The sequence below is a fragment of the Paenibacillus vortex V453 genome (assembly GCF_000193415.1).
GTDB lineage: Bacteria > Bacillota > Bacilli > Paenibacillales > Paenibacillaceae > Paenibacillus_AQ > Paenibacillus_AQ glucanolyticus.
Map to the genome: position 1 here is coordinate 230,687 of NZ_ADHJ01000017.1, position 100,911 is coordinate 331,597.

Genomic DNA, 100,911 nt, shown 5'->3' on the forward strand with positions numbered 1-100,911 from the left:
CGGACCAACTGCTTGATCTATACAAGGGCGAGATCACGACAACTTTCAAGGGTAAGCCTATTCGAGTAAAAACCATCGGTCAGAAGCACTATGTGACCACGATTAAGAAACGGGATGTCGTATTTGGCATCGGCCCTGCAGGAACCGGGAAAACCTATCTGGCGGTCGTGCTGGCCGTTGCAGCGATTAAGGAAGGCTCCGTGAAACGGATTATTCTGACAAGGCCTGCAGTCGAGGCAGGAGAGAGCCTGGGCTTTCTGCCAGGAGATCTGCAGGAGAAGGTGGATCCTTATCTCAGACCCCTGTACGATGCGTTATATGATGTGATGGGTCCGGATCAAACCGCCAAGGCACTTGAGCGGGGATTGATTGAAATTGCGCCGCTTGCCTACATGCGCGGACGGACGCTGGACGATTCATTTATTATTTTGGATGAAGCGCAGAACACAACGCCGGAGCAGATGAAGATGTTTCTGACACGGCTCGGATTTGGCTCGAAGATGGTCATTACGGGGGACGTGACCCAGATTGACCTGCCGCGTGGCAAGAAATCAGGACTTATCGAAGCTAAAAGGATTTTGAGCGATATTGAGGAAGTCGGATTTGTTTACTTTGCTGAACAGGATGTTGTACGGCACTCTTTAGTTCAAAAAATCATCGTCGCTTATGATAAAGCAGCAGAAAACCAAGATTAAAGGGGATTGTCGCAATGGCCTCCAAAGAACCATCGACAGACAAGTCCATATGGGGTAAAAACAGCGGATGGAAATATAGCGTGGCAACACGCTATATTCTGTTTTTGCTGCTTGCGTTGCTCTTTTATATCAGTCTAGCATCGAAGCTTTTGCCGGAGCGGTATGACATTCAGGTCAATACGAAGAGTGAGAAGAACATCGTGTCGCCTGTACAAATAGAGGACAGCAAGGCTACATTGAAGGCACAAGAGGCTGCCGCAGAGAGCGTCCAGCCCATATACCCTCTTGTTCCTTTGCGAAATGACGTGCTGGTTACCCAAATTCTTGATCGCATTGAGCGCCTGAATCAAGATGTGGATATCAGCTCATCAGAAAAAGTCGGGATTTATCGCAATGAAATTCCGAGAATGGCAAAAGAGTTCGTGCAAAATTTTGTTTCGGCCAACAGCACAAATGAAGCTTATTCCAAAGAGCTGCTCGACGAGATGCAGCGTGTGATCGAGGAACAAACCTACCGCATCCCTGAGGAGACTTTTATTAAGCTGCCAAGGTTGAATTCTGAAGACATTATCGAGATGAAATCCGTTGCCCGGGAAATCGTATCCCGGCTGATGCTGAACGAAATCTTTGATGCGCAGACAGCACGCGCAAGGGTTGCGGAGATGGTAAGCACAAGTCGGTTGGATGACCGGACTTCAAGAGAAGTTGTTCAGGAGCTGTCGCGTCTTGCGATCACGCCTAACAAATTTCTTGACGAGGTAGCAACGAAGGAAGCAAGGGTTGAGAAACGCGAGAATACCCCGCCTGTATTCATTAAACAAGGGGATATCCTCGTGGCCAAGGGTCAGCTCATCACACCGGAACTTTATGAGCTGCTTGGCAAGAATGGATTGCTTAAGGATGAAGTGAATTACTGGCCGGAGCTGGGTGTTTTGCTGCTGTCCGCTCTGCTATCGCTTGGCATACTGATGTTCATCCGACAATCGGATCCCGGCAAATTCAAATACAACAATTCGCAGCTGTTAATGCTGCTTCTCGTGTACGTGATCACCTTGATCACCATGCATTTGACCGCTTTCCTGCAAAGTGATTCCCAAATCTATGTAGGATATCTTGCGCCCGTTGCGATCGGCGCGATTCTGGTAACCTTGCTGCTGGAAACCTCGCTTGCCTATTTCAGTGTCATTATCTTCAGTATTATGGCAAGTGTGATATTGAATGTGCGAGGGGAACTGTTTGACTTCCAATTCGGTTTATTTGCAGCCGTAACTTCATGTGTAGCGATCTTCTCTATCCATCGTGCGAGCCAGCGGTCAACGATGCTGAAGGGCGGTATTATGGCTTCTCTCTTCGGAGCGCTGATCGTGTTTATCATGTTGTTAATCAATAACGATACCTGGACCACGACAGAAACGCTGTATTCAATAGGCTTTGCTATTGCGGGCGGGCTGTTGACAGCAATTCTCGTCATCGGGCTTATGCCGTTCTTCGAAGTCACCTTCGGCATCCTGTCGGCATTAAAGCTCGTAGAATTGTCGAATCCGAATCATCCGCTGCTGCGCAAATTGCTGACAGAGACACCAGGCACTTACCATCACAGCGTAATGGTCGGCAATTTGTCGGAAGCTGCAGCGGAAGCGATTGGCGCCAATGGTCTCCTCTGCCGCGTCGGTTCCTACTATCATGATATCGGGAAGACCAAGCGGCCGATCTATTTTATCGAGAACCAGAACAATATGGAGAACCCGCATGATTCCATTGAACCGAAGCTGAGCAAATCCATTATCGTTGCTCATGCAAGGGATGGCGTGGAAATGTTGAAGGAGTACAAGCTGCCTAAGCCGATACGAGATATCGCAGAGCAGCATCATGGCACGACATTTTTACATTATTTTTATCATAAAGCGGTTCGTCAGGCTGAAGAGCAGGGCATTGAACCCGATTTCACGGAAGATGATTTCAGGTATCATGGGCCGAAGGCTCAGTCCAAGGAGTCTGCCATCGTCGGTATTGCCGACAGCGTGGAGGCAGCCGTTCGCTCGCTGCGCAAACCGACGGTGGAGCAGGTTGAATCGATGATCGAGAAGATCATCAAGGGCCGCTTGGACGACCATCAGTTTAATGATTGTGATTTAACGATGAAGGAACTGGATATTATCGCCAAGACATTGAAGGAAACGGTGATGGGAATTTTCCATTCCCGGATCGAATATCCGGAAGATGTGAAGCGGCCTAAACCGCCGGCACTATCAACGGATGAAACCTCAACTGCTTCAGAGACAACGGCAACCAGTTAGGAACAAGAGAAGGAGCGTTTAAGAATGAGCCTGCAGCTGGCATGGAATAATGAACAAGAGGAATTTCACATTGGCGAGGAGTTTATCGCTGTGCTTGAAGCGATCCTTCAGAAGGCAGGAGAGGCCGAGGGAGTAACGGATGGAGAGGTGGATCTGACCTTTGTTGATGATGGACAGATTCATGAATTGAACCGGGAATATCGGGGAATTGACCGCCCAACCGATGTGCTGTCCTTTGCCATGAATGAGATTACAAACGACGAGCTCGAAATCATTTATGAGCTTGACGAAGGTGAGGAACTGGAGAGTGTCCCGGATGTTCTGGGTGACATTATCATCTCGGTCCAGCGTGCAAAGCTGCAAAGCGAAGAATACGGTCACTCTCTTGAACGGGAGCTGGGTTTTCTGTTCGTTCACGGATTTCTGCATTTGCTCGGGTATGATCATCAGGATGAAGCGAGCGAAGCCGCAATGATGGGCAAACAGGAGGCTGTGCTTGCCGAAGTAGGATTGACAAGATAGTGAAACCGCACAGACAATCGTTATATAAGGCATTTGGTTGTGCCTTACGGGGCATCGTCACGGCTGTGAAAACGGAACGCAATATGAAAATACACATGGCTGCTGCCTTGATCGTACTCATCGCAGCAGCTTTGCTGCACTTGGACCGGATGAGCTGGTTATTTCTGATATTGGCCATCGCCATTGTGTTCATTGCAGAACTAATGAATACCGCAATCGAGGCCGTAGTCGATTTAATTTCGCCACAAAAACATGTTTTAGCCCGATTGGCTAAGGATACCGCAGCCGGTGCAGCGTTAGTTGCAGCGGCGTTTGCCGTCATGGTCGGTTTACTGGTGTTCTATCAACCGGTTTGGGAATGGATACAATCAATGACAAATTGATATCAACAAGTTGATCTATAGGAGGAACTATACATGGATGCAGGATTATTAATGCAGGAAGCAATCAAGGCACGCACGCGGGCTTACATACCCTACTCGAAGTTTGGTGTGGGCGCAGCTCTTCTGGATGCGCATGGAGAGGTACACCATGGCTGCAACGTGGAGAACGCTGCCTATGGTCCCACCAATTGTGCAGAGCGTACGGCATTATTCCGGGCGATTGCGGATGGTCATGAAGCAGGGAGCTTCCAGGCGATTGCCATTGTTGCTGATACAGAAGGCCCCTGCTCACCTTGCGGTGTATGCCGCCAAGTATTGGTGGAGCTGTGCAAGCCGGATATGAAAGTGATTATGGGGAATCTGAAAGGCGATATACAGGAGACCACCGTCAGTGAGCTGCTGCCGGGAGCATTTGGCCCCTGGGATCTGAACAAAGAGCAAGCTTGAGTGAATTAGTGGAATTAATTAAAAAGAATACAACAAGTTGATACAGGAACAGTAGCGGAGGAATGTTATGCAGAAAAAACAATTTAAATCCGGATTCGTGGCTATTATCGGAAGACCGAACGTAGGCAAATCGACCCTGATGAATCAAGTGATTGGTCAGAAGATTGCGATTATGTCGGACAAGCCGCAAACCACGAGAAACAAAATTCATGGAGTGTACACAACCAATGATTCACAGGTAGTCTTTCTGGATACGCCGGGTATTCACAAGCGCCAATCCAAGCTTGGGGATTATATGAATCAGACTGCATTGGGCACATTAGGCGAGGTTGAAGCAGCTCTGTTTCTTGTTGATGCTTCTGAAGGAATCGGCGGAGGGGATCGTTACATTGCGGAGCAGCTGCAAAAGCTCAAGACTCCGATTATCCTGGTGATGAACAAAATCGATAAAATCGAGCCGACTGCCCTGCTGCCCCTTATTGAGCAGTATCGCAAGCTCCATGATTTTGCCGAGATCGTTCCGATTTCTGTCGAAACTCGGCAGCAATGTGAATACGCTGCTTGATCAGATTCAGAAATACCTGCCGCCAGGCCCGCAGTATTATCCGGAGGATCAGGTAACGGACCATCCGGAGCAGTTTGTGTGCGCAGAGCTGATCCGCGAAAAGATTTTGCATATGACCCGGGAAGAGGTGCCCCACTCCATCGCTGTTACCATTGAAGATATGCGGGTGGAGGAGAACGGAACTGTGTACATTTCAGCCGTTATTTTTGTGGAGCGTGATTCGCAGAAGGGCATTATCATCGGAAAGCAGGGCGCTTTGCTCAAGGAAGTAGGCAGACAAGCCCGTCAGGATATTCAAAGACTGCTCGGATCCAAGATTTTCTTGGAACTCTGGGTTAAAGTTAAAAAAGATTGGCGTAATCAAGATCGTGTCCTTCGTGATCTCGGATTTCACCGTGGGGAGTAATCCATCCGGTGTCCAAATCTAACGGGAAATCATACGCAGTGCCGCCTGCCAACAATTGCATTTCATAAAACGGCTCCAGACGCACATCCTAATTTCCGTAGATGCGAAACGTCATTTCCGAAGAGAGGATGAATACGAATGCGAGATTTTTCGTGGAAGTATTTTGCGATGACAGGAGATGTCGATGCATATTTGCTGTATAAGGAAGCCGAAAGTGAATCGGTTCTTGCAGCAGCATCCGTTGAAGAAGAGGCGGCCCCGCATGAAGAAGACGAGTAATCATTGGTTGCTCCAGGAATGGTTGGGGGAAAACGCATGCTATATCGGGCGGAAGGGATTGTCATCCGCAGCATGGACTACGGCGAAGGGAACAAAATCATTACACTTTGCACCAAAGAATCGGGCAAGGTAGGTGTGCTGGTCAGAGGAGCAAAAAAGGTGAAAAGCCGGCATGCTGCTCTGACACAGTTGTTTACCTATGGAGAGTATGTTTTCTTCCGTAATGGTACAGGGCTCGGCAATTTGAATGCTGGTGAAATTATGGAGTCTCATCATAGGCTCCGCGAAGATCTTGTCAAAGCTGCCTATGCTTCTTATGCCTGCGAGCTCTTGGATCGGGTGCTGCAGGATGAGGAGACAGGCGCTTTTTGGTTTCATCAGCTGAAGGCTTGTATGGAAGCTCTTCAAGAGGATAAGGATCCCCAAATTATCATAAATCTCTATGAGATGAAAATCCTTCAGGCCGCAGGCTATGGGCCGGAGCTGGATGTGTGCATATCATGCAATCAGACTAGAAAAGATGAAGATATGCTGGTGAGCCCTCGCCTTGGCGGAGTGCTGTGCCGATACTGCAAGCATTTGGATCCGCCGGCGATGTCCGTTACACCGAGAACCCTGAAGCTGCTGCGTCTGTTCGGAAGGTTGGACCTGCGACGGCTTGGCAATGTGGATGTCAAGGATGAGACCAAGACCGAGCTCAAAACGGTCATGCGAGCCTTAATGGATATGCAGCTCGGACTGCGTCTGAAATCGCAAAACTTTTTGGACCAGATGGACAAGTACAACATTTGACGTAAGGTATAGAATGAGGTATGATATTTATCAGTTTATTAGTTTTTTGAATACTGACATGCATTGAACGGGAAAGTAGTGAATTATCGATCCGTTGTATTTAGCGAGCCGGGGATGGTGAGAGCCTGGTGGGAGAGATTCATGAAGAGGCACCCGGGAGCATGATGAACCGATAAAGTGGGTTTTGCTTATTGGCTGGTTTGAAGCATGACAGCGAATGAGCAGTGCCAAGTAGGGTGGAACCGCGGGAAGCTACAGCTCTCGTCCCTATGTCTGTACAACAGGCGTAGGGCGAGAGCTTTTTGTTGTACAGAGAATTGTTATCGTAATGGAATGTATTTGAAAAAGAAAGCAAAGGAGCTAAAAATCATGAATTTCCAGCAGATGATTTTGACGCTGCAGCAGTTTTGGGCAGAGCAGAATTGTATCATCGTGCAGCCGTACGACACGGAGAAAGGTGCCGGTACGATGAACCCGATGACCTATTTGCGTTCGATCGGACCCGAGCCGTGGAATGTGGCGTATGTAGAGCCTTCCCGCCGCCCTGCTGACGGCCGCTACGGAGAGAACCCGAACCGTCTATACCAGCATCACCAATTTCAGGTCATTCTCAAACCTTCGCCGGATAATATCCAGGAGCTGTATCTGGAGAGTTTGAAGCGTCTTGGAATCAATCCCCTTGATCACGACATCCGTTTTGTTGAAGATAACTGGGAAGCACCAACTCTGGGCGCATGGGGTCTTGGCTGGGAAGTATGGCTTGATGGTATGGAAATTACCCAGTTTACGTACTTTCAGCAGGTTGGCGGCATTGACGCAAATCCGGTAGCTGTTGAGATTACTTACGGTATGGAGCGCCTTGCATCCTACATCCAGGACAAAGAGAACGTGTTCGATCTGGAATGGGTAAACGGCATCACATACGGGGACGTATTCCATCAACCGGAGTTTGAGCATTCGAAATACACGTTCGAAGTATCGGATGTCAAAATGCTGTTCACGTTGTTTAACATGTATGAAGAAGAAGCCAACAAAGCCATGAATCAGAATCTGGTGTTCCCGGCTTACGACTATGTACTCAAGTGCTCCCATACCTTTAACCTGCTCGATGCCAGAGGCGCGATCAGTGTAACGGAGAGAACGGGATATATCATGCGCGTGCGCAACCTGGCTCGTCAGGTGGCAGCTACGTATTTGGAGGAGCGCGAGAAGCTGGGCTTCCCGCTGATTAAGAAAGGGGGCGCAGACCATGTCTAAGGATTTATTGTTTGAAATCGGACTGGAAGAAGTCCCGGCACGATTTCTGCGCGCTGCGATGGAACAGCTTCAGGACAGAATGGTCAAATGGCTGGATGCTTCCAGGATCGGGCATGGAGATGTAACGGCGTATGCTACACCGCGTCGCTTGGCGGTATGGGTACAGGATGTTGCAGATAAGCAGGAGGACGTTAGCGAGGAAGTCAAAGGGCCTTCCCGCAAAATCGCGCTGGATGAGAGCGGTCAATGGAGTAAGGCGGCTCTCGGTTTTGCAAGAAGCCAGGGCGTTGCCCCCGAGAGCTTCACCTTTAAGGAGCTTGGCGGAGTGGAGTATATCTACGTTACGAAGAATAGTGTCGGCGTTGATACGAAGTCTATTTTGTCCGAAGGTCTTCATGGCATTTTGACCTCGATGACGTTCCCGAAGAATATGCGCTGGGGATTGCACGAATTTAAATTTGTCCGTCCGATTAAGTGGATGGTGGCTATGCTGGGCAGCGAAACGGTTGATCTGGAAATAACGGGCGTGAAATCTGGCAATGTGACTCGCGGACATCGTTTCCTTGGCAGCGAAGCAGTTATTCCGGAAGCGTCCGCTTACCGCGAAGTGCTCCGCGAGCAGCATGTCATTGTTGACGTGAATGAACGCCAGGGAATGATTGTGTCGCAAATTCAGGCGCTGGCCCAGGAAAAAGACTGGAATATCGCCATTAAGGACGATACTGCTGGAAGAGGTGTTGTTCCTGGTTGAAACCCCGACCGTGCTGTATGGAACTTTCGACTCCTCGTTCCTGCATATTCCGCAGGACGTGTTAATTACTTCAATGCGTGAGCACCAGCGTTATTTCCCGGTTCTGGATAAGCAGGGACAATTGCTGCCATTCTTCGTAACCGTACGCAGCGGAGACAGCCGTTCGCTGGATGTCATTGCAAGAGGTAACGAGAAGGTACTGCGTGCCCGTCTGTCAGATGCGAAATTCTTCTATGAGGAAGATCAGAAACTTCAGATCAAAGACGCCTTATCAAAGCTTGAAAGCATTGTATTCCATGAAGAGCTGGGCACCATTGGCGATAAAGTTCGCAGAATCCGCCGAATTTCCGATCAACTGTCAACGAAACTCAGCATTTCCGCGGATGCAGCCGATTCCGTGAGTCGTGCAGCCGATATTTGTAAATTCGACCTGGTCACCCAGATGGTGTATGAGTTCCCTGAGCTGCAGGGCGTGATGGGTGAAGATTACGCGCGAAAAGCCGGTGAGAAAGAAGAGGTGGCAAAAGCGGTATTTGAGCATTACCAGCCTCGTTTTGCCGGCGATTCGGTACCATCTACTCAGGTAGGGTCCATCGTCAGTATCGCTGACAAAATCGATACGATTGTGGGCTGCTTCTCCATCGGCATTATTCCGACGGGCTCCCAGGATCCATACGCGCTGCGCCGTCAGGCAGCAGGAATTGTACAGATCATTCTGGAGCACAAACTTCCGATTACGTTATCGGATGTGTTCGGCATTGCGCTGGAGATTCATGAGAATATTCGTGCACTGAAGCGTTCGACAGACGAAATTGCCAAGGACCTTCAGGAGTTCTTCGGGCTTCGCGTGAAGAAACTTCTGTCCGAGGATCAGCGTTACGATGTGGTGGATGCAGTCATTACAGCCGGATTTGATCATGTGGTATCCGTTGTTTCAAGAGGCCATGCGCTGATGAATGCAGTGGAGGGCGTGCAGGATTTCAAAACAACGGTAGAATCCTTCAACCGGGTCAGCAATTTGGCTGCCAAGGCCGGCAAGGCTGCAGTCAATCCGGAACTGTTCACCGAAACGGAAGAAGCTACCCTGTATGAAGCCTGGAACGCTGTCCGCGAAGATTACAAAGCAGCGCTCGAAGCTGCCGACGGGGAACGTTCATTGTCCTTGCTGAGTGGACTAAAAGAACCGATTACCGGATTCTTTGATTCCGTTATGGTTATGGCTGAGGACGAAGCTGTACGTGCCAATCGTCTTGCGCTTCTGTCCGGAATTGATGGCGATTTGAAGCAGTATGCTGATTTCACAAAATTGGTGTGGTAGATAGTGACAGTATGATTTTGCAAATGGTATAATGTATTGTTCAGTGAAAGCGACAGCCCGTGGTTAATGCGGGATGCCGCTTTCGCTGTGCATAAGAGTCCATCGGCAGGGATCAAGCAAGTAGGGGTCATTGTTTATTATCAGAAGCAGGATTTTAATCTGCCAAAGACGTATATAATAATATACAGCATAAGGATTATTCCAAGATTAAAGATAGAGCCGGTGAATGTGAATGAACGATAGCATCTGCATTACGATCGTGGTTGACGGTGATGCGTGTCCAGTCAAGAAGGAAATCGCAGAGACTGCTCGTACGTTCCATGTGCCTGTACTGCTTGTTTCTTCCTACGATCATCTGTTACAAGCTGAAGAGGGTGTTACGACGATCCAGGTGGATCGGAGCGATCAAAGTGCCGACCTCTACATTGCCAACCACATATCCAGGGGGGATATCGTGGTGACCCAGGATTATGGACTGGCTGCACTGGCGCTTGCCAAATCATGCCATGTGATTTCCTTTCGCGGGCGTATTTTCGATAATACGGATATCGATTTCATGCTGGATACCCGTCATCATCAGGCTAAGGCAAGAAAGCAAGGCAGGTATGGCAAAGGCCCCAAGAAGCTGCTTGAGGAAGACCGGAGGTTTTTTCAACATAAACTGACAAAACTTTTGCATGAATTGCAGGAGAATGTCCACCCGTAGCGAATACTATTTACGTGCCAAAAGAGATGAAGGTGGTTTGGATGAGTACCGGACAAGGCAATATTCCGGATGATGTCATTGAGGAAGTTCTGGCCAAGAGCGATATCGTGGACACGGTCAGCAAATACGTGCATCTTACCAAACAGGGGAAATACCTGAAGGGCTTGTGCCCTTTTCATTCAGAGAAGACTCCTTCCTTTACGGTTACACCGGAACGCCAAATCTTTTACTGCTATGGCTGCGGTAAGGGCGGAAACGCCATTAAATTCAGAATGGAAATCGAAGGATTTTCTTTTCCCGAAGCCGTCAAGACAATGGCAGAAGAGAATGATATCTCGTTACCGGAAGGTCAAGGGGTTCCCGTAATTCCTCGTAATCCGGAAAAAGAACGTTTGATTGAAGCTAATGAGCTCAGTGCCAAGCTGTACCATTTCCTGTTAAAAAATACGGAGCACGGTACAGAAGCCATGAAGTATTTACGTTCCCGTGGAATGAACGACAAAGTGATTGACCAGTTTCAGATCGGTTATGCTCCAGATCGTTGGGACACACTGGTCCAGTTCCTAAGCAAGCGATCCTTTGACTTGAAAGAGATGGAGAAGGGCGGGTTATTATCCGCAAGACATGAACAAGAGGGCTATCTCGACCGTTTTCGCGGACGAATCATGTTTCCGATACATGACCGCAACGGCAAAGTGATTGCATTCGCTGGCAGAATACTGGGGGACGGTCAACCGAAGTATCTAAATTCCCCGGAGACACTTCTATTTAATAAGAGCCGCATATTGTACAACCTGCACCAGGCGAAAACATCCATACGCAAATCGCGTCAAATTCTGTTATTCGAAGGTTACGGTGATGTAATATCGTCATGGGAAGCAGGACTGCAGAGCGGCGTGGCAACGATGGGGACCTCTCTAACGGAAAACCAAGTAGCTATCATGAAATCGATGGCTGATGAAGTTGTTGTTATCTACGATGGCGACAAGGCTGGTATGGCCGCTGCGTTGAAAGTCATTCCAATGCTGGAAGGCGTTGGTCTCAGAGTGCGAATCGCATTGGTCAACGAAGGAATGGACCCGGATGATTATATCCGGAAGTTCGGAGCCGAGCGTTTCAGGCATGTGGTAGAAACGGCAGTTTCAACAACAAAATTTAAACTTATATATCTGAAGAAAAACCATATACTGCTAGAAGAAGATGGTAAGATTGCGTATGCCAAAGAAGCATTGCCGATTATCGCAGTACTGAATTCCTCAACCGAACGGGAAGTTTACTTGAGGGAATTGTCCTCTGAGCTGCATCTTTCCTACGAGAGTCTGAAGCAGGATTGCAATCTGCTTCGGCAGTCTATGCAAAAAAAGATGGAGAATGGGGATAATAAGGAAAAAAGGTGGAATAATGGTAGGCATAAAAAAGGGCGCCAGTCCGCCCCGACACTTCTGCCTGCTTACCATGCTGCAGAGCGGCGGCTGCTGTCGCTGATGCTGCAGGATGCAGAGGCAGCGCGATACGTAGGCGATCGCCTGGGAGAAGCGTTTAATATCGAAGATCATGCGGCAATCGCTGCTTATCTATATGCTTTTTACGCACAAGGCAAATCTCCGGATATCAGCCGTTTCATGTCATCGCTCCAGGATGACCGTTTGGAAATGACCGTCAGCTCCATCATGATGATGGAAGCACCAGCCGAGTGGAATGTCCAAGTGCTGGATGATTGCATACGCGAGGTACTGAAATTCCCGCAGCAGAGAGAGATCGACCAGAAAAAAGAAGAAATGATAAAAGCGGAGCGCTCAGGTGATTTTATGAGAGCCGCACAAATTGCAAGTGAGATTATCGCCCTAGAAAGACAATGAAGACCGCACATTGCTGTTTCTAGGGAGGAGGGAGTCGAAAGATGGCGAATGATCAGCATACTGAACTAGAAACGGAATTTACGCTGGATCAAGTCAAGGATCAGTTGATTGAACAGGGTAAAAAGAGATCCGTATTGAGCTATAAAGATATTATGGAGAAATTATCGCCTTTCGACCAGGACACGGAGCAAATGGAAGAGTTTTATGAACAGCTTGCCGACCTTGGAATCGATGTGGTAAATGAGAATGACGATGAGGGAACTCATCGGCAATCGGAAGACTCCGAATCCCGCGAGAATGAGGATTTTGGGTTTGACGATGATCTCTCATTGCCACCGGGGATCAAGATTAACGATCCTGTTCGTATGTACCTTAAGGAGATTGGTCGGGTTCCGCTGTTGTCTGCTGATGATGAGATTGAACTTGCGAACCGGATTGAGCAAGGGGACGAGGAAGCGAAGCGCCGTCTTGCCGAGGCCAACCTTCGTCTCGTTGTAAGTATCGCCAAGCGTTACGTCGGGCGTGGCATGCTGTTCCTGGATTTGATCCAGGAGGGCAACATGGGCTTGATTAAAGCCGTGGAGAAGTTCGACTATAAAAAAGGGTTTAAATTCAGTACGTATGCCACCTGGTGGATTCGTCAAGCCATTACGCGTGCGATTGCAGACCAGGCTCGTACCATTCGCATTCCTGTTCATATGGTGGAAACCATCAACAAACTGATTCGTGTATCCAGACAACTTCTGCAAGAGCTTGGACGTGAGCCTTCGCCGGAGGAAATTGCTGCAGAGATGGAACTCAGTGTTGAGAAAGTCCGGGAAATCATGAAGATTGCCCAGGAGCCGGTTTCGCTTGAGACGCCAATCGGGGAAGAGGATGATTCCCATCTGGGCGATTTCATCGAGGACCAGGAAGCACTTGCGCCTGCCGACGCAGCGGCATATGAGCTGCTTAAGGAACAACTCGAGGATGTGCTTGATACACTGACCGAGCGCGAGGAGAATGTACTCCGTCTTCGCTTTGGTCTTGATGACGGCCGCACCAGAACGCTTGAAGAGGTTGGTAAAGTGTTCGGTGTTACACGCGAGCGAATCCGGCAGATCGAGGCCAAGGCGCTTCGTAAACTTCGTCACCCAAGCCGCAGCAAGCGCTTAAAGGATTTTCTCGAATAGCTTAATCCACGGACCTTCTGCAGTAACAGCAGCAGGTCCTTTTTTTCGAAGTTCAGCAGCGCGGCGCAACGATTTCTTGGTTTTGGTATTTATTCCTGTATTTGTTTTATTGGTCTTTATTTTAGCTCTTTTCCAAACCCATTGCAAATGACACGGCACCGAATTATTTCGCTCTTTTTGCCGGTTTGCAGTTTGGCATCGTGTCTGTTAGGGTAATGAATAGATTGTGATTCGGATGAAAATATGGAATGGTAAGGTGTGTCATTGTGAAATTATCAAAGAGATTATCGCAAATTTTGGAGCAGATCCCACGCGGCAGCAGGCTTGCAGATATCGGTTCCGATCATGCATTGCTTCCTGTGGCTGCTGTGGAAAGCGGAGCCGCGATCAAAGCGATCGCGGGTGAAGTGAATCCGGGACCTTACGACGCTGCCGTAAAGCAGGTTATGGAATCAGGAATGACCGAGGTGATCAGTGTACGGAGAGGAGACGGCTTGGATGTACTCTCAGCAGGTGAGGCTGATGTCATTACAATCGCGGGCATGGGCGGCAGCTTGATTGCCGCTATTTTGGACCGCGGCGAGGACAAGCTGGCCGGCGTGAACAGGCTGATCCTGCAGCCGAATGTCGGAGAGGACATTTTGCGTAAATGGCTGTACTCCCACGGTTGGGTGCTGATTGAGGAGTTCATTCTGGAGGAAGACGGCAAAATCTATGAGGTACTGGTTGCGGAGCCTGCAGAATTGACGAATCTGACGAATGAGCAGGTGTATTCGGAAAGAACGATCGCTATGGGCGTTGAGTTGAATTTGGACTGGCTGCTGCGTATGGGACCTTGGCTGACAAAGACTCCGAATCCCGTATTTCACGATAAGTGGAAAGCCGAGATAGAGAAGATGAACTACATACTTCAATCGCTTTCGCGTTCGGATCAGGACTCGGCAGTCGGCAAGGCTAACGAGATTCGATCGGATATTGAATTTATTCAGGAGGTGCTGGCATGCTTGCCAAAGGACAAACGGTAATTCAATACATGGAGCAATTAGCCCCGAAGCATGTAGCCGAACCCGATGATCGGATCGGGCTGCAGCTCGGAACATTGCAGAAGGATATTCGGACGGTGCTCGTAGCACTGGATGTCAATGATGAAGTCGTGGATGAGGCTATCGAACTTGGTGCCGATCTCATTATCGCGCACCATGCTATAATATATCGTCCATTGAAACAGCTGCAGACGGACACGCCGATGGGCAAAGTATACGAAAAGCTGATTAAGCATGATATTGCCGTGTATGTGAGTCATACAAATCTCGACGTGACCGAAGGCGGCATGAATGATTGGATGGCTGAAGCATTGGGCATAGAGAACACGTCACCCATCCATGACATGCATAACGAGCAGTTGTCGAAGCTGGTGGTATTTGTACCTAAGAGCCATCATCAGGAGGTATTGGATGCCGTTCTGGGTGCAGGTGCAGGCTGGATCGGAAATTACAGCCACTGCAGCTTCAATATCGAGGGTTTTGGTACTTATGTGCCAAGAGAAGGCAGCAGTCCGTTTCAGGGCAAGGAAGGTCAAATGGAGCGGGCTAACGAGGTTCGAATTGAGACGATTGTTCCTCATACGATCCGGAACAAGGTCGTTGCGGCGATGCTTAAAGCGCATCCTTACGAAGAGGTGGCCTATGACTTGTATTCCATGGATCTGAAGGGAAGATCCCTCGGCCTTGGCCGGGTTGGCAAGCTGAAGGAGCCCCAGACGCTGGCTGAACTGGTGGAAGTAGTGAAGGAGAAGCTGGATGTCCCTCACGTTCGTGTCGTAGGGGAACTCGACCGCACCATACGGAAGGCGGCGGTCATCGGAGGTTCCGGAGGGCGCTATATGATGAAAGCTCTGTTCCGCGGCGCGGATGTGCTGGTTACAGGCGATGTGGATTATCATACGGCGCAGGATGCACTGGCTGCGGGACTAACCATTATTGATCCTGGACATAATGCCGAGAAAATAATGAAGGTTAAGGTTGCCGAATGGATGGAGCAGAAGCTGCAGGAGCATAAGTATGACACTCGGGTTGTGGCTTCCCGTATTAATACGGAGCCGTTTCGGTTTATGTAGGTAAATGTTGTTATGTACAGGTTAGTGCTTGGAAGTTAATACTCGCTTGCGAAGCTGCTGTAAAAGTTTGCAGGGTTGTGTATGGCTGCAAATCAAGATATAATATATAATGTTGTCCGGAAAGTTTGACAGACAATCGCTGGCGGTGCAAGCCGCGAGAGGAAAGTCCGGGCTCCATAGGGCAGGGTGCTGGATAACGTCCAGTCAGCGCGAGTTGAAGGATAGTGCCACAGAAATGGACCGCCGATGACCGCTTCATTGCGGCACAGGCAAGGATGGAACCGAGGTGTAAGAGACCCCGAGGAACGCTGGTGACTTCGTTCCTGGTAAACCCCACCTGGAGCAAGACCTAATGGGACGCAGTTTCCTTCGAGGAGACAGCCTTAGCCCGAGGCGCGTCCGGGTTGGTCGCTTGAGTCGATTAGTAATGATCGGCCTAGATAGATGATTGTCGCTTATGGTGGCAGGGTAGTTCCCGCTATGACCACGAAGAGCACAGAACCCGGCTTACGGAAAACTTTCCCAACTGAACAACGGTTTATTTATATCTAATCCGTAAAGGTGCAAACGCGTATTTTCTTACCGCTCCGTATTGAGGAGTGTAAAGAGAATGCGCGTTTTTTCTTGATTCCGCGAAAACTAAAGGGGATGAATGCCTCTCAAGGACAATCGTCCATACCAAATAGCCCCTTGGATAATATGCTATAAGCATCAACGGAAAGGAGTTGCAAAAATATGTCTTGTTATAACGAAAATCCTACGTGTCCTCCTGTGTCGCCGATTGTGTGCGAACCGATTGTAGTTGTTAGAGACCACTTTATACCGCAAATCGTACCTGTTATTCATCCGATTAAAGTGGTGGATAAAGTACACTGTGTGCCGGTGGAGAAACATGTATACACGTACAGCGAGGAAGAGGTAGTAACAGGCCCTGGAGGCTACGGCGGCGTTACCGTATCCAGCAAGCGGTCGAAGAAAGCGGCTGTACGCACTAGCCGTTCCCGCCGCAAGAATTAATATCGGAAGCTACTGTTGAACGGATAGAGAAATAAAGCAGCCAACGCTTGATGGGCGTAAGCTGCTTTATTCTTTATATTTATTATCGGTTAGACCCGTTTAGTTTGCGCAGCTCGTGTTCCAGATTGCGTAACGCATGGCCTGGCCATAACTGCAGAGGAACTTCCGAGGCGCCAACGGCCTTCAGAGATTGGAAAATATCGATCTGACCATGACCGTAATACTTATCCTTTCCCTTATCGCCAAGATCTACGGCTTGTTTGATCATAGCATCCATAACTTCTTGATTTGTCAGGTCCGGGTTAAGAGAACGGATGAGCCCTGCCATGGCAGCTGCATGAGGACTGGCCATTGAGGTTCCGGAAAGAGCGGCGTACTGATTGCCTGGAAACGTACTGGCGATATTGGTTCCGGGGGCCGATACATCAATGTAGTCGCCGTAGTTGGAGTATTCCGCCCTCTTTTGATTCGAGTCTGTCGCTGCGACAGCAAGCACCTCAGGATAGGCAGCAGGATAACCAGGGCGCTCTGTGTTGTCATTGCCCGAGGCGGCAACCAGGACAACATCACGGTCATAGGCGTATTTTACAGCATCGTGTAAGAATTGAGAGTCTGCGTAGTTGCCAAGGCTCATATTTATGACTTTCGCTCCGTGATCTGTCGCCCAGATAATGCCCTCTGCCACAGCATAGGTTGTCCCGGAACCCGAGCTGTCAAGCGCTTTAACCGGCATGATTTTATTGTACCAGCTAACCCCGGCGACCCCTTCACCGTTGTTCACCAGAGCACCGATAATGCCTGCCACATGCGTTCCGTGTCCGACATCGTCCAGCGGCTGCTGGTCATTGTCCACAATGTTGTAGCCTTCCACCAGCTGTCCATTCAAATCGGTATGCGTAAGATCGACTCCTGTGTCTATCACGGCGATGACAACATCCTCACTCCCTTTGGATAAATCCCAGCCGCGATTTGTCTCAATGACAGGCAAATTCCACTGATATTGGGAGAACAGCAGATCATTCGGAATATTGACCTGCGCATTTGCGCCATCCGGCAAGGCATCGGAGGACATCCGCGATTGAGGCAGACGGTCATTGGTTAAGTAAATATAGTGTGGCTCGGTATATTTGGTGTCCCAGTTCTTCTGGAAGTAGGCACGAAGATGTTGGTAGTCCATATTCTTGGACCGAAAAATATAAGCATAGCCAAGTTTCCTAGGGGTATCGCACGAAATCTCATTCCCGATGTGCTGAAGCTGCTGCTTTGTCGGTTCAGCCTGAAAAGACACAACGATTTCATTTTCGTAAAAATGGCTGGCCTTCTCATTATCATGACCGGTCTTGACGGTAATGTCAGAGAGTGTATCGGCATGAATGGATTCCACCCGGAATTTTCCTTCCTTCGGGTACGGGATCAAGCGCAGATTGCGCTTCTGGTGATTGCTGACCTCTTGAAGCACAGCCTGGTTAACCAAAGCGGCTGCACCATATTTTCCATCCTGGGATGGCTCCGCTACAACAAAATAAGGCTGCCCAGCAGCAGTGAATTTTGGTGAATCATACGCTTCGCCATGTTTGATCTTCTGCTGTGCCATCTGAAAATGGTGGGCAATCAGATCCTTATCCTTTTTACTCATCTTGGGAAGCTGACCTTGTATATCGGTCATTTTATTCTGCTTCAGGTTGTACCACCGAATTTGCTGAAAATGCTTGTGTGTTTTTTGCTCTTTCAGCGTATAGGCTTTAATCTGTCCGGCATTTCGTAAAGACTCGTTCTTCAGCATCTTGCTTAAGTGACCCCTTGCATCGAGCCGGTTTAATTTATCCGTAGCCTTGATGTCGCTTAACATGGTAAAGTTCTTGGCTTTATTCTCCTGCTGAGGCTGCAAAGGCTGTGATGGTTCGGCAGTTGGAGCCGGCTGCTTCGAACCCGGGGTGAACAGGGAGATCAGGAGCACGCCAAGAATAGACGCGGCACCGATGATGCTCCACATGGTACGTGACTTCACAAATTTTCCTCCTCACCGCATTACGTATTTTAATTAGTCTTAGCGTGGGGAGTGAGAATCTATTTTATGCGTTCTCGAGGCATTGTGAAATTTAGGGTTGAATGGGAAAAATGATTTGTACTAAAAATAACCTTGTAAGTGTATTCATGATAGGGATTTCGTTATCCCAAAATTTGTGTTAGGATAGTACATATTAAAACGACCGTCAGGCAAAATGACCTGTATGGTCACGACCATTTAAGGGGGATCTATCGTAATGCCAGCAGACAATCTTCAGAAATTGTGCTCCGAATCCAGAGAAAAGTTGAAATCTGCTATTTCGATTATGGAAACATTTTTGAATGAACATGCTTTATCTCAATTGGTAACAGAACAGGATGAGGAAACCGTTCATTTTTACAAAGGATTTCTGTCAGATGTTCGCCATTTGCTTGTGTTTTCAGAAGTTTCCTATGAGAAGCTTGGTGTTGTACAGCGTCGCCCTAATTTTGATATCGATTTTGCCGAGAAGGCTTTGTATAACTTGTATCACCGCTGCGTGAATAGTTTTTTCTATCCGAAAAACGAAAGTTATTCGGAAGATGGCCGGTATGCTTACACCGGACAGGATGCCATCCGTTTTCGGAAGAAGCCGGTTCGACCAGCACGTGACGTCATTATGAATATTACCAAAATTTATGAAGAGCTTCGCGATGATCTTGCCTACTACGAAAGTGATTATTTAACGGAGCGCCGTATGCAATCCGAGAAAAGTCACGCTTAATACAAACAAGGAAAGAACAAGAGGTGCCATACATTGGCATCTCTTTTTTGCGTGGTGACTCCTTAACACCAACTGACAATCATTCTTGTGCATACCAGCAGTTAACTCAGGAAAAAATGTTGACGAGGTGATGCTAAAATGGCCAACGAAGCCAAACCATTAGTTAAGTGCAGTGTAAGCAATTGCCATTACTGGGGAGAACAAAATTTATGTCACGCCGAGATGATTATGATCGAAATCGACCGTCATGCAAACGTAAAACTCAATGAGGAGTATGGAGCAGAGCCTTATGTGGACGATCATCAGGATGTTGCCGACAAGTCCTCAGAGACCTGCTGCCTTACCTTTAAGCCAAAGGGTTAAACGGAATGCCCGGAGTGCCGGATATTCTCCGGAAGCCGCTTATTAGAGATTGAAGGAAATGGAGGAGTTAGCAATGGATGATAAACACCGCGACAACAAGATAAAGATTGTGGATAGCAATCGGAACAGAGTGGACTTCCCTCGTAAAGATCACCGTGAGGAATACGCCGCTGAGGTTGCCCCGCCAATGGAAACGTCTGTGCGCAGCGTGGACGAGGATGATGCAACAGGCTTGTCTGCAGGCCGCACGGCAGGATATGTCGGCTTGGTAATGGGTATTGCCTCCCTGTTTATGTGGTCGGTGATTCTGGGCCCCATCGCAACGGTTGTTGGTTATTATGCTTATAGTAAAGGCAGCAAAACAACGGGGGCATGGTCAATGGGTCTTGGCATATTGGCAACGCTCAGTTATTTTATCCTGATTCCTTTCAGCAGATAGATCATTTTATATGGGCGGGTCATCCATCAAAAAGGGTGATCCGCAATTTTTTTGTCGAAGGGGTATAGCAGATTGTTCCAATTCCATGGTAAAATGAAAGGACAAGTTTGAAATTTTTGCGGGAGAAAGTGAGCCATATGATGCAGATCGATTCGATATCATGGAAGCAAATGACGGATGTACCACAGGTAAATACGAATTCCACCGGATCGGCAGCCGGTTTTGTGGATGTATTAAGCAGCCTGATTCAAGAAGAAGCCTCGTCCCAGCTGGTAGAGCGCTCCATTACGCAGCTTGCCCCTGGTGTTACCTTTAAGGATGGACTGCTGTGGCAGCAGCTTGGTGCCGTCCAGGAATCCAATTCGTATTATCCGGTAGAGGGAGCGCTGAATGACACGGGAGCGACCAAGCCCACGACATTTGAAGAATTAATTACATCAGCGGGGGAACGATATGGTGTGCCCGTATCACTGATCAAGGCGGTTATAGACGCGGAATCTTCTTTTGACCCCAATGCAGTATCGTCTGCAGGAGCAAAGGGATTGATGCAGCTCATGGATGGGACGGCAAGGGGACTTGGTGTCAGCAACCCATTTGATCCGGCTCAGAATATTGAAGGTGGCACCAAATATTTATCCAGTCTGATTCAACGGTTCGGCGGAGAATTGGCGATGGTGCTTGCAGCCTACAATGCAGGTCCGACACGAGTTGCAGGTTTGGGCGCGTCCAGTGATGAGGAGCTTATGTCGATGGTACATATGTTACCTGAGGAAACCCAGGCTTATATTGGCAAAGTAATGAATGCACAGTCGAAATACAGTTTATAACCCCGCTTCGGGATGAATAGTAAACCTGATAGAGGATCAAACGATAAGCATGACTTTGTCCGATTGAGATGGAGTGCGGCTTTACCGTTTGGTCTTTTTGTGTAAATATAAAGGTCTGGAATGATATGATTAACAACATGCGATGGCGTAAGAATGGAAAGGGGAAATAACCTTGATATATTGGGATCACGCTGCAACGACCCCTCCTTTTGATGAAGTGGTGGATACGATGTCCGAAGTGATGAAGAAACATTACGCGAACCCGTCTGCTCTTCACCGCTCAGGGGAGGCAGCCGCTAAACTTCTGAGAAGGGCAAGGGAGGTCTGCGCAGCATCACTTGATGTTCTGCCATCAGAGCTCGTATTTACGTCTGGTGCAACGGAAGGTAATAACATGGCTATTAAAGGGTCCGCGATGCAGTACAGCAGCCGGGGGCGCCATATCATCACAACGGGAACAGAGCATCCTTCGGTTTATGAATGCTGCAAACAGCTGGAATCGCTTGGCTGGGAAGTAACCTATCTTCCAGTCGATGCTGCTGGTGTGGTTGATCTTGATGTCTTGAAGGAAGCTGTTCGTAAAGATACCGTACTTGTCAGCATCATGCATGTGAATAATGAGTCTGGCGCCATCCAGCCACTGGCTGATATTGGCCGGATCGTGAAGGAAGTGAATTCGCGCACACTCTTTCATGTCGATGGCGTGCAGGGATTTGGCAAGCTGCCCGTAGGCATCTCCGAGTGGCAAGCGGATTTGTACAGCTTGTCCGCCCACAAATTCAACGGTCCAAGAGGGATGGGTGTCCTGTACGTTAAGCAAGGGGTTCAGCTCTTTCCGTTGATATCTGGTGGATCGCAGGAAAATGGACTGCGGGCAGGAACGGAGAATGTCGCAGGTGCGGTTGCCATGTCGAAGGCCATGCGGCTATCCCAAGAGAGACAACCTGAGCTCTACGCCCGGATGATGGAACTGAGGGAGCTTCTGTTCCAGGGTATACGCAAAATACCCGGTTTGGTGTTAAACAGCAATGAGTTGGATGCGCCGCATATTATTCATTTTTCCTATCCGGGTCTAAGACCGGAGGTGATGGTTCATGCCCTGGAAGAGATGGGAATGCTTATATCAACCAAATCCGCCTGTTCTTCCAAATTAAGCGAGCCCAGTCGGGTCTTGCTTGCTATGGGTAAAAGCATGGAGGTAGCTTCTTCCGGAATCCGCATCAGTCTCGGTAAAGAGCATCAGCTCGGCGATGCGGCTCGATTCGTGGAGGTTTTGGCTAATGCGTGCAGTAAACTGCGTCCCATTATAGAAAGAGAGGGTAACCGAAGATGACTTATGATATGCTGCTGCTTCGCTTTGGCGAATTTACCCTAAAAGGCAAAAACCGCAACCGATTCGAGAAATCGGTGTTAAATCATATTCGAAACGTGCTTAAACCGTATCCAGGAGCCAAAATTATGAAGGAATACGGTCGTTTGTATATTGAGCTGAACGGAGAACCTCCCGAGATTCTGATCCATGCCCTCAAGAAGGTGTTTGGGCTTGTTTCGATCAGCCCTGTTCGTGTATGTCCATCCGAGCTTGACCCCATTATTGCTACAGCAGTTGAGTTTGTGGGACAGAAGGAATTAACCGATACGACAACCTTCAAGGTCAATGCCAGAAGAGTATGGAAGCAGTTCCCCCATTCCTCACAAGAGATGAATCATCTGGTCGGTTCCCCTCTGCTGCGCACCTATCCTCAGCTTAAAGTAAAGGTGAAGAAGCCGGATATTGAGCTGCGCGTGGAAATTCGTGAGAATGAGACGTACCTCTATTATGAAGTCATTCCAGGGGCAGGCGGGTATCCGCTCGGCACAAACGGCAAGGCCATGCTGCTCCTCTCTGGTGGGATTGACAGTCCTGTAGCCGGTTGGTCGGCCATGCGCAGGGGCCTTGAAATTGAATGCGTTCATTTCTACAGCTTCCCTTACACGAGCCAGCTGGCCAAGGAAAAAGTAATGGAATTGACAAGACTGTTATCCGGTTATACCGGCAAAATCAAGCTACATCTCGTACCATTCACCGATGTGCAAACTTCTTTTGTCGGCATTGGGCAGGATAATCTGATTATTACCTTCATGCGCAGGGCGATGCTTCGTATTGCTTCCTCGCTCGCTGAGCGTGAAGGGGCCTTGGCCATAGTAACCGGGGACAGTCTCGGACAAGTAGCCAGTCAGACACTGCCCAGCATGAATGTCATTGGCAGAGCAACCGAATTGCCTCTGCTTCGGCCGCTTGTCATGATGGATAAGAATGATATCATTAATATCGCAATGGACATCGGTACGTTTGAGACGTCGATTTTACCGTATGAGGACTGCTGCACGTTATTTGTGCCTAAATCTCCAACTACGAATCCGAACCTGAACATTATCGAGAAAGTGGAGGCCTCGTTAACTCGGCTCCCTGCTCTGCTTCAGGCTGCGGTTGAAGGCACGGAGACTGTCATCATTACGCCTGACAGCAAGATCGGTACGATGGCTGAGAAGAATGAAGAGTTCACAGTAAACGAAGACTGGTTCTAGATTTTATCCAGGATCAGGTTATAATTCGTATATAAACGCAGATGAAACTGAAAAACACCCCAAGGCTGATCCCCCTGGGGTGTTTTTGTTCGTACAGTAGAGTATTCGATTAGGAGAGGGTGGAGGACTGACGCCGCTGCACAGATCGTTTCTTCAGATGCCCTGCCGTCAGTACGCCCACGATTATGGCCGCAATGAACAGGTATTTAATGATCAGATGTCCTTCAAAGTAGCTGAGGAAATGCTTCTCATCGGTAATCATGGAGGATGCCGTGAATGCAAGTACAGCAGAGCCTACATAAATGATCCAAGGGAACCGGTTGATCAATTTAGATAAACAAGGTACTGCCCCACACCACGATGGGAACGCTGATGAGAAGACCCACGGTAACAAGAATCATATTGTGCTTGGCCGCTCCTGCAACAGCAATTACGTTGTCCAGCCCCATGGCGGCATCGGCAACAATAATGGTGCGAATCGCAGCTCCAAGGCTTTTGCCTGCTTTTATATTGTCGTGATCATTGTTGTCGTCCGTCATCAGTTTGTAGGCAATCCCGATCAGGAGTACGCCTCCAACGAGCAGAAGCCAAGGGATATTGAGCAGCCATACAACAAGAATGGTGGCTATGATACGAAGAATAACCGCTCCGGCCGTACCGTAGATGATTGCTTTTTTTCTGGGTTTCCTTCGGGAGGTTGCGTGCCGCAAGGCCGATCACAATGGCATTGTCTCCGGCTAAGATCAAATCCAGAAACACAATGTTGATTAGTGCGAGAAAAAATTCAGCGGTTGTGGTTTCCATGAATGTCACTCCTCTTAAAATACGGTTCCACAATAAACAAAGTGGATTTATTATAGGCCTATTTTTCCCGATGTGCAAGCATAGCTTGGACAATTACCACATATGTGTAGAGTGGGGGTGTTGTTCTTGTGGAGACGATTGTTTTGTTGGGACAGATATTGCTGATTAACCTTGTACTCAGTGGTGATAACGCCCTGGTCATAGCGATGGCCAGCAGGGACCTTCCTGAATTGCACCGCAAACGGGCGGTCTGGATCGGAACGGGCGCAGCGGTTCTTCTGAGGTGCATTCTGACTTTTGCTGCGGTTCTGCTGCTCAAAATCCCGTTTTTGCAAGCTGGCGGTGCACTGCTCCTGATCTGGATCGCCATAAAACTAATGACACAAAAAGAGCATGAGGATGTTGCCATGTCCCGTTCCTTGACGATATGGGCAGCGGTCAATACCATTCTGGTTGCTGATTTTGTGATGAGCCTGGACAATGTGCTGGCTATTGCGGGCCTGGCAAATGGTGACCTTGCCCTGATTGTCATCGGCATCCTGTTAAGCATTCCCATTGTTGTATGGGGAAGCGGGCTGATCTCTAAGCTGCTTCATCATTTCCCCGTGCTGCTCTACATAGGAGCCGGTATTCTAGCATTTACGGCAGGCGAAATGCTCATACAGGACTCGCGCGTCGGTCTGCTTCTGGCTTCCTGGATGCCGTATGCCCATAACGCGCTGCCAATCGTCATTGCAGGGGTTGTCGTTCTGATTGGAGGACTGCAGACGATAAGGCGGCCGGGGACATAATCCGGTTCATAACATATGGAACGGGTGAGACTCCGGTAATAAAATAGGAAGCTGGAAACAAAAGGATGGACTGCATCGGCAGCCATCTTTTTTTGTTTGCTTAAGGCATATGCTGCAGGGCGATGCTATTTTTGAGTGGAACAAACTCAAGATATGGTTTTTTTTGTCGGTTTGGGCTAAAATTAACGTAACCACTTATTTTATAAACCGCTATTTTGGGTGATACATATAATGAGGAGAGGGTGATCAAATGTCCTCCAGAAAAGATTTGGCGCTGGGTATATTCATCGTTGTCGCTGGAGTCGTTATTTTGCTCGGCAAGCTGGGTGTGTTTGGATTTTTAGGCAGAACATTATGGCCGCTGGTTCTGCTGCTGCCGGGTATTTTTCTGCATATCATGTTTTTTGGTCGCCGTGCCTCTGCCGCCATCCTCATACCGGGTGGTATTCTAACGGTTTACGGGATGCTGTTCTTCATATGCAATATTGGAGGATGGGGACTGATGGCTTCATTATGGCCTGTGTTGATTCTTGGCGTTGCCGTTGGCCTGTATGAGTATTATCTGTATGAGACTCCGCGTCCCGGTGCTGCACTGCCTGTTGCGCTTGGACTTACGCTGCTCTCCATTCTGATTTTTATATTCACCTGGCTAGAGACCGGGGGATTCTATCTTATTGCCCTGATCTTAATTGCTGCAGGCATTTGGATGATCCTCGGCCGTAATCGCTCTAGACGGAATAATAAATGGAGCAGAGGTTGGTAATTGGTAAGAGATAAATGTTACTGGAAGTTTTCTGAAAAGACTTGATTTTCCCGCTCGTTTACCTATATTATAGGAAGTATGTTGAAGCGTCGGCATGTCGTCCGGCGCTTTCTTTGTGGCTCATTCGAATAGAAGGGATTTGAGATGTATTTATGCAATCAAGAGATCAGATTCGCAACATTGCCATTATTGCTCACGTTGACCATGGCAAAACAACACTTGTAGACCAACTGCTGCAGCAGTCCGGTATTTTTCGGGAGCATGAGACGCTGCAGGAGCGCGCGATGGACTCCAATGATTTGGAGCGCGAACGCGGAATTACCATTCTAGCCAAAAATACGGCTATTACGTATAAAGATTTCTTGATTAACATTGTGGATACACCTGGACACGCCGATTTCGGCGGTGAAGTAGAGCGTATTATGAAAATGGTCGACGGCGTTCTGCTCGTGGTTGACGCTTATGAGGGCTGTATGCCTCAGACCAAGTTTGTATTAGGCAAAGCGCTTGCACATAACTTGACGCCAATCGTTGTAGTTAACAAAATCGACCGCCCAGCAGCTCGCCCGGCTGAAGTTATTGATGAAGTCCTGGACCTGTTCATCGAGCTTGGAGCGAACGACGACCAATTGGACTTCCCTGTTGTATATGCATCAGCCTTGAACGGTACTTCAAGTTTGGATGCCGATAAGCAGGATGATAACATGCTTGCTCTTTACGAAACCATTATTGACCATATTCCTTCCCCTACCGAAAAAGTGGACGAGCCTCTTCAGTTCCTCGTAACCTTGATGGATTACAATGAATATCTTGGCCGTATCGCCGTTGGTCGTGTGAACCGCGGGATTATTAAGCAAGGTCAGCCGGTAACCGTTATGCTTCGTGACGGTTCCACCAAGAATGCCCGTATTGAGAAACTGTTCGGTTTCCAAGGACTGAAGCGGATTGAAGTTGCTGAAGCAGGAGCAGGAGACATTGTGGCGATCGCGGGAATTAAAGATATTAATATCGGAGAAACCATTGCCGATCCCCAACATCCCGAGGCACTTCCAGTTCTTAAAATTGACGAACCTACTCTGCAAATGACGTTCCTTGTAAACAACAGTCCTTTTGCCGGACGCGAGGGTAAATGGGTAACATCCCGTAAACTGCGTGACCGTCTCTTCAAAGAGCTGGAAACAGACGTAAGTTTGAGAGTGGATGAAACCGACAGCCCGGATGCGTACATCGTTTCAGGTCGCGGTGAGCTTCACCTCGGTATTCTGATTGAGAATATGCGTCGCGAAGGTTACGAGCTTCAAGTATCCAAGCCTGAGGTTATCGTCAGAGAAATCGACGGTGCCAAAATGGAGCCGATCGAACGTCTGATGATCGACGTGCCTGAAGAAAGCACAGGCGCTGTAATGGAGAGCCTCGGTGCTCGCAAGGCTGAGATGGTGAACATGGTGAACAACGGCAACGGACAAGTGCGTCTGGAGTTCCTGATTCCGGCCCGCGGCCTTATCGGTTACCGTACACACTTCTTGACGCTGACTCGCGGTTACGGCATCATGAACCACGCATTCGACAGCTATGGACCGCTTATCGGCGGCCAAGTCGGCGGACGTCACCAAGGCGTTCTGGTTTCTACGGAGAACGGCTCTACAACGTTCTACGGGATGATGTCGGTTGAGGATCGCGGAACCCTGTTCTTGGAGCCGGGTACTGAAATTTATGAGGGCATGATCGTCGGGGAACATACCCGCGATAACGATATCGTTGTAAACATCTGTAAAGAGAAGCAATTGACCAACGTTCGTTCGGCAACTAAGGATGATACGGTTAAATTGAAAACACCGGTCATCTTCTCATTGGAACAGGCTCTGGAGTACTTGAATGATGACGAGTATTGCGAGATTACACCGAAGTCCGTTCGTCTTCGCAAGAAGATCCTGAACAAGAGTGAGCGCGAGCGTGCAGAAAAACATCGTAAAATGGCGCAAGCAAATCTATAATAGATAGAGATCTACTTGTCCATAAAGGAGTGAACCTATCATGCAAGAATGGTTTGCCTCGCACCCGCTCATCTCCTATATTGTCATTTTTGTGCTGATCACCTACGTTTACAACAAGGTATTCCGTGTAAAGCAGAAGCTTCCTTTATTAAAGGAAATTCTGCTGTATATCTTGATGGCCTTGGGTTCGGCGATACTGCTTGTGTTTCAGATCGACAAGCTGCCGATTATCCAATGTTTGTTAGTAGCTGTGGCATTGATGCTGATGGTGCGTATTCGTTACTTTGTTGAAGATCGTCAGAAGAAAAAGTCCCAGGCTGAGCCTAAGTCTTAGGCCTTGTAGAAATTTAGCAGCTATGGCAACAAGTATACGGCAACTTTTTGTCAGTCCCCATCGTTTATAAGAGAGAGAAGTCAACAACCATGGTCCGGTAAATGCTTCGATATTTGAAGCGTTTATCGGACATTCATCTAATTTGAATGAAATCAGGTGTTATGATATGAATTCTAATCATACCAATCTCCCTCCGAGAGCCAAAAGTGGGGGGAAGGGCAAGAAACAGCCAGTGCCAAAAAAGAAAAAAAGTCCATGGAAATCATTTTTTAAATTTGTTCTTATCGTACTGTTAATCGCAGTCTTGGCAGCAGCAGGTTATGCCGGATACCTGTTCGTCAAGGGGAATCAGGTTATTGAAAAAAGCGGGATCGACAAGCCTGTAGCACCTGGACAATCCGCAAAAGAAAAGCCACTCACCGTGCTTCTCTTGGGTACGGATCATCGGCCGGAGACCGGAACTTATTTGACGGATGTGGTAATGGTGGCCACCATGCATCCGGAAACCAATTCGTCAACGCTGGTATCACTCCCTCGGGATACGCTGATTGAACTTGAAGGATATAAGTCATCCAAACTCAACGCTTATTATCCAAGGTTTAAAGCGGCATACAATGCAGCTGAGAAGAAGGAGCCGGGCAGCGGTATTCCGGCTGAAGAAGAAATGAAAGTGATGATGAGTAAATATCTTGGCGTTAATATCGACTATGTGACAGTTATCGATTTTCAGGGCTTCCGTGATGTTGTGGATACGTTCGGCGGTGTAGACGTTAACGTCCAATACAATATGTGCCATCGGGATTCGGTGGATGGAACTGATATTAACCTGACGGTGGGTCCGCAGAAGCTTGATGGCAAGAAGGCGCTAGATTATGTACGTTACCGCAAATCTATGAACTGTAGTCCGAAGACCAAGGAATCCAACGACTTTGATCGCAACGCTCGTCAAAGCGAGGTGCTGCATTCCCTGCTCGACAGGATGAAATCGTTCGGTGGCGTTACGAAGGTTGGCAATGCGCTAGATGCGGTTAGTGACAATATGACCACCGATTTCGAGCAGCAGCAGATCCGAGATTTGCTTATGACTTATTATGATATTGGAAAAGAAGAAGTTAAATTTATGCCAATAACCGGTGAGTGGAGAAGTCCTAACGTCTACATTAATAACGATGAACTGGACGCAGCAAGACAAGCACTGCAAGACGAACTTGCTGGCAAACACAATGCACAGGGGACAGAAGCGGATTCTAAAGCAACTCCGTGACAATTGAAGGCAAGTTTTATCGTATGGTATAATACAATGTATCAGATGGAGATCATTGTACAGGAGGCCGAAGGAATGCCCTACCTCATGATGCATACGACACACCCATTCATCCACCAGAATCGGCAGACTGATGAGGATGCCCATGCGTTTGTGCGGGCAGAATCCATCCGCAGATGGGAAGCATGCAGATGCCATCCTTCTGATTCCATGTCCCAGATGACAGGTTCATTCGGCATGGATGTCAAATTTATACCAAATTCGGCACAGCACTCCGAATACGATACGGGTCATGTCTCCGATGCAGCAGCATTGCTGGTTCGAGGCGTTGTTATGACCATAGAAAAAAGCCCAGTGAGCATTCACGTGGGCTTTTTTGTATGAAATTTGGAGACGCTTGACGGACAAACTCGGCTTATGACGGATGAACCACCAATCCAAAGACGATTCATCGTCAGACACTGCTATTTCTTGTGCTGATGTTTGGCTGGCGCATGGTGGTTATTCGGTTTTACCGTCTGAGCTCCGACATCCTCGGCACTACCGTCTCTTGGCGTTACATCTTTAGGCAGCTGAGGGATGATGCGGCCTACGATGTCTGCAAGCTCGCTAGCAACGCCTGAGACTGGATGACCTTGCTGGATATGGCGGCCAAGTTCAGCTATGCGATTCGAAACGTCCAGATCAGCGGTAACAAGTGCGTTGGCACCTGCTGGATCCTTTTGAAGGGCTTCAGCGACTGTGTATTTGATGCTTCCGACTTCTGCACGATCTAAATCTCCATCTACATTAAGACCAACAACAGCGGTTTTACCCATGACTACACAGTTTGCGTTTTTCACGCCGGGCACACTTTCAGCAAGTGATTTCAGGTGATTTGCGGTAGTGGTATCAACTTTCCCGTTGTTGTCATTCACGTTGCCGACTCGCCCAGAATTGGTGTTATCCGGAGTTGTACCGTCTACATTGTTAGTGGTATAACCTCTGTTCCCATTCATGTTGTTAACATTGTTCACTGTGGTTCCATTGGTTTTATTACGAGGAGAGGGTGATGCATTGTGATTTGGTGTCCCGCAGCCTGCGAGCAAAAACACCGTTAGCATGATGGATAGAGCAGCTCTCATGGATTGATCTGTCCTTTCGTAGTAGAGTTCACTAAATTACTCCAGTCGCTAAGCTTATTATGTCCGGGACGGAAAGGTTTATGTGTGTACCTGATGAAGAAGCAGTGGAGGGATAAGATGAAAAAAATATTTGTGCTGGATACGAACGTACTGCTGCATGATCCTCAATCGATCTATGCATTCGAGGAGCATGAAGTCATCATTCCTGCGGTGGTTCTTGAAGAGATTGACTCCAAAAAGCGAAATGCCGATGAGATTGGCCGTAATGCCAGAACAGTCTCCCGTTTGCTTGACGGGTTAAGAGAACAGGGGCACCTGCATGATGGGGTTCACCTGGAGAATGGCGGGACATTGAAGGTTGAGCTGAATCATCGGAGCTTTGTCAAGGTACAGGAGTTATTTAGCGAGGCATCCAACGACAACCGCATTCTGGCTGTCGCGTTGAATTATAAATTGGAGGAGGATCCAAAGGACACTGGAAGACCTGTCGTGCTGGTCAGTAAGGATGTGCTCGTTCGAATCAAGGCGGATGTGCTCGGATTAACGACACAGGATTATTTATCAGACCGGACGGCGGATCCAAGTGAATTGTATTCCGGATTCTCCACATTAAAGGTGCATCCTTCGGTCATCGATGAATTTTACAGCTACCGTTATCTGCCTATTAAACCTCTTCAATTGTCCTACCCGCTGTACCCGCATGAATTTGTTATCCTGAAGGACGAGATGGGTTCAGGGAAGTCTGCGCTGCTTCATGTAAATGAAGACGCAACAAGATTGGAGCCCCTTCATCTAAGCAACGAACCTGTATGGGGCATCAGCGCACGAAATGCCCAGCAGCGCATGGCGATTGAATTGCTTCTGAATGACGACATTCCACTTGTCACCATAACGGGGAAAGCCGGAACGGGCAAAACGCTGTTGGCATTGGCAGCGGGTCTGTCCAAGGTCGAGGATGAACATAAATACAAGAAACTTCTGATCGCACGCCCGGTCGTCCCAATGGGAAAGGATATCGGTTATTTGCCTGGTGAGAAGGACGAGAAATTAAGACCTTGGATGCAGCCGATATATGACAATCTCGAGTACCTGTTCGATACAAAAAAATCGGGAGATATCGACAAAATACTGATGGGGCTGGGCAGCATCCAGGTGGAGGCATTAACTTATATCAGGGGCCGCTCGATTCCGGGTCAATTCATCATTGTGGATGAGGCCCAGAACTTGTCCCGCCATGAGGTCAAAACGATTGTCTCCCGTGCTGGAGAAGGGAGCAAGGTCATCCTGATGGGGGATCCGGAACAGATTGATCACCCATATCTGGATGCCGTGAGCAATGGCCTGACTTATGTGGTAGAACGTTTCAAACAAGAGAGTTTAAGCGGTCATATTACGCTGACAAAAGGGGAACGTTCCAAGCTGGCGCAGCTGGCAGCGGATCTGTTGTAATCCTTATATTTCCCGAGAAATGATGATGAAGAATAATCATAATGATATGGGCTGCCTATGATTAGCGGGCAGTCCTATTTGTCTTCGGTTTTTAACAAAATATGGACTAGATAAATATTAAAAAAGATAGGACAAGAGCACTAGAAGTTTGGTAAAATAAGGGCATGTGCCTGCAGAAGGAGTGAAGATGGGATATGAAGCGGAAAAAATATTGGTTCCTGTTCGCCATTTTACTGTTGTCCTTATCCAGTTTATCTCCCAGTTTTGACTTCACTCACAATACAAGAAGAGAACCGCCGGGGGATGAGCCGATCCCTCCACAGCAAAGGCCGGATATTCCGGATCGTGATCTGGGTCCTGTTAAAGTCGGAGTTCAGTTGAACGGTGATGAGATGCGGCAGCTTAAAGCGATCAATGAGCGGTTTAAGGAGGAGACGGGGGCGGAGATTGAAATCGTTCCTCTGGAAACCAATGAAGAGCAGCTAGAGTCTTTTTTGCTTCAGATGACCCTTGGAGAAGGGCCCGACGTTTTATTGATGGATACACACTATATTAAAGCGCTTGCAATGAACGGCTATTTATTGCCGGTTGATGCATCGCAAGCGGTCATGCCTGGCGGCGATACCTTGAGCGGTCTTCTGCCGCCGCTGCAGTGGAACGGATATCAATGGGGGATGCCATTTGATATAGATCCCTATGTGATGACCTGGCAGGCCAAAGAGAAGGACGGTACTGTATTCAAAATGCCGGAGAGCCGTAAGGCGTGGCAGGAATTTTTTGAGCTACATATAGAAACCCCTGTGATCTCATTTGATCCGAATGATCCATATGCGTTCGGTGCAGCAGTCCACTTGTTGGAAGGTGATCCTTCCAAGCCGGAGCAAGAGGTGCTGGATATGCTGATTCACAACAGGAAGCAAATGATGGAAACGAACCAAGTCGAGGAGGATACTCCGAGGAACACTGAGGAACCGTCTTCTCCATCCTCTGGGAAGGGGGAGGCACCGGTGGTCATAGAACCCTATTCTAGCTTTTCAGACAAGGATACCGAAGGTTTATCTCTTGCCCTTGCGATGGGAAAGACCCATTTGAACACACCTGTCGTCCGGACGAGAAGTTTTGCGGTAGCCGCGCACACGGAATCCCCCGCCTTAGCGATGAAATGGATTACCTATATGACAGATAAAGATATTCAGCATGAATGGAGTAAAGACGTCGGAACTTTGCCGGTTGTTTCGGAGCTGTATGTTACGGGTGCAGCCTTAAGAGATCGGGGCATCTGGCAAAAAGTGGCCGTGCCGGCTCAAGTGCTGCTCTCCCGGAATGAAGCGGCTGCTCTGGAATTCGGGGATGCGGAAGGTTTTCTTACCTATTCCGAGTCGGCACGCCGATTGCTGCTTGGGGAAATGACGAGGGAAGAATATATGAGGTTGTACAGGTCTGATCAACACGAATAATTAAACGAACAAGCTGCCTATCCAGGGCAGCTTGTTCGTTTTGTCAGGACTACGGCACCAGAGAGAGGGGGCCCGCTATAAGTCCAGTTCCATTTTCACCACGAGTCTTTGGTCCTCGCTCGATACTTCGATTGCCTTCAAGAAGGACACCAGCTGTTTCGGATAAAAGTTCATGTCGAATTCTTCCTGCAAAGCTTTGCGGGTTGTATCCGGGAGTTCCAGCCGATTAAACACAAGTTTATCGACTTGAAACATGATGGCGTTCTCCGGTTCATTGATTACGGTGTATTTTCCTTCAATCAGCAGGGATAGATTGCCGCTTTCACCGGTAGCTGTCACCTTCCCGTCGTCAAAATGAAACGAAAAGGCATTAAAAATTTCATCCTGGGACCTCAAAAATGCGTTGAGATCATCCTCATGGATATCAATGGTGTACACCTTCCCGTTGGTTTTCAACATATTTTTGCTACCTTGGACAAATTGCGGCAGATTCTCCATGGCACTGGCCAGGGCCTGAAAGTGACGTTTCACCTCATACAGTCCTACATTCTCCCAATACCGTGTGAATTCTTCAATCAGCTTTTTCATCGCATCCGGGTTGCCGCTGGCTGTCAGAGCCCCGTCAACCTGCTTCTCAAGCGCAAGTACCCGCTCGCGCTGCTTGACAAGGCTGTCCTTTACATCCGCGAGCTGAGCGGCGTTTCGCGCTGCTTCAGCCTGGGCTGATGCGAGGGAGCGGTATTGATTGTTGTAAACCGTAAGCGTATCCCGGTCGTTCTGAATGATAATATCGTAGAAGTCCATGATTCGAAAAAAACCGGCTAAATCCTTGGCGGAAAACAGCATCAAGAATAAGTGATCCCGTTCTCCCATGTAATAAGACCGAAGAACAGCTCCTGCCCGATCCCGCCGGTCTTCAATGCGTGTGCCCATATCCTGAATCTTGATTTGCAGCTCATTCTGAAGCACCTGCAATTCATCCAGACGTTTGGTTATCCGTTCAATTTCATGATCAATCTCCACGATGGATAGGCTGTCCTCCAGAAGTTGGCGCGCCTCTTCCGAATCAGGCATAGCAGGACTTGTTTCCTGCTGCGAATATACCGCGACAGGAGCTGCAATGAAGCAGAACAACAGGGCGATGAACAGCAAGAACGGGAGGATCGGATATTTTACTCGAACATTCAAACGGGAGTCCTCCTTGAATGGTTGTTAGTCGAAAGGAATCCATCCGTTGTCCCTTCATGTTTAACCAATATATGACGTGTACGACTCAATTATCAATCCTTAGGAACTAAAAAAGCGATCCGGCAGCTAAAGCACCTGATCGCTTTTTTAAGTACTTGTTCTCTAAGCGCAAGGAAAACCCACCAGCGCAGCCTCAGGTTGTCCAGGTTGACCGCCGGCAGATCGATAAATCGCTTGCATGGTTATGCTTGTTAGAGTGGTTTGCCCATAATGAAGACCGTCCAATAGCTAAAGCCCGTGAAGGTCACGATCATATAAGCCCAGAAGAGAAGAATATAGGTTCTCTCCGTGAATTTCAAATATCCCAGGATCACGAAAAATGCAGTCTGCAGGAAGAAGAGCAGAGCCATTTCAATATGATCACCGGCAAAGGCCATTAACCCGATAGTCAGGGTGAAAAAGCCAAGGACTCGAAACATCCGTGCCACGATTATATCCTCCTCTCGTATGTACGCACATAATGCTGCTATGAACATTATAGCGTTATGGGAAAAACGTGTAAACGCCTAACTCAAGAAAACCCTTCATTTTTTATTATTATCCAGAAGCAGGGCATTGAATTCGTTAACAAATTCAGCTAATCGGTGGTTTTCCCTCCTGTAAGAGTATGATCTGTATCCAAAATGGAAATACATTTTAGTATCAAATAGATTCTATGAACTCTATGAGAGGCATAGAAATGAATTAAGCAGTTTTTATACCCTATTCAGCAGCCGGATTTACGGTATTGAAGACGGTTATTTTAGGATGTCGTTAGGAGGGTTTTATGGTATGTCAGCAGTGAGACAGGATGCATGGAGTGCAGAGGACGACCTGATATTGGCGGAGGTGACCCTGCGTCATATTCGTGAGGGCAGCACCCAATTGGCTGCCTTTGAGGAAGTGGGAGAAAGAATAGGCCGGACATCGGCAGCATGCGGATTTCGTTGGAACAGTTGTGTTCGCAAGAAATATGAGGATGCTATCAGTTTGGCGAAATCTCAGCGTCAGAAGAGAAGTTATTATAAGAAGCAGCCTTCCTTAAGCGGACCGCAGGTTGCTGGCTTGGCTGCTCCGGAACTGGAACAGGATGTATACAAGAATGAAGGTGCAAGTGAAGAAACGCTTTCTATTGATGCCGTCATCCGTTTCCTTCGTCAATGGAAGGGTGGGCTTCAGGAAAGTTCGCGTCAGTATAAATCGCTTGAGAAGAGTTTGCGTGAGAAAGAGGATGAGCTCGACAAGGCTTCGCAGTGAGAATCAACGTTTGCTAAAGGAAGTAAGCGAAGTGAAAACTGACTATCATGTTGTCAATGATGATTATAAGGCATTGATTCAGATTATGGATCGGGCACGAAGATTGGCTTTCTTAAACGAAGAGGATGAGGAACTTAAAACTCGCTTCAAAATGGATGCAAACGGTAATCTCGAACGAATCGAATAGGAAAAAAGGTTGTTTTGCTATTCACCGTAACCCGCATTAGTGCATTTCATGCGCTTTGGCGGGTTATTTGTGCGTATAGGAGATTATTCTGATATATACTAGGGCTAGTACGTAACGTTTGATTACATTTGGAGGATTCACATGAACATGAATATACATATCATCGGTGCAGGCTCATTGGGCCTGTTATATGCAGGCAAACTTGCGAGCTCCGGCTGCCGTGTCACGTTATGGTGTCGCAGTGAAGAGCAAGCGGACATGCTGAAGGCTTCAGGCATCACCATCGAGGAAGGTACAAGCCGGCACAAGCGGATGGATTCCAGCTCGCTCACGGTCTGCACACTGTCTTCCTTTGCCGAGCGAGGGGCTGCAGCCGATGCGGACTATCTGTTTCTGATGTTGAAGCAGCAAGGGATCGAAGATCTGGCAGCCCGGGTGCTGGCTCCATATGGTCAAGACCATCGCAGGCTGATCTGCTATCAGAACGGGACGGGGCATCTGGAGCGGCTTCAAGAACTGCTGCCTGCATGGACACTGTATGCGGCCATTACAACAGAGGGAGCCAAACGCACAAGTCTCGTATCTGTATTGCATGCTGGCCGCGGAACGACGACAATCGGCAAATTCATGCCCGAACAGGACTCTGCAAGCCCAGTTTCAGAGGGAAATGATGAAAATGAGCTCGTTAAACAGCTGAATAGAGCAGGATTTGAAGCTTTTTTGTCGAATGAAATGGATGTGATGATCTATCGTAAACTGCTGATGAATGCGGTGATTAACCCTTTGACTGCATTGTGGCGGATTCCTAATGGAGAGCTGTTATCATCGCCCGAACGCGTCAGGCTGATGCAGCAGCTTTATGATGAAGGGATCGCCGTATATAAAGCGGGCGGCATTCCTTATGGGAGCAGGCTCTGGGAATGGATTGTAGCTGTCTGTCAATCGACTTCGGGTAACACGTCTTCCATGCTAAAGGATGTTATGGACAGCAGAACGACCGAAGTGGCCTGGATTAACGGAAGCATTGTAGGCCTGGGGCGTAAATATGGCATTGCGGTGCCAACACACGAGCTCATTGTGCAGCTCATTGAGGGGATGAATACATAGGGGGGTTTAAGCATGGGGTTCTTGCAGGGTGTGTTTAACACATTAAGTCTATTACCGTTCATTCCATTTATCCTTGTTTATATGATCGTCTTGCAAAGAAACAAAAATCGAAAACAAGCGTTTGGGCTGGCTATGGATGTCACCACTTTTTTCCTGCTGTTTTCGGTATCCGCCTTGTTTAATAATACGTTCCAGTCCAAATCCGGGTTCTATCTTATTCTCCTCATGCTGCTTATTGCAACTGGGCTAATCGGAAGTGCGCAGAACCGCTGGAAGGGCAAGGTTAACGGCAAAAGACTGGCGAGAGCCGTCTGGCGGCTTGGCTTCGTTGCTATGAGTTTCGGTTACGTAGTTTTCACATTTTTTGGTATCCTTTCATACATAATTAAAGTTACGTAAGAACAATCTAATAACTAGAATTCAATGATAAATCTGTTTGATCCTTGGGTCAGGCAGATTTTTCAATTTATTGATTTCTGGATTTTTTTGACCACTGGTTGTATAATCGATAAGCATATACCTAAAATCTATGAGGGGGATACCGCAAGATGAAGAAACACAAAAAATTACTGCTTCTTATGACGCTTATTCTTGCTTTCAGCTCCGTGTTGGCAGCATGTGGAGCTGACAAGAACGAAGGCGCCGATAATGGCGGAACGGACAAGCCTAAAGAGCAGGTCTTCCGCATGAACCTTGCTTCCGACCCTCCTACATTGGATCCGGGCTTGGCTCAGGATAACACATCGAATACGGTAATCAGTTCTGTATTTGAAGGTTTGGTTCGTAAAGGTGCGGACGGCACCGAAGAGCAAGGCGTAGCCGAAAAATGGGATATTTCTGAAGATGGACTGAAATATGTCTTCACCCTTCGCCAAGATGCCAAATGGAGCAACGGCGATCCAGTAACAGCAAAAGATTTTGAGTATGCTTGGAAACGTGTACTTGATCCAAACTTTACACCTGCATCACCATACGCTTATCAGCTGTATTACATCAAAAATGCTGAAGCTTACAATCTTGGAGACATTAAAGACGCTAATGAGGTTGGCGTAAAGGCAACTGACGATTATACATTGGAAGTTACACTCGAAAACCCTACACCTTACTTCCTCAGCTTGATGTCATTCCAAACGTACTTCCCGGTTCACAGCTCCGTTGAAGGAAATGCTTCTTGGGCAACCAAGCCGGATACGTTGATCGGTAACGGTCCGTTCAAGGTTTCACAAATGACTAAAGGTCAAAAGATCGAGCTTGTGAAGAACGACCAGTACTGGGACAAGGATTCCATCAAACTTGAAAAAGTTCAAATGAGTATCGTAAACAGCTCTGCTACTGAACTTTCAAGCTATCGTAACGATGAGCTGGATTATGCAGGACATCCAACAGGCAACATCCCGACGGATCAGCTGAGTGCGATCAAGAAGGAACTTGGCGATGAGCTGATGATCAAAGGTATTTCATCGACGTATTTCTATATTTTTAACACTACCGAAGAACCATTCGACAATGTAAACATTCGTAAAGCATTCTCGATGGCGATTGACCGTAAGGCAATTGTAGAAAAAATTACGCAAGGTGGACAAATCCCTGCATTTGGTTTTGTTCCTCCGGGTATCAAGGGTGAGTCCGACGAGTACCGCACAGAGGTACCGGATACTTACTTCCAAGAAAATCTTGAAGAGGCTAAGAAACTGCTCGAGCAAGGTATGAAGGAAAAAGGCTATACCACATTGCCTGAAGTTACTCTGATCCACAACTCCGATGACAACCACAAGAAAATTGCACTTGCGATTTCCGATATGTGGAAGAACAATCTCGGGGTTAATGTGAAAGTTCAAAACCAAGAGTGGGGCGTATTCCTGAAAAACCGTACGGATCTGAACTATCAAATTGCACGTTCCGGTTGGGGAGCAGACTATAACGACCCGATGACTTATATCGATATGTGGACATCCAATGGTGGTAACAACGACACCGGCTTCAAGAACGAAGAATATGACAAACTTGTGAAAGATGCTTATGCTACTAGCGATAATGCTAAGCGCATGGAGCTGATGTCCAAAGCCGAGAAAATTCTTGTTCAAGACAACCAGGTTGTAATGCCAATTTACTACTACTCCAGTGTGTCCCTGGTTAAACCATGGGTGAAAAACCTCCATCTGGATTATAAAGGTGATATCGATTTCACACGTGCATATATCGAGTAGTCTTTTGTAAACCAATTATAAAAGGTTACGGTTCGGGATATATATGTGGGGCATTCAAACCTCATATATATCCCGATTTTTTTGTATGAGCGCAAGGTTTCCAAATCTTGTGTCCGTTGGGGAAAGTTAAGGGATGCTCAATCCGTTCTGGAATTATACAATTGTATAGACGGCTTGGTTTAGAACAACTGATCAGGAGGCTAGCGAAATGCTGAGGTATGTGGCGAGTAAGTTTTTTTATATGCTTGTATCGTTGTTCATACTGATCTCAGCCACTTTTTTTCTTATGAAAGCCATACCGGGCGATCCGTTTATGGGAGAGAAAAAGCCATCGCCTGAAATTTTGGCGAGGTTGATGGAACAGTATGATTTAGATAAACCGTTGTTTCAGCAGTATACGAAATACTTGGGAAACATCGTCCAGGGTGATTTTGGTTTGTCCATGAAGAAACAGGGACAATCCGTTACTGATATTATTGTCGACACGTTCGGGCCTTCACTGCGACTGGGTCTCATCGCGATTGTCGTATCCGTTATCGTGGGTGTCCTGCTGGGGATGCTTGCAGCACTGTATCACCGCAAGCTGATTGACAACATCGCTATGATTGTCTCGGTGTTGGGAATCGCGGTGCCGAGTTTTGTACTCGCATCCTTGCTGCAGTACCTATTGGCGGAGAAGGCAGGCATTTTCAATGTCATGGGCTTTGAAGGACCGCTTGATTACGTGCTTCCAGTTATGGCGTTATCTGCTCAACCGATTGCATTTATTGCCCGTTTGACACGATCCAGCATGCTGGAAGTGCTGCACTCGGATTATATCAAGACGGCGAAGGCGAAAGGACTTAATTGGTTTGCCATTATGTTCCGTCATGTTATCCGAAATGGTATTTTGCCGGTCGTAACCTACGTCGGCCCGATGACAGCAAATATTATCACGGGTTCGGTCGTTATTGAACAGATCTTTGGTATTGGCGGCATCGGTAAGCAGTTTGTTGAAAGTATTACAAACCGTGATTATACAGTGATTATGGGTATCACCATTTTCTACGGCATCTTGTTGATGCTGGCGCGTTTCATTACGGATATCGTGTATATATTCGTTGATCCACGTATTAAATTGACCGGCGGGAAGGAGAGGTAGACATGGAGAAAGAACAAAGTATGCCTCATCCTGCGGCACTAAACCTGAAGCCTGAAGATTTTCAGAAGATTGGTCCTGATGAGAAACAATCTGAAGTAATACAGCGTGAAAGTTTATCCTCGTGGAGAGATTCCTGGGAGAGATTGCGTAAGAACAAGCTAGCGATGGCCGGTTTGATTATTATGATCCTGATTGTCGTCATGGCGATTATTGGCCCGATGATCTCTAATTATGACTATGAAACGAATGATTTGATGAATACGAACATGCCGCCTTCATCAGAACATTGGTTTGGAACCGACGACCTGGGACGCGATGTTTTTGTACGTACCTGGATGGGCGCTCGGATTTCATTGACCGTTGGTCTTGCAGCAGCTGCGATTGACTTGATGATTGGTGTTATATATGGCGGCATCATGGGATACTTCGGTGGCCGTGTAGATGAGTTTATGAATAAGTTTGCAGAAATTCTGTATTCCATTCCATATCTGCTTGTTACGATTTTGCTGCTCGTTGTATTCGAACCAAGTTTAGGGACGATCATACTCGCCTTAACCATCACGGGATGGATCAATATGTCCTGGATTGTAAGGGGCGAGATCATGCAGCTCAAGAGCAGAGAATATGTACTTGCTTCTCGCTCCATGGGTGCGGGGACTTCCCGCCTGTTGTTCCGGCATCTGATACCCAATGCGATGGGACCGATCATCGTTACGTTGACCTTGTCGGTGCCTAGTGCAATCTTCGCCGAAGCCTTCCTGAGTTTCCTTGGTCTTGGCGTTCAAGCTCCGGTCGCTTCTTGGGGCTCCATGATTAATGATGCGCTGTCCGGATGGATGTACTATCCATGGCGGATGTTGTTCCCTGCTCTATTTATCAGCTTGACGATGTTAGCATTCAACATTTTCGGTGATGGACTGCGTGATGCTCTTGATCCGAAATTGAAAAAATAGGAGGTGGGAAGGTATGGAACCGATCTTGCAGGTGAAGGACCTCAACGTATCGTTTCGTGTTCGCGGCGGTGAAGTAAAGGCTGTGCGCGGCATGAATTTTGAAGTCGGCAAGGGGGAGACGGTTGCCATCGTCGGTGAGTCCGGAAGCGGTAAAAGTGTTACTGCCCAGACCATTATGCGATTGATTCCGTCCCCGCCCTCAGAAATTAAAAAAGGAGAGGTCATTTTCCAAGGACAAGACCTTCTCAAAAAAACCAATAAACAGATGGAAGCGATTCGCGGCAAGGATATCGGAATGATTTTCCAGGATCCGATGACCTCGCTCAATCCGACCATTAGAATAGGGAAGCAGATCACGGAGGTGCTGGTTAAGCACCAAGGGATGTCCTTCTCGGAAGCAAAAAAACATGCGATTGAAATGCTGAAGCTGGTTGGCATCAAAAATGCCGAGGAACGCTTCAATCAGTATCCGCATGAGTTCTCCGGCGGTATGCGCCAGCGTGCGATGATAGCCATCGCGCTTGCATGCAAGCCGACCCTGCTGATCGCCGATGAGCCGACAACGGCACTCGACGTTACCATTCAGGCACAGATTATGGATGTTATGAAGGAAATGCAGGAGCGCCTCGGAACATCGATCATTCTGATCACGCATGACCTTGGTGTGGTTGCCGGAATGTGTGACCGTGTTATCGTTATGTATGCAGGTGAAGTCGTGGAAACCGGAACGAAATGGGAGATATTCAAAAATCCCCAGCATCCTTACACCAAAGGCCTGCTTCGTTCGATGCCGCGTCTGGATCAGAAAAAAGACGAGCCGCTTATTCCGATTATCGGAACACCGCCGGATCTCATTAAACCTCCGGTAGGCTGTCCGTTCGCTGCGCGCTGTGATGAAGTCTATGAGAATTTGTGAACGGGTAGATCCGGGACGCAACGGAATTCAGTGACACGCATATGGCGCGCTGCTGGAATCTGCATCCGATGGCGAAGGAGGCGCAAGGTTCATGAAGGATAACCACTTGATCGAGGTAAAGGGCCTTAAGAAGTATTTCAATGTCGGTAAGGGCAACATCCTTAAAGCGGTCGACGACTTGAATTTTTATATTCGCGAAGGCGAGACGCTTGGTATGGTGGGAGAGTCCGGTTGCGGCAAGTCAACAGCAGGACGGACGATTCTGAGGCTCTACGAACCAACTGCCGGCAGCGTTAACTTTAACGGAACCGACATTTACAAGCTGTCTCCGGGCAAAATGAAGGCGATGCGCCGTGACATGCAGATGATTTTCCAGGATCCGTATGCCTCGCTGAATCCAAGATTTACGGTTTCGGATATCATCGGAGAAGCACTGGATATTCACGGAATGGCAGGCAGCCGCGCCGAGCGCAAGAAGCGGATCGAGGAGCTGCTGGATATGGTTGGCTTGAATAGTGACCATTCGACGCGTTACCCTCATGAATTTTCTGGCGGTCAGCGTCAACGGATCGGGATAGCCCGTGCACTTGCGGTTAACCCTAAATTCATCATTTGTGATGAACCGATCTCAGCGCTTGACGTTTCCATCCAGGCGCAGGTTGTTAACTTGCTGAAGGACTTGCAGGATCGTCTTGGCCTGACTTATCTCTTCATTGCGCATGACTTGTCCATGGTTAAGCATATCAGTGACCGGGTAGTGGTAATGTACTTGGGTAAAATGGTGGAGCTGGCAGATAGTGAAGAACTGTATGCGAATCCGATCCATCCGTACACCAAAACATTGCTGTCCGCGATTCCGATTCCGGATCCGGAAATCGAGGCAAACAAAAAACGTCTCAAGCTCGAGAATGATATGCAGGGACCGATTTCAGCAGCCAAAGGCGAGGACGGAACCGTCCAGCTGGACGTGAAGGATTCGGAGCTGGTAGAGGTATCTAAAGGACACTGGGTTGCTAAAGCCTACGCTTAAAGCGCGCTTGTCCTAAATCCAGAAATGCTGATCTCTAGAATAGCCGCCGGCTTGTATGCCGGCGGCTATTCTTTTCCTTTGACGCAGAATGCCAACATTCGGTACAATCAAGAAAGGCTAATCATATATAAGAAATTCGAGTGCTTAACAATCTAGATTTGGTTGCGACGCAGAATAGGAGGCAGACCTCATGAATATCGTTCCGGAACCATTGTCCCTCGCTTCGCGTCTCGCTCAGGATTATATTCACCACTTCGAACGGGTAAGCGGGTTCTATGGTGAAGATCATCGCAGCGAGCACGGCTATGCCGAGCGGGTAAAATGGCTGGATCTTTCCGAAGATAAGCGAGTTCAGCGTAAAGTGCTGGTAGACTGTCTTCGTACGTATAATCAGCTACACAATGATCATCCCGCCGTACATACATCACTCCAGCTTCTGGAGCAGCCGGGAACGGTAACCATGGTTGGCGGACAGCAAAGCGGGCTGTTCACTGGACCCCTGCTAGTTATATATAAAGCGATTACCGTCATTCAAGCCGCCCGTGAAGCGGAGGAACGCTTGAATCGTCCCGTTGTGCCTGTGTTCTGGATTGCTGGGGAGGATCATGACTGGGATGAAGTGAATCATACCTTTTTCCTACGTCAGGACCAGCAGATTTCCAAAATCAAGCTCGACGCAAAGGATGGGCTTAGAACGTCTGTCAGTTACACTGGCGTTGCCGAAGAGGATTGGAATTTGATGCTGTCAGAGCTTCAAACGAAGCTGTCAGACAGCGAGTACAAGGCAGATATATTGAAGCTGGCACGTGATGCGTGTAACGGCTCGAGGGGGCTCAGCGAGGTCTTCGCTAAACTGATCAACCGTTTGTTTGGCAAATATGGCCTCATACTGCTGGATTCGGCGGACCCCGGACTTCGGGCGCTGGAAGTACCTGTATTCGAATCGCTGATCACTCACAATGAAACCTTAGGACTTTCGTATCAGCAGGCTGCAAGGGATATCAAGGGACTTGGTTATGATGTTCAGGCCGATGTTTCCGAGAATGGGGCTAACTTGTTCTACCTGCATGAAGGCAGGCGCTTGCTGCTGTACCGGGAGGGGAATGTATTCTCAGACCGTAAAGGCATGGTTACGCTCACAGAGCAGGAACTTCTTCGAGATTTGCATGCGCATCCCGAGCGTTTCAGCAACAATGTGCTGACTCGCCCAATTATGCAGGATTGTCTGCTGCCTGTGCTGGGAACGATACTCGGTCCGGGGGAAATTTCTTATTGGGCGATTACGCGTTATGCCTTTGCTGATTTAGGTCTGCAGATGCCGCTGATCATACCGAGAATGTCGTTCTCCATCGTAGACGGAACCGTCCATAAACTCATGGAGAAATATGAAATATCCTTCGAAGATGTTCATAACCGCCTCGACAAGAAGCGCGAGACATGGCTTGCGAGCAAGGACGAACTGAATCTGGAGGATCGATTCAGCAAGACCCGTGAACAATTTGAAGCTGTATATCAACCCTTAATAGAAGATCTTGGCAGAATGCAGTCAGGACTGTTAAAATTAGGATTAACCAATAAAGATAAGATATTGGAGCAGATGGATTACCTGTTGAGTAAATCCCGGAATGCATTGGAACAGCAGCATGAGGCCGCCTTGGCACAGTGGAAGCGGATCGAGCAAACGCTGTTACCGGAAGGCAAGCCTCAGGAGAGGGTGTACAACATCCTTGAATACATGAATCGTTATGGATTGAATCTGGTGGATAGCCTGATGGAAATCCCATACGAAAGTTCGGGCATTCACCGGGTTGTTTACGTATAATGAGCAGGAATTCAATCAGATCACGGGAGGCTGTTAATATGAGCTCATCATCAATACAAACCAGCAATATTACCGACTTGAAACTGGCACCGGAAGGCCATCTGAAAATTGATTGGGTGCAGGCGCATATGCCGGTACTGAACCGGGTGCGCGAGCAGTTCGAACAAGAACAGCCATTCAAAGGCTTGAAAGTGGCCATTTCCTTGCATCTGGAAGCGAAGACAGCTTACCTGGCAAAGGTCATTCAGGCTGGCGGAGCTGAAGTGACCATTACCGGCAGTAATCCGTTGTCTACGCAAGACGATGTATGCGCTGCGCTGGTAGAAGACGGAATCACGGTGTTTGCCAAGTATAATCCGGATCCGGCAGAGTATAAGCAGCATCTCATTTCAACTCTGGAGACAAGACCGGATTTGATCATTGATGATGGCGGGGATCTCGTAACAATACTCCACTCGGAGCGCACGGATCTGCTTGAAGGAATCCGGGGTGGTGCCGAAGAGACTACAACAGGAATCCTGCGTCTGAAGTCGCTTGAGAAAGAAGGCTCTCTGAAATTCCCGATGGTCGCTGTAAATGATGCGTATTGCAAATACTTATTTGATAACCGGTACGGAACCGGGCAATCGGTTTGGGACGGAATCAACCGGACAACAAATCTGGTTGTTGCAGGCAAAACCGTCGTCGTTGTAGGGTATGGCTGGTGCGGCAAAGGCGTGGCTATGCGCGCTAAAGGTCTTGGCGCCAACGTCATTGTGACCGAGATTGATCCTATTAAGGCGGTTGAGGCTTACATGGATGGCTTCCACGTTATGCCGATGCGTGAAGCAGCGAAGCTGGGAGATTTCTTCGTCACGGTGACAGGCAACCGGGATGTAATCAGCGGGGAAGATTTCGATGTCATGAAAGACGGAGCGATCCTGTCGAATGCCGGTCATTTTGATGTAGAAGTCAATAAGCTGGACCTCACGGAACGTTCCAAGTCGGTTCGTACGGTTCGACGCAATATCGAGGAATATCATCTGAACGATGGCCGCAAGATTTATCTGCTTGCAGAAGGCCGCCTTGTGAATCTTGCGGCAGGAGATGGGCATCCCGCAGAAATCATGGATATGACGTTTGCGCTTCAGGCGTTGTCGCTTAAACATGTGAATGATCAATACCAGCGTATCGGTAACCGTGTCGTTAATGTTCCATACGAATTGGATCAACAGGTTGCATTATATAAACTGGAAAGTCTAGGTATCCAAATTGACAGCCTGAGCGATGAGCAGAAATCCTACTTGGACAGCTGGGCTCAGCACTAATACCGCAGCAGCTTTAGATCATTTGCAAACCTCCTTTTATTCCCAATGAGGAATGAAAGGAGGTTTTTTGTGCGGTGGTTCTGAGAGAAAGTTCCAAAAAAACAAATGCATCTTTGAAGGAATTTGATTCTTGACGCCGAATCTATTATCCTAAAGTGGTGGAAAGTGGTGCAAAGTGGGGAATCGGGGTTAAGGAGTGGAATGCCTGATGTTCATGGGGGAGTTTCAGCATAGCATCGACGATAAGGGGAGAATCATTATCCCTGCTAAATTTCGTGACCTCCTGGGCAATTCATTTATCGTAACCCGCGGTTTGGATAACTGCCTCTTTGTATACCCCCGAGATGAATGGGCCATCATGGAGCAGAAGCTTAAGTCCCTGCCGCTCATGAAGTCGGATGCACGCGCATTTACCCGGTTTTTTTTCTCCGGGGCGACGGAATGTGAATGGGATAAACAGGGAAGGGTAAATTTGCCGGGCAATTTGCGCGAGTTCGCCAAGCTCGAGAAAGAGTGCGTCGTCATCGGCGTATCGAGCCGAGTGGAGATCTGGAGCAAGGAGCAGTGGCAAAATTACTATCAGCAGTCGGAGGAAACATTTAACGACATTGCTGAGAAGCTGGTAGACTTTGATTTTGATCTATGACCAGCATGTGAAACTTTGTAAATGGACAAGTATTACTTAAAAATCATGAATGAGAAACAATGGAGGGCTGCAGCTTTGTTCCATCACATCACAGTGCTTAAGCAAGAAGCGACAGAAGGGCTGCGCATCAAACCAGACGGTATATATGTTGACTGTACGCTCGGGGGAGCAGGGCACAGCTCGCTCATTGCTTCCCAACTAAGTTCGAATGGCCGGTTAATCGCACTGGATCAGGACGACTGGGCATTGAACAATGCCAGGGAAGTCATGAAGCCTTACGTGGACCGGATTACCCTTGTCAAAACTAACTTTCGCGATCTGGAGGAGGTGCTCCGAATCGAAGTGGGAGTTGACGAGAACGGGCAGCCACAAGTTGACGGTATACTGTTCGATTTGGGCGTATCTTCTCCGCAATTCGATGAGGGGGAGAGAGGGTTTAGTTATAATCATGACGCCCCGCTGGACATGCGGATGGATCAATCCGCTGAGCTTACGGCAGCCAAGATTGTAAACGAATGGCCGGAACAGGAAATCGCACGAATATTGTACGAATACGGCGAAGAAAAATTTTCAAGGCGAATTGCGAAGGTTATTGTGGAAAGAAGGGTACAGGGTCCTATTCACACAACCGGAGAGCTTGTCGAAATGATAAAGGAAGGGATTCCAGCCGCAGCTCGGAGAACGGGCGGCCACCCAGCTAAACGCAGCTTTCAAGCGTTTCGCATTGCGGTAAATGATGAGCTCGGTGCATTCAAAGACGCGCTTCACCAAGCCGTGAGATGTCTTGCACCAGGTGGTAGAGTCTCCGTCATCACTTTCCACTCGCTCGAAGATCGGATATGCAAACAGATATTCAACAGTTACATTCCCAAGTGCACGTGCCCTCCTGATTTTCCGATGTGTGTATGCGGAGGCGGCCAAGGTGACCTGAAGCTGGTTAACCGTAAACCGCTCATCCCCTCAGTGGAAGAGATTGAGAGTAATCCAAGAGCACGATCGGCGAAGCTGCGGATTGCGGAGAAACTGTAGAACGTAAAATCCCTGAAGAAGGAGAATCAGCCATGGCTTACACGCGCGGCAATTTAGCCGTACAGGAGAGACAGAAGGAAACGCAGCAGCAGTCCGCTTATCTCGAGAAGACGAAAGTCATTAAACGTCGTTCCCAGCTTCCCCAAAAAGAAAAGCTGCTGTATTTGTTGTCCGTGGTGTTCGTGGTTGTTGTCATGGGCGTCATCGGCATGAGCCATGTTCATTCTTATGATTTGAACCGGCAGATTCATGATACGGACAATAAGATAGTAGAAGCGAAACGGAATATCAATCAGCTTCAGGTTGAGAAGCAGACACTGGAGACGCAAGTATTGGAGAAGGCCAAAGAGCTTGGTTATGTGCCTATTGAGGATGACAACACGATCCATCTATCACCCGTCTCGGGATCAACCGGGACACAGGATTCAGACTCGGGACAAAATGATTGAAGTGTGAGGTTTTGACCGATGATAAAAAAAATTAAACTGCGTACCGTGCTAATAGGGGGATGTATAACCCTCTTTTTTGCTTTATTGATTGGTCGGGTGTTTTGGCTGCAGGTCATTGACAACGATTTTTGGAAGGAACAAGCCGTGTCGAAATGGTCGCGCAAACAGGATCTTCCCGCAACGCGCGGGACGATTATGGATCGGGACGGCGATATCATGGCCATGGATGCCCCTGCGTTTACGGTTGTTCTGAACCCGGCCGTCATTCAAGCTAACGGCTTGGAGAACGAGGTGGTAAAGGGGCTGCATGAAATTCTCGGCAAGGATGAGGATGAGCTCCGTAAACTGGTCAAGGCCAAAAATGAAAAAGGTGAGTACCTCCAGGGCCGGGAAGTCCGCAATGAAGGATGGAAAATCGACCAGGAGAAGATGGAAGAGGTTAAAGAATTTAGTGATGGCTTGAACCAAAAATTAAAGGCTGCCGGTAAAGTGGCGGATTCGGGCATCGGCTTTCAAAGAGAGTCAAAACGCTATTATCCCCAGAAGACATTGGCTGCGCATATCCTGGGATATACCGAGCGTCAGGGTAAGGCTGTCGGGGGTATTGAGCAATACTATGATGAGGATCTGAAGGGAACCGACGGATTCGCTGCGTACAAGAGCGACAAGAAAGGGATCAAGCTCCCGAGCGAGGATGAGTTATACCAGCCTGCGATAAATGGGAAAAATTTAGTACTGACGATGGACGATACAATCCAGTATTATATCGAGGAAGCGATGCGCGAGACGTATAACCAGTATAAACCAATCAGTATGACGGTGATCGCGGCGGATCCGAACACGATGGAAATACTGGGAATGGCCAATATGCCAACTTTTGATCCCAATACATATTCGGAATGGAATCAAAAGAATTTTAATAATCATGCTGTGCGGTCCATATATGAGCCGGGATCGACCTTCAAGATTGTAACGCTGGCCAGTGCCGTGCAGGAGAAGCTGTTTAACCCGAATGCTGCCTACCAGTCCGGATCCATCCGGGCAGGGGGAAGAACCCACTGGGATCTCAATCGATCCGGTTGGGGGACGATCTCTTATACTTGAAGGTGTCAAGAGGTCTAGTAACGTTGCCTTTGTTAAGCTGGGATTCGAAATGCTTGGGAAGGAACGCTTTACGAATTATATTAGAGATTTTGGGTTTACTCAGAAGACGGACATTGATCTTCCGGGTGAGATTCTGGGTAGCCTTAATATGACTTACGATTCCGATATTTCGACGATGACTTATGGCTATGCCGTATCCGTAACGCCTATTCAACAGATTGCGGCTATTTCAGCAGTTGCCAATGGTGGTAAGCTCATGAAACCTCTTATGGTAAAACAGATCGAAGATCCTAATACAGGCGAAGTTCAGAAAATCGAGCCGGAAGTGATCCGTCAGGTCATTTCTCCTGAAGCGGCCAAAGAGACAGGAATATATCTTGAACAAGTTGTAGCTGACCAGGTAGATGGTACAGGAAGATATGCTTATATCGATGGCTACAGAGTTGCTGGAAAAACAGGCACTGCTATTAAATCTAACGGTGGATATGCTGACCGCTCCAAGCAAATTGTTTCATTTATCGGCTATGCACCAGTAAATGATCCGAAAATCGCGGTACTGGTTATCATTGACGAGCCGAATGAGGAGATCGGCGGCGGTAAGTTGGCTGCGCCGATATTTAAAGAGATTGTATCCAAGACATTAAATTATTGGGGAGTCCCGAAATCGAATGTGACACAGCAATCAAGCAAGTCAAATAAGGCAGCAATTTCTGAAAATGCTCGTATCTCTCCTGACTTGTCAGGCATGAAGGTCAGTGAAGTGAAGACCAAGCTGCTTGATGAGGGCGCGACATTCGAAACGTTGGGCAGTGGGAGCACGGTAAAGCAGCAATACCCACCAGCCGGAGCAGCGATGAGTGCCGGCCAGCGTATCTATCTGCTTACCGAGGACAATGCGTCCATGCAGATTCCGCATTTACAGGGTGAATCCCTCAGGGATGCCATGGAAGTGCTCACCTTGATGAAGGTGAAAGTGAATGTCCAAGGTGAAGGCTACGTTGCTGAACAATTGGAAACGACTGAGAATGGTCAGCGAACCGTACATTTAACACTTAAATCCGCGGAGGAATTGTTAACAGGAAGCGATACCCCGGAGGATGAAGCTGAGCCTCCTGCGGATAACGAAGCCGGAGCAACCGGCGAAGGTGAAACTGAAGGCAAGGCAGATGGGGAATAGCTTGTTCTAACCCGAGGTTGTCCCGAATACTCATGTGAAGAACGCATTTCATGAGCTTTCGGGTTCAAACGGGGAGGGAAGCTTAGGTGAAAGTATCCAAGGTATCTCAGCGGAGACGGCTGCTCTGGAGCCTGCTGCTGCTGCTCCTGCTATTCTCTGCACTGATCATCAGACTAGCCTATGTGCAGATCGGGAAAGGTGCGGAGCTGTCGGCGAAGGCGGAGGATCTGTGGCGCCGTGATATTCCGTTTGCGGCACAGCGTGGCGAAATACTGGACCGTAATGGGACCGCACTGGTTACGAATATAACAACACCGACCATTTGGGCGATTCCTGTACAAGTCAAGGATCCGGACCATACAGCCAAAACATTGGCAGGGCTTATTGGCATGAATGAAGCCGATATCAAGAAGATTATTACCAAACGTTCGAGGTTGGAACGGATAAATCCCGGTGGACGAAAAATTACGATGGAGCTGGCTCAGGAAATTCGTGATTTGAAGCTGCCGGGTATCGTTGTTGCTGAGGATAACAAGCGCTATTACCCCTATGGCGATCTGGCCGCCCATATATTAGGATTTACGGGGGCCTACAGCCAGGGACTTACCGGCCTTGAGGCCAAACATGAAGACAAGCTGAAAGGGTTCGATGGCGGAATATCCTATCTGTCCGATGCAGGCGGCAGAATCATGCCCGGCTCTTCGGAAAAATACGTGGAGCCCCGTGACGGTCTGAATTTAGAGTTAACGATTGATAAATCGATTCAGTCCATTATGGAGCGGGAGCTGGATCAGGCCATGGTGAAGTATCAGGCCAATGGAGCCTGGTCAATTGCCATGAATCCCAAGACAGGAGAGATATTGGCGATGGCCAGCAGGCCGGGATACTCACCTGCCAGCTACCAGGATTTCTCGGCCGAGACTTATAATCGCAACTTACCGATCTGGATGACCTATGAGCCGGGCTCGACGTTCAAGATTATTACACTTGCCGCTGCCCTCGAAGAGGACAAGGTGGATCTGAAGAACGATCACTTTTTCGATGGTGGTGCCGTGGAGGTTGGAGGAGCGAGACTGCGCTGCTGGAAAAAAGGCGGTCATGGCAGCCAAACCTTCATGGAGGTTGTGCAGAACTCCTGTAACCCGGGCTTTGTGGCATTGGGCCAGAAACTGGGTAAGGAAAGTCTGTTCCAGTATATCCGCGATTTTGGCTTTGGAGCGAAGACGGGCATTGATTTGAACGGAGAAGAGAACGGAATCCTGTTCAAGCTTGATAAAGTCGGGCCTGTTGAGCTGGCCACAACGGCGTTTGGCCAAGGGGTATCGGTTACACCGATTCAACAGGTCGCGGCAGTATCTGCTGCCATTAACGGAGGTAAATTGTTCAAGCCGCACGTAGCCAAGGCGTGGATCAATCCGGAGACGGGGGAGACGGTTGAGGAAATCGAGCCGGAGCTCGTCAGACAAGTAATCTCGGAAGAAACATCCAAGCAGGTGCGCGAGGCGCTGGAAAGCGTCGTAGCCAAGGGAACCGGTCGCCCGGCTTTCATCGACGGCTATCGAGTCGGCGGGAAGACAGGAACCGCCCAGAAGGTCATTAATGGACGCTACTCGTCAACGGAGCATATCGTATCCTTTATCGGGTTTGCACCTGCGGACGACCCTGAGATCGTGGTCTACACAGCCGTTGACAACCCGAAGGGCATTCAGTTCGGTGGCGTCGTGGCTGCTCCCATCGTGCAGAACATTCTGGAGGATGCACTGCACTACATGAATGTTCCGCCGCGTAAAGATCAGCTTGCCCGCGAGTACAAATACGGCGAGACACCAACGGTGACCGTGCCGAACCTGGTCGGGGCGACGGTTCAGGATTTGTATGAGGATCTGAATATGAATTTCATGCTGGCTAGGTCCGGGACCGGCAATACGGTCATTTCCCAGGCGCCAAAGCCGGGAAGCCGGGTGGAGCGAGGCTCTACTATTCGGATTTATATGGGTGAAGACCCCGAGGAATCGAAACACGAACATTAATGGCATCATCCAGCCGGCAAGCGGGTCGGATGATGCAGATATATAGAGAGAGGGATAACAATGAAATTGAAGCAATTATCATCCGTGTTGGCTGCTGCTGTGATCGATGGATCCGGAGATGTTGAAATTACGGGGATTGAAACGGACTCCAGACAAGTGAAACCGGGGGATTTGTTCATTTGCTTGCCGGGTCATACGGTAGATGGACATCTGTTTGCTGCCCAGGCCGCGGAGAAAGGCGCAGCCGCACTCGTCGTTGAGCGTAAGCTCGAGGTTGATCTTCCGCAGGTTATCGTAAAAGACAGCCGTTTTGCGATGGCAGGCTTGGCTAACACCTTTTTCGATCAGCCGAGCGCCCGCATGAAGATGATCGGTGTAACCGGAACGAACGGCAAGACCACTACAACGTATTTGATTGAGACGATCATGAACGACCACGGCCTGAAGACCGGATTGATCGGAACGATTCAGATGAAATACGGCAATCAGTCTTTCCCGATGCCGAGAACGACACCGGAGGCACTGGAGCTTCAGCGTTACTTGAACGACATGGCTAACGCAGGCACCGAGTGCTGTGTGATGGAGGTATCCTCGCATGCACTTGAGCAGGGCCGGGTGAAGGGGACGGATTTCCGGACCGCCATATTCACGAATCTGACGCAGGATCATCTGGACTATCACCACACCATGGAAGAGTACCGCGGAGCGAAAGGGTTATTTTTCTCCCGGCTGGGCAACGCTTTTGCCAAGGATGAAAAATCGCGCAAATATGCAGTATTGAATGCGGATGATGATGCTTCCGCTTATTTTGCGAAGATTACCGCTGCCGAAGTAATTACTTACGGTTTGGGAGAAGATGCGGATGTGCGGGCCAGCAACATATCGATCACTGCTCAAGGCACCTCGTTCCATGTGGACACATTCCGTGGCAGCGCAGATATTTCGATTCGCATGGTAGGGAAGTTCAATGTATATAACGCGATGGCAGCCATCGCTGCAGCGCTTCTCGAGGGCGTGCCGCTTGAGGACATCAAGAGCAGCCTGGAGTCCGTTCCCGGAGTGGATGGACGCGTGGAGGTTGTGGATGAGGGCCAGCCGTACGCTGTAATCGTGGATTATGCGCATACGCCGGACGGTCTCGAAAACGTGCTTCGTACCGTTAATGAATTCGCGGAAGGCCGTGTGCTCACGGTATTCGGCTGCGGTGGTGACCGGGATCGGACCAAGCGGCCGATCATGGGCAAAATTGCCGCGAAATATAGCGATGTTGTATTGGTGACTTCCGATAACCCGCGTACCGAGGACCCGGATTTGATTCTGAAGGATATCGAAGCCGGCTTGATTGAGGACGGAGTGGCAGCAGAAAGCTACAATCTCATTGTTGATCGCAGGAAGGCGATTGAAAAGGCTATTGAAATGGCAAGCCCGGGCGATGTAGTATTGATTGCGGGGAAAGGTCATGAGACCTACCAGCTGATTGCGGGCGAAGTGCTTGATTTTGACGACCGCATCGTAGCCAAAGACGCGATAAGGGGCAGACAAAAGTGATCCATAAATCATTAAAGAGCATCGCCGACCTGTGCGGCGGCACGCTCTCACGTAACCAAGATGCCAACATCATCATTCAAGGAGTCGGTACTGACTCCCGAACCATACAGCCCGGCAATCTGTTTGTTCCGATTGTGGGCGAGAAGTTTGACGGACACGAGTTCGCCGAAAGCGTGCTTGCAAGCGGAGCGGGCGCGGCGTTCTGGCAGCGGGATCATCAGCCTGTTCCCGATCTGCCGCTCATTCTCGTTGAGGATACATTGACGGCGCTTCAATCGCTGGCTGCGGCGTATTTATCGGAGACCAGTGCGAAGGTAGTCGGAATTACCGGCAGCAATGGTAAAACCACGGTTAAGGACATGGTGTCTGCGCTGCTAGAGACCACGTATAAAGTGCACAAGACACAAGGCAATTACAACAACCATATCGGACTTCCGCTGACCGTACTGGCCATGAAAGAAGATACCGACATCATCGTGCTTGAGATGGGTATGAGTGGACGGCATGAGATCGAACTGCTCTCGACCATAGCACGCCCGGATATGACCGTGATTACCAATATTGGCGAAGCCCATATGCTGCAGCTCGGTTCCCGGGAGGAAATCGCTCGCGCCAAGCTGGAGATCATCAGCGGCATGAAGCCAGGCGGATTGCTGATCTACCATGGAGACGAACCGTTGATCGATCAGGTGCTTGCGGAAGAGTCTACGGTGAAGCCGGAGGGGTTGAACACCTTTACGTTTGGGAATCAGGAGACTAACGACGATTACCCAACTGGATTGATGTTTCATGCCAGAGGCATCATCTTCACGTCGAACCGACATGCAGGAGAAGGCTTCAGCCTGCCGCTTCTCGGGCGTCACAACGTGGTTAACGCACTCGCGGCGATGGCGGTTGCCGCTCATTTGGGCATCGGCGATGAAGCCATTCGCAGCGGGTTTGCCAATTTGAAGCTGTCCAGCATGCGAATTGAAGCGGTGGAGACCCCGTTTGGGGTTACTGTGCTGAACGATGCCTATAATTCAAGTCCGACGGCGGTCAAGGCGGCTGTGGATGTGCTGGGCGATATGAAAGGCTATCGCAAACGGATCGCCGTTCTCGGGGACATGCTGGAACTTGGTCAGCGGGAAGGGGAGTTCCACGCGGAGATAGGAGACTATTTATCTCCGGACAATGCGGATCTTGTGTTTACCTACGGGCCGCTGTCGGTTCATACGGCGGAGAGAGCAAAGCTGCGCTTCCCTGATGGGGCCGTGCTTTCCTTCACCGATAAAGAGAAGCTGATTGCATCTGTGCTTGAGCACGTATCCGAGAAGGATATCGTATTAGTGAAAGCCTCGCGCGGTATGAGGCTGGAGCACGTGGTCGATGCTTTGAAGGCCCTGCCTGGCGGCAACAACGGAGTGAGGGGGTGAGCTGATGGACTTTCAACTGCTGTTACTGACGATCGGTGTAGCGTTTATACTTGCGGTAATTTCGGCTCCGCTTCTCATTCCGCTGCTGCGGCGGATGAAGTTCGGCCAGCAGGTCCGGGACGACGGACCACAGAGCCACTTGAAAAAAGCGGGGACGCCAACGATGGGCGGCGTAGTCATCCTGCTTGCTTTTACGCTGACTTATATTAAATTCTCGCCTGTCGATACGGATTTCTACGTGCTGATCGTAGCGACACTTGGCTTCGGGCTGATTGGATTTCTTGACGATTATATTAAGATCGTATTTCGCAGGTCATTAGGACTCACGGCCCGGCAGAAGCTGTTTGGACAGCTTCTGTTTTCCGGTATTATGTGCTGGCTGCTAATCTCCAATGGACATAGCACTGCTATCAGTGTGCCGGGCATCGACTGGTCCTTTGACTGGGGACCTTGGTTCTACTATCCGTTTATCGTCATCATGATGCTTGCCATCAGCAATGCCGTCAACTTCACGGACGGATTGGACGGTCTGCTGTCCGGTGTCAGTGCGATTGCTTTTGGAGCCTATGCGATTGTAGCCATCCAGTCGACCTCGTTTGCAGCGGCATTCTGCGCGGCGGCGATGATCGGTGCGGTGCTGGGCTTCCTCGTATTTAACGCACACCCCGCAAAGGTGTTTATGGGAGATACGGGATCTCTGGGAATCGGAGGGGCTATTGGTGCGATTGCCATCGTAACCAAGAGCGAGCTGCTATTCCTGATTGTCGGCGGGGTATTCGTCATAGAGATGCTGTCGGTCGTGCTTCAGGTAGCCTCATTCAAAACCAGAGGCAAGCGTATATTCAAAATGAGCCCGATCCATCACCATTACGAATTGTCCGGATGGTCGGAGTGGCGCGTAGTCATTACATTTTGGGCCGTGGGACTGATACTTGCGGGACTTGGACTTTATATCAACAAGGGGTTGTAACATATGAAGCAGCTAGATGATTATCGGGATAAAAAAGTCGTTGTGCTGGGTTTGGCCAAAAGCGGAGTGCAGGTAGCTAAGGTACTGCATCAGGCCGGAGCCTCGGTCATCGTTAACGATAGAAAGGAAAGAGAACAGTGTCCTGAAGCTTCGGAGCTCGAGGCTTTGGGTATTTCTGTTATTTGTGGTGGACATCCCGATGACCTGATTGATCCCGGTGTGGCGCTTCTTGTCAAAAATCCCGGGATTCCGTATTCCGTCCCTCCTGTCCGGAAGGCGCTTGAGCTGGAGATACCGATTGTGACAGAAGTCGAGGTGGCCTATCACCTGTGTGAAGCGCCGATCATAGGGATCACGGGCTCCAATGGCAAGACAACGACAACAACTTGGGTGGGCAAGCTGCTGGAGAGCGCAGGACTGTCACCGATTGTAGCCGGAAATATCGGCACGCCTCTGTCCGAGGCAGCTGCGGAAGCAACTCCGGACAACTGGATGGTTGTAGAGCTGAGCAGTTTTCAATTAAAAGGAACAGAGGAGTTCCGGCCGCGCATTGCTTGTCTTCTCAACATTGCGGAGACACATCTGGATTACCATGGCGGAATGGACGATTATATCTCCTCCAAGGCCAGGCTGTTTGTCAATCAGACTGCGGATGATACCGCTGTGCTCAATTGGGATGATCCCGTGTGCAGAAATCTTGTCCCGTATATCAAGGCGCGCATTATTCCTTTCTCGATGACTGAGAGCCTTCGCGAAGGGGTTTACCTTTCGACGCCGTATGCTCCGGGTTCGCAGGATTCGGATGAAGATGAGGGTGATGTAGGGCGCACCATTATTTATACAGACGGTGAAGGTTTTACGCATGAGATCATCCGTGTGGAGAACATCGGACTGCCTGGGAGATTCAATGTGGATAATGCCTTAGCTGCTTGTGCGATCGCCATTGCAGCCGGAGTTGCGCCTGATCAGTTGGAAGGTGCTTTGTCCAGCTTCCGCAGTGTCGAGCACCGTCTTGAATTTGTTGCCGAGCTTCAGGGGATTTCCTATTACAACAACTCCAAGGCAACCAACTCCAAAGCAACGAATATGGCTCTGACTTCTTTCAAAGAACCTATCATATTGATTGCAGGTGGGCTTGATCGGGGTTCGGATTACGAGGATTTGATTCCTTCCATGCAAGGAAGGGTGAAAGCTGTCGTACTGATTGGCGAAACGAAGGAGAAAATCGCGAATGCTGCAGCCAAAGCGGGATTAAAGGACATCATACTCGTCGATAATGGGAAGGACGCCGCCGCAACCTTGACCTCGGCTGTCCGGAAAGCTTCTGAACTTGCGGAGAGCGGAGACATTGTTCTTCTATCTCCCGCATGTGCGAGCTGGGACATGTTTCCTTCCTTTGAGGTACGAGGAAGCATTTTTAAAGAGGCGGTGCATAACCTTTAAGTAGGGGGGTGGATAAGCCCCTACTAAGGATGTACGAGGTGGCCTTTCCATGAACAAGAACCGCCAGGCGCCCGATCTGTGGCTGCTTATCTGTATTTTGGCCCTGCTGGCCATCGGAATCGTCATGGTATACAGCGCGGGCTCCGTGCTCGCTTTTCATGACTATGGCGATAAATTTTATTTTGTGAAGCGTCAGCTGTTTTTTGCCTGTCTGGGCCTTGCTGCGATGTATTTCACATCCAAGATTGACTTCCGGGTATGGAAGAAGTATAGCAAGCTTGCGCTTCTGGCCTGCTTTTTCCTCCTTGTTATCGTTCTTATTCCGGGTGTCGGCGTTGTGCGCGGCGGGGCCAGAAGCTGGCTTGGCATCAGCTCATTTGGCATTCAGCCCTCTGAATTTATGAAACTCGGTATGATTCTGTTTCTATCGCGCTGGCTCAGTAAACAGGACTACGATATTACGTCGTTTACGAAGGGACTTCTGCCGCCTCTTGGTTTGATTGGACTGGCATTTGGACTGATTATGCTGCAGCCGGATCTGGGGACAGGAGCCGTCATGCTGGGAGCTGCGATGATGATCGTATTCACCGCAGGGGCACGGATGAAGCATCTGGGCTTCCTTGCTTTAGGCGGAATAGCAGGCTTCATAGGCTTGATTCTGGCAGCTCCGTACCGGCTGAAGCGGATTACCGGGTTTCTGGATCCTTGGTCTGACCCGCTGGGCGCAGGCTATCAGATTATTCAATCCCTTTATGCGATTGGGCCGGGCGGTCTTGGTGGACTCGGTCTTGGCATGAGTCGTCAGAAGTACGCTTATGTGCCTGAGCCGCAGACTGACTTTATATTCTCGATCCTGGCTGAAGAACTCGGGTTTATTGGCGGTCTCATCGTACTGCTCTTGTTTGCTGCCTTGGTGTGGCGGGGCATGAGAGTGGCCATGACCGTACCGGATAGCTTTGGCAGCCTGCTGGCTGTAGGAATCGTAGGCATGGTCGCCATCCAGGTCGTGATCAATATCGGTGTGGTTATCGGCTTGATGCCGGTGACAGGAATTACGCTGCCGCTCATCAGTTACGGGGGCAGTTCACTGACACTGATGCTGACGGCCCTTGGCATTCTATTAAATATTTCCCGTTATGCGAGGTGAAGGGTATGCGTGTCGTATTGACCGGCGGCGGAACGGGGGGACATATTTACCCCGCCGTTGCCATAGCAAGACAATGTGAGAAGGAAGATCCGAAGACGGAGTTTTTATATATTGGAGGCCAGCGCGGCCTCGAAAGCAAACTGGTGCCCCAAGAGAAGCTGCCATTTGAGAGCATTGACATCACCGGGTTCCGGCGCAAGCTGTCGTTTGATAACGTCAAAACGATTATGCGTTTCTTCAAAGGCGTGAAGCGATCCAAGGCATTGCTGAGGGAGTTCAAGCCCGATGTCGTGATCGGTACAGGCGGATATGTGTGCGGTCCGGTCGTTTATGCAGCCGCCAAGCTCGGCATACCGACCATGATTCATGAGCAGAATGCGATACCGGGGCTAACCAACCAGTTCCTCAGCCGTTATGCGGACACGGTCGCGGTCAGCTTTGAAGGTTCGGAATCCTCTTTTCCGAAAGCCAAAAGAACGGTTTATACAGGAAATCCACGCGCGACAACGGTATTAACCGCCAATCGTGAACGTGGATTTGCTACGCTTGGCATCCCGATGGAAGCCCAAGTCGTTCTTATCGTTGGAGGAAGCCGTGGGGCCAAGGCGATCAATAACGCCATGATGGGCATGGCGCCGTTTCTTCATAAGCTGCCTGGCGTGCACTTTGTGTTCGTAACAGGCGATACGTATTTCGAGAATACGCGTGAATCCATTTTAGCGCAGCTCGGCACGATGCCTTAATCATCTTCATATCATGCCATACATTCATAATATGCCGGAGGTGCTTGCGGCCACTTCGCTGATCGTGAATCGTGCCGGGGCATCGTTCCTGGCTGAGATCACGTCGCTTGGTATTCCATCTGTACTTATACCTTCTCCTAACGTTACCAACAACCATCAGGAGGCGAATGCAAGGCAGTTGGAAGAAGCGGGCGCATCCAGCATGATACTTGAAAAGGATTTGACGGCAGAAACGCTGTTTGGAAAGCTTGAGGAGATTATGACCAGTCGCTCGACCAGAGAGACGATGTCAGCCGCTTCGAAAAAGCTTGGCAAACCGGATTCGGCTGCCGTTATGGTCGAAGAAATCCGCCGGTTAACCGGCAAACGCTAAAACGGCTGGGCGATTGTCACACACCTATGGAGCCTGACATAAGATACTCTATAATCGTGACACACCCATGAGGCCGGCATTACTGACAGCGGCCATCTCCTTCGTTAAGCAGAAGGAATGGCCTTTTGGTTTTGAAAGTCAAGGGAGGTTTATTTAAAATGCAGCAGTGGAAATCGCTACTATCTGAAGCCAATGTCGGAGCCGTGTTATGGAATGAACCGCTGGCAAAATATACGACGTGGAAAATAGGCGGACCAGCCGATTGCCTGATTATTCCTGAGAACAAGGAACAGCTCAAGGAACTGGTCACTCTTCTCCATGCCCATCGTATTCATTGGACGCAACTCGGGCGCGGTTCAAACATGTTAGTTGCCGATAAGGGCATTAGGGGAGCGGTCATCAAGCTGGGCCAGGGATTTGAGGAGCTTCATTTTGACGGAGAGACAGTAACTGCAGGCGGTAGTCTGTCTTTTGTCAAACTCAGTGTTCTGGCCGGAAAACAAGGATTAGCCGGTCTTGAGTTTGCCGGAGGTATTCCTGGGTCAGTTGGAGGTGCCGTTTACATGAATGCAGGCGCCCATGGGTCTGATGTGTCACGCATATTCAAGTCCGCTGACATTGTACTGGAAACAGGGGAATTGGTTACGTATGCTGCGAAAGATATGGCGTTTGATTACCGACACTCCATTCTGCATGAACGAAAAGGGATTGTGACTGAAGCGGTATTTGGGCTCCGTCAAGGAGACCGCAAAGAAATTTCAGCTGTTATGGCCTCTTACAAGGACCGTCGCCGGCGTACACAGCCGCTCCAATCCGCAACCGCAGGCAGTGTATTCCGCAACCCGCCTGGCGACCATGCCGCAAGGTTGATTGAGGCTGCTGGCCTCAAGGGCCTACGGATCGGGGGCGCAGAAGTTTCTTTACAGCATGCCAATTTCATTGAGAACACCGGTCAAGCGACAGCAGAGGACGTGCTCGCTTTGATGGAACGCATCAAGGAAACCATCTCAGAGAAGAACGGAATTCATATGGTGCCTGAGGTGTACGTTCTGGGCGAGCGGTAAACTCGGAGGTGATACATTGGACAAATTGGTGATTGAGGGTGGAAGGCCCCTATCAGGAACCATACGTATCCATGGAGCAAAAAATGCAGCTTTACCTATTCTAGCAGCAAGTCTTCTTGCAGAAGGGACTGTAAGATTAAGCAATGTCCCGCATCTGCTGGATATTGAAGTGATGCTAAGCATTCTTGGCCGTCTTGGCTCCAAATGCAAGCATGAGCTGGAGACGGTTACCGTGGATACCTCGTCTGCCAATTCGTTTCATGTCCCGGAAGATTTAATGAAGCAGATGCGATCCTCCATCTTTTTGATGGGACCTCTGCTGGCCCGTTTTGGTGAAGTGACGATCTATCAGCCCGGGGGCTGTGCGATCGGGGAACGCAAGATCGACCTCCACCTTCAGGGATTGCAGGCACTGGGTGCGGAAATCGAGGAGAGCAACGATAAAATCCATTGCAGAGCAAGCCGATTGATCGGAACGGATATTCATCTCGATTTTGCCAGCGTAGGGGCAACGGAGAATATCATGATGGCAGCAGCAACGGCACTTGGCACAACGGTGCTCACCAATGCAGCCAGAGAGCCTGAAATTCAAGACCTTCAGCATTTCCTGAACAAGATGGGAGCCAACATTATCGGTGCCGGAACGGATACGATTACGATCCACGGCGTGGAGCGTCTTACGCCTTGCGAGTATGAGATCATACCGGATCGGATCGTAGCGGGAACCGTCATGATTGCAGCCGCCGTCACCCGGGGAAGTGTTACGCTTACAAAGACCAATCCCTCTCATTTAACTTCTCTTATACATGTGCTGAAGCGCGCCGGTGTTCAAACCAGTGTATGCAATGATATAATAAACATAAGCTGTATGAGCCGTCCCAAAGCTGTTGAACGAATTGTGACTTCGCCTTATCCTTCTTTCCCGACCGATTTGCAGTCCCAGGTCATGGTCTTGTTGTCCTTGGCCGATGGATTTAGTGTTATGAAAGAAACGGTATTTGAGGGACGGTTCAAACATGTGGAGGAACTCTCCCGCATGGGAGCAGACATTTCCACGGATCTGAACTATGCGTTTATACGCGGTGTTCAGAGAATTTACGGAGCCACTGTGGAGGCAACCGATCTTCGGGCTGGAGCGGCGCTCGTCATTGCCGGTTTGGCCGCGCAGGGAACGACCGTGGTGGAGCAAGTTCACCATATTGATCGCGGTTATGATCGTATTGAAAACATGTTCCAAGGTTTAGGTGCACGGATCTATCGTCAGTCTCCTGTGCCCAAACCGCTTGATTTAGCCAATTGAGGTCCTGAGCATCCCCTCCAGAGGAGGGGATAACAGGTCTTTATGGAGAGAGTGGATATGTCCAAGACACATATGCCTGTCCTTAAGCAGGACAAGCCCAAACCGAAAACAGCCAGGAAAATTATATGGATTCTTTTGCTGCTGTTTGCAGCGCTGCTGACGATTCTCTTTTTCCGATCGCCGGTCAGCCAAGTTACCGAGATTCATTTTACAGGCAATACGTTTAATACCAATGAGCAGCTTACTAAGCAAAGCGGACTTCGCATAGGAGACCAATATTTCAGCGTAGAGCCTAAAGATGTGCAGGAACGCCTCGTGGGTCTGGGAACTATCAAGTCGGCTGAAGTGGTCAAGAGCTTTCCGGGTGAGGTGCGAATCGCGGTTACGGAGCATCCTACGGTCGCCTATGAGCTGTCGGAGAACGGAGAACTTCAAGCGATTCTGGCAAGCGGTACTTCCGTTCCTGTTACAGCGAGCGGTATCGCCGTGGAGAAGCCGATCCTGACCAAGTGGGATCCATCGGACCCGAACAAGGCTATGTTAAGTGAAGTGCTTGCGGAGATTCCCAATAGTTTGACCTCGGACATCTCGGAAATCATGCCTTCACCGACGGTCTCTTTCCCGGACCGGATCAAGTTGTACACACGTTCCAAATTCGAAGTCATCACTACGGTTTCCCTGCTTCGGGATAAAGTAGAGTACCTGAGTCAGGTTACCGAAATGGAGCGGCCGGGTGTGATTACGATGCTGGAAGCAGACGCTTATGTACCGTTTGAACAAGAAGTTACAGAAGAGTCAGAGGAAGGGCAATAACCCCCTACTCAGGAATAGGAATAAATGGTACAATTGAAAGTATTGACAACTTGTTTCGGTTCTTCTTTTTTGAATGACTTTTACGGCCTGTTATAGCAAATGTTGGCAGTAAAAAAAATGTTGAAAAAAGAGGGAAAGACCTGCGAGTGTGGAATAAGTAGAAATGTATTCTTTATTATCAAATTAATTTGCTAAAAACAGGAGGTGCCAGGGCTTGAGCAACAATGACATCATTGTTAGTTTGGACATCGGTACATCCAAAGTTCGTGCTATTATTGGGGAAGTTAATAATGGAACCTTTAATATTATTGGAGTTGGATCTGCCGACTCGGAGGGAATTCGCAAGGGTGCAATTGTAGATATCGACCAGACCGTACAATCCATTCGCAGCGCTGTAGATCATGCGGAGCGTATGGTCGGTATTCAAATATCCGAAGTATATGTCGGCATTTCCGGAAATCATATCGGACTTCAATCCAGCCATGGAGTTGTGGCAGTATCGAACGAGGATCGAGAAATTGGCGAAGAGGACATCGACCGCGTGCTGAAGGCAGCGGAGGTCGTGGCGCTTCCACCTGATCGTGAAATTATCGATGTGGTTGCTAAACAGTTTGTAGTTGACGGTTTGGAAGGAATCTCAGATCCGCGAGGAATGATCGGCGTGAGGCTTGAGGTAGAAGCGACGATTATTACTGGCGCCAAAACGGCAATACATAATCTGTTACGATGCGTGGAGAAATCAGGCCTGAAAGTGAAGGATCTGGTGTTGATTCCGCTTGGTGCCGGACAACTCGCCTTGTCGAAGGATGAGAAAACGATGGGTTCGGTACTGGTGGACGTCGGAGCAGGCTCAACCACGCTGGCTGTGTTTGAGGGAGGCAGCATTGCCGCAACCTCGACGCTTCCGGTTGGTGGCGATTTTGTTACGAATGATGTTGCATATGGACTGCGAACTCTGACGGATCAAGCAGAGAAGGTGAAATTGAAGTATGGATGCGCACTGATTGAGAGTGCCGCGCCCGAAGTAACTTTTAAAGTGACGAGAATTGGAAGCAATGTGGACAAGGAGTTCACTCAAGAAGATCTGGCAGCTATCATAGAACCTCGTATTCAGGAAATCTTCCAATTGGTAAGCCAAGAAATTAAACGCTTGGGTTACAGTGAGCTTCCTGGTGGTTATATACTTACTGGGGGCACTATGTCCATGCCTGGTGTGCTGCAGGTGGCACAAAATGAGCTGGCGACTTCCGTACGGATTGCTGTTCCGGATTTTATCGGTGTTCGTGATCCGGGATACTGCAGCGGAGTCGGCATCCTCCATAATGCAATCCGGAATGTACGTGTACGCAATACAGGAGGAAGCAACAACAGCAGCGGAAACAGCAAGAAACCGGTGAACCGCGCGAAGCAGCAAAATCCTGTCGCAGCAACTCAGGAGACCAGCCAGAAGCCGGGATTTATTGAACGCCTGAAAAAGATGTTCAGCGAGTTTATATAGCGGATTCATTCGACAGTGGACGTGCCATCCACGCACATTGAGGGGGAGATGGATTAGATGTTGGAATTCGATTTTGAAATGGATAGCTTGGCTCAAATAAAAGTAATCGGAGTAGGTGGCGGCGGAAGCAACGCTGTTAACCGAATGATTGAGAATGGTGTGCAGGGTGTTGAATTTATAACGGTAAATACGGATGCTCAGGCACTTCATCTTGCTAAATCCGAACACAAATTGCAAATCGGGGATAAGTTGACTCGCGGCCTTGGTGCTGGTGCCAATCCTGATGTCGGCAAGAAGGCCGCCGAAGAATCCCGTGATTTGATTATGAACACCCTGAAGGGTGCGGATATGGTATTCGTTACAGCTGGTATGGGCGGCGGAACCGGAACAGGCGCAGCTCCTGTCATAGCTGAAATTGCTAAGGAGTGCGGGGCATTAACGGTTGGGGTTGTCACTCGTCCGTTTACGTTCGAAGGACGCAAGCGTGCTTCCCAAGCGGAGCTTGGCATTGAAGCATTGAAAGAGAAAGTGGACACACTCATCGTCATTCCGAATGATCGCTTGCTGGAGATCGTGGATAAGAAGACACCGATGCTGGAAGCGTTCCGAGAAGCTGATAACGTATTGCGTCAGGCCGTTCAGGGCATTTCTGATCTGATCCAAGTACCGGGTCTGATCAACCTTGACTTCGCCGACGTGAAGACCATCATGACAGAACGCGGATCCGCGCTGATGGGTATTGGACTGGCTACCGGTGAGAACCGTGCCTCTGAAGCTGCCCGCAAGGCAATTATGAGCCCGCTGCTTGAGACCTCTATTGAGGGAGCACGTGGTGTTATCATGAATATTACAGGAGGAGCCAATCTCTCCTTGTATGAAGTAAATGAAGCGGCCGAGATCGTAACCTCAGCTTCCGATCCGGAAGTGAACATGATCTTTGGTGCGATTATCGAGGAAAGCATGAAGGAAGAAATCAAGGTAACGGTGATCGCTACCGGCTTTGAGAGCAAACCTTCACCGATCCCTCCTGGACGTCGCCCTGCTATGCCTCAAGGGGAACAACAGCAGCAGCAGCAGGCAACGGACAAGAGCAATGTGAATCTGAAGCCGTTTGGCAATCAGAACGGCAATGATCAGCTCGATATTCCTACATTCCTTCGCAATCGTTCCCGTAATAATGATTAATTCGAATAAGCCTGTGCTTCGTCATCCTGATGAAGACAGGTTTATTTTTTTTATCTTTCTCCACAGCCTTGCCATACCACATCCCATCCCATCCATAAGAGAGTAAGAAGTAAATAGTGCTGATGCTGTCACACTTTCACGAATAAAGGTTCAGGTGCTCAAACGCTGCGTAACATATGGATATTCCCCTGGTTTTTTCCCAAGATCAAGATGGTTGACTGACGAGCGGAGAGTCCTCTTGGCTCCGGTTTCTAAAAACTGCCCTTCATCGACAAAAAAAGTCTGTAATCGGCCCACAGGTTTAGACAGACTTTGAATTCTATTCTTTTTATACTAGTAACATCTCCCATTGCCCAGAAAACAACAGAAGCATAACGGAAGTGGATTTTTCGACTAGGCAGGTGAACAACCTGGTTGTTTATATTGATCTCATATTTTTGGCAAACCTCGTCATTGACGGCATATTGCTGGCGTTAACCGCCTGGATGCGCAGGGTCAAACCAAGATGGTGGAGGCTAGTGTTATCTTCCGTGGTAGGCGCACTGTATGTTGTCATGATGTTTGTCCCGCAATTGTCGTTTTTGTACACCTTTCTCATTAAGTTTGGACTTTCATTGATTATGCTCTGGATTGCTTTTGGATTTGCAAGCTTGCAGAGTTACCTTCGTCATTTGGGAGCTTTTTATATGGTGAATTTTGCCGCAGCCGGAGGTATTATCGGATTTCATTATCTGGTGCAAAATTCGGGAGAATTGTTCAGTGGGATATGGTATACGACATCGGGAGGGCTATCCTTTGAATTGAAGGTGGGATTCTGGTTTGCATGCATTACCTTTTTTGTAGTTGTATTCGCATTTAAGGCGGTTCAGACCACGAAACGTAAAACCGAGAACCGTGAAACCCTGTTAGGTGATGTCTCCGTATGGATTGGCAGCACCAAAATTTCCTGTGTGGGTTTGCTCGATACAGGAAACCAATTAAGCGATCCCTTGACGCGCACGCCCGTTATGGTGATGGAAGCAGCGCTATGGGAAGCTTATCTGCCCCAGGGCTGGAGCAAACAGCTGATGGAGGGGGAACCGGACAAATTAATTATGGGGCTGGGGGCAGAGGAATTTGACTGGCAGGACCGTCTGCGGTTAGTTCCGTACCGAGGTGTCAACCGGGGGGCCGCATTCATGCTTGCCCTAAAGCCCGACATGGTACGGATTGAACTGGGAGGACTGGAATACGTATCATCCAAAGTGTTGATTGGTCTTGATGGCGGAACGCTGTCCGGCGACAGGGCATACCGGGCCATTATCCATCCGGCTTTGACGGAGGGAGAGGGCACGCCCAAGGTTCATGCAGGTATTGCTCAGGAGGAAGCTTTACAACAGAATACCGAATCTAGCCTTGTTGAATCTGGTGAGGCGAAGACTGCGGGATAACGATGATAAAGCTATTTTCATAGTCTTCGAATCGTGTAATCTATATGGAATGCTGATGTAATCTTTGAAACTCTTATGGAAAGTTATCATGCCAAGCGAGGAAAACCGTGACTACACTTACGAAGTTATGTTGTCCCTTCGGGAAAACGTTTAGGAGGATACGAGATGCCCGTTAAATGGAGATTAGCATTGCAGCTGCAGTATTACCGCGTACTTTTTTTACTAGGCCTGAAGAGTCAGGAAATCTACTACATCGGAGGAAGTGAGGCGCTTCCGCCTCCGCTTACGAAAGAAGAAGAGGAGTTCTTGCTCAAGAAGCTGCCTTCCGGCGATGCAGCCACCCGCGCTATGCTGATCGAACGTAACCTGCGTCTGGTTGTGTACATTGCCCGCAAATTCGAGAACACCGGCATTAACATCGAGGATTTGGTATCGATTGGTGCGATCGGACTGATTAAAGCGGTGAATACTTTTGACCCGGAGAAAAAAATCAAGCTGGCTACATATGCCTCGCGCTGTATTGAAAATGAAATACTGATGTACCTGCGGCGGAATAACAAAACGCGAAGCGAGGTTTCTTTTGATGAACCGCTGAACATCGATTGGGATGGCAACGAATTGCTCTTGTCCGATGTGCTGGGCACCGAGAATGACACCATCTACCGTAACATCGAAGAACAGGTGGACCGGAAACTCCTGCAAAAAGCGCTTGATAAATTAAGCGACAGGGAACGCATGATTATGGAGCTTCGTTTCGGGCTTCAGGACGGGGAAGAAAAGACGCAAAAAGACGTGGCAGACCTGCTTGGAATCTCACAATCCTACATTTCCCGATTGGAGAAGAGAATTATTAAACGACTCCGCAAAGAATTCAACAAGATGGTGTAACTGGAAAACCCAAGGAATAAAATAACCCCCCTCGGAGATAATGTACAGTAATGTTTCTCCTTGGGAGGTTAGTCATCATGACGCGAAACAAAGTTGAAATTTGTGGTGTGGATACGTCAAAACTGCCGGTTCTGACGAATGTGGAAATGAGGGAGCTGTTCCATAATCTGCAGCAGAACAATGAACGATCAGCTCGAGAAAAACTGGTGAATGGCAACCTGAGACTGGTCCTCAGCGTCATCCAGAGGTTTAATAATCGGGGGGAGTTTGTTGATGATCTGTTTCAGGTAGGGTGCATTGGATTGATGAAAGCCATCGACAATTTTGATTTGTCGCAAAATGTTAAATTTTCCACTTATGCCGTACCGATGATTATCGGAGAAATACGTCGTTACTTAAGGGACAATAACCCGATTCGCGTCTCGCGATCCCTGCGTGATATTGCTTACAAGGCACTTCAGGTCCGGGATCAGCTGACAAATGCGAACTCGCGCGAACCGACGATTTTTGAAATTTCCGAAGCGCTGAATGTGCCCAAGGAAGATGTTGTTTTTGCACTCGATGCTATTCAAGATCCCGTGTCCTTGTTTGAGCCGATTTATCATGATGGCGGAGATCCGATTTATGTGATGGATCAAATCAGTGATGATAAGAACAAAGATGTATCCTGGATTGAAGAAATCGCACTCCGGGAAGCGATGCACAAGCTCGGACAACGTGAAAAAATGATTTTATCCATGCGGTTTTATGAAGGCAAGACCCAGATGGAAGTTGCTGATGAAATCGGCATCTCCCAAGCTCAGGTGTCCCGTCTGGAGAAGTCAGCGATCAAGCAAATGCAGAAGCATGTCAAAACTTAGGAAGACCAGCCATCAAACGAAAAGACAACGATCCCATTCAAGGGGTCGTTTTTTTAATTTAAGTAAGTTATTTTACTCATGCGGCTCATATACTGAACAGAGGGTATTTATGTAAACGGCATGCCCGATCCTCAAATACATCTAAGGTGTGAATGCTCATGATACCTGAAAATCAAATGGTGGGGAAAAAGATGAAAATTTCCGATTTTCAAACGAAGGATGTTATTAATATCATTGATGGCAAACGGCTGGGACAGATCAGTGATCTGGAACTCGACTTGCGGCAGGGCCGAATTGAAGCGATTGTTGTGCCGAGTTACGGAAAGTTTATGGGGCTGTTTGGCGGCGGGAGTGATCTGATCATCCCCTGGCGGAATATCGTGAAGATTGGTTCGGATGTAGTGCTTGTCAAGATGGAGGAGCTGCGAAGAATGCCGGAAGATCAGGAGCCGGTGGAATATCTGGATCGCCCGGATCGCCATGATCGGCGCAGCTTCTGACAAGCCGCCAATCGGTTGATGTGTCTCCAGCGTATGTTTTCTGTTACACTGGGATAGAGGTGAAATGTTCATGGAACCGTTTGTGAGTCAGGAGAAGCAGACACCGAGTCTGTTCGTGCTGGAAAAATGGGGAAGGGAAACGGAGGCTGCTGCGATTTCAGCCGGTTTCACAGGCCGGCAAGGAGGCGTTAGCCGGGTACCATATGACAGTCTGAACTTGGCCTTTCATGTCGGAGATGAACCGGGTGACATTGTAGAGAACCGGAAATTAACCGCTGCATCCCTTGGGTTTTCACTGGAGGACTGGACCTGTGGTGAACAGGTGCATGGCGTTCAGATTGGTGTCGTTCATGAAGAGGACAGAGGCAGAGGAAGCTTGGATCGGACCTCGGCCTTTCAAAATACAGACGGACTTGTGACCCATGTCCCCGGCGTGCTGCTGACTTCCTTCTACGCGGATTGCGTGCCATTGTATTTTTGGGACCCCGTTTCGGGTGCTGTCGGTTTGGCCCATGCCGGCTGGAAGGGAACGGTAGGCCGTATTGCTGAAGAAATGGTCGCCAAGATGGCCCTGGAGTATGGCGGCATGCCGCAGAATATTCGTACAGCCATCGGTCCGTCGATAGGCGAGTGCTGCTATGAGGTGGATGATCGGGTCATGGATCGTGTCCGTGATATTGGATTCGGGGGGCTTACGCCAGAGGAAGCTGCAAAATCAGCCCTGTATATCGACAAGGGACGCGGAAAATACATGCTGAACTTGAAAGAAATAAACAGACACATTATGATTAAAGCAGGAATATTGGCGGAACATATCGAATGTACTTCATGGTGTACAAGCTGCAATCACGATCTGTTCTTCTCCTACCGCAAGGATGGAGGGACAACGGGTCGTATGGCAAGTTGGATCGGGATGAGAAAGAGGTGAGTCGTCCCTTGAGTTTGATGGAACGTATCGATCAGGTGGAACAGCGAATAACGGAGGCTTGCGCAAGAAGCGGCAGGGACCGGAATGAAGTGAATATGATTGCGGTCACTAAATATGTCTCCTTGGATAAAACAGCTTCGGTACTGGATCAGGGACTTCAGCATATCGGCGAGAACCGCTGGCAGGACGCCCAGGAGAAGTGGAACGCCCTTGGAGACCGGGGAACGTGGCATTTCATCGGGCACCTGCAGACCAACAAGGTCAGGGATGTCATTGATAAATTTCAATATATTCATTCACTTGACCGCTTGTCCTTAGCCCATGAGCTGGAGAAGAGGGCTGCAGCGCTGAACCTTCAGGTATCCGCCTTTATGCAAGTTAATATCTCGGGCGAGGAATCCAAGTACGGATTGGCTCCTGAGAAAGCAGCCGAGTTCTTGAAGGAAATCAACAGTCTTTCACACGTAAAGGTAACCGGACTCATGACCATGGCTCCATATGAGTCGTCAGCGGAGCAGACGCGTCCTGTATTTCGTGGTTTAAGACAACTAAGAGATGAGCTGAATGAGCAGGCGCTGACATTGGAGCCGTTGACTGAATTGTCCATGGGTATGTCCAATGACTTTGAAGTTGCCATAGAAGAAGGGGCGACCTGGGTGCGTCTCGGCTCAATTTTAGTAGGTAAAGAGGAGGATTGACGATGGGCGTGATGAACCGGTTTATGAATTTCTTGGGACTGCAAGAGGAAGAAGAAGTTGTGGAACGCGAGGTTCTTGCCTCGCAGGACGAGCCGGTGGAGGCAACCCCGTTTGATCATCGGAAAAATCAAAAAAAATGCAAATATCGTCAGCATTCATTCACAGAAGAACGTTAAGGTTGTATTAGTGGAGCCGCGTTCATATGATGAAGCACAGGAGATTGCAGATCATCTGCGCTCATTCCGAACGGTTGTCGTTAATCTGCAGCGCGTACGCAATGATCAGGCGCTGCGCATTATCGATTTTCTCAGCGGAACGGTATATGCGCTTAGTGGCGGAATCTCCAAGGTAGGCGGGAATATCTTCCTATGCACACCGGATACCGTCGAAATTCAAGGTTCCATCTCCGAGATTTTAGCAGACGAGCATGAATATAACAGAATGAGGTGATCTAGGCTTTGAGCAGCGAAATTTATAGCATTGTTGGAACCCTGTTCCAAATTTATTTTTACATGATCCTGGTCTACGTTTTAATGTCTTGGCTCCCGAATGTGAGAGAAAGCTTTGTCGGGGAGCTGCTTGGCAAGTTAGTTGAGCCGTATTTGGCTCCATTCCGCCGGTTTATCCCGCCGATTATGGGCATGATCGATATTTCTCCGATTGTCGCGTTGTTCGTGCTGCAGCTGGCACAACGGGGCGTGTATGCTATCCTCGGATATCTACTGTAGCAGGTGAATAAGCATGAAACTGGACATCTATGATCATTTTCACAGGGACGAACGTGAATTTGTGGACCGGGCTTGGGAATGGGTTGTCAATGCCGGACAGTATCATGAAGCGAAGCTGACGGATTTCCTGGACCCTCGTCAGAGATTCATTCTGGAGTCGCTCGTGAATCGTCACCCCGATGTGCATGCCCTGTTTCAGGGTGGACATGCTGACGCAGAGCGCGTTCGGGCATTGATTGCACCGGATTATCGGGATCTTGAGGGCGAGGATTTGAAGATGAAAGTGCTCAGCATATCTTCCGGGGATCAGAAGTTTCTGGAGCTCGACCATGGCGACTACATGGGTTCGATTCTGGGTCTTGGCATCAAGAGATCCAAGATCGGTGATATTCATGTGCTTGAGGACGGCTGCCATACGGTGGTTGCCGAGGACATCAGTTCGTTCCTGCATCTGAATCTCAGTCAAGTTCACAGGGTGCACGTGATGACGGAACTGCTGCCGCTGGACAAGCTTCAGGTCACGCATACGAATTTCGATACGATGGATATTACCGCATCTTCCATGAGACTCGACGGGATCGCCAGTGACGCATACAGGATCAGCCGGACGAAAATCGTGGTACCGATCAAGGCGGGCCGATGCCGTGTGAACTGGAAAGTGGAAGAGGATCCTTCAACGAATTTAAAAGAAGGCGATGTTGTCTCCATCCAAGGCTTTGGAAGGTTTAAAGTACTGGAGACAGGCGGCCTGACGAAAAAAGGGCGGTACCGTATCAAGGTTGGGAAATATGCCTGACCTTTGAAGGAATTGCCGTTTTTTTGTCGAAACAATACAAGGTACATTAATAATTACAATGGATTTGCCGATAAATCAGAATGACCGCTATTGTCTTCATGGACGGGTGGTTTGGCTACTACAGCGGATGAACCGTCTTGTAAGGCCCATATATTTAGGAGGTGCACACCATGCCATTGACACCGCTTGATATACATAACAAGGAATTTGCCCGTCGAATTCGGGGTTATGATGAGGACGAGGTCAACGTAGTTTTTGGACCAGATTATTAAAGATTACGAAAGTGTGATCCGGGAAAATAAGGAACTGGGAAACCAGCTGTTGACGATGCAGGAAAGATTGGATCATTTTTCAAATATTGAGGAAACCTTATCCAAGACGATCATTGTCGCTCAAGAAGCAGCGGACGAGCTGAAACACAACGCGAAGAAGGAAGCTCAGCTGATCGTGAAGGAATCCGAGAAGAATGCAGACCGTATTATCAATGATGCGCTGAGCAAATCCCGCAAAATTGCGCTTGAGGTTGAAGAGTTGAAGAAGCAGGCATCCATCTACCGTACCCGTTTCCGCTCCTTGGTTGAGGCGCAATTGGAGCTCTTGAAGCAAGAAGGCTGGGAGACGCTGGAGAGCCGTGAAGCAAGTCTTGAGCCTAAAGAGGTATACTAGGCGGGTATCCGGTTGACTTTTTCCCGGAAAGAGTCTATAACTAATAACATATTGTTGATTCATATTCGAATTCGTTGATGGGAATAGTACGCGAAGGATCTGTCCCTCAGAGAGCCGGCGGTTGCTGAAAGTCCGGCGTTCAGACCAAGCAGAAGATCATCCCGGAGAAGTGAAGCTGAAGCGTTTAACCGCGTGTGTAAGCTAAACCGTCTGCCGAACGTTACATCGGACCTTGTCTTGTAGTGAAGACATGGACTTAAGGTGTCGTTATGGATAGTCTTCTAGCGGAAGTCTGTTCAGCGAAATTAGGGTGGTAACGCGAGAACAGGTTCTCGTCCCTTTGGGGATGAGGCCTTTTTTTTATTTTCACAGAACATTACGAATCAGGGCGAAAGGACGATTGGCATGAACAGAGTAGACGTCAAAGAGAAGGCGCGGGCAAGAGAGCTGCGCATCTTGAACAAATGGAACGAGGAGAACACGTTCAAGAAATCGATCGAAAGCCGGGCCGGCAAGCCGAATTATGTATTCTATGAAGGGCCTCCAACCGCGAACGGTGCGCCGCATATCGGTCACGTGCTTGGCCGGGTCATTAAAGATTTTGTTGGCCGTTATCAGACGATGAAAGGTTACCATGTCGTTCGGAAAGCGGGCTGGGATACGCACGGACTGCCGGTTGAGCTTGGCGTGGAGAAGCAGCTTGGCATCTCCGGCAAGCAGGAAATCGAGAATTACGGCGTGGAAGCCTTTATCAAGAAATGTAAATCAAGTGTGTTTGAATACGAGCATAAATGGCGTGAGCTGACCGAAGCGATTGCTTATTGGACCGATCTGGATCATCCCTACATCACGCTGGAGAATGATTATATTGAGAGTGTATGGAACATCTTGGCGACAATCCATGACAAAGGTCTCCTGTACCGCGGTCATCGTGTAAGCCCGTATTGCCCGTGCTGTCAGACGACACTCAGTTCTCATGAAGTAGCCCAGGGCTACGAGGATGTTAAAGACCTGAGTGCAACTGCCAAATTCAAGCTGCACGATAGCGGAGAATACGTACTGGCATGGACGACCACGCCTTGGACACTTCCATCCCACGTGGCGTTAGCTGTAAATCCGGATATGGATTATGCGCGCGTAGAGCAGGAGGACGGCATCTACATCGTCGACTAAAAATCTGGTAGAGGATGTCATGAAGGGCGAGTTTACCGTTCTATCTACGTTGAAAGGTTCTGAGCTGGTTGGTAAAACCTATGATTCTCCATTTACCTTCGTACAAGCGGAGAAAAAAAATATAGTCGTTGGCGCCTCCTTTGTTACGGATGCAAGCGGTACGGGCATTGTGCATATGGCTCCTGCTCACGGTGAGGATGACTACCGGGTATGCCGCGAGAATGGCATCAGCTTTGTAAGTGTGGTCAATGGCCAAGGCCGATACACCGATGAAGTGACAGACTTTGCCGGACGTTTCGTCAAAGATTGCGATCTGGATATCGTGAAGTCGTTGTCTGAAAAAGGTCTTCTGTACAGCAAAGAGAAATATGAGCACAGCTACCCGTTCTGCTGGCGCTGTAAATCCCCGCTGCTCTATTATGCAATGGAGAGCTGGTTCATCGAGACGACAGCCGTTAAGGATCAATTGATTGCGAACAACAATGAGGTAACCTGGTATCCGGGCCACGTGCGTGATGGCCGCTTCGGCAAGTTCCTGGAAGATTTGGTTGATTGGAATATCAGCCGGAACCGCTATTGGGGAACGCCGCTGAACGTATGGGTCTGCGACACGTGCGAAGGACAATATGCCCCGCACAGCATTGCTGATCTTCGTGCCAACGCGGTTGGCGAGATTGCGGAGGATCTGGAACTTCACAAGCCTTACGTGGATGAAGTGAAAGTGAAATGCCCGCATTGCGAAGGTGGCGTGATGGAACGCACCTCTGAGGTGATCGACGTATGGTTTGACAGTGGATCGATGCCTTTTGCACAATATCATTATCCGTTCGAGGACAAGGAGAAATTCGAACAGCAGTATCCTGCCGATATGATCTGCGAAGGAATTGACCAGACACGTGGATGGTTCTACAGCCTGCTGGCCGTATCCACCTTGTTCACGGGTAAAGCTCCTTACAAAGCGGTCATGGCCACAGGTCATATCCTGGATGAGAATGGACAGAAGATGTCCAAATCCAAAGGGAATGTCATTGATCCTTGGGATATCATCGAAGAGTACGGTACGGATGCCTTCCGCTGGGCGCTGCTGGCTGACAGTGCGCCATGGAACAGCAAGCGGTTCTCCAAAGGGATCGTTGGCGAGGCGAAATCCAAAGTGGTGGATACGCTGGTAAACACTCATGCATTCCTGACGCTGTACGCCGGTATTGACGGCTATGATCCGAAGGAGCATGAATTCAAGGGATCGGACCATAAGCTGGACCGCTGGATTCTCTCCCGCCTGAACAGCTTGATTCAAGTAGTTGATAAAGGGCTGGCTGTGAATGATTTCCTGAATGCAGCCAAAGCCATCGAAGCCTATGTGGATGAGCTGAGCAACTGGTACATTCGTCGTTCGCGCGACCGATTCTGGGGCAGCGGGCTCAGCGAAGATAAGCTGGCTGCGTATGGAACGCTGACGCATGTGCTGCTCACCCTCTCGAAGCTTATGGCTCCATTTACGCCGATGCTGTCCGAAGATATCTTTGTCAACCTGGGCGGCGGCGAGAGCGTGCATCTGGCCGACTTCCCGCAAGCAGACCAAGCGCTGATCGACAAGGCGCTGGAGCAGGACATGGAGACGGCAAGACAGATTGTGGAGCTTGCGCGCAACGTCCGCAACGAGACCGGAATCAAGACGCGTCAGCCGCTGTCCGAGCTGATTGTGTCCATGAACCGTGAATTTGATCTTTCCGGATACGAAGACATTATCAAGGATGAGATCAACGTAAAAGCAATCGAGGTTGAGACCAGCGACAGCGGCTTCGTAGATTTCACGCTGAAGATGAATCTCAAGGTTGCCGGTAAGAAATATGGTAAGAATATCGGTTTCCTGCAAGGGTTCTTGAAGGGGATGAGCAGTGACGACACTCGCAAAGCGGTTCAAACGGGCGGTGTGAATGTCACTTCACCGGAAGGTGAGGAACTGCAGATTACTGCTGACGAGCTTCTGGTGGAGAAGAAAGCGAAGGAGGGCTTTGCATCCGCTTCGGGTTATGGGTTAACCGTTGCGCTCAATACCGATATCACCCCAGAGCTGGAGCAGGAAGGCTGGGTTCGTGAAGTCGTGCGTGCCGTACAGGATACACGCAAGAAACTGGATCTGCCGATTGAGAAGCGGGTCAACCTGACTCTTGACACGGATGATGAGCTTAGAGGCGCTATTACCGCTTTTGAAGAGGTTCTGCGCGAGAATGTGCTCGTGAACGATCTGCAATTTGGACAAAGTGAAGGCATGGAGCGGGTTGAGCTTGGCGGCAAAACGATCGGTATCCATATCGCCTGAAAGATAGATTGGATTTAATACCAATGCCCCTATCATGGGGCGTTGGTTTTTTTCATATTCAAGTTGAAGCAGGGTTCTTCAGCGGTTAAGGTTCTATACGAATGATATTCTACCAATAGATACATAATAATCAGCGAATCGTGGTTTCGTATCCAGGCAGAGATTGCGGCTAAAGGGGCGTTGAAATATGGCGGAGAAGTCGGATGAAGCGGAGTTAACAGAAGAGAAGAAGGTGTTGGATGAAGATAAGGATCAACTGAGCGCGATACACCGAATGACCACGGACATTGCACAACAGCTGGAGAAGTCCCGGATTGCGGAATACACTCAGCTGTTGAACCGGCCCTGGAAGCTGATATGGACGAATCTGCTGGCTGGCACAGCCCGCGGCGTGGGGATTGCGATTGGTTTCACCTTTTTTGCAGCCACCATCATCTACGTTCTTCAGGCGCTGGGCGCACTGAATTTGCCGATTATCGGTGATTATATTGCAGACATTGTGCGTATTGTTCAGCGTCAGCTGGAGTTGACATAACAAGGAATGCTTTGCAAGTATGTACAAGGGGCCGGCAGCTGCCCTAATCGCAGTCATACCGCCCACCCGGAACTATTAGTTAGCTGAAGGATTCATCATCGGGGTCCCCGTTGGGATCAAGGAGGTAACTTCCTTCGCCCCGATTCAGGTAATCAACGTACTGGGGACTACGCACGATAAAGACCTCGGAACCATCGATATTGGTTGCAACGAAATTTTCATATACCTCAACAAAACCGCCATGATCATCGCCATTCTCGATATCCATCTCGTTATAACTGTCAATGTCGTTTCCTTCCGCCATTGCAGGTGTGTTGGAGGTGCCCCAGCTTTCGACGATCTGCCAAGCGTCCTCGCCATCAAAAGCGGAATACTCATGTTCATCCATGCTGGATTTACCAAAAGCGGGCGCCAGCACCTCTTCCTCAATCGGACGATTGTAGGACAGGTTTTCACGCGGAGTGTCTTTTACGCAATATTGCGTATCAGGCAGAGCTTCCAGCCGTTCATATGGAATGGGCTGGCCGCAGGTCAGACAAACACCATAGCGTCCGTGATGGATGGCTTCAAGTGAGAAAATGACACGTTGCAGTTCAAGATCTACCCTGTCCTGGAGGGCGAGGTCTTTTTCCCGCTCATAGAGCTCTGTAGCCAGATCACCGGGGTGATTATCGATATGTGATAACTCGCCGGTTGAATCTCTCTCGGACTCGCCGAGCCCATGCTGGTCGTTATAGATCATGCGCCGTTCAAGCTCAACTTTTTGATCCATCAGCTTCTGTTGCAGAATATCGAGTTGCTCCTGAGTTAAATGCGACATGTCAGGCTCCTTTCATGGTCCGAAGTTGACCTTCTGATTCATATGTATAGAGTGCACCTATCGTGTCGGTTTTACTGACGGAAAATGTTCTCGCCAATGGACAGGAATGGACGATTTCTGAGCCGCTGTGCTACAATAAGACGAGTTATGTACCGATCAGCGAAGGTGAACGTTTGGTTGGAGAAGACAAGAACGGAGTGACATAAACAAGTGGTATATTATTTGATTGCATTTGTTTTATTTCTTATTGATCAGGGCACCAAGTACTTGATTGCCACAAACCTGGAGCTATATGAGCAGATTCCGGTAATCGGTGATTTCTTCCTGATCACATCGAGCCGAAATCGGGGAGCCGCGTTTGGCATACTGCAGGATCAATTATGGTTCTTCATTGTTGTGACGCTTATCGTGGTGGCAGGTATCATCTGGTACTTGCAAAAGGTAGTGAAGGAAGGACGCAGATTACTGCCTACAGCACTTGCGCTTGTTCTTGGCGGGGCTTTGGGGAACTTCATCGATCGCCTGGTAATGGGAGAGGTTGTGGATTTCCTGCAGTTCAATTTCGGCAGCTACACATTCCCGATATTTAATATTGCTGATTCCTGTATTGTGATCGGTGTGGCGTTAATTATATTGGATACGCTTCTGGACGGAAGACGCGAGAAGATGAAGACAACAAGTGGAGTTTCGGGTACAGAAGGGAATGAATGATGTTGCAAGACGGAATGGATATGGATTCGGACTTTAACGATGGAACGGTACAGGGCCAGGAGCTTCATGAGTGGACCGTAGATGCTGATTCCTCCAAGACCCGTTTAGATAAATACATAACGGAGAGCCTAGGGGAAGAAGTTTCGCGTTCCCAGGTGCAGTTGTGGATTACAGATGGACATGTTAAGGTCAACGAGGAACCTGTAAAATCCAATTATAAGGTGAGTCAGGGTGATCATATTGTGCTGAGTGTACCTCAGCCATCGGTAGTTGAGATTATTCCGGAGGACATCCCGCTTGAAATTGCTTTTGAAGATCGGGACGTGATTGTGGTGAATAAACCGAGAGGGATGGTGGTTCACCCGGCACCGGGGCATTCCTCCGGAACGCTTGTGAATGCGCTGATGTTTCACTGCAAGGACTTGTCTGGCATTAACGGGGAGCTTCGGCCTGGCATCGTTCATCGAATTGACAAGGATACAACCGGTTTAATCATGGCAGCCAAGAACGATAAAGCTCATGCTTCTCTGGCCGCTCAATTGAAGGACCATAGCGTGAACCGTCGTTATCTGGCTCTTGTACATGGAAATATCAGTCATGATCAAGGAACGATTGATGCACCTATCGGCAGGGATGCGCAGGATCGTAAATTATATACGGTGACGGACCGAAACAGCAAGCATGCAGTTACTCATTTTACCGTGGTGGAACGGTTCGGAGACTATAGTCTTCTCGAGCTGAAGCTGGAGACAGGACGAACGCATCAAATCCGCGTGCATATGAAGTATATCGGCCATCCGCTTGTGGGTGATCCCGTATACGGCAAGAGCAAGGGAATCAAACTGAACGGGCAGGCGCTTCATGCAGCCGTTTTAGGTTTTGTCCATCCTTCAAGCGGACAGTACATGGAGTTTTCTGCACCGATGCCGAAGGATATGGAGGAATTGCTGGCGATCCTAAGGGGCCGCTAGCGGTTCCTTTTTTTTCTTGCGTTTGAATTGTCGGGTATGTTATAGTGACGATAACTTTAATGAAGGAGGTGAGCAGGATGAATATCGAGATGGTAAACAACCGTATTAGCCAGCTACCTGTATCTATGGCTGGCATTGTTCATGCATTTCTCTACAACGGGAGAGGTCTGTCCAATTTCAATTATACGGTTGTACCATCGCGAGAAGTCACCTGCCTGCCTGCACGGATTAAGCCCTAATTAAGGCTTACTATTCTTAAGGGTCCGCAGAGCTTGCTCTGTGGGCCCTTTTTGCATTTGCAGCGCCCGGTTCTTCTCCAGCTAACAGGCATTCGAACAGTACGGATGAAATTTGTTCGGAGCATACAGGAGGAAACCTAATATGAATATGATCAATGTACAAAAACTTACTCAATACCACGGCGCCAATTTGGTGCTGGACCAGATATCATTTGAAATCCAAGAAGGCGAGAAGGTTGCTCTCATCGGAAGCAACGGAAGCGGAAAGTCAACGCTGATGCGTCTTCTTGCTGGTCATGACAAGCCAACCGAAGGACAATTGGCGATAAAGAAGAATGCGAAAATCGGATATTTGGAGCAAATTCCGAGCTATATGGATGCCTGGACGGTGCTGGATGTGCTGTCACAGGGCTTGAGTCATCTGACGGACTACCGAACGGAGATGACAGAGCTTGAGAAGAAAATGAGTGATGTTGAGATCGCCGCGGATGCAGCGCAATTAGATCGTGTACTCCGCCGCTATTCAGCTCTTCAGGAGCGGTTTGAGATCGAGGGCGGTTATGAACTTGAGGCCAGCATCGATAGGATTGCTTCAGGGCTTCAAATCTCCAAGCGTGAGTACGGGCATACTTTCGGCTCGTTGTCTGGCGGAGAACAAACTCGGGTGATGCTGGCATCACAGCTGATCGTACAGCCGGAATTGCTGCTGCTTGATGAACCGACCAATCATCTGGATCTGGCACGTACCGAATGGCTGGAGGGTTTTCTGCGCGACTATCCGGGAACCTGCGTCATTATCTCCCATGACCGATATTTTCTCGATCGGGTGGTGTCCAAAACGATTGAGATCGAGGATGGGGAAGTTTTCACAGCCAATGGCGGTTACACCGCATTTATGAGAGATAAGGAGGAACGGTTGCTCCAACAGTTTGCGGAGTATCAAGAGCAGCAGAAAGTGATCAAAAAGATGAAGGAATCGATCAAGCAGCTGGAGGAATTCGGACGCATCGGCGGCAATGAGAAATTTTTCAAACGGGCGGCGTCCATGCGCAGGGCGCTGGAACGGATGGAACAGGTCAAGAGGCCTGTATTGGAACGGAGGCAAGCTGATTTTGATCTCAATCCGCAGGATCGTTCGGGCCGCCGTGTGGCATACTTTGAACAAGTTGAGGTTGCTTACGGAGATCAGAGGGTGCTGAGAGGGGCATCCGGCTTGCTAGAGTATGGTGAGAAGATTGTGCTCATGGGCTCGAACGGCAGCGGTAAAACAACGCTCTTCAAGGTGCTGATGGGAGAGCTGATGCCGGATTCCGGAACGCTGGAATGGGGTTCCAGGGTGGATGTGGGCTACTTGGCGCAACAAGAAGAGCCGGAGAATCCCAAGGAATCCGTGCTTCAATATTTCCGCGGGAAGGCCGGGGTTGAGGAAGGCGAAGCTCGCGGGATATTGGCAAGGTATCTGTTCTACGGAGCGGCTGTATTCAGAACGGTCGGGCAGCTGTCGGGCGGTGAATGGACACGATTAAGGTTAGCGCTGCTTATATACCAGAAGCCGAATCTGCTTCTTCTGGATGAACCAACCAACCATTTGGATATCGCCTCACGCGAAGCGCTGGAGGATGCATTGCGAGATTATGCGGGGACCGTACTTGCCATCTCTCATGACCGGTATTTTGTCAATCAGCTGTCTCATAAAGTATGGGATTTGGAACAAGGCAACGCTTAGTCGTTTACTTGGGAAATTATGATGATTTTCGAGCCAAGAAGGATCAGTTGGCTGCAGCGTCACTTGCAAGAGAGCTTCCAGGCGGAAGAGATGACATTGCCTTGCCGAAGATAGCGCAGCAGAAAGCGAAGGAGAAGACCAGCGCTCAACCTGCGCAACATTCAAACCGAATAAGAGAGAATCCATCTTCTGCCGAACGGAGCCATTGGCTGGAGGAGGAGATCGACCGTTTGGAGAGACTCATTCAACAGCTTGATGGATGGCTTGAGACAGAGGGTCCGATGGTTGACGGAACGGATGCAGCGCTTCTGGAACAGCGCTGGAATGAGCGTGAGTCGCTGGCTGCGAATCGTGACGAGCTCCTGGCGGAATGGCTGGAATTGTCTTAAGCTGGATTTTGCTGATGAGGCTTAAGTCTATGACATACGATCAAGCTGAAAAAGTACAAATCATTTGATATATAATGCATGGCTCCTGCCGAGATTTTACGGCATATTTATGGATGAATATCATTGCAAGAGTAGGAGATGAACTACAAATCATGAGTATTGACAAATATCAGGAAACGTACATTCAGCAAAACTTTGCTAACCGTATACGGCGGTGCCAACTATGGCAAAGATACAGCCATTTATAAATTTGAGAAAATCAAGAGAGCGAAGGCAGCTGCGAAGCAGGAGCATCCGAACACGGAGCTTATCGATATGGGTGTTGGCGAGCCGGACGAGATGGCGGACGCAGGCATCGTGGCGAAGCTCGCTGAGGAAGCCTCCAAGCGGGAAAACCGGGGATATGCGGATAACGGAATTCCTGAGTTTAAGGAAGCGGCTGTTCGCTACTTGAAGAATGTGTTTGGCGTCGAAGGAATCGATGCGGCTACAGAAGTGCTGCACTCCATTGGTTCCAAACCTGCACTGGCTATGCTGCCATCCTGCTTCATTAACCCGGGGGATGTAACCATTATGACGGTTCCGGGATATCCCGTGCTTGGCACGCACACCAAGTATTTGGGCGGCGAAGTATACAATGTGGAATTGAAAAAAGAAAACGCGTTTTTGCCGGATCTCAGTTCCATTCCTGAAGACATTGCACGCCGTGCAAAACTGCTCTACCTGAACTATCCGAACAACCCGACGGGTGCCAGCGCAACCGTTGAGTTTTTCTCCGAGGTTGTGGAATGGGCTCGCAAGTACGGAGTTGTCGTCGTCCACGATGCTCCATATGCAGCGCTCACCTACGATGGCTTGAAGCCGCTCAGCTTCCTCTCCGTACCTGGCGCGAAGGATGTTGGCGTGGAGCTTCACTCCTTGTCCAAATCCTACAACATGACAGGATGGCGCATCGGCTTCATCGCCGGCAATCCGCTTGTGGTCAAAGCGTTTGGCGATGTGAAGGACAACAACGACTCCGGTCAATTCATAGCCATCCAAAAGGCAGCAGCATACGGCTTGGACAATCCGCAAATTACCGAGAAGATTGCAGAGAAGTATTCGCGTCGTCACAATATGCTGGTGGACGTGCTGAATGAACTTGGCTTTACAGCCGAGAAACCGAAAGGCTCCTTCTTCCTGTATGTGGAGGCTCCAAAAGGAGTTAAAGGCGGCCGCCGCTTTGAGTCCGGAGAGGACTTCTCCCAATATCTGATCCGCGAGAAACTGATCTCTACGGTGCCTTGGGATGATGCAGGACATTTCGTTCGCTTCTCCGTGACCTTCATTGCTGACGGTGAGGAAGAAGAGAAACGGGTAATTTCCGAAATTCGCAGCAGACTTAGCGATGTGGAATTCGAATTTTAATAGCGTAATAAACTCTGTTCGGAACGCGACAACTTTCGACATGATCGAGGTTGACATCTCCTGTGGGGTCTGTCATAATGAGATCAATCGAATAGCACCTTTAAATCAGTCCCGTGAGGCTGGCAAGGTAACGTGAACCGAGGTTCATTAACAGGAGGCATAGCTCTGTCTGCGGATAGATGCTGCGCTTTCCACACTATCTCTATGAGATCAACTCCTTGTCCAAGCCGGGCAAGGAGTTTTTTTGTGTGTAAGAAACCCACGGATCGTCAGGAACTGGAAAGGGCTAATCAAACGTGTTGAAGGAGGACTTAAGGATGAGCAATGAACAGCATGTGATTATGGACGAGACGGCCATCCGCCGCGCGCTAACGAGAATTGCCCATGAAATATTGGAAAAGAATAAAGGGATTGAAGATTGTGTACTGGTCGGCATCCGTACACGCGGGGTGTTTCTGGCTCAGAGAATCGCCGAGCGAATGAACGAGATTGAAGGTACGCCGATTCCTTGGGGAGAGATTGATGTGACCTCCTACCGGGATGACCGGGATAGTAAGGAAGCCACCGCAGAGCGGGTGGAAGGAGCAAAGCTCAGTCTGGAGCACCTGAACATCCATGATAAGAAAGTGATTTTGTTCGATGATGTGCTGTACACCGGACGAACCATTCGGGCGGCGATGGATGCCCTGATGGATTGCGGGCGGCCAAGAATGATACAGCTTGCGGTTCTCGCAGATCGCGGCCATCGCGAACTCCCGATCCGGCCGGATTATATCGGAAAGAACGTTCCTACCTCTAAACATGAGGAAATTACGGTGGCATTAACCGAAATCGACGGCAAGGATGAAGTGACCATTAGCCAAAGAGAGGAACGATAATCATGACAACAGCCATTTCAGTGAAAGAACGCAGCCTCTTAGGATTGAAGGATATTAGCAGAGATGAGATTGGATCGATCTTGAATCGGGCGGCATATTGGGAAGCGCAGTCCGACAAAGTGGTACCGGTACTCAAATCAAAATTTGCGGTTAATATGTTCTTCGAGAACAGCACCAGAACGAGATTTTCTTTTGAAATGGCTGAGAAAAGACTCGGCGCCGAGGTGATGAACTTTGCAGCGGCAGCCTCAAGTGTAGAGAAGGGCGAGTCGATCTACGATACCGTGCGGACCTTGGAATCGATGGGGATTGACGCAGGTGTCATCCGCTTGAAACCTTCAGGAGTGCTTCAAGAACTGGCAGAACGGGTGTCGATTCCACTGGTGAATGCAGGAGATGGCAACAATGAGCATCCAACGCAGGCACTGCTTGACCTATATACAATGAAGAAAAGTTTCGGAGAGCTTAAAGGATTAACGGTGTCTATCATCGGAGATATCAAACACAGCAGGGTGGCGCGTTCGGACTTGTGGGCGCTGCAGAAATTCGGAGCGCATGTGCAGTTCTGCGCACCGGAAACGATGCAGGCACCAGAGCTTGCCCAGTATGCACCTTATGTATCGATGGAGACGGCGCTGAAGGCTGATGTGGTTATGATGCTGAGGGTTCAGCTGGAGCGTCATAACGCAGGAGTATTCAAATCCAGCGCGGAATACCGGGAGCAGTACGGTCTTACGGAAGAACGGGCAGCGAGGCTGTCAGGGCACACGATGATTATGCATCCGGCACCCGTGAACCGGAACGTTGAAATTGATGACACGGTTGTGGAAAGTCCCAGATCGATGATATTCAATCAGATGGCGAACGGAGTGCCGATTCGCATGGCGGTTATGGAACGGGCGATGAAGGGCTAACCTGAAGCATGAATATGGATGAATAAATATTAATAATTATACACAAACATGAATTTTTATTATACAATATACAAAGAAGCGAACGGTGCTTCTGCTGCGGAGGGGAACCAAGATGCAAATGCAAGTGATAAGGAATGCCAAAGTGATCAATGAACAAGGACAGCTCGAAGACAAACATATCGTCATTGCAGACGGATTGATTCAGTCGGTTGTGAGTGAGGCTGGAGCCTTACCGGAAGCGGGCGAGAACGTGCGGATAATCGATGCCGAGGGCAAACTGGTCACACCGGGATTCATCGATATGCATGTGCACTTGAGAGAGCCGGGTTATGAGCACAAGGAAACGATCGAGAGCGGCAGCCGCTCAGCAGTGAAGGGCGGATTTACGACCATCGCCTGCATGCCTAACACAAGGCCGGTTACCGACTCGCCTGAAACGGTGAAACTGATACTGGACAAAGCGAGTGAGGCGAATCTTGCGAAGGTGCTGCCTTACGCTGCAATAACCAGGAATGAGCTGGGTCGTGAACTGACAGACTTCGAAGCCTTGAAGGCAGCAGGGGCGATTGGATTCACGGATGACGGGGTCGGCGTACAGAACGCACAGATGATGAAAGATGCCATGAAAAAAGCTAAAGCGCTGGGCATGCCGGTTATCGCTCACTGCGAGGACGATTCGCTGGTAAAGGGAGCTTGCGTGACCGAAGGCAAGTTCGCCCAGCAGCATGGCCTGAAAGGAATTCCGAACGAGTCGGAAGCAATCCATGTCGGACGGGATATTTTGCTGACGGAAGCCACCGGGGTACACTACCATGTATGCCATGTGAGCACAGAGCAGTCCGTACGTTTGATCCGCCAGGCGAAGGCGATTGGCATCTCGGTAACAGCTGAGGTATCGCCCCCACCATCTGGTGCTATCGGACGAAGATATTCCCGGCCTTGATGCAAACTGGAAGATGAATCCGCCGCTGCGCACTCCGCGTGACGTAGAGGCTTGTATAGAAGGTCTGCTGGACGGAACGCTTGATATGATCGTGACGGATCATGCCCCGCACAGCGCTGAAGAGAAAGCCAAAGGCATGGAGCTCGCACCGTTCGGTATCGTTGGATTCGAAACGGCATTTCCACTGCTCTATACCAAGTTTGTTGCAACAGGCAAATGGGATCTCGCACTGCTGGTCAAACGGATGACAAGTGATCCGGCAAGAGTATTCGGTCTTGCAACGGGTGTGCTGGAAGCCGGGGCAGCAGCGGACCTGACCATGATTGACCTGGAAGCCGAGAAGGAAGTGAACCCGGAAGAGTTCGCTACGAAAGGCCGCAACACTCCATTCACCGGCTGGAAGCTGAAGGGCTGGCCTGTGATGACTTGGGTGGACGGCGATATGAAATGGTCCGAACAAAATGGATTTTAAGTAACACTTAGGCCAATGACTTATAAAATATATTACACATAGATGACAGGAGTGATCGGGATGCAGGCAAGATTGTTACTGGAGGACGGTACGCTGTTCAGCGGAAAATCCTTCGGCGCGGATGCTGAAATGACCGGAGAGGTTGTTTTCAATACAGGGATTACAGGATATCAAGAGGTGCTGAGCGACCCGTCCTACTGCGGACAGATCGTGACGATGACATACCCTTTGATCGGAAACTACGGCATCACGCGGGATGACTTTGAATCCATTCGGCCGTTCGTCCACGGATTCGTTGTTCGTCGTCATGAGCCTGTTCCTAGCAACTGGCGTGCAGAATACAGCGTTGACAGCTTGTTGAAGGAATATGGAATTCCAGGGATCAGCGAAATCGATACACGGATGTTGACCCGCATCATCCGTCATTACGGAACCATGAAGGGGATTCTGACAACTTCCAACAAGCCGGTAGAAGAGCTGAAGGAAATGCTCGGCGACACAACGATTGCTGAACTTCGCAATCAGGTGGCAAGTACTTCAACACCGCAAATGTTTACGAGCCCCGGCTCCAAGGAACGGATTGTTCTGGTTGACTTCGGTGCAAAAAGCGGGATTTTACGCGAGCTGACTTCCCGTGGCTGCGATGTGATCGTGGTTCCGCATGACACCACTGCGGACGAAATCCGCAGACTCCATCCGGATGGAATCCAGTTGTCTAACGGCCCTGGGGACCCGAAAGATGTTCCGTACGCTGTACGATATGGTCAAACAACTGCTTGGCGAATTATCCGATACTTCGGCATCTGCCTGGGTCATCAAATTGTTTGCACTGGCTGCGGGCGCCGACACCGAGAAGCTAAAATTCGGACACCGCGGCGGGAACCATCCGGTTAAAGAGCTTGCCAGCGGACGCTGCTATATTACTTCCCAGAATCATGGGTTTACAGTAAATGAAGATTCCGTTAAAGGCACGGAGCTTGAAGTCACGCATATCAACAACAACGATAAAACGATTGAAGGCTTGAAGCACTCGAAATTCCCGGCCTTCTCCGTACAGTATCACCCTGAAGCTGCACCTGGACCGCACGACAGCAGCTATCTGTTCGATCAATTCCTTGAAATGATAAGAGACCATAAAGAGAATGAAGTCCGGAAGCCGCGCCAGGCGGTTCTGGCCGCAGCCGTGAAAGGAGCTCGCTAATATGCCTAAAAATGAAACACTCAAAAAAATTCTCGTCATCGGCTCCGGTCCGATTGTCATCGGTCAAGCAGCGGAATTCGACTATGCAGGAACGCAAGCTTGCCAAGCACTGAAAGAAGAAGGTATCGAGGTTGTGCTGATCAACAGCAACCCCGCGACCATCATGACAGATACTAACATGGCGGATAAAGTATACATTGAGCCCATCACCCTGGATTTTGTCACGCAAATCATCCGACAGGAGCGTCCGGACGGATTGCTCCCAACGCTTGGAGGACAAACGGGTCTGAACATGGCGGTTGAGCTTGCGCGTGCCGGCATTTTGGAACAGGAGAATGTCAAACTGCTCGGAACTCAGCTGGAATCGATTGAGAAAGCGGAAGACCGCGACTTGTTCCGTGAGCTGATGCGCGAGCTTGAGCAGCCTGTACCAGAGAGCACCATCGTAACGACTTTGGAAGAGGCAATGGACTTCGCTGATGAGATCGGCTATCCGCTTATCGTTCGTCCTGCCTACACTTTGGGAGGAACCGGCGGAGGTATCTGCGCAACGGAAGAGGAACTGCGCGAAACGGTCAGCTCCGGCCTTCGCTACAGCCCGATTACACAGTGTCTGATCGAGAAGAGCATCGCAGGGATGAAGGAAGTCGAGTACGAGGTCATGCGCGATGCGAACGACAACTGTATCGTTGTGTGTAACATGGAGAACTTCGATCCGGTGGGCGTTCATACAGGCGACAGTATCGTTGTGGCACCAAGCCAGACGCTGTCTGACCGCGAGTATCAAATGCTCCGGAGCGCATCGCTCAAGATCATCCGTGCCCTGAACATTGAAGGCGGATGTAACGTACAGTTCGCGCTGGATCCGAACAGCTACCAATACTACGTCATCGAGGTAAATCCGCGGGTCAGCCGCTCATCTGCGCTCGCTTCAAAAGCAACGGGTTATCCGATTGCCAAGATGGCAGCCAAAATCGCCATGGGTTACACGCTGGACGAGATTGTCAATCCGGTAACGGGCCAGACCTATGCTTGCTTCGAGCCTACCCTGGACTATATCGTCAGCAAAATCCCGCGCTGGCCATTCGATAAGTTCATCCACGCTAACCGGAAGCTGGGAACACAGATGAAGGCAACCGGCGAAGTGATGGCGATTGGACGCACCTTTGAGGAATCCATTCATAAAGCAGTCCGCTCCTTGGAGATCGGTGTGCACCGTCTTTACCTGAAAGGTGCCGCTGAGCTGAGTGATGAAGTGCTCCAGCAGCGTCTTGTGAAAGCAGACGATGAGCGGATATTTCTGATCGCCGAAGCATTCCGCCGCGGTTATGGACTGCAGCAGATCCAAGACCTTACAAACATCGACTGGTGGTTCCTGGACAAAATCGAGCGCCTGATTAAATATGAAGATCACATCCGCCAAGAAGCTTCATTGACTTATGAAACCCTGTACGAAGCGAAACGTCTTGGTTTCACGGATCGCGCAATTGCCGAGCTTCGCGCTGAAGGCAATGCGAGTACACATACAACCGAAGAATCAATCAGGTTCCTGCGTCACGAGCATGGATTGCGTCCGGTTTACAAAATGGTCGACACCTGCGCTGCAGAGTTCGAAGCAACAACGCCATACTACTACTCAACTTATGAAACGGAAAATGAAGTCATCGAATCCGCCAAGGAAAAGGTCATCGTGCTGGGTTCCGGTCCGATCCGGATCGGTCAAGGCATCGAGTTCGACTACTCCACCGTGCACGCTGTATGGGCGATCCAGAAGGCGGGATACGAAGCGGTTATAATCAACAACAATCCGGAAACCGTATCAACCGACTTTAATACGTCGGATCGCCTCTACTTCGAACCGCTCTTCTTCGAAGATGTTATGCACGTCATCGAACAGGAGAAGCCGATCGGCGTCATCGTGCAGTTCGGTGGGCAGACGGCCATTAATCTCGCCGAACCGCTGAGCAAAGCGGGCGTGAAGATTCTGGGCACAAGTCTGGAAAGCATTGACGAAGCCGAGGATCGCAAAAAATTCGAAGCGCTCCTGTCCAGACTGGACATTGCCCAACCGAAAGGAAAAACCGTAATATCGGTTGATGATGCTGTAGAAACGGCTCAATCGCTGGGTTATCCGGTACTGGTAAGACCATCGTATGTACTCGGCGGACGGGCCATGGAGATTGTATACTCCGACAGCGAGCTGCTTAGCTACATGAAAGAGGCGGTTAAGATTAACCCGGATCATCCGGTGCTGATTGACCGGTACATGATGGGCAAGGAAGTGGAAGTAGACGCGATCTGCGATGGCGACACCGTTCTGATTCCGGGAATTATGGAGCATGTAGAGCGCGCAGGAGTTCACTCCGGTGACTCGATTGCGGTATACCCTCCACAGTACTTGTCCCAGGATCTGAAGGAAAAGATCACGGAGATTACGATCAAGATTGCCAAGGAACTGAATACCCGCGGACTTGTCAACATCCAGTTCGTTATCTACAAAAATGAAGTGTACGTGATCGAAGTGAACCCGCGCTCCTCCCGGACAGTTCCATTCCTGAGCAAGGTTACCGGCATCCCGATGGCGAACCTGGCTACGCAGGCCATTATGGGCGGGAAGCTCAAGGATTTGGGATACGAGGAAGGCATGTGGCCGGAAAGCGACTATGTATCGGTTAAAGTGCCGGTGTTCTCCTTTGCGAAGCTTCGCCGCGTTGAGCCTACACTCGGACCGGAGATGAAATCTACCGGTGAGGTGATGGGCCGCGATGTGAAGTATGCCAAGGCACTATATAAAGGGCTGATCGGTGCAGGCATGAAGATTCCTTCGACGGGTGCCATTATCGCTACCATCGCAGACAAGGATAAAGCCGAAGCAGCAGCACTGCTCAAAGGCTTCCATAAGCTTGGTTATAAAATCATAGCAACAGGCGGAACAGCCGCGGCATTAAAAGAAGCGGGACTTGATGTGACGACCATTAACAAGCTGTCCGAAGGAACACCAAATATTCTGGATATGATCCGCACAGGTGAAGCGAACTTTGTCTTTAACACATTGACCAAAGGCAAAACGCCGCAGCGTGACGGATTCCGTATTCGCCGTGAAGCGGTTGAGAACGGCGTAGTGTGCATGACCTCGCTCGATACGGTTCGTGAGCTTCTGACCATGCTGGAGACGATCAACTTCTCTTCGGAAGCGATGCCGGTTTAAATCGAGAAGGAGGGGTACAGATGAACGCAAGCTCAAGCTACAATGAAATGGCGGGCCGCCTAATGGTGGCTCTGGATTACCCGGATGCCGATCGTGCGAAGGATCTGGTTCAGCAGCTCGAGGGCATTCCCTGTTACATGAAGGTGGGCATGCAGCTCTTCTACGCCGCAGGTCCTGACTTCGTGAAAGAACTGAAAGCAAAAGGATATTCCGTGTTTCTGGACGTGAAGATGCACGATATCCCCAATACGGTAAAAGGCGGCTCGCACAGCGTTACGCGGCTGGGTGTGGACATGTTTAACGTCCACGCCGGCGGCGGTGCGCTCATGATGCAGGCGGCAAAAGCCGGGGCAGAGGCCGCAGTGGCGGAAACCCCGGGTCTTGCCATGCCTACAATTATAGCGGTAACGCAGTTAACCAGTACGGATCAGGATGTCATGAATAACGAAATCGGGATCCCAGGGCTTGTAGAGGGCACCGTTGTAAGATACGCTTCGTTGGCCCAGCAAGCCGGACTGCACGGCGTCGTGGCTTCATCGCTTGAAGTGGAAGCCATTCGCACCGCGTGCGGTAAGGATTTTAAAACCGTTATCCCGGGCATTCGTCCTGCTGGCGCGGATATCGGTGACCAGGCCCGGGTGCTTACGCCGGGAGAAGCGGTTCGCAGGGGCAGCCACTATCTAGTTGTTGGTCGCCCAATTACCTCTACCGCAAACCCTAGACAAGCAGCAGTACAGATTATTGAGGAGATGATTCAAGCATGAGTACACTCGCGAATATTCCGCATCAGATCGCATCCCATTTGCTGAAGATTGAGGCCGTTTCCCTTCGTCCACACCAGCCGTTTACATGGACGTCGGGCATCAAATCCCCAATTTACTGCGACAACCGCCTGACGATGTCCTACCCCGAGATTCGTGACTACATCGCTGAATCGTTTGCTGCTGTCATCCGGGAGCAGTATCCGGAAGCGGAAGCCATTGCCGGAACGGCGACAGCAGGAATTCCGCACGCGGCCTTTGTATCCCAGAAGTTGAAGCTGCCGATGTCTTATATTCGGGACAAGGCCAAAGGCCATGGCAAGGAAAACCTGATTGAAGGTCTGATCAAGCCGGGGCAGAAGGTGGTTGTGATTGAGGACCTGATCTCCACCGGCGGCAGCTCATTGAAAGCAGCGCAAGCGGTCAAAGATGCAGGTGCAGAGCCGCTGGCGGTACTGGCCATATTCAGCTATCAGCTGGATAAAGCGGTACAAGCCTTCGCCGAAGCTGGAATTCCGCTGCAGAGCTTGTCCAATTACGGTGCACTCATCGATGTAGCCCTATCCGAAAACCGGATTCAAGAAGAGGATGTACAGCTACTTCAGTCCTGGAGAGCGAATCCTTCCTCCTTCGGACTATAAACATTATTGTACAGATTATAATTTTTGATCCGACTGCCGCCTCTGAGATTTTTTGCAGAGGCGGCGTTTTTTATCTTTTTAGAAAGGGATAGTGCCTCTAGAACCGTAGCTGTTTATTCCTTGTGATGAGAAACCAATTTATACTTTGTGAATTAATAAAGTAAATATATAAGGGGTATATGGGATTTAATCAGGGCATAGTTTATACTAAAAATAAAATAAAAGTATAAATGAGGGATGACCATGTTGGCTGTTGAAGCAGTAGGTGTCCATAAAAAGTTTGGCTCTACATACGGAGTTAAGGATTTGAACATGTCAGTTGAGCAGGGCGAGGTGTTTGGCTTTATTGGACCGAATGGCGCTGGGAAGTCGACTACCATTCGAATGATCATGCAGTTATTGTCTCCAAGCTCGGGTGAACTTCATGTGCTTGGCACATCCATGCGGCAAGAGCAGCCGGAACTTCGGCGGCGCATCGGTTACTTACCATCAGAGATCATCCTCTATCCTAATATGACGGGCAGGGAGATGCTTGAATTTACCGCCAGAGCACATGGGCTGAAAGTTAAACAGACCGAGGCTCTTCAATATGCCGAAAGGCTGCAATGGGATCCCGGCATCAAAATCAAAGCCTATTCCCTTGGCAATCGAAAGAAGCTGGGCATCATTTTGGCTCTTCTGCACCAGCCGGAACTGCTTATTCTCGATGAGCCCACTTCTGGTCTGGATCCCCTTGTGCAGCATGAGTTTTTTCAAATGCTGGGTGAGTTCAACCGGAAATGGGGCATGACGATATTTTTTTCGACTCATGTGCTGTCGGAGGTGGAGAAGGTGTGCCAGCGAGTTGCTTTTATACGTGATGGTGAACTGCTCCGTATATCACGCATGGAAGATTTGTCTGCCGGGAGAAGCCATCGGATCATGCTTCGGCTGGAAATGCCGGGTGATCAGCGCGAGAACGACCTTTTGAAGTTTATCGATGCAAAGGTCCAGTTTGATGGAACGTATCATTGGTTTGATACGGGAGGAAACCCGTTGTCGAATACGCTGGCTGCATTATCCCGGCTTCCGATAGCGGATCTGACGATTCGAAGGCCAACAATTGAAGAAATGTTCATGGACGATTATCGGGTGCAGCATGCAGAGGAGGAACGGGTATGAGGTGGAATCTGGTTCAACAGGAGCTTCGTCAAAACAGACGCGGATTCTGGACGTGTTTTCTTGTGACCTTATTAATACTGATTCTTTTGCTGGGCAAGGCAGAAGCCTTTGTGAACAATCCGGAAATGGAACAGCTCATAAAAGGTTTGCCGGAAGGCCTGCTTAAAGCATTTGGCATAGAGCCTGAAAGCTTTCGTACCTTCGAAGGGTTCGTGGCAACGCAGGCCTACCCCTATTTTATCGTGCTGATATCTTCTTTTGCGACGTCGTGGGCAGCTGGAAGCATATCCAGGGAACGAGACAGGGGCACTGCAGAATTTCTGTTCACGCTGCCTTACAGCAGAGGAGAGGTATTCTGGAGCAAAGCGTTTGCGAACTGGCTGCATATGACGATTGTGTTTGTTGTCGGTTCACTGCTTATTCTGCTGCTGGCTAGGTATACGGTGCAACTGGAGCAATATGGAGGCTTATTGCTGCTATTGTTGTCAGGTTATTTACTGGTGCTGCTGTTCATGGGGATCGGTTACGCGTTTACCTCCTGGTTCTCTTCTGATCGCACGGCTGTGGCCGTTGGAGCTGGAGTCGCTGTTCTGGCATTCCTGCTCAAGCTGCTCTCCGGCAGCAGTGAGATGATGCATAAGGTATCTTCAATCTCGCCCTACGGGCTCTTCGATGCGTTGGATATTGTCCGGGGGGGCGGGTTGACAGCGGTGAGCTGGGTCGTTACATTAGGACTGTATGCGGCTGGCACAGCCATAGGTGTCCTTATGCTGAAGAGAAGGGATATCGTTTAACCGATGAATGCCAAGAAAGAAGCAGTGCTGGAAGCTGGGAAACGGTTGTTTTTGGAACATGGAATTTTGCAGACAAGCATGGAACAAATCGCGGAAGCGGTGCCTGTCTCCAAGATGACCATTTATAATTATTATCAGAGCAAGGAAGGGTTACTGGATCATGTAGTGGATCGGATGATTGAGGAATTGATGTCAATTTATCGCGATGTGATGGAGCAGGCCAGGGATCCTCTTGAAGCATTAACCATTTTCTATAGGGATCAGGAGAAATTTTCGGTGCATGTGTCGCAGAAGTTCGTGACGGATCTGGCCAAATTTCCGGAGCAGATGGAGAAGCTGATGCAGTTCAACCAGAAGTATCTAGTGCCTGATTTTGAATTGCTGATCTTTAAGGGCCAGCAGCTTGGCCAGATTCGAAAAGATATCTCCCCTCAGGTGCTGGTCGCTTTCATGACCTTCATTAAGGAGTTTACGGCGCGGAGCGAGTGGTATAATGGTCTGGGCAGCATTAACGCGGTGAGTGAGCAGTTGATGACGATTATGTATTACGGCATTATCCAGAAGGATGACCCGCCTCATCCTACATGAAATCAAAGAACATTCCAGTGGTTGTTTACGACCCGGGATGTTTTTTTTTGTAGGTTTTCAGCGATTCATTGTTTTATATGTGACTGAATTGGGTATATGTTCCTATAAATTTAGGGCCAGGATTTGGTAGAGGGGGAGGAGACGTCTCACCTATAATAGTAATGATGGCTTGTGATTTATTTACAAAAATAGGCGGGACTGACCGTAAGGAGGAGAGATCTTTGGAATTTTCGTCAAGGATCAAACTGACCGGCAAACAATTTTTTGTGTTAACCGGCATCGTTGGTGCAAGAGCTGTCATCGGGCTCGAAGATCCTTTCCGCGGTACGCTTGCCGAGGAGATGCCCGCAGAAGTGGCCAGGATAGAACAGGAGCTCCTGGAGGAAGGCTTGATTGTTACAGATACCGTCGATAACGAGCCGGTTCTTGCGCAGGAATTGCTGGAATACATAGAAGTATGCAGTCGGACCCTGTTAACGATTCACATGAGGGTTACCGGTTCTGAGGGAGAACCGAAGGAGTGTTTTATTTACTACAGTTCAGCCCTTGTCGTAATATCCGAAATCGAGAGCGGTCCATCCGGTGAGCGGATATATGTATTGGAGGAGCTGGGAACGCCTTCAGAGGCCTGGTTGAAGATCATTGGCTACCTGCAGCTTGAGGATAGGAAAAACCGCGGCACGGGCCCTCTGGCTCTGCCTAAGGGTTGGTTCCAGCAATGGATGAACGCTGAACAAGGTGAGCAGGAGCCGCAGCGGCATTTGCTGGCGCAAGGCTACCCGGAATCCGTTGTTACGGCTTTGGCTGACTCTGTAAGCAGTCCGGAGAGATATGCTTCATTCACTGTGTATTATTGTCCGGATCTGAATTGCAGAATCCAAGGGATTGAACTGTTAAGGGGGAAAGATTCCAATTGGCTGATCCGCCCTGAAGGAGATCAGGATCAGATCCGGGGCGCCCAAGTTACAGAGATCATCCATGAGCTTGGAGCCGTAATAGAGCGTATAAAGTGATAGAGGACAAACATGGCTGTAACATCTTACAGTGTGTCTTCTCGATCAACTACATGGAGGATTGTTTGATATGACCAAAATACGTGTAGTACCCGAAATGCTGAACCAGCAAGGAGCAGCGGTATCTGATATTGCACGGGAAGTCCAGCAGCTTCAGGAGCGGATGCAGCAGCGCATTCAGAGCATGTCGTGGGAGACACGTCATCGTGCACAGGTTGAGCAGCGCCTGGCGCAGTGCAGGGCTGCTTGTCAGTCGGTGGTAAGCCGTCTGGAGCAGAATCGCGGGCAGTTGGTGAAGAAGGCCAGCGATTTCTCGCAAACCGACCAGTCGCTTGGGAACAGCTTGACCTTCGGCAAACAATCGGTAGCTCAAATTAGTCCGCATCTGCTGCTACAGACGAGCCTGGCACAAAACGGGAGCAAAAAGTCAGATCCCCCCGTAACGGCAGCAGGGGTTGAATTTAATGCGCTCGCTCCATTTGGCGGAACGGCTGATCAATGGTCCAGCAACCCGCTGGCGGCCACCGGCGTATTGTTCGGGACCGTAACGGCATCAGGAACGATGTATAAATACTGGGACATGTACCGGAACGGATTTGGAGTCTGGCTTGAGAAGGACAGACGCGGCAATATGCGAGCCAATGTGACCAACGGAATGATGGCCAATATCCGCAAGAAAACCTATGCCGAATACAACTGGCGGAATCACCCCCGAATCCCAAAATATGTCCTTCCGGGCGCAGCGGTTAAAGATTCGCTTAGCTGGAAAGGCGGTAAGCTCGGTTATGCGGGTATCGCCATGCAAACGGTGGGCAATCTGGTCACGAATATCAATGAGAACAAAAGTGGAGCCAAAATAGCCGGGGACGCTGCCGTGGATGTGGGTGTCGGCTTGGGTACGGTTGTAGCCTCCGCAGCAGCTGGTGCCAAAGCCGGCGCGCTGATCGGGACGGCGGTGGGCGGTCCGATCGGAACCCTCGCGGGTGCGGCAATCGGTTTTGGTGTTTCGGTGGGTGCTTCCTATGTCATGGATGGGATCAAGTTTGCAGATTTTGACGGGAATGGCGAGAAGGATACTTTAACCGAGGGTTTAAAAATAGGAGTTGAGAAATTAGGGTCGACGATAGCCGGTTGGTTCAAATAAGGGGAGTGTAACAGATGGGCACAAAGATTTCGGAGGAAGCGTTATTTCATTTCCGGCTGATACCCGCAGAGCAAATCCGGGGCGGCATCGTATGTTTTTTATTTATTATGCTGATACCTGCACTGGTTACTTTGTCGGAGCCGATGATGTCGATCTATTTTTACATCGCTTGCGCAGTATGGGGGGCTATGCTGCTGTGGGGAGTGGGCCTGAGTTTAAACCCGTATCAATCCGAGGTCGGTTTCGTGCTGTATTTGGGGTTGTATGGTTTGGCGCTAGGCCGTTACTTGTCAGGTCGCTATATTAAAAATGATGTATCACATGGCTGGAGTGGATTCCATTGGATATGGTCTCAGCTCGGTAGCGGTCATGCTGCTATTGCTCGCTCTATTCTATGTCCTGCATTTTAGAGCGCTGCAGCAAGGAGCCTACCAATCCATGGAGAGGCAGGGTCGGGTCGGAAAAGCTGGCAAGGCCGCCATGCTGTTTGCGGCTATCGGTTACACAGGTTATTACTTGGCAGTCGCGGTTATCGGAGATATTGGCAGGTTCGTGATGGGAATGGCGGCTTTTTCCGTCCTGTTGATTCTCGGTCTGTATTTGGCTGTTGTGTTCATTCATCGCTACTTCTTCATTCAGAATCATATGGATCAACTGAAAGAGCATTACCCCGTTTTGGGGCTGCCGAAGGAGCAGCGGAACGCAGCGTATCTGAACAAAATGAAACAGGGGCGCGCACCGGTGGCACCGCATCGTCCAAGCAAGAAAAGGAGAGGGTAATTATGACACAGCAGTTATTGCCAAACGGATCGATTGTTATTTTGAAACAAGGGGAGAAGAAGCTGGTGATATACGGGCGCAAGCAGATTCTTGCACTTGAGCAGCCGCAAATGTTCGATTATCTGGCCTGCCCGTACCCGGAAGGGTATGTTAGCCCGGAATTTGCCTATGTGTTTAATCATGAGGATATCCAGGACATTATATTTACCGGCTACCAGGACGAAGAGGAGGAGCAGTTTCAAACCGTACTGGCTGAGACAAAAGCTACATAACATCCCAGAGTATATTTTCATAAAGGTTCATAAGGGAGGAGCGTGAGGTAGATCATGTCAGGACGCATAGAGGTATCCCCGGAGGAACTGCGCCGCGCAGCGGCAGACATTCGCAGCGGAAGTGACTATGGCGGGGAACTGGTAGCCAGAATGTCACAGATCATTGAGACGCTGAATGCAGAATGGGAGGGTGTTTCGCAGCAGCGGTTTCGCACAGAGGCTGAGGAGACAAAGGCACAGCTCGTGAATTTTATCCAGATGATGAATTCGATGGAGCAGGAGCTCATGAGCATTGCTGCCCGGTTTGCAGAGGCTGACGGACAATAGGCGGAGCGATTTATTAAGCGACAAAAACAAACTTGGCGACTTTTCCCCGGTTGAATTCCGGGAAAAGATTGCCGCCTTGACGGGGCTAAGATCAGTGGTACGGTATAGGGCTGATTGTTTTTTTTATTAGGGAAGGACTTTGTGGATATTGCGGTTTTTTAGTGGAAGTTTGGACATAATATGACAGCAGCAGATTATACTTCAGGTAAGGAGTCGCATAGGATGAATTGGATCTATTACGGAAAGCTGTATAAAACCAAATTTCAAGCAGGGTGCTTCGCCAAACGGTTGGAGCAGGATGGATGGCTGTTCGGGTACAATGATCCGCGGATGGTGGAGGTTTACCGTTCCAGGAAGGGCCGATACGGCGTTCGATTTATGCCTTGATTAAATTCCATTAAAACAGTACTTGACTTGATGCAAGGGAATGGTGTATATTTATTCTTGTCGCTGTTTGATACAGCATTGACGCGGGGTGGAGCAGTTCGGTAGCTTCGGTAGCTCGTCGGGCTCATAACCCGAAGGCCGCAGGTTCAAATCCTGCCCCCGCAACCAATTTTTAAACGATGTATGTATGACGTCCTTATGTTTATGTGTACATGTATGTTCAGGGCCCTTAGCTCAGTTGGTTAGAGCGGTCGGCTCATAACCGATTGGTCGGGGGTTCGAGTCCCTCAGGGCCCACTTTATCGAAAACCCTTGCGATGCAAGGGTTTTTTGCTGTTTAAAAGGGCGTTACACGTAGCATAAAACTATGGTGAAAATATAGGTTACTTCGATTTGCTAACGCATTTGCTAACGGCAGCTATTTATCCACAGGATCTAGCGTCTTTTCAGAGTACTTTTTAAGCTCTGCTTCAATCCTATCGACGGCTTCATCTTGCATAGTAGGGAGTAAGTGAGAGTATCGTTCATTGAACATTGCTGGAGTCATTCCGAGGCGTTCAGCTGCCGCTTTGGGGTTTATGCCAATCCGGAGTAAAAATGACGCGTGGGTATGTCTTAAATCGTGGAATCGAATCTTCTTTACTCCTGCCTTCCGGACCAAAACGTCCATTCCTTCTGTTATACGTTTCGGTTTTATATAACCGCCGTTTGGGTAGCAGCATACGAGATCATTATCCTCATACCCATCACCGTACTCAGATTTGTACTTCTAAATCTGCTCATAGCGTTCCTGGAGGTCGTCTAAGATAAACTGAAATATTTTACCCTACGGATTGAATCATTCGTCTTAGGGCGCTGTATGACCAGTCCTGAACGGCGATGTCATGGGGGCAAGGGGAACTCTTTCCAACAGCGAATGAAGCGGAGATCCAGCGTACAAAATTCCTGCTCGGAAAATATAAAAAGATGACGATACTCATGCACGATTTTGAAAAATTCGAAGGAGAATTAAGGCAAGTGG

Annotated in this window: 86 protein-coding genes, 2 tRNA genes, 1 other RNA gene, 13 pseudogenes and 1 other annotated feature (1 of these 103 running past the window's edge); of the genes and pseudogenes, 95 read left to right on the forward strand and 7 right to left on the reverse strand. The window is 49.2% G+C overall.

What is annotated here, in order from left to right:
* The 17 genes and pseudogenes from PVOR_RS09935 to PVOR_RS10005 form a co-directional block, all read left to right on the forward strand.
* On the forward strand, positions 1–695 hold the 3' portion of the coding sequence (locus PVOR_RS09935) for a PhoH family protein (RefSeq protein ID WP_006209026.1). Its footprint begins 277 nt before the window's first position; 695 of the gene's 972 nt are visible here — the last part of the coding sequence; the start codon falls outside the window, past its left edge; its stop codon occupies positions 693–695.
* 14 nt (positions 696–709) lie between these two features.
* A complete protein-coding gene (locus PVOR_RS09940) occupies positions 710–2,992 on the forward strand; it encodes an HD family phosphohydrolase (protein WP_006209027.1) in 2,283 nt (760 codons plus the stop codon).
* 24 nt (positions 2,993–3,016) lie between these two features.
* Complete coding sequence (ybeY, locus tag PVOR_RS09945; protein ID WP_006209028.1) at positions 3,017–3,514, forward strand: rRNA maturation RNase YbeY; 498 nt, start codon at positions 3,017–3,019, stop codon at positions 3,512–3,514.
* A complete protein-coding gene (locus PVOR_RS09950) occupies positions 3,514–3,897 on the forward strand; it encodes a diacylglycerol kinase family protein (protein WP_006209029.1) in 384 nt (127 codons plus the stop codon). Before ybeY ends, PVOR_RS09950 begins: the two co-directional genes overlap by 1 nt.
* Before the next feature lie 33 nt (positions 3,898–3,930).
* Entirely contained in the window at positions 3,931–4,344 is a 414-nt protein-coding gene (cdd, locus tag PVOR_RS09955; protein WP_006209030.1) for a cytidine deaminase, read from the forward strand.
* Between the two features lie 67 nt (positions 4,345–4,411).
* Positions 4,412–5,315 (forward strand): annotated as a pseudogene (gene era / locus PVOR_RS09960) (GTPase Era).
* A gap of 138 nt (positions 5,316–5,453) precedes the next feature.
* Positions 5,454–5,594, forward strand: a complete 141-nt coding sequence (locus PVOR_RS29550; RefSeq protein ID WP_006209031.1) for a YqzL family protein — start codon at positions 5,454–5,456, stop codon at positions 5,592–5,594.
* A 36-nt stretch (positions 5,595–5,630) separates the two neighbouring features.
* Positions 5,631–6,386: a DNA repair protein RecO gene (gene recO, locus PVOR_RS09965; protein ID WP_040680425.1), complete on the forward strand. Its 756-nt coding sequence runs from the start codon at positions 5,631–5,633 to the stop codon at positions 6,384–6,386.
* Between the two features lie 369 nt (positions 6,387–6,755).
* Entirely contained in the window at positions 6,756–7,643 is an 888-nt protein-coding gene (gene glyQ, locus PVOR_RS09970) for a glycine--tRNA ligase subunit alpha (RefSeq protein ID WP_006209033.1), read from the forward strand.
* Positions 7,636–9,712 (forward strand): annotated as a pseudogene (gene glyS / locus PVOR_RS09975) (glycine--tRNA ligase subunit beta). Before glyQ ends, glyS begins: the two are co-directional and overlap by 8 nt.
* 232 nt (positions 9,713–9,944) lie before the next feature.
* A complete protein-coding gene (locus PVOR_RS09980) occupies positions 9,945–10,418 on the forward strand; it encodes a YaiI/YqxD family protein (protein WP_006209034.1) in 474 nt (157 codons plus the stop codon).
* Positions 10,419–10,459: 41 nt separating this feature from the next.
* Positions 10,460–12,277, forward strand: a complete 1,818-nt coding sequence (dnaG, locus tag PVOR_RS09985) for a DNA primase (protein ID WP_006209035.1) — start codon at positions 10,460–10,462, stop codon at positions 12,275–12,277.
* 41 nt (positions 12,278–12,318) lie between these two features.
* A complete protein-coding gene (rpoD, locus tag PVOR_RS09990) occupies positions 12,319–13,449 on the forward strand; it encodes an RNA polymerase sigma factor RpoD (RefSeq protein ID WP_006209036.1) in 1,131 nt (376 codons plus the stop codon).
* A 266-nt stretch (positions 13,450–13,715) separates the two neighbouring features.
* Positions 13,716–14,474 carry a tRNA (adenine(22)-N(1))-methyltransferase gene (locus PVOR_RS09995; RefSeq protein ID WP_040680427.1) on the forward strand — a complete coding sequence of 253 codons (759 nt, stop codon included), beginning with the start codon at positions 13,716–13,718 and terminating at the stop codon, positions 14,472–14,474.
* Positions 14,450–15,565, forward strand: coding sequence for a Nif3-like dinuclear metal center hexameric protein (locus PVOR_RS10000; protein ID WP_006209038.1), 1,116 nt, complete (start codon positions 14,450–14,452; stop codon positions 15,563–15,565). The genes PVOR_RS09995 and PVOR_RS10000 overlap by 25 nt, the downstream gene beginning before the upstream one ends.
* Positions 15,566–15,685: 120 nt before the next feature.
* Positions 15,686–16,090: RNase P RNA component class A (gene rnpB / locus PVOR_RS29165), an RNA gene on the forward strand.
* Positions 16,091–16,300: 210 nt separating this feature from the next.
* Positions 16,301–16,582, forward strand: a complete 282-nt coding sequence (locus tag PVOR_RS10005) for a hypothetical protein (protein ID WP_006209039.1) — start codon at positions 16,301–16,303, stop codon at positions 16,580–16,582.
* A gap of 82 nt (positions 16,583–16,664) precedes the next feature.
* Here PVOR_RS10005 and PVOR_RS10010 read toward each other — a convergent pair whose 3' ends face one another.
* Positions 16,665–18,590 (reverse strand): S8 family peptidase, encoded by a 1,926-nt coding sequence (locus PVOR_RS10010; RefSeq protein ID WP_006209040.1) that lies wholly within the window; start codon positions 18,588–18,590, stop codon positions 16,665–16,667.
* Positions 18,591–18,846: 256 nt separating this feature from the next.
* Here PVOR_RS10010 and PVOR_RS10015 point away from each other — a divergent pair, with 256 nt between their 5' ends.
* The 6 genes from PVOR_RS10015 (at position 18,847) to thiI (ending at position 23,550) form a co-directional block, all read left to right on the forward strand.
* Positions 18,847–19,353: a YpuI family protein gene (locus tag PVOR_RS10015; RefSeq protein WP_006209041.1), complete on the forward strand. Its 507-nt coding sequence runs from the start codon at positions 18,847–18,849 to the stop codon at positions 19,351–19,353.
* Between the two features lie 138 nt (positions 19,354–19,491).
* Positions 19,492–19,716, forward strand: a complete 225-nt coding sequence (locus tag PVOR_RS10020; protein ID WP_006209042.1) for a DUF1540 domain-containing protein — start codon at positions 19,492–19,494, stop codon at positions 19,714–19,716.
* A 73-nt stretch (positions 19,717–19,789) separates the two neighbouring features.
* On the forward strand, positions 19,790–20,155 hold the full coding sequence (locus PVOR_RS10025; RefSeq protein ID WP_006209043.1) for a hypothetical protein: 366 nt from the start codon (positions 19,790–19,792) through the stop codon (positions 20,153–20,155).
* A gap of 140 nt (positions 20,156–20,295) precedes the next feature.
* A complete protein-coding gene (locus PVOR_RS10030; protein ID WP_040680452.1) occupies positions 20,296–20,982 on the forward strand; it encodes a lytic transglycosylase domain-containing protein in 687 nt (228 codons plus the stop codon).
* A 172-nt stretch (positions 20,983–21,154) separates the two neighbouring features.
* Positions 21,155–22,315 (forward strand): cysteine desulfurase family protein, encoded by a 1,161-nt coding sequence (locus tag PVOR_RS10035; RefSeq protein ID WP_006209045.1) that lies wholly within the window; start codon positions 21,155–21,157, stop codon positions 22,313–22,315.
* A complete protein-coding gene (gene thiI / locus PVOR_RS10040; protein ID WP_006209046.1) occupies positions 22,312–23,550 on the forward strand; it encodes a tRNA uracil 4-sulfurtransferase ThiI in 1,239 nt (412 codons plus the stop codon). Before PVOR_RS10035 ends, thiI begins: the two co-directional genes overlap by 4 nt.
* A 109-nt stretch (positions 23,551–23,659) precedes the next feature.
* On the opposite strand, the pseudogene PVOR_RS10045 reads toward thiI, so the two are convergent.
* A pseudogene (locus PVOR_RS10045) lies at positions 23,660–24,354 on the reverse strand (TerC family protein).
* Between the two features lie 128 nt (positions 24,355–24,482).
* Between PVOR_RS10045 and PVOR_RS10050 the strand changes: the two are divergent.
* The 6 genes from PVOR_RS10050 (at position 24,483) to PVOR_RS10075 (ending at position 29,884) form a co-directional block, all read left to right on the forward strand.
* A complete protein-coding gene (locus tag PVOR_RS10050) occupies positions 24,483–25,145 on the forward strand; it encodes a TerC family protein (RefSeq protein ID WP_006209049.1) in 663 nt (220 codons plus the stop codon).
* A gap of 250 nt (positions 25,146–25,395) precedes the next feature.
* Positions 25,396–25,908: a hypothetical protein gene (locus PVOR_RS10055; protein WP_006209050.1), complete on the forward strand. Its 513-nt coding sequence runs from the start codon at positions 25,396–25,398 to the stop codon at positions 25,906–25,908.
* A 152-nt stretch (positions 25,909–26,060) separates the two neighbouring features.
* Positions 26,061–27,902 carry a translational GTPase TypA gene (gene typA / locus PVOR_RS10060; RefSeq protein WP_006209051.1) on the forward strand — a complete coding sequence of 614 codons (1,842 nt, stop codon included), beginning with the start codon at positions 26,061–26,063 and terminating at the stop codon, positions 27,900–27,902.
* 40 nt (positions 27,903–27,942) lie between these two features.
* Positions 27,943–28,236, forward strand: coding sequence for a YlaH-like family protein (locus PVOR_RS10065; RefSeq protein WP_006209052.1), 294 nt, complete (start codon positions 27,943–27,945; stop codon positions 28,234–28,236).
* Between the two features lie 166 nt (positions 28,237–28,402).
* Complete coding sequence (locus PVOR_RS10070; RefSeq protein ID WP_006209053.1) at positions 28,403–29,500, forward strand: LCP family protein; 1,098 nt, start codon at positions 28,403–28,405, stop codon at positions 29,498–29,500.
* A gap of 3 nt (positions 29,501–29,503) precedes the next feature.
* Positions 29,504–29,884, forward strand: a complete 381-nt coding sequence (locus PVOR_RS10075; RefSeq protein ID WP_040680429.1) for a hypothetical protein — start codon at positions 29,504–29,506, stop codon at positions 29,882–29,884.
* 80 nt (positions 29,885–29,964) lie between these two features.
* On the opposite strand, the gene PVOR_RS10080 is transcribed toward PVOR_RS10075, so the two are convergent.
* Positions 29,965–30,624: a YhcN/YlaJ family sporulation lipoprotein gene (locus PVOR_RS10080; protein ID WP_006209055.1), complete on the reverse strand. Its 660-nt coding sequence runs from the start codon at positions 30,622–30,624 to the stop codon at positions 29,965–29,967.
* Positions 30,625–30,741: 117 nt separating this feature from the next.
* Here PVOR_RS10080 and PVOR_RS10085 point away from each other — a divergent pair, with 117 nt between their 5' ends.
* Positions 30,742–32,073: a PhoH family protein gene (locus tag PVOR_RS10085; RefSeq protein ID WP_006209056.1), complete on the forward strand. Its 1,332-nt coding sequence runs from the start codon at positions 30,742–30,744 to the stop codon at positions 32,071–32,073.
* Between the two features lie 194 nt (positions 32,074–32,267).
* A complete protein-coding gene (locus PVOR_RS10090) occupies positions 32,268–33,530 on the forward strand; it encodes an extracellular solute-binding protein (protein WP_006209057.1) in 1,263 nt (420 codons plus the stop codon).
* A 75-nt stretch (positions 33,531–33,605) separates the two neighbouring features.
* Here PVOR_RS10090 and PVOR_RS10095 read toward each other — a convergent pair whose 3' ends face one another.
* Together PVOR_RS10095 and PVOR_RS10100 are read right to left on the reverse strand one after the other, a co-directional pair.
* Positions 33,606–34,718, reverse strand: a complete 1,113-nt coding sequence (locus PVOR_RS10095) for a coiled-coil domain-containing protein (RefSeq protein ID WP_006209058.1) — start codon at positions 34,716–34,718, stop codon at positions 33,606–33,608.
* Positions 34,719–34,969: 251 nt separating this feature from the next.
* Positions 34,970–35,206: a DUF2626 domain-containing protein gene (locus tag PVOR_RS10100; RefSeq protein WP_006209059.1), complete on the reverse strand. Its 237-nt coding sequence runs from the start codon at positions 35,204–35,206 to the stop codon at positions 34,970–34,972.
* 343 nt (positions 35,207–35,549) lie between these two features.
* Here PVOR_RS10100 and PVOR_RS10105 point away from each other — a divergent pair.
* The 39 genes and pseudogenes from PVOR_RS10105 (at position 35,550) to PVOR_RS10290 (ending at position 78,143) form a co-directional block, all read left to right on the forward strand.
* A pseudogene (locus PVOR_RS10105) lies at positions 35,550–36,201 on the forward strand (RsfA family transcriptional regulator).
* A gap of 141 nt (positions 36,202–36,342) precedes the next feature.
* Positions 36,343–37,308: a ketopantoate reductase family protein gene (locus PVOR_RS10110; protein ID WP_006209060.1), complete on the forward strand. Its 966-nt coding sequence runs from the start codon at positions 36,343–36,345 to the stop codon at positions 37,306–37,308.
* A 12-nt stretch (positions 37,309–37,320) separates the two neighbouring features.
* Positions 37,321–37,707 carry a DUF3397 domain-containing protein gene (locus tag PVOR_RS10115; protein WP_006209061.1) on the forward strand — a complete coding sequence of 129 codons (387 nt, stop codon included), beginning with the start codon at positions 37,321–37,323 and terminating at the stop codon, positions 37,705–37,707.
* Positions 37,708–37,856: 149 nt separating this feature from the next.
* Entirely contained in the window at positions 37,857–39,515 is a 1,659-nt protein-coding gene (locus PVOR_RS10120; protein WP_006209062.1) for a peptide ABC transporter substrate-binding protein, read from the forward strand.
* A 208-nt stretch (positions 39,516–39,723) separates the two neighbouring features.
* Positions 39,724–40,656: an ABC transporter permease gene (locus PVOR_RS10125; protein WP_006209063.1), complete on the forward strand. Its 933-nt coding sequence runs from the start codon at positions 39,724–39,726 to the stop codon at positions 40,654–40,656.
* 2 nt (positions 40,657–40,658) lie between these two features.
* The gene (locus PVOR_RS10130; protein WP_006209064.1) at positions 40,659–41,609 is read left to right on the forward strand and encodes an ABC transporter permease; all 951 of its coding nucleotides are present in this window, start codon (positions 40,659–40,661) and stop codon (positions 41,607–41,609) included.
* A 13-nt stretch (positions 41,610–41,622) separates the two neighbouring features.
* A pseudogene (locus tag PVOR_RS10135) lies at positions 41,623–42,620 on the forward strand (ABC transporter ATP-binding protein).
* Positions 42,617–43,555 carry an ABC transporter ATP-binding protein gene (locus tag PVOR_RS10140; protein WP_006209066.1) on the forward strand — a complete coding sequence of 313 codons (939 nt, stop codon included), beginning with the start codon at positions 42,617–42,619 and terminating at the stop codon, positions 43,553–43,555. The pseudogene PVOR_RS10135 and the gene PVOR_RS10140 overlap by 4 nt, the downstream one beginning before the upstream one ends.
* Before the next feature lie 190 nt (positions 43,556–43,745).
* A complete protein-coding gene (gene bshC / locus PVOR_RS10145) occupies positions 43,746–45,377 on the forward strand; it encodes a bacillithiol biosynthesis cysteine-adding enzyme BshC (RefSeq protein WP_006209067.1) in 1,632 nt (543 codons plus the stop codon).
* A gap of 38 nt (positions 45,378–45,415) precedes the next feature.
* Positions 45,416–46,684 carry an adenosylhomocysteinase gene (locus PVOR_RS10150; RefSeq protein WP_006209068.1) on the forward strand — a complete coding sequence of 423 codons (1,269 nt, stop codon included), beginning with the start codon at positions 45,416–45,418 and terminating at the stop codon, positions 46,682–46,684.
* 208 nt (positions 46,685–46,892) lie between these two features.
* Positions 46,893–47,330, forward strand: coding sequence for a division/cell wall cluster transcriptional repressor MraZ (mraZ, locus tag PVOR_RS10155; RefSeq protein WP_006209069.1), 438 nt, complete (start codon positions 46,893–46,895; stop codon positions 47,328–47,330).
* 75 nt (positions 47,331–47,405) lie between these two features.
* Positions 47,406–48,359 carry a 16S rRNA (cytosine(1402)-N(4))-methyltransferase RsmH gene (rsmH, locus tag PVOR_RS10160; protein ID WP_006209070.1) on the forward strand — a complete coding sequence of 318 codons (954 nt, stop codon included), beginning with the start codon at positions 47,406–47,408 and terminating at the stop codon, positions 48,357–48,359.
* A 32-nt stretch (positions 48,360–48,391) separates the two neighbouring features.
* On the forward strand, positions 48,392–48,808 hold the full coding sequence (locus PVOR_RS10165) for a hypothetical protein (RefSeq protein ID WP_006209071.1): 417 nt from the start codon (positions 48,392–48,394) through the stop codon (positions 48,806–48,808).
* A gap of 18 nt (positions 48,809–48,826) precedes the next feature.
* Positions 48,827–49,912, forward strand: coding sequence for a peptidoglycan D,D-transpeptidase FtsI family protein (locus PVOR_RS32505; RefSeq protein WP_268741785.1), 1,086 nt, complete (start codon positions 48,827–48,829; stop codon positions 49,910–49,912).
* Positions 49,821–51,089 carry a penicillin-binding transpeptidase domain-containing protein gene (locus PVOR_RS32510; RefSeq protein WP_268741786.1) on the forward strand — a complete coding sequence of 423 codons (1,269 nt, stop codon included), beginning with the start codon at positions 49,821–49,823 and terminating at the stop codon, positions 51,087–51,089. Before PVOR_RS32505 ends, PVOR_RS32510 begins: the two co-directional genes overlap by 92 nt.
* Before the next feature lie 86 nt (positions 51,090–51,175).
* Positions 51,176–53,119, forward strand: a complete 1,944-nt coding sequence (locus PVOR_RS10175; protein WP_006209072.1) for a stage V sporulation protein D — start codon at positions 51,176–51,178, stop codon at positions 53,117–53,119.
* A gap of 60 nt (positions 53,120–53,179) precedes the next feature.
* The gene (locus PVOR_RS10180) at positions 53,180–54,667 is read left to right on the forward strand and encodes a UDP-N-acetylmuramoyl-L-alanyl-D-glutamate--2,6-diaminopimelate ligase (protein ID WP_006209073.1); all 1,488 of its coding nucleotides are present in this window, start codon (positions 53,180–53,182) and stop codon (positions 54,665–54,667) included.
* Positions 54,664–56,082 carry a UDP-N-acetylmuramoyl-tripeptide--D-alanyl-D-alanine ligase gene (locus PVOR_RS10185; protein ID WP_006209074.1) on the forward strand — a complete coding sequence of 473 codons (1,419 nt, stop codon included), beginning with the start codon at positions 54,664–54,666 and terminating at the stop codon, positions 56,080–56,082. The genes PVOR_RS10180 and PVOR_RS10185 overlap by 4 nt, the downstream gene beginning before the upstream one ends.
* A 4-nt stretch (positions 56,083–56,086) precedes the next feature.
* Positions 56,087–57,052 carry a phospho-N-acetylmuramoyl-pentapeptide-transferase gene (gene mraY, locus PVOR_RS10190; RefSeq protein WP_006209075.1) on the forward strand — a complete coding sequence of 322 codons (966 nt, stop codon included), beginning with the start codon at positions 56,087–56,089 and terminating at the stop codon, positions 57,050–57,052.
* Positions 57,053–57,055: 3 nt separating this feature from the next.
* A complete protein-coding gene (murD, locus tag PVOR_RS10195; protein WP_006209076.1) occupies positions 57,056–58,495 on the forward strand; it encodes a UDP-N-acetylmuramoyl-L-alanine--D-glutamate ligase in 1,440 nt (479 codons plus the stop codon).
* Positions 58,496–58,544: 49 nt separating this feature from the next.
* On the forward strand, positions 58,545–59,642 hold the full coding sequence (spoVE, locus tag PVOR_RS10200; protein ID WP_006209077.1) for a stage V sporulation protein E: 1,098 nt from the start codon (positions 58,545–58,547) through the stop codon (positions 59,640–59,642).
* A gap of 5 nt (positions 59,643–59,647) precedes the next feature.
* Positions 59,648–60,758: pseudogene (gene murG / locus PVOR_RS10205) on the forward strand (undecaprenyldiphospho-muramoylpentapeptide beta-N-acetylglucosaminyltransferase).
* Between the two features lie 158 nt (positions 60,759–60,916).
* On the forward strand, positions 60,917–61,822 hold the full coding sequence (gene murB, locus PVOR_RS10210; RefSeq protein WP_006209080.1) for a UDP-N-acetylmuramate dehydrogenase: 906 nt from the start codon (positions 60,917–60,919) through the stop codon (positions 61,820–61,822).
* Between the two features lie 16 nt (positions 61,823–61,838).
* Positions 61,839–63,122: a UDP-N-acetylglucosamine 1-carboxyvinyltransferase gene (murA, locus tag PVOR_RS10215; protein ID WP_006209081.1), complete on the forward strand. Its 1,284-nt coding sequence runs from the start codon at positions 61,839–61,841 to the stop codon at positions 63,120–63,122.
* Between the two features lie 57 nt (positions 63,123–63,179).
* Complete coding sequence (locus PVOR_RS10220) at positions 63,180–63,935, forward strand: cell division protein FtsQ/DivIB (protein WP_040680456.1); 756 nt, start codon at positions 63,180–63,182, stop codon at positions 63,933–63,935.
* 214 nt (positions 63,936–64,149) lie between these two features.
* Positions 64,150–65,433, forward strand: coding sequence for a cell division protein FtsA (gene ftsA / locus PVOR_RS10225; protein ID WP_006209083.1), 1,284 nt, complete (start codon positions 64,150–64,152; stop codon positions 65,431–65,433).
* A gap of 57 nt (positions 65,434–65,490) precedes the next feature.
* Positions 65,491–66,618: a cell division protein FtsZ gene (gene ftsZ / locus PVOR_RS10230; RefSeq protein WP_006209084.1), complete on the forward strand. Its 1,128-nt coding sequence runs from the start codon at positions 65,491–65,493 to the stop codon at positions 66,616–66,618.
* Between the two features lie 410 nt (positions 66,619–67,028).
* Entirely contained in the window at positions 67,029–68,048 is a 1,020-nt protein-coding gene (gene spoIIGA / locus PVOR_RS10235; protein WP_082834392.1) for a sigma-E processing peptidase SpoIIGA, read from the forward strand.
* A 165-nt stretch (positions 68,049–68,213) separates the two neighbouring features.
* Positions 68,214–68,936: an RNA polymerase sporulation sigma factor SigE gene (gene sigE, locus PVOR_RS10240; protein ID WP_006209086.1), complete on the forward strand. Its 723-nt coding sequence runs from the start codon at positions 68,214–68,216 to the stop codon at positions 68,934–68,936.
* Positions 68,937–69,013: 77 nt separating this feature from the next.
* The gene (gene sigG, locus PVOR_RS10245; RefSeq protein WP_006209087.1) at positions 69,014–69,796 is read left to right on the forward strand and encodes an RNA polymerase sporulation sigma factor SigG; all 783 of its coding nucleotides are present in this window, start codon (positions 69,014–69,016) and stop codon (positions 69,794–69,796) included.
* A gap of 191 nt (positions 69,797–69,987) precedes the next feature.
* The gene (locus PVOR_RS10250) at positions 69,988–70,296 is read left to right on the forward strand and encodes a YlmC/YmxH family sporulation protein (protein ID WP_100086481.1); all 309 of its coding nucleotides are present in this window, start codon (positions 69,988–69,990) and stop codon (positions 70,294–70,296) included.
* A 70-nt stretch (positions 70,297–70,366) separates the two neighbouring features.
* The gene (gene pgeF / locus PVOR_RS10255; RefSeq protein ID WP_006209089.1) at positions 70,367–71,224 is read left to right on the forward strand and encodes a peptidoglycan editing factor PgeF; all 858 of its coding nucleotides are present in this window, start codon (positions 70,367–70,369) and stop codon (positions 71,222–71,224) included.
* 8 nt (positions 71,225–71,232) lie between these two features.
* On the forward strand, positions 71,233–71,922 hold the full coding sequence (locus tag PVOR_RS10260) for a YggS family pyridoxal phosphate-dependent enzyme (RefSeq protein WP_006209090.1): 690 nt from the start codon (positions 71,233–71,235) through the stop codon (positions 71,920–71,922).
* A 2-nt stretch (positions 71,923–71,924) separates the two neighbouring features.
* Positions 71,925–72,372 (forward strand): annotated as a pseudogene (locus tag PVOR_RS10265) (cell division protein SepF).
* An 8-nt stretch (positions 72,373–72,380) separates the two neighbouring features.
* Positions 72,381–72,650 (forward strand): YggT family protein, encoded by a 270-nt coding sequence (locus PVOR_RS10270; protein ID WP_006209093.1) that lies wholly within the window; start codon positions 72,381–72,383, stop codon positions 72,648–72,650.
* Between the two features lie 13 nt (positions 72,651–72,663).
* The gene (locus PVOR_RS10275; protein WP_006209094.1) at positions 72,664–73,446 is read left to right on the forward strand and encodes a YlmH family RNA-binding protein; all 783 of its coding nucleotides are present in this window, start codon (positions 72,664–72,666) and stop codon (positions 73,444–73,446) included.
* 170 nt (positions 73,447–73,616) lie between these two features.
* Positions 73,617–74,112, forward strand: a pseudogene (locus PVOR_RS10280) (DivIVA domain-containing protein).
* A 65-nt stretch (positions 74,113–74,177) separates the two neighbouring features.
* Positions 74,178–74,455, forward strand: a binding site (T-box leader).
* Positions 74,456–74,517: 62 nt separating this feature from the next.
* A pseudogene (ileS, locus tag PVOR_RS10285) lies at positions 74,518–77,608 on the forward strand (isoleucine--tRNA ligase).
* A gap of 187 nt (positions 77,609–77,795) precedes the next feature.
* The gene (locus PVOR_RS10290) at positions 77,796–78,143 is read left to right on the forward strand and encodes a DUF5665 domain-containing protein (protein ID WP_006209095.1); all 348 of its coding nucleotides are present in this window, start codon (positions 77,796–77,798) and stop codon (positions 78,141–78,143) included.
* A 79-nt stretch (positions 78,144–78,222) separates the two neighbouring features.
* Here the strand turns inward: PVOR_RS10290 and PVOR_RS10295 are convergent, their stop codons facing one another.
* Entirely contained in the window at positions 78,223–78,963 is a 741-nt protein-coding gene (locus PVOR_RS10295) for a TraR/DksA C4-type zinc finger protein (protein WP_006209096.1), read from the reverse strand.
* A gap of 62 nt (positions 78,964–79,025) precedes the next feature.
* Here PVOR_RS10295 and PVOR_RS30610 point away from each other — a divergent pair, with 62 nt between their 5' ends.
* From PVOR_RS30610 to PVOR_RS10400, 25 genes and pseudogenes are all read left to right on the forward strand, one after another.
* Entirely contained in the window at positions 79,026–79,169 is a 144-nt protein-coding gene (locus tag PVOR_RS30610; protein ID WP_006209097.1) for a hypothetical protein, read from the forward strand.
* 4 nt (positions 79,170–79,173) lie between these two features.
* Entirely contained in the window at positions 79,174–79,674 is a 501-nt protein-coding gene (gene lspA / locus PVOR_RS10300; RefSeq protein ID WP_006209098.1) for a signal peptidase II, read from the forward strand.
* The gene (locus PVOR_RS10305; RefSeq protein ID WP_006209099.1) at positions 79,674–80,645 is read left to right on the forward strand and encodes an RluA family pseudouridine synthase; all 972 of its coding nucleotides are present in this window, start codon (positions 79,674–79,676) and stop codon (positions 80,643–80,645) included. The genes lspA and PVOR_RS10305 overlap by 1 nt, the downstream gene beginning before the upstream one ends.
* Before the next feature lie 77 nt (positions 80,646–80,722).
* On the forward strand, positions 80,723–80,884 hold the full coding sequence (locus PVOR_RS30990; protein ID WP_006209100.1) for a hypothetical protein: 162 nt from the start codon (positions 80,723–80,725) through the stop codon (positions 80,882–80,884).
* 142 nt (positions 80,885–81,026) lie between these two features.
* Positions 81,027–82,696 (forward strand): annotated as a pseudogene (gene abc-f / locus PVOR_RS10310) (ribosomal protection-like ABC-F family protein); the annotation flags it as partial.
* Positions 82,697–83,151: 455 nt separating this feature from the next.
* Positions 83,152–84,406, forward strand: a pseudogene (locus PVOR_RS10315) (LL-diaminopimelate aminotransferase).
* 317 nt (positions 84,407–84,723) lie between these two features.
* Positions 84,724–85,284, forward strand: coding sequence for a bifunctional pyr operon transcriptional regulator/uracil phosphoribosyltransferase PyrR (pyrR, locus tag PVOR_RS10320; protein ID WP_006209104.1), 561 nt, complete (start codon positions 84,724–84,726; stop codon positions 85,282–85,284).
* Entirely contained in the window at positions 85,284–86,198 is a 915-nt protein-coding gene (locus PVOR_RS10325) for an aspartate carbamoyltransferase catalytic subunit (RefSeq protein WP_269148277.1), read from the forward strand. The genes pyrR and PVOR_RS10325 overlap by 1 nt, the downstream gene beginning before the upstream one ends.
* Positions 86,199–86,310: 112 nt before the next feature.
* Positions 86,311–87,613, forward strand: a pseudogene (locus tag PVOR_RS10330) (dihydroorotase).
* 60 nt (positions 87,614–87,673) lie between these two features.
* Positions 87,674–88,814: pseudogene (gene carA, locus PVOR_RS10335) on the forward strand (glutamine-hydrolyzing carbamoyl-phosphate synthase small subunit).
* A gap of 1 nt (position 88,815) precedes the next feature.
* A complete protein-coding gene (gene carB / locus PVOR_RS10340) occupies positions 88,816–92,022 on the forward strand; it encodes a carbamoyl-phosphate synthase large subunit (RefSeq protein ID WP_006209106.1) in 3,207 nt (1,068 codons plus the stop codon).
* A gap of 20 nt (positions 92,023–92,042) precedes the next feature.
* Positions 92,043–92,786 carry an orotidine-5'-phosphate decarboxylase gene (pyrF, locus tag PVOR_RS10345; protein WP_006209107.1) on the forward strand — a complete coding sequence of 248 codons (744 nt, stop codon included), beginning with the start codon at positions 92,043–92,045 and terminating at the stop codon, positions 92,784–92,786.
* Complete coding sequence (gene pyrE, locus PVOR_RS10350; protein WP_006209108.1) at positions 92,783–93,424, forward strand: orotate phosphoribosyltransferase; 642 nt, start codon at positions 92,783–92,785, stop codon at positions 93,422–93,424. Before pyrF ends, pyrE begins: the two co-directional genes overlap by 4 nt.
* Positions 93,425–93,667: 243 nt before the next feature.
* Complete coding sequence (locus PVOR_RS10355; RefSeq protein WP_006209109.1) at positions 93,668–94,585, forward strand: ABC transporter ATP-binding protein; 918 nt, start codon at positions 93,668–93,670, stop codon at positions 94,583–94,585.
* On the forward strand, positions 94,582–95,379 hold the full coding sequence (locus PVOR_RS10360) for an ABC transporter permease (protein WP_006209110.1): 798 nt from the start codon (positions 94,582–94,584) through the stop codon (positions 95,377–95,379). The genes PVOR_RS10355 and PVOR_RS10360 overlap by 4 nt, the downstream gene beginning before the upstream one ends.
* Positions 95,380–95,382: 3 nt before the next feature.
* Positions 95,383–95,967 carry a TetR/AcrR family transcriptional regulator gene (locus PVOR_RS10365; RefSeq protein WP_006209111.1) on the forward strand — a complete coding sequence of 195 codons (585 nt, stop codon included), beginning with the start codon at positions 95,383–95,385 and terminating at the stop codon, positions 95,965–95,967.
* A gap of 221 nt (positions 95,968–96,188) precedes the next feature.
* Positions 96,189–96,980 carry a hypothetical protein gene (locus tag PVOR_RS10370; RefSeq protein ID WP_006209112.1) on the forward strand — a complete coding sequence of 264 codons (792 nt, stop codon included), beginning with the start codon at positions 96,189–96,191 and terminating at the stop codon, positions 96,978–96,980.
* 70 nt (positions 96,981–97,050) lie between these two features.
* Complete coding sequence (locus PVOR_RS10375) at positions 97,051–98,124, forward strand: WXG100 family type VII secretion target (RefSeq protein ID WP_006209113.1); 1,074 nt, start codon at positions 97,051–97,053, stop codon at positions 98,122–98,124.
* Positions 98,125–98,138: 14 nt separating this feature from the next.
* Complete coding sequence (locus PVOR_RS31615) at positions 98,139–98,534, forward strand: hypothetical protein (protein ID WP_006209114.1); 396 nt, start codon at positions 98,139–98,141, stop codon at positions 98,532–98,534.
* Positions 98,446–98,904 (forward strand): hypothetical protein, encoded by a 459-nt coding sequence (locus tag PVOR_RS31620; protein WP_234972826.1) that lies wholly within the window; start codon positions 98,446–98,448, stop codon positions 98,902–98,904. The genes PVOR_RS31615 and PVOR_RS31620 overlap by 89 nt, the downstream gene beginning before the upstream one ends.
* A gap of 2 nt (positions 98,905–98,906) precedes the next feature.
* Positions 98,907–99,176: a DUF4176 domain-containing protein gene (locus PVOR_RS10385; RefSeq protein ID WP_006209116.1), complete on the forward strand. Its 270-nt coding sequence runs from the start codon at positions 98,907–98,909 to the stop codon at positions 99,174–99,176.
* A gap of 54 nt (positions 99,177–99,230) precedes the next feature.
* Positions 99,231–99,503: a WXG100 family type VII secretion target gene (locus PVOR_RS10390; RefSeq protein ID WP_006209117.1), complete on the forward strand. Its 273-nt coding sequence runs from the start codon at positions 99,231–99,233 to the stop codon at positions 99,501–99,503.
* Between the two features lie 222 nt (positions 99,504–99,725).
* On the forward strand, positions 99,726–99,890 hold the full coding sequence (locus PVOR_RS30995) for a hypothetical protein (RefSeq protein ID WP_006209118.1): 165 nt from the start codon (positions 99,726–99,728) through the stop codon (positions 99,888–99,890).
* An 82-nt stretch (positions 99,891–99,972) separates the two neighbouring features.
* Positions 99,973–100,058 (forward strand) — tRNA-Met (locus PVOR_RS10395).
* 55 nt (positions 100,059–100,113) lie between these two features.
* Positions 100,114–100,187: transfer RNA gene (locus PVOR_RS10400), tRNA-Ile, on the forward strand.
* 121 nt (positions 100,188–100,308) lie between these two features.
* Here the strand turns inward: PVOR_RS10400 and PVOR_RS31625 are convergent.
* Positions 100,309–100,587: a tyrosine-type recombinase/integrase gene (locus tag PVOR_RS31625; protein WP_327196531.1), complete on the reverse strand. Its 279-nt coding sequence runs from the start codon at positions 100,585–100,587 to the stop codon at positions 100,309–100,311.
* Positions 100,588–100,911: the final 324 nt, after the last annotated feature.

What these genes read in the sequence shown, in the direction of transcription:
- PVOR_RS10005 (WP_006209039.1), top strand. Translation starts at nt 16,301, where the DNA reads ATGTCTTGTTATAACGAAAATCCTACGTGTCCTCCTGTGTCGCCGATT.
- PVOR_RS10055 (WP_006209050.1), top strand. Translation starts at nt 25,396, where the DNA reads ATGTCCTCCAGAAAAGATTTGGCGCTGGGTATATTCATCGTTGTCGCT.
- sigE (WP_006209086.1), top strand. Translation starts at nt 68,214, where the DNA reads ATGCCCGTTAAATGGAGATTAGCATTGCAGCTGCAGTATTACCGCGTA.
- PVOR_RS10110 (WP_006209060.1), top strand. Translation starts at nt 36,343, where the DNA reads ATGAACATGAATATACATATCATCGGTGCAGGCTCATTGGGCCTGTTA.
- PVOR_RS10360 (WP_006209110.1), top strand. Translation starts at nt 94,582, where the DNA reads ATGAGGTGGAATCTGGTTCAACAGGAGCTTCGTCAAAACAGACGCGGA.
- PVOR_RS30995 (WP_006209118.1), top strand. Translation starts at nt 99,726, where the DNA reads ATGAATTGGATCTATTACGGAAAGCTGTATAAAACCAAATTTCAAGCA.
- PVOR_RS10390 (WP_006209117.1), top strand. Translation starts at nt 99,231, where the DNA reads ATGTCAGGACGCATAGAGGTATCCCCGGAGGAACTGCGCCGCGCAGCG.
- carB (WP_006209106.1), top strand. Translation starts at nt 88,816, where the DNA reads ATGCCTAAAAATGAAACACTCAAAAAAATTCTCGTCATCGGCTCCGGT.
- PVOR_RS10000 (WP_006209038.1), top strand. Translation starts at nt 14,450, where the DNA reads ATGCTTGCCAAAGGACAAACGGTAATTCAATACATGGAGCAATTAGCC.
- bshC (WP_006209067.1), top strand. Translation starts at nt 43,746, where the DNA reads ATGAATATCGTTCCGGAACCATTGTCCCTCGCTTCGCGTCTCGCTCAG.
- pyrE (WP_006209108.1), top strand. Translation starts at nt 92,783, where the DNA reads ATGAGTACACTCGCGAATATTCCGCATCAGATCGCATCCCATTTGCTG.
- PVOR_RS10025 (WP_006209043.1), top strand. Translation starts at nt 19,790, where the DNA reads ATGGATGATAAACACCGCGACAACAAGATAAAGATTGTGGATAGCAAT.
- PVOR_RS31615 (WP_006209114.1), top strand. Translation starts at nt 98,139, where the DNA reads ATGGGCACAAAGATTTCGGAGGAAGCGTTATTTCATTTCCGGCTGATA.
- PVOR_RS10295 (WP_006209096.1), bottom strand. Translation starts at nt 78,963, where the DNA reads ATGTCGCATTTAACTCAGGAGCAACTCGATATTCTGCAACAGAAGCTG.
- PVOR_RS10020 (WP_006209042.1), top strand. Translation starts at nt 19,492, where the DNA reads ATGGCCAACGAAGCCAAACCATTAGTTAAGTGCAGTGTAAGCAATTGC.
- typA (WP_006209051.1), top strand. Translation starts at nt 26,061, where the DNA reads ATGCAATCAAGAGATCAGATTCGCAACATTGCCATTATTGCTCACGTT.
- PVOR_RS10375 (WP_006209113.1), top strand. Translation starts at nt 97,051, where the DNA reads ATGACCAAAATACGTGTAGTACCCGAAATGCTGAACCAGCAAGGAGCA.
- PVOR_RS10065 (WP_006209052.1), top strand. Translation starts at nt 27,943, where the DNA reads ATGCAAGAATGGTTTGCCTCGCACCCGCTCATCTCCTATATTGTCATT.
- PVOR_RS10165 (WP_006209071.1), top strand. Translation starts at nt 48,392, where the DNA reads ATGGCTTACACGCGCGGCAATTTAGCCGTACAGGAGAGACAGAAGGAA.
- dnaG (WP_006209035.1), top strand. Translation starts at nt 10,460, where the DNA reads ATGAGTACCGGACAAGGCAATATTCCGGATGATGTCATTGAGGAAGTT.
- PVOR_RS10355 (WP_006209109.1), top strand. Translation starts at nt 93,668, where the DNA reads ATGTTGGCTGTTGAAGCAGTAGGTGTCCATAAAAAGTTTGGCTCTACA.
- PVOR_RS10015 (WP_006209041.1), top strand. Translation starts at nt 18,847, where the DNA reads ATGCCAGCAGACAATCTTCAGAAATTGTGCTCCGAATCCAGAGAAAAG.
- PVOR_RS10220 (WP_040680456.1), top strand. Translation starts at nt 63,180, where the DNA reads ATGTCCAAGACACATATGCCTGTCCTTAAGCAGGACAAGCCCAAACCG.
- PVOR_RS10250 (WP_100086481.1), top strand. Translation starts at nt 69,988, where the DNA reads ATGAAAATTTCCGATTTTCAAACGAAGGATGTTATTAATATCATTGAT.
- recO (WP_040680425.1), top strand. Translation starts at nt 5,631, where the DNA reads ATGCTATATCGGGCGGAAGGGATTGTCATCCGCAGCATGGACTACGGC.
- PVOR_RS09940 (WP_006209027.1), top strand. Translation starts at nt 710, where the DNA reads ATGGCCTCCAAAGAACCATCGACAGACAAGTCCATATGGGGTAAAAAC.
- PVOR_RS10115 (WP_006209061.1), top strand. Translation starts at nt 37,321, where the DNA reads ATGGGGTTCTTGCAGGGTGTGTTTAACACATTAAGTCTATTACCGTTC.
- murD (WP_006209076.1), top strand. Translation starts at nt 57,056, where the DNA reads ATGAAGCAGCTAGATGATTATCGGGATAAAAAAGTCGTTGTGCTGGGT.
- PVOR_RS10030 (WP_040680452.1), top strand. Translation starts at nt 20,296, where the DNA reads ATGCAGATCGATTCGATATCATGGAAGCAAATGACGGATGTACCACAG.
- PVOR_RS10085 (WP_006209056.1), top strand. Translation starts at nt 30,742, where the DNA reads ATGAAAAAAATATTTGTGCTGGATACGAACGTACTGCTGCATGATCCT.
- PVOR_RS10140 (WP_006209066.1), top strand. Translation starts at nt 42,617, where the DNA reads ATGAAGGATAACCACTTGATCGAGGTAAAGGGCCTTAAGAAGTATTTC.
- PVOR_RS10125 (WP_006209063.1), top strand. Translation starts at nt 39,724, where the DNA reads ATGCTGAGGTATGTGGCGAGTAAGTTTTTTTATATGCTTGTATCGTTG.
- pyrF (WP_006209107.1), top strand. Translation starts at nt 92,043, where the DNA reads ATGAACGCAAGCTCAAGCTACAATGAAATGGCGGGCCGCCTAATGGTG.
- ftsZ (WP_006209084.1), top strand. Translation starts at nt 65,491, where the DNA reads ATGTTGGAATTCGATTTTGAAATGGATAGCTTGGCTCAAATAAAAGTA.
- rpoD (WP_006209036.1), top strand. Translation starts at nt 12,319, where the DNA reads ATGGCGAATGATCAGCATACTGAACTAGAAACGGAATTTACGCTGGAT.
- PVOR_RS30990 (WP_006209100.1), top strand. Translation starts at nt 80,723, where the DNA reads ATGAATATCGAGATGGTAAACAACCGTATTAGCCAGCTACCTGTATCT.
- glyQ (WP_006209033.1), top strand. Translation starts at nt 6,756, where the DNA reads ATGAATTTCCAGCAGATGATTTTGACGCTGCAGCAGTTTTGGGCAGAG.
- PVOR_RS10365 (WP_006209111.1), top strand. Translation starts at nt 95,383, where the DNA reads ATGAATGCCAAGAAAGAAGCAGTGCTGGAAGCTGGGAAACGGTTGTTT.
- mraY (WP_006209075.1), top strand. Translation starts at nt 56,087, where the DNA reads ATGGACTTTCAACTGCTGTTACTGACGATCGGTGTAGCGTTTATACTT.
- PVOR_RS10150 (WP_006209068.1), top strand. Translation starts at nt 45,416, where the DNA reads ATGAGCTCATCATCAATACAAACCAGCAATATTACCGACTTGAAACTG.
- PVOR_RS10120 (WP_006209062.1), top strand. Translation starts at nt 37,857, where the DNA reads ATGAAGAAACACAAAAAATTACTGCTTCTTATGACGCTTATTCTTGCT.
- PVOR_RS09980 (WP_006209034.1), top strand. Translation starts at nt 9,945, where the DNA reads ATGAACGATAGCATCTGCATTACGATCGTGGTTGACGGTGATGCGTGT.
- PVOR_RS10130 (WP_006209064.1), top strand. Translation starts at nt 40,659, where the DNA reads ATGGAGAAAGAACAAAGTATGCCTCATCCTGCGGCACTAAACCTGAAG.
- pgeF (WP_006209089.1), top strand. Translation starts at nt 70,367, where the DNA reads ATGGAACCGTTTGTGAGTCAGGAGAAGCAGACACCGAGTCTGTTCGTG.
- PVOR_RS10275 (WP_006209094.1), top strand. Translation starts at nt 72,664, where the DNA reads ATGAAACTGGACATCTATGATCATTTTCACAGGGACGAACGTGAATTT.
- PVOR_RS10080 (WP_006209055.1), bottom strand. Translation starts at nt 30,624, where the DNA reads ATGAGAGCTGCTCTATCCATCATGCTAACGGTGTTTTTGCTCGCAGGC.
- PVOR_RS31620 (WP_234972826.1), top strand. Translation starts at nt 98,446, where the DNA reads ATGGCTGGAGTGGATTCCATTGGATATGGTCTCAGCTCGGTAGCGGTC.
- PVOR_RS10290 (WP_006209095.1), top strand. Translation starts at nt 77,796, where the DNA reads ATGGCGGAGAAGTCGGATGAAGCGGAGTTAACAGAAGAGAAGAAGGTG.
- cdd (WP_006209030.1), top strand. Translation starts at nt 3,931, where the DNA reads ATGGATGCAGGATTATTAATGCAGGAAGCAATCAAGGCACGCACGCGG.
- PVOR_RS10070 (WP_006209053.1), top strand. Translation starts at nt 28,403, where the DNA reads ATGAATTCTAATCATACCAATCTCCCTCCGAGAGCCAAAAGTGGGGGG.
- PVOR_RS10090 (WP_006209057.1), top strand. Translation starts at nt 32,268, where the DNA reads ATGAAGCGGAAAAAATATTGGTTCCTGTTCGCCATTTTACTGTTGTCC.
- PVOR_RS10385 (WP_006209116.1), top strand. Translation starts at nt 98,907, where the DNA reads ATGACACAGCAGTTATTGCCAAACGGATCGATTGTTATTTTGAAACAA.
- pyrR (WP_006209104.1), top strand. Translation starts at nt 84,724, where the DNA reads ATGAGCAATGAACAGCATGTGATTATGGACGAGACGGCCATCCGCCGC.
- murB (WP_006209080.1), top strand. Translation starts at nt 60,917, where the DNA reads ATGCAGCAGTGGAAATCGCTACTATCTGAAGCCAATGTCGGAGCCGTG.
- PVOR_RS10305 (WP_006209099.1), top strand. Translation starts at nt 79,674, where the DNA reads ATGTTGCAAGACGGAATGGATATGGATTCGGACTTTAACGATGGAACG.
- PVOR_RS10180 (WP_006209073.1), top strand. Translation starts at nt 53,180, where the DNA reads ATGAAATTGAAGCAATTATCATCCGTGTTGGCTGCTGCTGTGATCGAT.
- sigG (WP_006209087.1), top strand. Translation starts at nt 69,014, where the DNA reads ATGACGCGAAACAAAGTTGAAATTTGTGGTGTGGATACGTCAAAACTG.
- thiI (WP_006209046.1), top strand. Translation starts at nt 22,312, where the DNA reads ATGACTTATGATATGCTGCTGCTTCGCTTTGGCGAATTTACCCTAAAA.
- PVOR_RS29550 (WP_006209031.1), top strand. Translation starts at nt 5,454, where the DNA reads ATGCGAGATTTTTCGTGGAAGTATTTTGCGATGACAGGAGATGTCGAT.
- spoVE (WP_006209077.1), top strand. Translation starts at nt 58,545, where the DNA reads ATGAACAAGAACCGCCAGGCGCCCGATCTGTGGCTGCTTATCTGTATT.
- PVOR_RS32505 (WP_268741785.1), top strand. Translation starts at nt 48,827, where the DNA reads ATGATAAAAAAAATTAAACTGCGTACCGTGCTAATAGGGGGATGTATA.
- ybeY (WP_006209028.1), top strand. Translation starts at nt 3,017, where the DNA reads ATGAGCCTGCAGCTGGCATGGAATAATGAACAAGAGGAATTTCACATT.
- PVOR_RS32510 (WP_268741786.1), top strand. Translation starts at nt 49,821, where the DNA reads ATGCTGCCTACCAGTCCGGATCCATCCGGGCAGGGGGAAGAACCCACT.
- mraZ (WP_006209069.1), top strand. Translation starts at nt 46,893, where the DNA reads ATGTTCATGGGGGAGTTTCAGCATAGCATCGACGATAAGGGGAGAATC.